The sequence below is a fragment of the Lentibacillus saliphilus genome, from assembly GCF_019093865.1.
GTDB lineage: Bacteria > Bacillota > Bacilli > Bacillales > Amphibacillaceae > Lentibacillus_B > Lentibacillus_B saliphilus.
Genome location: NZ_JABJXD010000003.1, coordinates 57672 through 173014, shown reverse-complemented (window position 1 = coordinate 173014; position 115343 = coordinate 57672). Strand labels below are relative to the sequence as shown.

Annotated in this window: 121 protein-coding genes, 6 tRNA genes, 1 other RNA gene, 2 riboswitches and 2 other annotated features (2 of these 132 cut by a window edge); of the genes, 98 read left to right on the top strand and 30 right to left on the bottom strand. The window is 39.6% G+C overall.

What is annotated here, in order from left to right; all coding sequences use genetic code 11:
* Window positions 1-476, bottom strand: the start of a protein-coding gene (locus HPC67_RS07210) for an IS110 family RNA-guided transposase (protein WP_217586811.1). The gene continues 742 nt to the left of window position 1, outside the view; the window shows 476 of its 1218 coding nt (coding positions 1-476); the start codon lies at window positions 474-476; its stop codon lies beyond the left edge, outside the window.
* Between the two features lie 570 nt (window positions 477-1046).
* Here HPC67_RS07210 and HPC67_RS07205 point away from each other — a divergent pair.
* The 4 genes from HPC67_RS07205 (at window position 1047) to ssrS (ending at window position 4919) form a co-directional block, all read left to right on the top strand.
* Window positions 1047-1220: a hypothetical protein gene (locus HPC67_RS07205; protein WP_217586809.1), complete on the top strand. Its 174-nt coding sequence runs from the start codon at window positions 1047-1049 to the stop codon at window positions 1218-1220.
* A gap of 40 nt (window positions 1221-1260) precedes the next feature.
* Window positions 1261-1484 (top strand) — a binding site (T-box leader).
* An 83-nt stretch (window positions 1485-1567) separates the two neighbouring features.
* Window positions 1568-2857, top strand: a complete 1290-nt coding sequence (gene hisS / locus HPC67_RS07200; RefSeq protein WP_217586807.1) for a histidine--tRNA ligase — start codon at window positions 1568-1570, stop codon at window positions 2855-2857.
* A complete protein-coding gene (gene aspS / locus HPC67_RS07195) occupies window positions 2847-4622 on the top strand; it encodes an aspartate--tRNA ligase (protein WP_217586806.1) in 1776 nt (591 codons plus the stop codon). Before hisS ends, aspS begins: the two co-directional genes overlap by 11 nt.
* Window positions 4623-4736: 114 nt before the next feature.
* Window positions 4737-4919: non-coding RNA, 6S RNA (gene ssrS, locus HPC67_RS07190), on the top strand.
* A 92-nt stretch (window positions 4920-5011) separates the two neighbouring features.
* Here the strand turns inward: ssrS and HPC67_RS07185 are convergent.
* Together HPC67_RS07185 and HPC67_RS07180 are read right to left on the bottom strand one after the other, a co-directional pair.
* Entirely contained in the window at window positions 5012-5704 is a 693-nt protein-coding gene (locus tag HPC67_RS07185; protein ID WP_217586805.1) for an RsfA family transcriptional regulator, read from the bottom strand.
* A 99-nt stretch (window positions 5705-5803) separates the two neighbouring features.
* Window positions 5804-7090: a replication-associated recombination protein A gene (locus HPC67_RS07180; protein WP_217586804.1), complete on the bottom strand. Its 1287-nt coding sequence runs from the start codon at window positions 7088-7090 to the stop codon at window positions 5804-5806.
* A gap of 127 nt (window positions 7091-7217) precedes the next feature.
* Between HPC67_RS07180 and HPC67_RS07175 the strand changes: the two genes are divergently transcribed.
* The 16 genes from HPC67_RS07175 to mtnN all read left to right on the top strand — a co-directional run bounded on the left by HPC67_RS07175 (window position 7218) and on the right by mtnN (window position 22681).
* Window positions 7218-8363 (top strand): cysteine desulfurase family protein, encoded by a 1146-nt coding sequence (locus HPC67_RS07175; RefSeq protein ID WP_217586803.1) that lies wholly within the window; start codon window positions 7218-7220, stop codon window positions 8361-8363.
* Between the two features lie 10 nt (window positions 8364-8373).
* Window positions 8374-9489, top strand: coding sequence for a tRNA 2-thiouridine(34) synthase MnmA (gene mnmA / locus HPC67_RS07170; protein ID WP_217586802.1), 1116 nt, complete (start codon window positions 8374-8376; stop codon window positions 9487-9489).
* Window positions 9490-9522: 33 nt separating this feature from the next.
* On the top strand, window positions 9523-10197 hold the full coding sequence (locus HPC67_RS07165) for a tetratricopeptide repeat protein (RefSeq protein WP_217586801.1): 675 nt from the start codon (window positions 9523-9525) through the stop codon (window positions 10195-10197).
* A 14-nt stretch (window positions 10198-10211) separates the two neighbouring features.
* Window positions 10212-12521: an SF1B family DNA helicase RecD2 gene (gene recD2 / locus HPC67_RS07160; protein ID WP_217586800.1), complete on the top strand. Its 2310-nt coding sequence runs from the start codon at window positions 10212-10214 to the stop codon at window positions 12519-12521.
* A gap of 84 nt (window positions 12522-12605) precedes the next feature.
* Window positions 12606-12791, top strand: coding sequence for a hypothetical protein (locus tag HPC67_RS07155; protein ID WP_217586798.1), 186 nt, complete (start codon window positions 12606-12608; stop codon window positions 12789-12791).
* A gap of 47 nt (window positions 12792-12838) precedes the next feature.
* The gene (locus tag HPC67_RS07150) at window positions 12839-13906 is read left to right on the top strand and encodes an AI-2E family transporter (RefSeq protein ID WP_246569809.1); all 1068 of its coding nucleotides are present in this window, start codon (window positions 12839-12841) and stop codon (window positions 13904-13906) included.
* 46 nt (window positions 13907-13952) lie between these two features.
* Window positions 13953-14162: a binding site (T-box leader), on the top strand.
* A gap of 61 nt (window positions 14163-14223) precedes the next feature.
* Window positions 14224-16866 (top strand): alanine--tRNA ligase, encoded by a 2643-nt coding sequence (gene alaS / locus HPC67_RS07145; RefSeq protein WP_217586796.1) that lies wholly within the window; start codon window positions 14224-14226, stop codon window positions 16864-16866.
* Between the two features lie 99 nt (window positions 16867-16965).
* The gene (locus tag HPC67_RS07140) at window positions 16966-17235 is read left to right on the top strand and encodes an IreB family regulatory phosphoprotein (RefSeq protein ID WP_217586795.1); all 270 of its coding nucleotides are present in this window, start codon (window positions 16966-16968) and stop codon (window positions 17233-17235) included.
* Complete coding sequence (ruvX, locus tag HPC67_RS07135; protein WP_217586794.1) at window positions 17236-17652, top strand: Holliday junction resolvase RuvX; 417 nt, start codon at window positions 17236-17238, stop codon at window positions 17650-17652.
* Window positions 17653-17669: 17 nt separating this feature from the next.
* A complete protein-coding gene (locus tag HPC67_RS07130; RefSeq protein WP_217586793.1) occupies window positions 17670-17957 on the top strand; it encodes a DUF1292 domain-containing protein in 288 nt (95 codons plus the stop codon).
* 154 nt (window positions 17958-18111) lie between these two features.
* Window positions 18112-19236: an endolytic transglycosylase MltG gene (gene mltG, locus HPC67_RS07125; RefSeq protein WP_217586792.1), complete on the top strand. Its 1125-nt coding sequence runs from the start codon at window positions 18112-18114 to the stop codon at window positions 19234-19236.
* 82 nt (window positions 19237-19318) lie between these two features.
* Entirely contained in the window at window positions 19319-19960 is a 642-nt protein-coding gene (locus HPC67_RS07120; protein WP_217586791.1) for an O-methyltransferase, read from the top strand.
* A 12-nt stretch (window positions 19961-19972) separates the two neighbouring features.
* The gene (gene udk, locus HPC67_RS07115) at window positions 19973-20599 is read left to right on the top strand and encodes a uridine kinase (protein ID WP_217586790.1); all 627 of its coding nucleotides are present in this window, start codon (window positions 19973-19975) and stop codon (window positions 20597-20599) included.
* A gap of 127 nt (window positions 20600-20726) precedes the next feature.
* Window positions 20727-21203: a transcription elongation factor GreA gene (gene greA, locus HPC67_RS07110; RefSeq protein WP_217586788.1), complete on the top strand. Its 477-nt coding sequence runs from the start codon at window positions 20727-20729 to the stop codon at window positions 21201-21203.
* Between the two features lie 83 nt (window positions 21204-21286).
* Window positions 21287-21967: a YrrS family protein gene (locus HPC67_RS07105; RefSeq protein ID WP_217586786.1), complete on the top strand. Its 681-nt coding sequence runs from the start codon at window positions 21287-21289 to the stop codon at window positions 21965-21967.
* A gap of 21 nt (window positions 21968-21988) precedes the next feature.
* Window positions 21989-22681, top strand: coding sequence for a 5'-methylthioadenosine/S-adenosylhomocysteine nucleosidase (gene mtnN, locus HPC67_RS07100; RefSeq protein WP_217586784.1), 693 nt, complete (start codon window positions 21989-21991; stop codon window positions 22679-22681).
* A 65-nt stretch (window positions 22682-22746) separates the two neighbouring features.
* Here the strand turns inward: mtnN and sigK are convergent, their stop codons facing one another.
* The 8 genes from sigK to HPC67_RS07060 all read right to left on the bottom strand — a co-directional run bounded on the left by sigK (window position 22747) and on the right by HPC67_RS07060 (window position 29372).
* A complete protein-coding gene (gene sigK, locus HPC67_RS07095) occupies window positions 22747-23460 on the bottom strand; it encodes an RNA polymerase sporulation sigma factor SigK (protein ID WP_217586783.1) in 714 nt (237 codons plus the stop codon).
* A 255-nt stretch (window positions 23461-23715) separates the two neighbouring features.
* Window positions 23716-24090: a monovalent cation/H(+) antiporter subunit G gene (gene mnhG / locus HPC67_RS07090; RefSeq protein ID WP_217586782.1), complete on the bottom strand. Its 375-nt coding sequence runs from the start codon at window positions 24088-24090 to the stop codon at window positions 23716-23718.
* The gene (locus HPC67_RS07085; protein ID WP_217586781.1) at window positions 24071-24382 is read right to left on the bottom strand and encodes a Na(+)/H(+) antiporter subunit F1; all 312 of its coding nucleotides are present in this window, start codon (window positions 24380-24382) and stop codon (window positions 24071-24073) included. The genes mnhG and HPC67_RS07085 overlap by 20 nt, the downstream gene beginning before the upstream one ends.
* Window positions 24379-24855 (bottom strand): Na+/H+ antiporter subunit E, encoded by a 477-nt coding sequence (locus HPC67_RS07080; RefSeq protein ID WP_217586780.1) that lies wholly within the window; start codon window positions 24853-24855, stop codon window positions 24379-24381. Before HPC67_RS07080 ends, HPC67_RS07085 begins: the two co-directional genes overlap by 4 nt.
* A gap of 6 nt (window positions 24856-24861) precedes the next feature.
* Entirely contained in the window at window positions 24862-26343 is a 1482-nt protein-coding gene (locus tag HPC67_RS07075; RefSeq protein WP_217586779.1) for a Na+/H+ antiporter subunit D, read from the bottom strand.
* Window positions 26336-26674 carry a Na(+)/H(+) antiporter subunit C gene (locus HPC67_RS07070; protein WP_217586778.1) on the bottom strand — a complete coding sequence of 113 codons (339 nt, stop codon included), beginning with the start codon at window positions 26672-26674 and terminating at the stop codon, window positions 26336-26338. Before HPC67_RS07070 ends, HPC67_RS07075 begins: the two co-directional genes overlap by 8 nt.
* 1 nt (window position 26675) lies before the next feature.
* Window positions 26676-29015 carry a Na+/H+ antiporter subunit A gene (locus HPC67_RS07065; RefSeq protein ID WP_217586776.1) on the bottom strand — a complete coding sequence of 780 codons (2340 nt, stop codon included), beginning with the start codon at window positions 29013-29015 and terminating at the stop codon, window positions 26676-26678.
* Window positions 29016-29234: 219 nt separating this feature from the next.
* Complete coding sequence (locus tag HPC67_RS07060) at window positions 29235-29372, bottom strand: sporulation histidine kinase inhibitor Sda (RefSeq protein WP_217586775.1); 138 nt, start codon at window positions 29370-29372, stop codon at window positions 29235-29237.
* 349 nt (window positions 29373-29721) lie between these two features.
* On the opposite strand from HPC67_RS07060, the gene HPC67_RS07055 reads away from it, so the two are divergent.
* The 11 genes from HPC67_RS07055 (at window position 29722) to HPC67_RS07005 (ending at window position 38445) form a co-directional block, all read left to right on the top strand.
* On the top strand, window positions 29722-30237 hold the full coding sequence (locus HPC67_RS07055) for a YqeG family HAD IIIA-type phosphatase (RefSeq protein ID WP_217586774.1): 516 nt from the start codon (window positions 29722-29724) through the stop codon (window positions 30235-30237).
* 2 nt (window positions 30238-30239) lie between these two features.
* The gene (yqeH, locus tag HPC67_RS07050; RefSeq protein WP_217586773.1) at window positions 30240-31340 is read left to right on the top strand and encodes a ribosome biogenesis GTPase YqeH; all 1101 of its coding nucleotides are present in this window, start codon (window positions 30240-30242) and stop codon (window positions 31338-31340) included.
* 12 nt (window positions 31341-31352) lie between these two features.
* Entirely contained in the window at window positions 31353-32198 is an 846-nt protein-coding gene (gene aroE, locus HPC67_RS07045; RefSeq protein ID WP_217586772.1) for a shikimate dehydrogenase, read from the top strand.
* A gap of 5 nt (window positions 32199-32203) precedes the next feature.
* A complete protein-coding gene (yhbY, locus tag HPC67_RS07040; protein WP_217586771.1) occupies window positions 32204-32494 on the top strand; it encodes a ribosome assembly RNA-binding protein YhbY in 291 nt (96 codons plus the stop codon).
* Window positions 32495-32503: 9 nt separating this feature from the next.
* Window positions 32504-33067, top strand: a complete 564-nt coding sequence (locus HPC67_RS07035; protein WP_217586770.1) for a nicotinate-nucleotide adenylyltransferase — start codon at window positions 32504-32506, stop codon at window positions 33065-33067.
* Window positions 33060-33632 (top strand): bis(5'-nucleosyl)-tetraphosphatase (symmetrical) YqeK, encoded by a 573-nt coding sequence (yqeK, locus tag HPC67_RS07030; RefSeq protein ID WP_217586769.1) that lies wholly within the window; start codon window positions 33060-33062, stop codon window positions 33630-33632. Before HPC67_RS07035 ends, yqeK begins: the two co-directional genes overlap by 8 nt.
* A 4-nt stretch (window positions 33633-33636) precedes the next feature.
* Complete coding sequence (gene rsfS, locus HPC67_RS07025) at window positions 33637-34005, top strand: ribosome silencing factor (protein WP_217586767.1); 369 nt, start codon at window positions 33637-33639, stop codon at window positions 34003-34005.
* Window positions 33995-34750: a class I SAM-dependent DNA methyltransferase gene (locus tag HPC67_RS07020; RefSeq protein ID WP_217586766.1), complete on the top strand. Its 756-nt coding sequence runs from the start codon at window positions 33995-33997 to the stop codon at window positions 34748-34750. The genes rsfS and HPC67_RS07020 overlap by 11 nt, the downstream gene beginning before the upstream one ends.
* Before the next feature lie 174 nt (window positions 34751-34924).
* Window positions 34925-35449, top strand: a complete 525-nt coding sequence (locus tag HPC67_RS07015; RefSeq protein ID WP_343327821.1) for a helix-hairpin-helix domain-containing protein — start codon at window positions 34925-34927, stop codon at window positions 35447-35449.
* A 59-nt stretch (window positions 35450-35508) separates the two neighbouring features.
* Complete coding sequence (locus tag HPC67_RS07010; protein ID WP_217586764.1) at window positions 35509-36069, top strand: ComE operon protein 2; 561 nt, start codon at window positions 35509-35511, stop codon at window positions 36067-36069.
* Window positions 36070-36153: 84 nt separating this feature from the next.
* On the top strand, window positions 36154-38445 hold the full coding sequence (locus HPC67_RS07005) for a DNA internalization-related competence protein ComEC/Rec2 (protein WP_217586763.1): 2292 nt from the start codon (window positions 36154-36156) through the stop codon (window positions 38443-38445).
* 128 nt (window positions 38446-38573) lie between these two features.
* Here the strand turns inward: HPC67_RS07005 and HPC67_RS07000 are convergent, their stop codons facing one another.
* Window positions 38574-38708, bottom strand: coding sequence for a YqzM family protein (locus tag HPC67_RS07000; protein ID WP_217586762.1), 135 nt, complete (start codon window positions 38706-38708; stop codon window positions 38574-38576).
* 303 nt (window positions 38709-39011) lie between these two features.
* Between HPC67_RS07000 and holA the strand changes: the two genes are divergently transcribed.
* Complete coding sequence (gene holA, locus HPC67_RS06995; RefSeq protein ID WP_217586761.1) at window positions 39012-40046, top strand: DNA polymerase III subunit delta; 1035 nt, start codon at window positions 39012-39014, stop codon at window positions 40044-40046.
* Between the two features lie 63 nt (window positions 40047-40109).
* Here the strand turns inward: holA and rpsT are convergent, their stop codons facing one another.
* Window positions 40110-40376, bottom strand: a complete 267-nt coding sequence (gene rpsT / locus HPC67_RS06990; protein WP_217586760.1) for a 30S ribosomal protein S20 — start codon at window positions 40374-40376, stop codon at window positions 40110-40112.
* 167 nt (window positions 40377-40543) lie between these two features.
* Between rpsT and gpr the strand changes: the two genes are divergently transcribed.
* From gpr to HPC67_RS06800, 38 genes are all read left to right on the top strand, one after another.
* Window positions 40544-41641, top strand: coding sequence for a GPR endopeptidase (gene gpr / locus HPC67_RS06985; RefSeq protein WP_425514308.1), 1098 nt, complete (start codon window positions 40544-40546; stop codon window positions 41639-41641).
* A gap of 144 nt (window positions 41642-41785) precedes the next feature.
* Entirely contained in the window at window positions 41786-42958 is a 1173-nt protein-coding gene (gene spoIIP, locus HPC67_RS06980) for a stage II sporulation protein P (protein WP_217587072.1), read from the top strand.
* Entirely contained in the window at window positions 42958-43266 is a 309-nt protein-coding gene (locus tag HPC67_RS06975) for a hypothetical protein (RefSeq protein WP_217586758.1), read from the top strand. The genes spoIIP and HPC67_RS06975 overlap by 1 nt, the downstream gene beginning before the upstream one ends.
* A 179-nt stretch (window positions 43267-43445) precedes the next feature.
* Window positions 43446-45254 carry a translation elongation factor 4 gene (lepA, locus tag HPC67_RS06970; RefSeq protein WP_217586757.1) on the top strand — a complete coding sequence of 603 codons (1809 nt, stop codon included), beginning with the start codon at window positions 43446-43448 and terminating at the stop codon, window positions 45252-45254.
* Window positions 45255-45341: 87 nt separating this feature from the next.
* Window positions 45342-46499, top strand: a complete 1158-nt coding sequence (gene hemW / locus HPC67_RS06965) for a radical SAM family heme chaperone HemW (RefSeq protein ID WP_217586756.1) — start codon at window positions 45342-45344, stop codon at window positions 46497-46499.
* 76 nt (window positions 46500-46575) lie between these two features.
* Entirely contained in the window at window positions 46576-47607 is a 1032-nt protein-coding gene (hrcA, locus tag HPC67_RS06960; RefSeq protein ID WP_217586755.1) for a heat-inducible transcriptional repressor HrcA, read from the top strand.
* A gap of 118 nt (window positions 47608-47725) precedes the next feature.
* Entirely contained in the window at window positions 47726-48283 is a 558-nt protein-coding gene (gene grpE / locus HPC67_RS06955) for a nucleotide exchange factor GrpE (RefSeq protein WP_217586754.1), read from the top strand.
* 29 nt (window positions 48284-48312) lie between these two features.
* On the top strand, window positions 48313-50148 hold the full coding sequence (gene dnaK, locus HPC67_RS06950; protein WP_217586753.1) for a molecular chaperone DnaK: 1836 nt from the start codon (window positions 48313-48315) through the stop codon (window positions 50146-50148).
* Between the two features lie 183 nt (window positions 50149-50331).
* On the top strand, window positions 50332-51453 hold the full coding sequence (dnaJ, locus tag HPC67_RS06945) for a molecular chaperone DnaJ (protein WP_217586752.1): 1122 nt from the start codon (window positions 50332-50334) through the stop codon (window positions 51451-51453).
* Window positions 51454-51485: 32 nt separating this feature from the next.
* Window positions 51486-52433, top strand: a complete 948-nt coding sequence (gene prmA / locus HPC67_RS06940; RefSeq protein WP_217586751.1) for a 50S ribosomal protein L11 methyltransferase — start codon at window positions 51486-51488, stop codon at window positions 52431-52433.
* 8 nt (window positions 52434-52441) lie between these two features.
* Window positions 52442-53206, top strand: coding sequence for a 16S rRNA (uracil(1498)-N(3))-methyltransferase (locus HPC67_RS06935; RefSeq protein ID WP_217586750.1), 765 nt, complete (start codon window positions 52442-52444; stop codon window positions 53204-53206).
* Window positions 53203-54558: a tRNA (N(6)-L-threonylcarbamoyladenosine(37)-C(2))-methylthiotransferase MtaB gene (gene mtaB, locus HPC67_RS06930; protein WP_217586749.1), complete on the top strand. Its 1356-nt coding sequence runs from the start codon at window positions 53203-53205 to the stop codon at window positions 54556-54558. The genes HPC67_RS06935 and mtaB overlap by 4 nt, the downstream gene beginning before the upstream one ends.
* 132 nt (window positions 54559-54690) lie before the next feature.
* A complete protein-coding gene (gene deoC, locus HPC67_RS06925; RefSeq protein WP_217586748.1) occupies window positions 54691-55362 on the top strand; it encodes a deoxyribose-phosphate aldolase in 672 nt (223 codons plus the stop codon).
* Between the two features lie 107 nt (window positions 55363-55469).
* A complete protein-coding gene (gene rpsU / locus HPC67_RS06920; protein ID WP_217586747.1) occupies window positions 55470-55646 on the top strand; it encodes a 30S ribosomal protein S21 in 177 nt (58 codons plus the stop codon).
* A 13-nt stretch (window positions 55647-55659) separates the two neighbouring features.
* A complete protein-coding gene (locus HPC67_RS06915; RefSeq protein WP_217586746.1) occupies window positions 55660-56109 on the top strand; it encodes a GatB/YqeY domain-containing protein in 450 nt (149 codons plus the stop codon).
* Window positions 56110-56298: 189 nt separating this feature from the next.
* The gene (locus HPC67_RS06910; protein WP_246569839.1) at window positions 56299-57606 is read left to right on the top strand and encodes an NfeD family protein; all 1308 of its coding nucleotides are present in this window, start codon (window positions 56299-56301) and stop codon (window positions 57604-57606) included.
* Between the two features lie 33 nt (window positions 57607-57639).
* A complete protein-coding gene (gene floA / locus HPC67_RS06905) occupies window positions 57640-58635 on the top strand; it encodes a flotillin-like protein FloA (protein WP_217586745.1) in 996 nt (331 codons plus the stop codon).
* A 20-nt stretch (window positions 58636-58655) separates the two neighbouring features.
* Complete coding sequence (locus tag HPC67_RS06900; protein WP_217586744.1) at window positions 58656-59150, top strand: hypothetical protein; 495 nt, start codon at window positions 58656-58658, stop codon at window positions 59148-59150.
* A 114-nt stretch (window positions 59151-59264) separates the two neighbouring features.
* Window positions 59265-59546, top strand: a complete 282-nt coding sequence (yqfC, locus tag HPC67_RS06895; RefSeq protein WP_217586743.1) for a sporulation protein YqfC — start codon at window positions 59265-59267, stop codon at window positions 59544-59546.
* Window positions 59547-59573: 27 nt separating this feature from the next.
* The gene (yqfD, locus tag HPC67_RS06890) at window positions 59574-60794 is read left to right on the top strand and encodes a sporulation protein YqfD (protein ID WP_217586742.1); all 1221 of its coding nucleotides are present in this window, start codon (window positions 59574-59576) and stop codon (window positions 60792-60794) included.
* A 2-nt stretch (window positions 60795-60796) separates the two neighbouring features.
* Window positions 60797-61759: a PhoH family protein gene (locus HPC67_RS06885; protein WP_217586741.1), complete on the top strand. Its 963-nt coding sequence runs from the start codon at window positions 60797-60799 to the stop codon at window positions 61757-61759.
* Between the two features lie 72 nt (window positions 61760-61831).
* Window positions 61832-63973, top strand: a complete 2142-nt coding sequence (locus HPC67_RS06880) for an HD family phosphohydrolase (RefSeq protein ID WP_217586740.1) — start codon at window positions 61832-61834, stop codon at window positions 63971-63973.
* Window position 63974: 1 nt separating this feature from the next.
* Window positions 63975-64442: an rRNA maturation RNase YbeY gene (gene ybeY / locus HPC67_RS06875; RefSeq protein WP_217586739.1), complete on the top strand. Its 468-nt coding sequence runs from the start codon at window positions 63975-63977 to the stop codon at window positions 64440-64442.
* On the top strand, window positions 64432-64803 hold the full coding sequence (locus HPC67_RS06870; protein ID WP_217586738.1) for a diacylglycerol kinase family protein: 372 nt from the start codon (window positions 64432-64434) through the stop codon (window positions 64801-64803). Before ybeY ends, HPC67_RS06870 begins: the two co-directional genes overlap by 11 nt.
* A 65-nt stretch (window positions 64804-64868) precedes the next feature.
* Window positions 64869-65774, top strand: a complete 906-nt coding sequence (gene era / locus HPC67_RS06865; RefSeq protein WP_217586737.1) for a GTPase Era — start codon at window positions 64869-64871, stop codon at window positions 65772-65774.
* Between the two features lie 93 nt (window positions 65775-65867).
* The gene (locus tag HPC67_RS06860; RefSeq protein ID WP_217586736.1) at window positions 65868-66008 is read left to right on the top strand and encodes a YqzL family protein; all 141 of its coding nucleotides are present in this window, start codon (window positions 65868-65870) and stop codon (window positions 66006-66008) included.
* Between the two features lie 34 nt (window positions 66009-66042).
* Window positions 66043-66789, top strand: a complete 747-nt coding sequence (gene recO, locus HPC67_RS06855; protein WP_217586735.1) for a DNA repair protein RecO — start codon at window positions 66043-66045, stop codon at window positions 66787-66789.
* Between the two features lie 292 nt (window positions 66790-67081).
* Window positions 67082-67960: a glycine--tRNA ligase subunit alpha gene (gene glyQ / locus HPC67_RS06850; RefSeq protein ID WP_217586734.1), complete on the top strand. Its 879-nt coding sequence runs from the start codon at window positions 67082-67084 to the stop codon at window positions 67958-67960.
* Window positions 67960-70044: a glycine--tRNA ligase subunit beta gene (gene glyS, locus HPC67_RS06845; protein WP_217586733.1), complete on the top strand. Its 2085-nt coding sequence runs from the start codon at window positions 67960-67962 to the stop codon at window positions 70042-70044. Before glyQ ends, glyS begins: the two co-directional genes overlap by 1 nt.
* An 85-nt stretch (window positions 70045-70129) precedes the next feature.
* Window positions 70130-70759 carry a transcriptional regulator CcpN gene (ccpN, locus tag HPC67_RS06840; RefSeq protein ID WP_217586732.1) on the top strand — a complete coding sequence of 210 codons (630 nt, stop codon included), beginning with the start codon at window positions 70130-70132 and terminating at the stop codon, window positions 70757-70759.
* Window positions 70760-70776: 17 nt separating this feature from the next.
* On the top strand, window positions 70777-71577 hold the full coding sequence (locus tag HPC67_RS06835) for a pyruvate, water dikinase regulatory protein (RefSeq protein ID WP_217586731.1): 801 nt from the start codon (window positions 70777-70779) through the stop codon (window positions 71575-71577).
* A 397-nt stretch (window positions 71578-71974) separates the two neighbouring features.
* Window positions 71975-73777, top strand: coding sequence for a DNA primase (dnaG, locus tag HPC67_RS06830; RefSeq protein ID WP_217586730.1), 1803 nt, complete (start codon window positions 71975-71977; stop codon window positions 73775-73777).
* A 31-nt stretch (window positions 73778-73808) separates the two neighbouring features.
* Window positions 73809-74930 (top strand): RNA polymerase sigma factor RpoD, encoded by a 1122-nt coding sequence (rpoD, locus tag HPC67_RS06825; RefSeq protein WP_217586729.1) that lies wholly within the window; start codon window positions 73809-73811, stop codon window positions 74928-74930.
* Window positions 74931-75185: 255 nt separating this feature from the next.
* Window positions 75186-75542, top strand: a complete 357-nt coding sequence (locus tag HPC67_RS06820; protein ID WP_217586728.1) for a c-type cytochrome — start codon at window positions 75186-75188, stop codon at window positions 75540-75542.
* An 82-nt stretch (window positions 75543-75624) separates the two neighbouring features.
* The gene (locus tag HPC67_RS06815; RefSeq protein WP_217586727.1) at window positions 75625-76326 is read left to right on the top strand and encodes a tRNA (adenine(22)-N(1))-methyltransferase; all 702 of its coding nucleotides are present in this window, start codon (window positions 75625-75627) and stop codon (window positions 76324-76326) included.
* Window positions 76319-77434 carry a Nif3-like dinuclear metal center hexameric protein gene (locus HPC67_RS06810; protein ID WP_217586726.1) on the top strand — a complete coding sequence of 372 codons (1116 nt, stop codon included), beginning with the start codon at window positions 76319-76321 and terminating at the stop codon, window positions 77432-77434. Before HPC67_RS06815 ends, HPC67_RS06810 begins: the two co-directional genes overlap by 8 nt.
* A gap of 37 nt (window positions 77435-77471) precedes the next feature.
* On the top strand, window positions 77472-78779 hold the full coding sequence (locus HPC67_RS06805; RefSeq protein ID WP_217586725.1) for a DEAD/DEAH box helicase: 1308 nt from the start codon (window positions 77472-77474) through the stop codon (window positions 78777-78779).
* Between the two features lie 42 nt (window positions 78780-78821).
* The gene (locus HPC67_RS06800) at window positions 78822-79712 is read left to right on the top strand and encodes a deoxyribonuclease IV (RefSeq protein WP_217586724.1); all 891 of its coding nucleotides are present in this window, start codon (window positions 78822-78824) and stop codon (window positions 79710-79712) included.
* A gap of 67 nt (window positions 79713-79779) precedes the next feature.
* Here HPC67_RS06800 and HPC67_RS06795 read toward each other — a convergent pair whose 3' ends face one another.
* Window positions 79780-80064, bottom strand: coding sequence for a DUF2624 domain-containing protein (locus tag HPC67_RS06795; protein WP_217586723.1), 285 nt, complete (start codon window positions 80062-80064; stop codon window positions 79780-79782).
* Window positions 80065-80300: 236 nt separating this feature from the next.
* On the opposite strand from HPC67_RS06795, the gene HPC67_RS06790 reads away from it, so the two are divergent.
* Window positions 80301-80708, top strand: coding sequence for a hypothetical protein (locus HPC67_RS06790; protein WP_217586722.1), 408 nt, complete (start codon window positions 80301-80303; stop codon window positions 80706-80708).
* Between the two features lie 93 nt (window positions 80709-80801).
* On the opposite strand, the gene HPC67_RS06785 is transcribed toward HPC67_RS06790, so the two are convergent.
* Window positions 80802-81134 carry a hypothetical protein gene (locus HPC67_RS06785; protein ID WP_217586721.1) on the bottom strand — a complete coding sequence of 111 codons (333 nt, stop codon included), beginning with the start codon at window positions 81132-81134 and terminating at the stop codon, window positions 80802-80804.
* A gap of 69 nt (window positions 81135-81203) precedes the next feature.
* Between HPC67_RS06785 and HPC67_RS06780 the strand changes: the two genes are divergently transcribed.
* From HPC67_RS06780 to HPC67_RS06730, 11 genes are all read left to right on the top strand, one after another.
* Window positions 81204-81842 carry an NfeD family protein gene (locus HPC67_RS06780; protein ID WP_217586720.1) on the top strand — a complete coding sequence of 213 codons (639 nt, stop codon included), beginning with the start codon at window positions 81204-81206 and terminating at the stop codon, window positions 81840-81842.
* 305 nt (window positions 81843-82147) lie between these two features.
* Window positions 82148-83782, top strand: coding sequence for a Na/Pi cotransporter family protein (locus HPC67_RS06775; RefSeq protein ID WP_217586719.1), 1635 nt, complete (start codon window positions 82148-82150; stop codon window positions 83780-83782).
* Window positions 83783-84074: 292 nt separating this feature from the next.
* Window positions 84075-84149, top strand: a tRNA-Asn gene (locus tag HPC67_RS06770).
* Between the two features lie 3 nt (window positions 84150-84152).
* Window positions 84153-84229 (top strand) — tRNA-Met (locus tag HPC67_RS06765).
* A gap of 17 nt (window positions 84230-84246) precedes the next feature.
* Window positions 84247-84322, top strand: a tRNA-His gene (locus HPC67_RS06760).
* Between the two features lie 14 nt (window positions 84323-84336).
* Window positions 84337-84413, top strand: a tRNA-Ile gene (locus HPC67_RS06755).
* A 10-nt stretch (window positions 84414-84423) separates the two neighbouring features.
* Window positions 84424-84516: transfer RNA gene (locus tag HPC67_RS06750), tRNA-Ser, on the top strand.
* Between the two features lie 233 nt (window positions 84517-84749).
* Window positions 84750-84825: transfer RNA gene (locus HPC67_RS06745), tRNA-Phe, on the top strand.
* A gap of 191 nt (window positions 84826-85016) precedes the next feature.
* Window positions 85017-85625 carry a superoxide dismutase gene (locus HPC67_RS06740; RefSeq protein WP_217586718.1) on the top strand — a complete coding sequence of 203 codons (609 nt, stop codon included), beginning with the start codon at window positions 85017-85019 and terminating at the stop codon, window positions 85623-85625.
* Between the two features lie 94 nt (window positions 85626-85719).
* The gene (locus HPC67_RS06735; RefSeq protein ID WP_217586717.1) at window positions 85720-86994 is read left to right on the top strand and encodes an MFS transporter; all 1275 of its coding nucleotides are present in this window, start codon (window positions 85720-85722) and stop codon (window positions 86992-86994) included.
* A gap of 140 nt (window positions 86995-87134) precedes the next feature.
* The gene (locus tag HPC67_RS06730; RefSeq protein WP_217586716.1) at window positions 87135-89282 is read left to right on the top strand and encodes a peptidoglycan D,D-transpeptidase FtsI family protein; all 2148 of its coding nucleotides are present in this window, start codon (window positions 87135-87137) and stop codon (window positions 89280-89282) included.
* A gap of 45 nt (window positions 89283-89327) precedes the next feature.
* Here HPC67_RS06730 and HPC67_RS15735 read toward each other — a convergent pair whose 3' ends face one another.
* Both HPC67_RS15735 and HPC67_RS06720 read right to left on the bottom strand, forming a co-directional pair.
* Entirely contained in the window at window positions 89328-89924 is a 597-nt protein-coding gene (locus HPC67_RS15735; RefSeq protein WP_246569807.1) for an MltG/YceG/YrrL family protein, read from the bottom strand.
* Window positions 89925-89968: 44 nt separating this feature from the next.
* Entirely contained in the window at window positions 89969-90181 is a 213-nt protein-coding gene (locus HPC67_RS06720) for a hypothetical protein (RefSeq protein ID WP_217586715.1), read from the bottom strand.
* A 206-nt stretch (window positions 90182-90387) separates the two neighbouring features.
* On the opposite strand from HPC67_RS06720, the gene rpmG reads away from it, so the two are divergent.
* The 9 genes from rpmG to HPC67_RS06675 all read left to right on the top strand — a co-directional run bounded on the left by rpmG (window position 90388) and on the right by HPC67_RS06675 (window position 99002).
* The gene (gene rpmG, locus HPC67_RS06715) at window positions 90388-90537 is read left to right on the top strand and encodes a 50S ribosomal protein L33 (RefSeq protein ID WP_217586714.1); all 150 of its coding nucleotides are present in this window, start codon (window positions 90388-90390) and stop codon (window positions 90535-90537) included.
* An 89-nt stretch (window positions 90538-90626) separates the two neighbouring features.
* Complete coding sequence (locus HPC67_RS06710; RefSeq protein WP_246569805.1) at window positions 90627-91205, top strand: 5-formyltetrahydrofolate cyclo-ligase; 579 nt, start codon at window positions 90627-90629, stop codon at window positions 91203-91205.
* Window position 91206: 1 nt separating this feature from the next.
* Window positions 91207-92208, top strand: coding sequence for a ThiF family adenylyltransferase (locus HPC67_RS06705; RefSeq protein ID WP_217586713.1), 1002 nt, complete (start codon window positions 91207-91209; stop codon window positions 92206-92208).
* A 72-nt stretch (window positions 92209-92280) separates the two neighbouring features.
* Window positions 92281-92457, top strand: coding sequence for a hypothetical protein (locus HPC67_RS06700; protein ID WP_217586712.1), 177 nt, complete (start codon window positions 92281-92283; stop codon window positions 92455-92457).
* 129 nt (window positions 92458-92586) lie between these two features.
* A complete protein-coding gene (locus tag HPC67_RS06695; RefSeq protein ID WP_217586711.1) occupies window positions 92587-94134 on the top strand; it encodes a rhomboid family intramembrane serine protease in 1548 nt (515 codons plus the stop codon).
* Window positions 94135-94207: 73 nt separating this feature from the next.
* On the top strand, window positions 94208-95665 hold the full coding sequence (locus HPC67_RS06690; protein WP_217586710.1) for a spore germination protein: 1458 nt from the start codon (window positions 94208-94210) through the stop codon (window positions 95663-95665).
* A gap of 71 nt (window positions 95666-95736) precedes the next feature.
* Complete coding sequence (locus HPC67_RS06685) at window positions 95737-95949, top strand: YqgQ family protein (RefSeq protein WP_217586709.1); 213 nt, start codon at window positions 95737-95739, stop codon at window positions 95947-95949.
* On the top strand, window positions 95946-96899 hold the full coding sequence (locus tag HPC67_RS06680; protein ID WP_217586708.1) for an ROK family glucokinase: 954 nt from the start codon (window positions 95946-95948) through the stop codon (window positions 96897-96899). The genes HPC67_RS06685 and HPC67_RS06680 overlap by 4 nt, the downstream gene beginning before the upstream one ends.
* Before the next feature lie 186 nt (window positions 96900-97085).
* Window positions 97086-99002 carry an LTA synthase family protein gene (locus HPC67_RS06675; RefSeq protein ID WP_217586707.1) on the top strand — a complete coding sequence of 639 codons (1917 nt, stop codon included), beginning with the start codon at window positions 97086-97088 and terminating at the stop codon, window positions 99000-99002.
* Between the two features lie 72 nt (window positions 99003-99074).
* Here the strand turns inward: HPC67_RS06675 and HPC67_RS06670 are convergent, their stop codons facing one another.
* A complete protein-coding gene (locus HPC67_RS06670) occupies window positions 99075-99263 on the bottom strand; it encodes a DUF2759 family protein (protein WP_217586706.1) in 189 nt (62 codons plus the stop codon).
* A gap of 158 nt (window positions 99264-99421) precedes the next feature.
* Between HPC67_RS06670 and HPC67_RS06665 the strand changes: the two genes are divergently transcribed.
* Window positions 99422-100045, top strand: coding sequence for an MBL fold metallo-hydrolase (locus HPC67_RS06665; protein ID WP_217586705.1), 624 nt, complete (start codon window positions 99422-99424; stop codon window positions 100043-100045).
* 47 nt (window positions 100046-100092) lie between these two features.
* On the opposite strand, the gene HPC67_RS06660 is transcribed toward HPC67_RS06665, so the two are convergent.
* The 9 genes from HPC67_RS06660 to comGA form a co-directional block, all read right to left on the bottom strand.
* A complete protein-coding gene (locus HPC67_RS06660; RefSeq protein ID WP_217586704.1) occupies window positions 100093-100332 on the bottom strand; it encodes a DUF2626 domain-containing protein in 240 nt (79 codons plus the stop codon).
* Window positions 100333-100510: 178 nt separating this feature from the next.
* The gene (locus tag HPC67_RS06655) at window positions 100511-101206 is read right to left on the bottom strand and encodes a helix-turn-helix transcriptional regulator (protein ID WP_217586703.1); all 696 of its coding nucleotides are present in this window, start codon (window positions 101204-101206) and stop codon (window positions 100511-100513) included.
* A 98-nt stretch (window positions 101207-101304) separates the two neighbouring features.
* Window positions 101305-101688: a competence type IV pilus minor pilin ComGG gene (locus HPC67_RS06650; RefSeq protein WP_217586702.1), complete on the bottom strand. Its 384-nt coding sequence runs from the start codon at window positions 101686-101688 to the stop codon at window positions 101305-101307.
* The gene (locus HPC67_RS06645; RefSeq protein WP_217586701.1) at window positions 101663-102073 is read right to left on the bottom strand and encodes a ComGF family competence protein; all 411 of its coding nucleotides are present in this window, start codon (window positions 102071-102073) and stop codon (window positions 101663-101665) included. Before HPC67_RS06645 ends, HPC67_RS06650 begins: the two co-directional genes overlap by 26 nt.
* On the bottom strand, window positions 102054-102395 hold the full coding sequence (locus HPC67_RS06640) for a hypothetical protein (protein WP_217586700.1): 342 nt from the start codon (window positions 102393-102395) through the stop codon (window positions 102054-102056). The genes HPC67_RS06645 and HPC67_RS06640 overlap by 20 nt, the downstream gene beginning before the upstream one ends.
* On the bottom strand, window positions 102382-102813 hold the full coding sequence (gene comGD, locus HPC67_RS06635) for a competence type IV pilus minor pilin ComGD (protein WP_217586699.1): 432 nt from the start codon (window positions 102811-102813) through the stop codon (window positions 102382-102384). The genes HPC67_RS06640 and comGD overlap by 14 nt, the downstream gene beginning before the upstream one ends.
* Window positions 102813-103127 carry a competence type IV pilus major pilin ComGC gene (gene comGC, locus HPC67_RS06630; RefSeq protein ID WP_217586698.1) on the bottom strand — a complete coding sequence of 105 codons (315 nt, stop codon included), beginning with the start codon at window positions 103125-103127 and terminating at the stop codon, window positions 102813-102815. The genes comGD and comGC overlap by 1 nt, the downstream gene beginning before the upstream one ends.
* A gap of 13 nt (window positions 103128-103140) precedes the next feature.
* Window positions 103141-104193, bottom strand: coding sequence for a type II secretion system F family protein (locus HPC67_RS06625; protein ID WP_217586697.1), 1053 nt, complete (start codon window positions 104191-104193; stop codon window positions 103141-103143).
* Window positions 104159-105166: a competence type IV pilus ATPase ComGA gene (gene comGA / locus HPC67_RS06620; RefSeq protein ID WP_217586696.1), complete on the bottom strand. Its 1008-nt coding sequence runs from the start codon at window positions 105164-105166 to the stop codon at window positions 104159-104161. Before comGA ends, HPC67_RS06625 begins: the two co-directional genes overlap by 35 nt.
* 55 nt (window positions 105167-105221) lie before the next feature.
* On the opposite strand from comGA, the gene HPC67_RS06615 reads away from it, so the two are divergent.
* Together HPC67_RS06615 and HPC67_RS06610 are read left to right on the top strand one after the other, a co-directional pair.
* A complete protein-coding gene (locus HPC67_RS06615; RefSeq protein WP_217586695.1) occupies window positions 105222-105719 on the top strand; it encodes a shikimate kinase in 498 nt (165 codons plus the stop codon).
* Window positions 105720-105774: 55 nt separating this feature from the next.
* Window positions 105775-105969 (top strand): YqzE family protein, encoded by a 195-nt coding sequence (locus tag HPC67_RS06610; RefSeq protein ID WP_217586694.1) that lies wholly within the window; start codon window positions 105775-105777, stop codon window positions 105967-105969.
* A gap of 5 nt (window positions 105970-105974) precedes the next feature.
* Here HPC67_RS06610 and HPC67_RS06605 read toward each other — a convergent pair whose 3' ends face one another.
* Window positions 105975-106781 carry a YqhG family protein gene (locus HPC67_RS06605; RefSeq protein WP_217586693.1) on the bottom strand — a complete coding sequence of 269 codons (807 nt, stop codon included), beginning with the start codon at window positions 106779-106781 and terminating at the stop codon, window positions 105975-105977.
* Window positions 106771-108432 carry a DEAD/DEAH box helicase gene (locus HPC67_RS06600; RefSeq protein WP_217586692.1) on the bottom strand — a complete coding sequence of 554 codons (1662 nt, stop codon included), beginning with the start codon at window positions 108430-108432 and terminating at the stop codon, window positions 106771-106773. The genes HPC67_RS06605 and HPC67_RS06600 overlap by 11 nt, the downstream gene beginning before the upstream one ends.
* Before the next feature lie 121 nt (window positions 108433-108553).
* A riboswitch (glycine riboswitch) is annotated at window positions 108554-108683 on the top strand.
* Window positions 108684-108686: 3 nt separating this feature from the next.
* Window positions 108687-108769, top strand: a riboswitch (glycine riboswitch).
* 62 nt (window positions 108770-108831) lie between these two features.
* Here HPC67_RS06600 and gcvT point away from each other — a divergent pair.
* The 3 genes from gcvT to gcvPB are packed head-to-tail and all read left to right on the top strand — an operon-like array spanning window position 108832 to window position 112761.
* Window positions 108832-109944, top strand: a complete 1113-nt coding sequence (gene gcvT / locus HPC67_RS06595) for a glycine cleavage system aminomethyltransferase GcvT (RefSeq protein WP_217586691.1) — start codon at window positions 108832-108834, stop codon at window positions 109942-109944.
* Between the two features lie 17 nt (window positions 109945-109961).
* Window positions 109962-111314 (top strand): aminomethyl-transferring glycine dehydrogenase subunit GcvPA, encoded by a 1353-nt coding sequence (gene gcvPA, locus HPC67_RS06590; protein WP_217586690.1) that lies wholly within the window; start codon window positions 109962-109964, stop codon window positions 111312-111314.
* Complete coding sequence (gcvPB, locus tag HPC67_RS06585) at window positions 111304-112761, top strand: aminomethyl-transferring glycine dehydrogenase subunit GcvPB (protein WP_217586689.1); 1458 nt, start codon at window positions 111304-111306, stop codon at window positions 112759-112761. The genes gcvPA and gcvPB overlap by 11 nt, the downstream gene beginning before the upstream one ends.
* Before the next feature lie 83 nt (window positions 112762-112844).
* Here the strand turns inward: gcvPB and HPC67_RS06580 are convergent, their stop codons facing one another.
* Entirely contained in the window at window positions 112845-113213 is a 369-nt protein-coding gene (locus HPC67_RS06580) for a rhodanese-like domain-containing protein (RefSeq protein ID WP_217586688.1), read from the bottom strand.
* A gap of 463 nt (window positions 113214-113676) precedes the next feature.
* Between HPC67_RS06580 and HPC67_RS06575 the strand changes: the two genes are divergently transcribed.
* Window positions 113677-115343, top strand: partial view of a vitamin B12-dependent ribonucleotide reductase gene (locus HPC67_RS06575; RefSeq protein ID WP_217586687.1) — the 5' portion only. 889 nt of this gene lie beyond the right edge of the window; only the first 1667 of its 2556 coding nucleotides appear in the window; it begins with the start codon at window positions 113677-113679; the stop codon falls past the right edge of the window.

Sequence of the window (115343 nt, the reverse complement as noted above, 5' to 3'; positions counted from 1 at the left end):
AAACGCTGTTTTTCTTGCGCCACTTGGCGAACCAACTGATATCTTGCCCGTGTTAATTGTTGCAACGCAACATACTGTTCTTCTTTCACAACAGTCATGGGACGGCCAAAGCGCAGATAGTCAGCAATAACAAAGGCATCCAGTTCATCGGTTTTGTCCATGTCACTATAGCTTTTTTTGAAGTTGGCAATTTGCTTGGGATTCATGACAAATACTTTGGCACCTAAACCACGCATATACGCATCATTGTGTAAAAACATGGAAGGGTGAAAGCTATACACACTGGTTGATTCAAGACCGATTCGCAGTACATCAACCTGTAGGCCTTTGACTGAATTAAGAATCTCATCTCTCAGTCGTGTGGCACCTGGAAGATCATTCTCAGTTGTGAAGGATTTTATTTTTACTCCTTCATCATCTAAAAAACAGGCCTTAATATCAAAAGAGCTCACATCTAATCCGACAAATAATTTCATGGGTTATGCCTCCCTTCAATTTAGAATCATTGGAACGTGTTTCTTGGACGCTCTGAGATATCCCTAGTGTGGTCGCCGATCAGCAACCTCGTGTATCAGTACTATCCTTGCATCAAAAGCCGCCCCGGAGCTACTAACATCCGGGTTCGAACGTCAAGGTGTACAGCCTGCGTGTATGAAGATCCGCGCGTACACTGGGAAACAGTCTTTTTAATGTGGTAAATCCACAAGGAGGAAAAGAATTGTCCCAAATGATCCTAAGACCATTATCTAGGAATATCTCAGAGCGTCCAAGTGATTAACATATGATGTAGGTTCATTCATCTATGAAATAGACGCACATACTGAGTTACCTGAAACGGAAGGCGGCGACTCCAGCGGGAACAGCACGAGACTTGAGACCCCACAGTGAGCGTTCTTTGCGAGCGAGGAGGCTCAAGCCGTGCCCGCGGAAAGCGTCCGCCTGCAGTGAAAGGTAACGGAGTTATAGCTGAATGTATGTTAGAAAATCACTTAGAATAAATAGGCTTAAAATCAATGCCTAAATATACTATACGAGGAGGTATGTTGATGCGGAAAAATGAGAAACAGTGGCAATCGGCCCGTAATCATGATGTGTTTGGGGTGAATTTTCATTCCTTTATGGAAATGGAAGGCCATTGCAATCATATGGAAATCGCTCAGGAGCTCGGTATTTCAATTGGACAAGTCAAGCAATTAAAAAAGCAATTAAACCGGACTTGACAATAAAAGACATAATGATTAATATAGACTACAATATATCGTGATACCGTTAGAGGAAGAGAGTAGCACATATTGTATCTGGATAGAGAGAAAATGTCACTGGCTGAAAACATTTTTGCAGATCGTACGTGTGAAAGACACTTCCGAGGTTTCTATGCTGAATAAGAAGTAGGCATGGACGTTTTACAGGCGTTAACTGTCAAAGTCGGATATAGCTCTGCTGTATCAATCAGGGTGGCAACGCGGGTAACTCTCGTCCCTTCATATTTTAATGGGGATGGGAGTTTTTATATTGCTTAGCCATTGTACATAATGTAATAGCTTAATCCAAAGAGGGGGTCACATAGATGACGATAAAAGCACCAAGAGGAACAGTTGATCTTTTGCCGGAAAATACGAGTAAATGGCAATATGTTGAGGAAACGATTAGACAAATATGTCGTCGATTTAATTATAAGGAAATACGTACACCTTTATTTGAGCATACTGAATTGTTTCAAAGAGGTGTCGGTGATACGACAGACATTGTTCAAAAAGAGATGTACACATTTGATGATAGAGGCGGTAGAAGCCTAACATTGCGTCCAGAAGGAACCGCACCGGTTGTACGCGCATATGTACAAAACAAATTATATGGTGAGCCTATACAACCGTCTAAATTATATTATTTTGGACAAATGTTCCGTTACGAGCGTCCACAGCAAGGACGGATGCGTCAGCTTCATCAATTCGGTATTGAAGTGCTCGGAAGTGCTGATCCAGCCGTGGACGCTGAAGTGATTGATTTAGCGATGTCATGTTATGAGGAACTCGGATTAACGTCCCTTAAGCTTGTCATCAATTCTCTCGGTGATCAGGAAAGTCGTAGTGATTATCGCCAAGCATTGATTCATCACTTTAAACCTCATGTCGATGATTTGTGTAATGATTGTCAAATAAGACTTGAAGACAACCCAATGCGAATACTCGATTGTAAAAAAGATAAAGATCATCCAGCTATGCAAACAGCACCGTCTATCTTGGACTATTTAAATGAAGCGTCGAGAACATATTTTGAAAACGTAAAAGCATGTTTAGATGTAATGGGTATTGCCTATGAAGTTGATCCCAATTTAGTTCGGGGTTTAGATTATTATAATCATACTGCTTTTGAAATTATGAGTGAAGCTGACGGATTCGGTGCGATTACAACGTTAGCAGGTGGCGGTCGATACAATGGTCTTGTTGAGGATCTTGGAGGTCCAGAAACGCCAAGTATCGGATTTGCTATGGGACTTGAGCGTCTGATGATGGCATTGGAGGCTGAAAATAAAACAATTCAACTTGATGAACAACTGGAATGCCTCGTTATTGCTGTCGGAGAAACAGCTGATCAAGCCGCGATGAAGCTTGTGCATGAGCTTCGACGAGCTGGTATCCAGACAGACAAGGACTATTTAGGCCGAAAAATGAAGGCTCAGTTTAAGACGGCCAATCGAGTCAATGCAATGTATGTCGTTATATTAGGTGAAGATGAATTACAAAACGAATCAGCAACTGTTAAAAATATGACAACTGGTGAACAAGTTGATGTGTCTTTAGCGGAGATTACGGATTATTTGAAGAAATGTGTAGGAGGAAAACATCATGAAAACTAGATTTCAGGCAGGATCGATTACAGATGCTCATCTTGAACAAACCGTTATGCTTAAAGGGTGGGTTAATAAGCGCCGTGATTTAGGTGGGTTAATATTTATTGATTTGAGAGATCGGTCTGGAATGGTTCAAGTCGTCTTTAATCCAGCTCACTCTGAGGCGGCACTTGCAACAGCTGAAACAGTCCGTAGTGAATATGTTCTTGAAGTTGTAGGAAAAGTTGTTAAAAGAGATGCTGAAACAGTGAATCCAGCCATGGCGACAGGTCACCTTGAAGTACTTGCGTCAGAGGTTAACATCATTAATACTGCAAAGACGCCGCCTTTTTTGATTCAAGATAAAAGTGATGTGTCTGAGGATCTGCGACTTAAATATAGATATATTGATTTACGTCGTAAACAACTTCAAGATACATTTAAAATGAGGCATGACATCACTCAGGCTTTTAGACAATACTTAAACAAAAATGCCTTTTTAGAAATGGAAACGCCAATTTTAACAAAAAGCACACCAGAAGGCGCGCGCGACTATCTCGTTCCAAGCCGTGTCCACCCGGGCCAATTTTATGCTTTACCTCAGTCGCCACAGTTATTTAAACAGCTGCTTATGATGGGCGGATTTGAAAAATACTATCAGATTGCGAGATGCTTCCGTGATGAAGACTTGCGTGCAGACAGACAGCCTGAATTCACGCAAATTGATATTGAAACTTCCTTTATGTCAAGCGAAGACATCATGACAATGACTGAAGAGATGATGCAAACCGTCATGAAAACAGTTAAAGGCGTTGAACTTTCTTTACCATTTAAACGCCTCACCTATGATGAAGCCATGCAGCGCTTCGGTTCTGATAAGCCAGATACACGATTTGGCATGGAGCTTATTGACGTTTCATCGCTTGTAGCGCACTCCGGCTTTAAAGTGTTCCAAGGCGCAGTTCAATCTGGTGGCAAAGTATGCTTGCTTAACGCGAAAGGTCAAGCAGATCAGTTCTCACGTAAGGATATTGATAAGCTAGAGCAATTCACAAAGGTATACGGCGCCAAAGGATTGGCATGGTTGAAAGTAGAAGATGGCGCTGTGAAAGGGCCAATTGCTAAGTTTCTATCAGAAGAAGAGGTAGAAGGTCTAATCGCTCAGGCAGCGGCAGCTCATGGGGACTTATTGTTGTTCTGTGCTGATCAATCGTCTGTTGTCTACCAATCCCTCGGTGCTTTGAGATTAAAATTAGGAAAAGAACTGCAATTAATCGACACAGAACGGTTCGATTTCCTTTGGGTAACCGATTGGCCATTACTTGAGTATGATGAGGAAGCTCAACGCTATTCAGCAGCTCATCACCCGTTTACGATGCCATTTGAAGAAGATATGGATAAATTGACATCAGATCCAGCTTCAGTCCGTGCGAATGCCTATGATCTTGTCTTAAACGGTTACGAATTGGGTGGGGGATCATTACGTATATACAAGCGCGAGCACCAGGAAGCAATGTTTGAAACACTTGGTTTCTCAAAAGAAGCCGCAGAAGAGCAATTCGGATTTTTACTTGATGCCCTTGAATATGGCACACCACCTCATGGCGGCATAGCACTCGGCTTAGATCGGATTGTCATGCTGCTATCGGGTAGCTCTAATTTAAGAGATACCATTCTATTTCCTAAAACAGCGTCAGCGGCAGATTTACTAACAGATGCACCAAATGCGGTTGCTGGTGCACAGTTACAAGAATTATCGTTGGAAATCGCAGAAGATCAAAGCGCAGATTAAATATGACTCTATTTGAAAAATGTCCATGAATTGTAATATATGTCATGTATTTTTCATCTTAAGAACTATTGAAACGAATTCGTTCGTATGTTAAGATAAATTTACAAACAGATATCAATCCTGATGTGTACGTCAATTAAAATCGTTTTGACCGAACATTTATATTAAAGGGAGCTTGATATTGTTTCTGCATTGCGTGCATGCCTTACAAAGGAAGCATAAGATATGTAGAATAGAGCACCCACCTGCGTGGAGCGGGTTCAAAACACTCATATTGACGGCACAATTGGGATTGATCTACATAGACATAAACAAAGAGCATACCACTTAATGGGTGTGCTCTTTGTTTATGTCTATTTAACAATCATGCTTTTAAATTAGTATAAGGATTATTGGCCTGAGCTTTGCGCAATTTGTTCTAGGTTGCCGTTTTTATCCATTTTAAATGCAGGTGCTTTCAGTGCACCTTGGTCTTCAAATACAGTCATTTTACGGGCTCGATCCATAATTTGCATGAAGACGTGGTAATCTTCTTTGATCGTATTCAATTCTTGCTGTGCTTCCTTAAGCTCTTTTTCTAAACGAGATACTGTATCTTGCAAATCTTGATTTTCACTTTGTAGCCGCTCAACTCTAGATGTTGCTTGATTAGCAGCATTGTAATCTTTTTTTAAGCCTACTAAAAAGTGAATGACGTTGTCCAAATTAATGTCATCCGCGCTTTGTTCTATAACGGATGTATCGTAATCCGTATCTTGCTTTGTAACAGCCGTTAACTTACGTGTGTCTGAAGCTGTATCTGGTTGACCAGATGTGAAATCTTTTACACCTACTTGTGCTTTTGCTAGTCTGCGTTTCTTTTCTTTTCGTTGTCTTTTTGCGAGATCAATAGCGCTAATATATTTGTTTCTGACTTCAGCATTCCAGCGAAATCCGCAGGCAGCAGATGTGCGGTTAAGATGATCTCCGACTTCTTCAAATGCTTTTAATTGGGTACTGCCTTCTCTAATATGTCTGAGCACTGTTTCAGCAAGGAGCAAGTCATCTTCGTGGGACCATGCATCTTGTCTTACTTTTGCCATTATGTGTCAACTCCTTTATCCATTCGAACCTTCAAAAATTCTGTTTTGTATGGCGTCTTTTGATGTCTAGTTTGGACGAAGGATAAAGGAAATATACATCTATTGTCTTTGATTCTTTTTTTGTGCTGCTATTTTATCATAGACTAATTTAAGTGATTGCTCGAATTTGCCGGTTGTTTTTGGACTGTAATAGTTTTTATTTATAATAGAGTTTGGTAAATATTGTTGGTTAATCCAAGCTTGATCATAGTTATGTGGATATTTGTAATCAATACCCCGTCCGATTGTTTTAGCTCCTGTATAGTGAGCATCCTTCAAGTGAGCGGGTATTTCGCCTGCTTTTCCATGTCGTATATCACTTAGTGCCGCATCAAGTGCTTTATAAGCTGTATTAGATTTTGGTGATAAAGCGAGTTCAACAATGGCAACAGCTAATGGGATTCTTGCTTCAGGAAATCCAAGTCGTTCAGCTGCTTCAACAGCAGCGACGGCACGTGGTCCAGCTTGAGGATTTGCCAAGCCGATATCTTCATAAGCCGTTACGATCATCCGTCTTGCAATGCTATCAAGATCTCCCGCTTCGATTAAGCGGCCTAGGTAGTGAAGCGCTGCATCTACGTCACTTCCTCGGATCGATTTTTGAAAGGCAGAAAGCACATCATAATGTGCATCACCATCTTTGTCATGAGAGAAGCTTTTTTTCTGCATACATTCTTCAGCGATGGCGAGTGTAATATGGACCTCTCCTTGATCATTAGGAGGTGTAGAAGCAGCAGCAAGCTCAACACCATTTAAGGCTGATCTTAAATCGCCATTTGATCGCTCGGCAAAAAGATCCAGAGCGGCTTCATCTACGGAAATAAGCTGATCGCCAAGACCATTGGTTTCATCATAAATGGCACGTTCTACAGCGTGCCTAATATGGTTCGGTTCGAGTGGATGTAGTTCAAATAAGTGACATCGGCTACGGATCGCTGGATTTATGGCATGAAACGGATTGCTCGTTGTGCATCCTATTAATGTGATAAGATTACGCTCAAGGTGAGGTAGTAAGAAGTCTTGCTTCCCTTTATCAAGTCTGTGCACCTCATCCAAAACGAGTACGATGTTGCCTGTCATTTTTGCTTCTTCAGCAACAATTTCCATGTCCTTTTTTTTGTCAACAACCGCATTTAACATTCTCACAGGTAAGTTTAGGCTTTTTCCGAGTGCAATGGCAAGTGATGTTTTCCCTGTCCCAGGTGGTCCATATAGAATCATTGAAGACAATTGGTTTGCCTGTACCATGCGGTTTATAATTTTGCCAGGGGCGACAAGGTGCTCTTGGCCAATAATATCGTTAATATGTTGTGGCCGCATGCGATACGGCAATGGTTGGTGGGTCATATACATCGTTCCTTTAACATGATAAACTGTATAGGTAAATCGTAAGTGTGAAAACGATAAAATGCAAGAAGAAGCTTGTTCATGCTATTATAAATGATGGAATGAAATATAGAAAGGAACGTTATTTATGCAGCCTATATATATGGATCACGCTGCCACAACGCCTATTGATCTACGTGTGATTGAGGCGATGAACACAGTTTATACAGATGTGTTCGGTAACCCATCAAGTATTCATTCATACGGCAGAAAGGCACGCCAGCAATTGGATGCGGCAAGACGTACAATGGCTTCGTCTATTGCTGCACATGAAAAAGACATCATCTTTACAAGTGGTGGGACGGAAGCTGATAATCTAGCACTTATCGGCACAGCATTTGCCAATGTGTCAAAAGGACGTCATATTATTACAACGGTTCAAGAGCACCACGCTACGCTTCATACAGCTGAGTATCTTGAAGAACACGGGTTTGATGTCACGTATTTACCTGTTGATGAACACGGGCTCATCCGACTTGAGGATTTTGATCATGCATTAAGAGCAGATACCATCCTCGTCTCGGTCATGTATGTCAATAATGAAACAGGTGTCATTCAACCCATTAAAGAAATTGGTGATCGCTTAAAAAATCATCAAGCCTATTTTCATACGGATGCGGTTCAAGCATTTGGTTTAATAGATATAAACGTAAAAGAATTAGGTGTTGATTTGCTAAGTGTTTCAGCACATAAAATCAACGGTCCTAAAGGTATTGGTTTTTTATATGCAGGTGCCCATGTGCATATGCAGCCTTTACAAATTGGAGGCCAGCAGGAACGTAAGCGTCGAGCTGGTACAGAAAATGTGGCAGGCGCTGTCGGTTTTCAGAAAGCAGTTGAACTTGCTCAAGCGTTAAAAGTAGAACGTGTGAACACCTATCAAATTTACAAAAATATGTTTATCGACATATTAAAACAAGAAGACATTCACTTTACTTTGAACGGTCAAATGGCAGACACTGTCCCGACGATTATGAATGTGAGCTTTCCTGGTACTCAAGTAGAGGCGCTCCTAATAAACCTTGATCTTGAGGGTGTTGCTGTTTCGAGTGGGAGTGCTTGTACAGCGGGGTCAGTTGATCCTTCTCATGTTTTGTGTAGTATGTATTCGAATGAAGATCCTCGGACAACAAATTCAATCCGTTTTAGCTTTGGAATTGGCAATACGAGGGAGAATGTAGAGGACGGCGCAAAGCGAACAGCACGCGTGATTAAACGTTTAACAAAAAACTGAGGTGAAGACGATGAATGACAATAAAGATATTCGTGTCGTTGTTGGAATGAGTGGAGGTGTTGACTCTTCTGTGACGGCACTTCTTTTGAAGGAACAAGGGTACGATGTTATTGGCATTTTTATGAAAAACTGGGACGATACAGACGAAAATGGCGTATGTACAGCAACGGATGATTATGAGGATGTTGTACGTGTTTGTAATCAACTCGATATTCCATATTATGCCGTTAATTTTGAGAAGGAGTATTGGGATAAAGTATTCACGTATTTCCTTGATGAGTATAAAGCGGGACGCACGCCAAATCCTGATGTGATGTGTAATAAAGAAATCAAATTCAAAGCATTTCTCAGCCATGCATTGTCATTAGGGGCTGATTATGTTGCTACGGGGCATTACGCCCAAGTCAGACGACAGAATGGACATGTTCAGCTGTTGCGTGGTGTCGATAACAACAAGGATCAAACGTATTTCTTAAATCAACTTAGTGAAGATGTATTGGCCAAGGTAATGTTCCCGCTTGGACATCTTGATAAGCGAGAGGTGCGAAAAATTGCAGAGGCACATGATCTGGCAACAGCACATAAAAAAGACAGCACGGGTATCTGCTTCATAGGTGAACGTGATTTTAAATCTTTTTTAAGCGATTATTTACCTGCCCAACCCGGAGAGATGCAAACAATGTCTGGTGATGTGAAGGGGCAGCACGATGGCCTTATGTATTACACGATTGGTCAACGACAAGGTTTAGGTATAGGCGGTGCTGGCGATCCTTGGTTTGTTGTCGGCAAAAACCTTCAAGATAATGTCCTTTATGTTGAACAAGGCTATGACCATATCATGCTTAAATCGGATGCACTAATTGCGACAGATATAAATTGGATTAATGCTGATGTTACGGAGAAGCGCACCTTTGAATGTACCGCTAAGTTTCGTTATCGTCAAAAAGATAGTCATGTGACCGTTACGATACTTGATTCTGGCGATGTGCGTGTGGATTTCCATGAACAACAACGTGCCATTACACCAGGGCAAGCGGTCGTTTTTTATGACGGAGACGTTTGTTTAGGTGGCGGAACGATTAACGATGTCATTCGCGATGAAAAAAAATTGGATTATGTTGGCTAGAGTAGTAGCGTAAGTGATTAAAGGGTGATAAAAATGACTAAAACAGAAGCAGCCATGAAACATATGGAAGATAAGCAATATGAGAAAGCCGCTGAGTTATTTGGTGAAATTATCGAGGAACAGCCCAATAACCCTGTAGGCTATATTAATTTTGGCAACCTACTAACCCATATAAAAGATTATGAACGTGCATGTTTGTTTTATGAGAAGGCCATTGAGCTTGACCCTCGTGCTGGCACAGCATATTACGGGGTTGGCACAGTACATTATGCGCAAGAACAATATGGTGATGCGAGACAGATGTTCCAGCAAGCAATGACGTGTGGTCTTGAAGAAGGCGATGTGTATTATATGATGGGCATGACCTTTTATAAGGAAAATCAGTCCAAGCTCGCAATACCTTACTTTATGCGTGCGACTGAATTGCTACCTGAAGATTTGACGATCTTTTTTCAGTATGGTTTAGCCCTTGCACAAAATCAATTTATAACAGAAGCGAAAGTTATTTTTGAGCGCGTACTTGAGCTTGAGCCTACACACAGCGATGCCCATTACAATCTAGGTGTCATTGATATGTATTATGAACACTTTGAAGCAGCTCGTAATCATTTTAATATGGCATTGTCCAACCAACCTGACCATGTGCTAGCTGCAAATGGAAAACAGAAGGCAGACGCATGTCTGAATTCAGTTGGTAAAGACAAGTAAAGTGGGGTTGTCTGATGGAAACGGAAAAAAGTCCTGAACAGGGTTTTATTAAAGGGGAACTGCTTCATACCATTTTTGTGAATGATAGTGAACAGTTTGCCATTGTAAAGCTGAAAATCCATGAAACGAATGAAGCGTATAAGGAAAAAGAAATTGTTGCTAAAGGGTATTTACCTCAACTTAATGAAGGTACGCTTTACTTCTTTTATGGTGCATTACAGCAGCATGCAAAATTCGGTATCCAATATCGCGTAGACGCATATAAAACGTGTATCCCTGATTCAAAAACGGGTCTTGTAGCATACTTATCAAGCGATTTGTTTTACGGTATTGGTAAGCGGACAGCTGAGAAGATTGTCGCTATTCTTGGTGATCAAGCGATATCTAAAATCTTGAATGATCGTCATGTATTAAGGAAAGTGCCTGGTTTAAGTGAAGACAAAGCAGAAAAATTAGGGAAGACTTTACAGGAGAATCAAGGCTTTGAGCATATTGCCGTTCAACTGGCAACATACGGAATTGGACTGAAAATGGCCCAAAAGATTTATAAACATTATAAAGATACCGCCCTTGATGTGCTGCAGGATGATCCATATCAATATGTATATGATATTGAGGGCTTTGGATTCCGTACAGCTGATGATATCGCTCGAAAAAACGGCTTGTCAGCTACACATCCAAATCGTATTGGGGCAGGGTGTATTTATGTATTACAGCAGCATGTACAGAACGGACATGTGTATTTACCGATCGACGTATGTGTTGAACAGATCAAAACGCTTTTGGCTACGGCAGAGCTGACAGAGGATATGATCCAAACTACGGTAGAGGAACTGAATTCAGCCAAATCGATTATTGTTCAAAACGGTAACGTCTACTTACCGTCTCTTTATTATGCAGAAGATGGATTTGCCGCCCACTTAAAACGATTGCTGGAGCAAGAGGTTGAATTGGATCTGACGTTAGCAGATATGATGAAAATTACTGGTAATATTGAGGATGAAGAAGTGCTGAGCTATGGTGAGGATCAATTTGCAGCCATTCAAAAAGCATTGCATTCAAAGGTCATGATATTAACAGGGGGACCTGGTACAGGAAAAACAACCGTTATTAAAGGCATATTAAAGGCTTATGCCGCTATTCATGATAAATCTATTGATCCTAACGATTATGATCACAAGAGTGATATTCCATTTATCTTAACAGCTCCAACAGGACGGGCGGCAAAACGGATCCATGAATCGACAGGCATACAGGCTTCCACCATTCATCGTTTGTTAGGATGGGACGGTCATAACGGTTTTGAAAAGAATGAGCATGAACAGCTTGAAGGAGCGTTTTTAATCATTGATGAATTTTCTATGGTTGATATTTGGCTTGCCAACCAACTGTTCAAAGCCATTCCAGATCATATGCAAGTCCTGCTCGTTGGCGATGAAGATCAGCTTCCATCGGTTGGCCCCGGTCAGGTGCTATCTGATTTATTAAAAGCAGGTCTCATTCCATCTGTACAGTTAACCGAAGTGTACCGACAAAAAGAGGGCTCCAAAATTATTAAACTCGCGCATCAAATAAAAAATGACGTATGTGGTCAAGCAGACTTACAAAACGATCAAGACTTTAGCTTTATTCGGTGTCATGCGTCACAAATGCTAGATGCTATGACAGGCATTTTTAGTAAGGCGATACAAAAAGGGATTGACGTTAATGACATACAGGTTCTCGCACCAATGTATCGCACTCAAGTTGGCATCCATGCGATCAACCGTCATCTTCAAGCATTAATAAACCCTAAGAGCAATCAACGACGAGAAATTCATGTGTTTGATGTTGTGTACCGTGTTGGTGATCGCATGATCCAACTCGTCAATCAGCCGGAGGATGGCGTTTATAATGGCGACATCGGAGAAATTGTCGCCATCTTTAAAGAAGAAGAGAACACAGAGCATCAAGAACAGCTTGTCCTGTCATTTGATGGGAAAGAAGTTGTGTATGAAAAAAAAGACTACGGTAATGTGATGCATGCGTACTGTATTTCCATTCATAAAGCTCAAGGAAGCGAATTTCCTATTGTTGTCATGCCTGTTATGTCGGCCTATAGAAGAATGCTACGCAAAAATCTATTATATACCGCCATTACAAGGAGTAAAAGCTCTTTAATTATTTGTGGTGATGTGTCGGCATTTTTATCGGGTGTTGCGACACATGATACGAATAGACGGTATACGACTTTAATTGAGCAGTTAACAAATCGCATCCATCCATCAGAGCAGGACGATTCAGAAATGGAGGATGCAGACATTACGCCTTATGATTTTATGTAATTTTTTCAATCTCGATGTATAATCCAAACGGATAACGGATAGCCTAGTGTCTGATAGAACGTTCCAAAAAAGGAGCTTGACACGATGCAATGTCCGAACTGTAATGGAAAAAATCTCGGAAAAATAGGCACACAACAATACTATTGCTGGAATTGTTTTATAGAATTGTCGATCATGAACAACGCTTTAGCCGTTCATCAAGTTGAGGCAGATGGGTCACTAAGCTCACTCAATGACTTGTTTTCAGAGGAAGAACTTTATATTGAATGATCTTAGTAACCAATTGCCCAATGTTGATTTGCGAGAGTTGGTGACTTATGCTCGACAATAAACCGCGGATGCGTTTGGTGTACTGGAGCATCAGTACGATCATTTTTTTAATTTTAGTCTATTTTCTTGTGAAGCTGACGCCAGTTTATGGTGCAGTCTTTTCTTTTTTACTTAAATTATTTGCACCGTTTATCATTTCTTGTTTAATTGCGTTTTTACTTTATCCAATTATTAAGCAGTTGCACAACTGGCATATTCCCAAATGGCTCGCTATCTTAGTTATTTACTTGTTTTTTTTCGGTGGCACGAGTTATTTAATCTATCGTATTTATCCGATGATTATTATGCAATTACGTGATTTGAATGATCAGCTACCTGTATTGATGCGCTCTTACAGTGATTTAATTTATCGTGTATATGAGTCAACAGCATTTTTGCCAGAAACGGTTCATGAAAAAATTGACCAAATTATTTATGGTTTAGAGCAATATGTTGGAGGCGTATTAACTGCGATTTTCGACATGGCTGCAAATGTTGTTGATATCGTCATTTTTCTGACGGTTATTCCTGTTATTGTGTTTTATTTGTTAAAGGACTACGAAAGTATTAAATCATATGGAATGAATCTCATTTCAGAAAAACATAGACAGCCTGTTCGTGAAGTGTTAAGTGCAATGAATGAAAGTCTTGGCCAATATATACGGGGGTTGTTTTTTGTCAGTTTATTTGTGAGTGTGACGACATTTATCGCGTTTCATTTGCTTGACATTAAATATGCATTATTACTCGCTATTATTATGGGTTTAACGAATATCATCCCATATTTCGGACCAATTATAGGAGCTGTACCGGCTTTGTTTATTGCAGCTACAATGTCCACAAAAGTAGTGATTGCCCTACTTATATCATTGTTCGTGATTCAACTCATCGAAAGCAATCTCGTTTCGCCCTATATTATGGGGAAAAGTATCCAAATTCACCCAATCGTGATTATTTTCGCGCTGTTGCTAGGTGGACAGCTTGGTGGTGTGATAGGGATGATTGTTGTCGTTCCCGTTTTAACGGTGTTGCGAGCAATTATGCCACCTTTATTAAAACTAAGACACAATCGTTGACATTTTGCGCTTTGTTTTTTATAATATCGCTACAATGAGATATTTAATTAATACGATGATGGTTCCGAGTACATGATCCTCCATTCTTAGAGAGGGATTTTCACGGCTGAAAGAAATCCTGAATGTCGAGTCATGGAATGCTAAACCGGAGTGCGGCTGATACCCGCCGGCGTGCAAGTCGTTATATTGCCTTAAGTGATGGACATGTTATTGTCCATAATATAGGGTGGTACCGCGATGTTATCTCGTCCCTGCATATGCAGTGGCGGGTTTTTTTGTTTTAAAATATGTGATTAGTTGAATTGGAGGCCAAGGACATGAAACAGCTGAAATCAAGTGACATTCGCCGAATGTTTTTAGACTTCTTTAAAGAAAAAGGGCATGAAGTAGAACCGAGTGCTTCACTCGTTCCTCAAGATGATCCATCGCTACTGTGGATTAATAGTGGTGTCGCAACGTTAAAAAAATATTTTGACGGGCGAGTTGTCCCTAACAATCCTCGTATCGTTAATGCTCAGAAGGCGATTCGAACGAATGATATTGAAAATGTCGGCTATACAGCAAGACACCATACGTTTTTTGAAATGCTCGGTAATTTTTCGATTGGCAATTATTTTAAACAAGAGGCGATAGAGTGGGCTTGGGAATTTCTAACGAGTGATAAATGGATTGGATTTGATCCAGATCGCTTATCAGTAACCGTCCATCCTGAAGATGATGAAGCCTATGATATATGGTTGAATGACATTCAATTACCGAAGGAACGCATTATTCGCTTAGAGGAAAACTTTTGGGATATTGGTGAGGGGCCGAGTGGGCCAAACACGGAGATCTTTTATGATCGCGGGGAACGATATGGGAATGATCCACAAGACCCTGAGCTTTATCCAGGTGGGGAGAATGCCCGTTATTTGGAAATATGGAATCTTGTATTTTCACAGTTTAATCATAATCCAGATGATACGTACACGCCACTTCCAAATAAAAATATCGATACCGGATTAGGACTTGAACGGATGGCGTCAGTGATTCAAGATGTTCCAACGAACTATGAAACAGATTTGTTCATGCCGATCATCAAAGCGACTGAAGCAATTTCAGGTGTTACATATGGACAAAACGCTCAACAGGACACAGCTTTTAAGGTAATTGCTGATCATATTCGGACGGTATCATTTGCGTTAGGTGATCATGCTCTTCCTTCGAATGAAGGCAGAGGATATGTGTTACGCAGACTTTTACGCAGAGCTATACGGTTTGCTAAATATATTCAAATTAACGAGCCTTTCATGTACAAGCTCGTACCAATTGTAGGAGAAATCATGCGTGACTTCTACCCAGAAGTGGTGTCGCAACAAGATTACATTGCAAAAGTCATTCGAACAGAAGAAGAACGCTTCCATGAAACGTTAGAGGACGGTCTTGAGATTTTAGGTAAGATTATTGAACGCGAAAAACAAAAAGGCAGTGATGTGTTTCCGGGAGAAGACGTATTTCGTTTGTCAGACACGTACGGTTTCCCTAAGGAGCTAACAGAAGAGTATGTTAAAGAAGAAGGCTTTACGATTGATGTAGCAGGCTTCGAAAAAGAACTTGAAAAGCAGAGAGAGCGAGCTCGCAATGCCCGAGGGAAAGTCGATTCAATGCAGATTCAAAATGAATTACTATCAAACCTTGAAGTTGCGAGTCGTTTTATCGGCTATGACGAGTTGGAAACAGAAACGACGGTTACTCGGTTGTTTAATGGTGAAGCATTTGTCGACTCAGCACAAACGGGTGAAGACATTTATGTGTTTTTACAAGAAACACCGTTTTATGCAGAAAGTGGTGGGCAAATTGCTGATCAAGGCATATTGTTTACTGATGATTTGAAGGCCCAAGTTGTTGATGTTAAAAAAGCACCAAAAGGGCAGCATATTCATAAAGTGCGCATTGAAAGTGGTACTTTGACAACAGGACAAATGGTCCAAGCAACCGTTCAAAAGCCATTCCGAAACGCTATTGTTAAAAACCATACAGCTACACATTTGCTACATCAAGCATTAAAAGATGTGCTTGGCGATCACGTTAACCAAGCTGGTTCTCTCGTTGCACCAGATCGGTTAAGGTTTGACTTTTCACATTTTAGTGCTGTGACAGAATCGGAAATGAACGACATTGAACGTATTGTCAATGAACGCATTTGGTCAGCAGTGCCGGTTTCCATTGAATCCATGCAGCTTGATGACGCGAAACAAATAGGTGCAATGGCTTTATTTGGTGAAAAATATGGGGATGTTGTACGGGTCGTTCAAGTTGGAGATTATAGTGTTGAGCTTTGTGGAGGGTGTCATGTCACGAACACGTCCGAAATTGGTCTCTTTAAGCTTATGTCAGAAACAGGGATTGGGGCAGGTACAAGACGCATCGAGGCCGTAACGAGTCAATCTGCCTTCGAATTTGTGAATGCTAAATTAGATGTTTTAGATTCAGCTGCTAAACTGTTAAAGACGCGTGATGACAATGTAACAGAGCGGATAGAAGTGTTGTTTAATGACATGAAGACATTGGAAAAAGAAGTGGCATCTTTAAGTGGAAAATTGTCTCATATGGAAGCACAATCGATCTTAGACGACATTCAAACCATATCAGGTGTCCAGTTGCTGACACAAAAGGTAAATGTAAAGAATATGAACCAACTTAGAAGCATGCTTGATGAATTAAAGCAGAAGTTATCTTCAGGTGTGATTTTACTCGCAGCAGAAAATGATGGCAAGGTGCAATTAGCAGCAGGGGTTTCTGATGACTTGATTCAGCGTGGTTTACATGCAGGACAGCTCATAAAGCAAGCTGCTACCATTTGCGGTGGTGGTGGCGGTGGCCGTCCAGATATGGCTCAAGCAGGTGGCAAGCAGCCTGAAAAAATTGCCGAGGCACTTCAGTCAGCTCAAACATTTATTACGAATCATATTAAAGCTTAATCGGGTGTTTGTATTCTTCTAGACATTACACGTATAATAAATCAAACAAACATGTTAAAATAGAGCATAACAGGAAAAACATGTGAATGAGGTGTTTCAATGAGTAATATCGATAAAACGATGAAGTTCAATTTTTCGGACGAGCCTCTTGATCAAAACGTTGAACATATAATGTTTACGGTCTATGAGTCACTTAAGGAAAAGGGCTATAATCCGATTAATCAAATTGTCGGATATCTGTTATCAGGTGATCCAGCCTATATTCCAAGATATAAGGATGCGCGTAACTTAATTAGAAAAATTGAGCGCGATGAAGTCATTGAAGAACTGGTCACTTTTTATTTAAAACAGAAACAGAAGGAAGACTAAATGACGACAATTGGACTGGATGTTGGAAGTAAAACAATTGGTGTTGCAGTCAGTGATGAATTAGGTCTGACTGCACAAGGTTTAACAACGATCCAATGGGATGAAAATGTCCCAGAGTCAGCAGATACCGAGCTGTCAGCAATTATAAAAGAACGGCATATCGGGAAAGCTGTGATTGGTTATCCCAAAAACATGAATGGAACCATTGGACCACGCGGTGTTGCATCTGAGATGTATGCACGTTATATAGAAGACACATATGACATCCCGACAGTCCTTTGGGATGAACGGTTGACGACTATGGCGGCTGAGCGAATATTGCTTGAAGCCGATGTCAGCAGAAAAAAACGAAAAAAAGTCATCGATAAGATGGCAGCAGCATTAATATTGCAAAGTTATCTGGATCATAACTATTAAAAGGAAGGCGTGGTATCATGGCACTTGAAGAAAAAGAACGCATTATCATCCCAGATGAAAATGGTGAAGAACATTTATTTGAAGTATTGTTTACATTTGACGTTGACAAAACAGAGCAATCTTATATAGCTGTTGTTCCAGTTGAACAAGCTGATGAGGATGAAGTTGAAGTATATGCATTTCGATATGAGTCTCAGGAAAATGATGACAACGACTTGGCTCTTTTCCCAATAGAATCAGATGATGAATGGGAAATTGTTGAGGAGATGCTCAATACACTTGCTAACGAAGAGGAAAGCGAGTAGACAGATGTAAGGACGAATAGTTGATGCTCACAAGGCATCAGCTATTCTGTTTTTTCTCATATAATATGCGCCTAACACTCTATATGTCTCCGTGAAAACTGTGGCATATCAGGGTTTTTTTTAGTATAATGTAGCGGATGAAAGGGGAAAAAACATGTCCAAACAAAAAAGTGAATGGAAAAAAGCGTATAAAGATAAAATGAAGAAACGAGGAGAGGAAGCGCGGACAGTGAGAAGAATCGTATCTGTGATCATTATTTCACTGTCACTTATTTTCATCATCGGTGCTTACTCTGCCTACTCTTATATTAAATCTTCACTCCAGCCAGTCGATCCAGACGCAACAGAAAATATTGAAGTAACAATACCACTTGGCTCATCCACGTCAGCGATTGGACGAATTTTGGAGGAAAATGGTGTCATTAAAGACGCACGTATATTTCGGTTTTATACGAAATTTAAAAATGAGTCTGATTTTCAAGCCGGTGACTATATGTTTAATGGATCGATGAAGATTGATGAGATTATCGATTCTCTGCAGCAAGGCATTATTTTGGCAAAACCAATGTACAAGGTGACAATACCAGAAGGCATGACAGTCGATGAAATTGCCGACATCTATGCACAGAAGCTGCCTTTCGATAAACAGGCATTTCTTGATAAGGCGAATGATCCGTCATATATTCAAGCTTTAATTGAGAAATATCCTGGTATATTATCTGAAACGATACTAGATGATAGGATTAAAACACCGTTAGAAGGTTATTTATTTGCAGCGACTTATAGCATTTACGAAAAAGAGCCGACAATTGAATCCATTATTGAGGCGATGCTTGATAAAACGCAATCGGTCGCTGGACAATATTTTAATGAGATGACGGAACAGGAATTTTCAGTTCATGAAGCATTAACGTTCGCGTCTATCGTCGAAAAAGAAGCGATTAATGAAGAACAACGGAAAATGATTTCAGGCATTTTTCATAATCGCCTAGATAATGACATGCGCTTACAAACCGATCCAACTGTTCTATATGCACTTGGCATTCATAAGGGTAAAGTTTTGTATGAGGATTTAGAAGTTGATTCGCCTTACAATACGTATAAAATTGAGGCGTTGCCTGTCGGGCCGATCTCGAACTTTTCAGAGAGTGCTCTTGAAGCTGCTTTGATTCCTGAAGAATCCGAATATGTATATTTTTTACATGATGGAGAAGGCAATATTTATTACGCTAAAAATCTTGATGAGCATAATCAGAATAAGCGTGAGCATATAAAATAGAAAGACGTCACATCACGAAATACGATACAGTATAGAGTATCTCGTTTAAGATACGTAAATTTGAATAGGAATGTGTTTGATTATGAATGAAGGTTTGAAGAACTATTTGGCGCAGTTCAATCAACAAGCGCCTCCATGGGTACAAGACCTACAAGAACAAGCTAAAAGGGATCACATACCCATTATGGAAGAAGACGGTTTAAAATTTTTATTACAACTCATTCAAATTCACCAGCCGAAGCGCATACTTGAAATTGGTACGGCCATCGGTTATTCAGCTCTGAGAATGGCAGACGCTTATGAGCATGCATCAATTGTGACAATTGAAAAGGATGTGAAGCGCCATCAACAGGCTGTTGGAAATTTTCAAATGATAGTGGACAAGGGGTGCCGCATCAACGCGATTTTGGGTGATGCACGTGACATTCTGCCACAACTAAAGAGTGAGATGCCCTTTGATCTCATATTTATTGATGCAGCAAAAGGGCAGTATGAAGCTTATTTCAATGAGGCATCAGCTCTATTAAGTGATACAGGTATCATTATATCGGACAACGTTTTATTTAAGGGATATGTGTACGACGATACACAAATGCCTGTTCATTTTAGAGCGCTCGTAAAAAAGATACGACATTTTAATGAGTGGGTCATGAACCATCCTGATTTTGATAGCACGATTGTGCCTATAGGAGATGGCTTAGTGATGAGTAGGAGAAAGAGTTAAGGAGCAAACAATATGTCAAAAAAACCAGTCGTAATTGGTGTTGCTGGAGGAAGCGGTAGCGGTAAAACAACTGTTACGAAATCTATTTGTCGTCGTTTTTCTGATACGACAATTTTGGTCATTGAGCAAGACTATTATTACAAGGATCAAAGTCATTTACCATACGAGGAAAGATTACAGACGAACTATGACCATCCACTTGCTTTTGATAACGACCTTTTAATTGATCATATGAACAAGCTGCTGAACAATGAAAGCATTGAGAAGCCCGTTTATGATTATAAGCGTCACACGCGTTCAGAAAAGGTTGTACCTGTTGAGCCAAAAGAAGTGATTATTGTTGAAGGCATTTTGATTTTAGAAGATCCACGCTTAGTAGATCTAATGGATATAAAGGTGTATGTTGATACAGATGCTGACATACGAATTATTCGCAGACTTCTGAGAGATATTAAAGAGCGTGGTAGAACGCTGGATTCGGTCATTGATCAATATGTCAATAATGTTAGACCAAGTCATTTGCAATTTGTTGAACCGACAAAGCGCTATGCTGATATCATCATACCAGAAGGTGGCCAAAACCATGTGGCCATTGATATTATGGCAACGAAAATTGCCCAAATTTTATCGAGTAAATAAGAAGAAAAAAATTAGCATTGAAAAAGTTGCTAAAATCTGCCATAGTATTTGTGAGTCATTTACATTTACACATAAAAGGGCAAACAAGACTGAAACGTGTTTTGAGAGATAAAAAAGGAGTGTTTTTATGGCTACAGAAAAAAGCTTTTACATGACAGACGAGGGGAAAGAGAAACTAGAACGAGAACTTCTTTATATGAAGACGGAAAAAAGACAAGAAGTTGTAGAGCGCATAAAGGTTGCGCGTGACTTTGGTGATCTATCCGAGAATTCAGAGTATGATTCAGCTAAAGAAGAACAAGCATTTGTAGAGTCTAGAATTGCTCAGTTGGAAAATATGATTCGTCATGCAGTTATTATTGAAAATGATACGGCTGTTTCTGGTGTGGTCGCTTTAGGAAAAACAGTGACATTCCAAGAATTACCGGATGGTGATGAAGAAACATATACGATCGTTGGTAGTGCTGAAGCTGATCCATTTGAGGGGAAAATTTCAAATGATTCACCGATGGCTAAAAGTCTTTTGGGTCATGAAATTGGAAGTGAAGTCGCTGTTGCAACACCAGGCGGTGACATCCAAGTTAAGATTATAAACGTCGAGTAGAAATTTTAAAGCGGACGCAGCCATTCTGGCATTCGTCCGCTTTCCGGTCTATGCCATTAAACAACGGTCTGGGGAGGAAGCGTATGAATCGATTAGATGGTCGTTCTCGAATGGATAAATTTGAAAAGAGAAGGAAGAATTCGAAGAGCATATCGATTTTTCTTGTTATAGGCTCTATTTTAATCGTTTTGTTAATTGCTTTAATGGTGTTCGGTGGTCGTGATGACAAAGCTGATGAAGAGACACCTGGCGATGAGCGATCACAATTACAATCCGAGTCAGATCGTGATCTTGAGACTGAGACACATGACGAGGAAACAGAAGACGGACAAGCTGATACGGACACCCCTGGTCAAGAAAATGATGAAAACGGTGAATCTGAAACGCCTGAAGAGGCGCAAAATGACGGAGAAAAAGAACAGCTCGAATCCGAAGATGACATTGTCATTGAATCATTCACGGACAATTGGGCGCCGATCGGTACAGAGCAAACAGGACCTCATACTGTCGTATATGAGGCGGGATCTCAAGACCGAATTGAAATGGAGCAAGCTATAAGAGTTGCGACTGGTTTAAGTGAGACAGATATGGTGACGTGGTGGTTAGAACGTAACGGGGATCAGAAGGTCCGTGCGACCGTTTCAAATAAAAACCAGGACGAAACGTATCGTGTCTATTTATCCTGGATTGACAAAGAAGGTTGGCAGCCGACTCAAGTTGACGTATTAAAAGAAAATGATCAGAAATGGCGGTTTGAAGAGTAGACATCAGGGAGGAATCTAACTATGACGATTGGCATTATCGGTGCAATGGATGAAGAAATTGCTTTAATTAAAGCTGAAATGTCCGACACAGAAGAACAAACAATTGCCAACAGCTTATTTATACATGGTATGTTGAAGGGAAAAGAAGTCGTCCTATTAAAATCAGGTATTGGTAAGGTCAATGCCGCCATGGCGACGACGATTATGCATGAACGCTACAAGCCGAGCTATGTTATTAATACAGGGTCAGCTGGTGGTGTTAATCAAGATCTAGAAGTCGGGGATATCGTAGTGTCAACAGCTGTATTACATCATGATGTCGACGTAACCGCCTTTAATTATGACTATGGGCAAGTACCGCAAATGCCAGCTCGGTATGAGCGGAACCAGGAGTTGGCGGCTATAACTGAGAGAGCCGCCAAAACATTGAATATAAGGTATACAGAGGGGGTTATCGCTACAGGTGACTCATTTATGTCAGATCCAGAACGTGTCAAAGCTGTACAAGCACGTTTTCCTGATATAGCCGCTGTAGAAATGGAAGCTGCGGCAATCGCTCAAGTATGTTATCAGTATGACGTTCCGTTTGTCGTCATACGTGCCTTATCGGATATTGCCGGTAAAGAATCATCTGTTTCCTTTGATGCCTTTTTAAGTCAAGCAGCGGAAAATGCTTCATCGTTAATATTTGAAGTCATCCCAAGTCTTAAATAGATATTCAGAGAATTTATGTGCTGTCTACTGTGACACGAACCATATATTTTAGTCACAGTGGACAGTCATTCACTTTTTTTACGTCGTTCGTTTCGGAAGTATTCATGGAACACCTTCATTAATGCTCTTTTCTCAATCCTCGATACATAGCTCCTCGAGATATCTAGCTTTTTAGCGATTTCCTTTTGTGTCATTTCATTATGATCATTGAGGCCATAACGATACACAATAACCTCCTTTTCACGACTGTCTAGAATAGATAAGTAATCCTGCATCTTTTCAATTTCCATATTTAACTCAATGTATTCAATGACGTCTTTGTTATCAGCTTCTAAAATATCAAGTAGACTTATTTCATTTCCTTCCTTATCTTCACCGATCGGATCATGTAACGACACATCTTTTTTGACCTTTTTTAATGCACGTAAATGCATGAGAATTTCATTTTCAATACACCGGGCAGCGTATGTGGCCAATTTGGTGCCTTTACCTGGAGAATAGCTCTCAATGCCTTTAATGAGCCCGATCGTCCCGATTGAAATGAGATCTTCATTGTCTTCGCCCGTATTGTCAAATTTTTTTACGATATGTGCGACAAGCCTTAAATTGTGTTCTATTAATTTATTGCGTGCATCTCTGTCGCCATTCTCCATTTTTTTAATGTATGCTGCTTCTTCTTCTGAAGAGAGTGGCTGTGGGAAAACATGATTTTTGACGTATGATACGAAAAACATCGTTTCTTTAATGATCATGGCCAGAACACTCAATATTCCGGACAAAGGACCACCTCCTAAAGTGACTGGGCTTTTGCCTATACCTTAAGTGTATGAAGCTAGAAGATGGTTTGTGCCTGTCCGTCCAATTAGAATAAAAAAGAGAGGCGTAGACGATACGTGCAAAGAAAAAATCCGAACAATTACATATTATGGTTGAGCCATAATATAAATCGATTCGGATTTTTAGTATCCTCTGAATGGATATTGTCTTTTAGACATGTGTTTTATATAGACCTGTTACACGATATGACGGTCTTTTTAAGAATTCTTTCTATGCTTTTGCAATGCGTCTTCATATGCGTCGCTACGATTGGCTGTAACAGGCTTAACACCACTTTTATGTGCCGCTCTTGATATCATATGACCTGATACTGGCGCCGTTAACAAAATGAATACGATGGCTAACAACAATTTGCCACTTACAATGTCATGCTCAGCGTAAAGAAATAAAAATGTCCCAATTAACATACTAGAAATGCCAAGCGTTGATGCTTTTGTTGCAGCATGTAAGCGTGTATATATATCAGGAAATCTGGCAATTCCGAGCGAACTCGATAATACAAAGAACGTTCCAATTAGGATAAACAGGCTGACGCTTATGTTGAGTGTAATATCAATCCCTGTCTCTATCAATGATCACACCTGCTTCCAAATATTTTGCGACGGCTAGTGTCCCTAGAAATGACAAGATGCCAATGAGTAGGACGACGTCATTAAGCTTTGATGAAATGAGGACGATGGCAACGAGAGCAACAACGCCCATTAAATTAACGCCTATTGCATCAAGTGCAACTGCACGATCTGGATTTGTCGGTCCCTTAATGATGCGATACACGAGTAAGATGAGTGATAAAGAGATTCCAACGATGCTTATCAATATAGATATATCAAGAATCCGCTCGGATATGGCTAATGCATCAGTCATCGTGTCACCTCCATTATTGCTTTTTCAAATGTATCCTTAATAGACCGGATGGATTCATCGATATCGTCGATGTGCATTGCATGAATAAATATGTGCGAATTATCATGAGCAATGGCAACTGATAGTGTTCCGGGTGTTAACGTAATTAAATTTGCCAATAGGGTAATTTCCCAGTTGCTTTTGAGATCCAGAGGTAGCATAAAGATACCTGGTTCAAATTGAGGTTGTCGCTTGTAAACGAGCTTAACGATCTCAATGTTAGATAACACAAGCTCTCTGATAAAGAGAAATATGAGCTTGATTACCTTGCCGACACGTCTTAAATAAAACGTATCCGGAATAAAGCGGTTGAGTAGGAATAAGAGCAAAATGCCCCACAAATACCCTGCTACAAAACTGGCAAATGTATATGATTCATTTAAAAACATCCACATACATGCGATGATTAGGTTAATGACGATTTGAAAGGCCATTTTTTTCTACTCCTTTAATACAGAATCAATATATAACTCAGGATTTAGCAGATATGTTGATATCGATTCAATCGATGGATAAATATATTCCGCGCCGACACCGAGTAAAATAGAAAAGGAGAGTAAAAATGCGACCGGAACGAGAAAGCCTGCTAATGGCTTTTTCTCGGTGGGCTCAATATGGCGTTGTTCTCCCCAAAATCCGTTTACAAATATTTTAATGATTGAATATAAAATTAACAGGCTCGTTAAGAGCGCGATAATAACGATGATTATTTTATCGTTTTCAAGTGCGCCTTCAAGCAACAATAATTTGCCTATGAAACCACTGAAAGGTGGAATACCTGCAAGCACGAAGGCCGAAACGAATAACAACCAGCCGAGCACGGGATAATGGTGAATTAAGCCACCCATCTTCTTTAAATCTGAAGTCCCAGCGACATAAACGATTGCCCCAACAATAAAGAACAAAGCGGTTTTGATAAGCATATCGTGGATGAGGTAGTAAATAGATCCGCTTAATGCAGGTTCATTAAACATACCAATTCCCATCATGATAAAGCCGATAGCTGGAATGATATTATAGGCAATTATAAGCTTCACATTGTTCGTTGATAGTGCTCCAATAACACCAAAGATCATTGATAAAGCAGCGATCCAAATAAAAATCTCGTGGGTTAATGAGATTTTATAGACGAATATTAATGAAAACACCCGTAAAATCGAATAAATCCCAACCTTAGTGAGCAGTGCACCGAACAAGGCCGAGACGACTGGGTTCGGAACAATGTATGATTTAGGCAGCCAGTAAAACAACGGAAAAAGCGCGGCTTTTGTAGCAAACACAAAAAACAGCAAAATCCCAATTGTCGTGAGAATCCCAGTTTGTTCAACCTCTTGTACACGTTCAGCAATCTGAGCCATGTTTACTGTACCGACGACACCATATAAAAAGGCGATCGCTGTTACAAATAAAATGGACGAAAATAAATTGATTAACACATACTTAATTGATTCACGCAGTTGAACCTTTTCTCCACCGAGCACAATTAACGCATAAGAAGCCATCAGTAACACTTCAAAGAATACGAACAGATTAAACAAGTCTCCTGTAAGAAAAGCGCCGCTAACACCTGATATTAAAAAGAAATAAAACGCATAAAAATAATGTTGTTCCTTTTTAACAGTCAGAGCAAAAGGGGCATAAAACACACTGGCGAGTGCAATGATGTTCGTTGTCATTACAAGTACGGCAGCGAGTGGGTCTGCAACAAGCACAATGCCAAATGGTGCTACCCAGTCACCTGTCTCTAATATTACTGTTCCATCAGTAAATACAACGGATGTTAAATACACAGCTACGAGTGCATTTATGATCGTAAAAAGAGCAGCCAAGACACGTGATACTTTGACGTTTTTGGCAAAAAAAGCAACGATTATCCCCGATAAGAGTGGAATGATGATTGGTAGTACAGCTAAATTACTCATTTGTTTTTCCCCTTAATTGTTCCATGTTGTCTGTTTCATTTTCATTAGCAGTGCGATAAGCCAAAACAAGTAGAAGGCTCGTAATGCCAAAGCTAATAACAATGGATGTCAAGATGAGCGCTTGGGGTAGTGGGTCTGTATATTGAACAATCCCCTCTTCAAGAATAGGTGGTTGCCCCCGTTTTAGCTTACCCATTGTTAAAATGAATAAATGTGCGCCATGTGACAATAAAACTGTACCGATAACGATACGTAGAAGCTGCTTTTGCAGTAGATTGTATACCCCGGTTGCAACGAGGATTCCGGCTAATATTGATATAATAATCTCCATGTTATTCAGCCTCCTTATCGTTTCGGAGTTTAATTAAGCTATAGATCGCTAATGCAGCAATCCCGAGTACTGTAATTTCAAAGAGTGTATCAAGTCCACGCATATCAACTAAAATGACGTTAACGATATTATCACCGCCACCGAGTGTATGGGACGTCTTAATAAAATAGTCAGAGATTGGTGCAAATCCACTACTGCTATGTGCAGCAATACCAATCATGGCGACGAGCGCACCAAAACCAATAGATATTGTTGCATTGACAATTTTGCTACCTGTTGAATCATCACGTTTTTGTAGCTGTGGTAAATGATAGAAGGCGAGCAAGAACAAGGCAACAGATACGGTTTCAATGACGAGCTGTGTTAATGCCAAGTCGGGAGCCCGATATAGAATGAATAAAATAGCAACCCCGTAACCAACTACGCCAGTAATTAAAATGGCAGCTAGCTTATGATTGGTAAAGATGGTCCATACAGCAGCAACAACCATAACGCCTGCAACGACCAGCTCTAGTACAGATACATCAGCGAGATTATCAAATTTAACAACAAAGCCATCTGTTACCATCATAACGGTTGTTGTTACGACGATAATAGCTGCAATGATAATGGTCATATATAGCCTTAAAGATCCGGTCATATATGCATTTGTTATTTTTTCACTCGTGCGGTCCAATTGCTTGATTAAAGCATCATATACCCGGTTAAAACTGAATGATCCTGGCAGGGCGTTATAAATATGCTGCCATTTCTTGCGGGTGAGATATAAGGCAATTCCCACAGAAATAATAAGTAACGTTACTTGGAAGGCAGGTGCATCCCAGCCGTGCCAGAATTTAATTTTTTCAACATCATATAATGTATTGCCAACAGCTGATTGTGCATGATTCAACAATGTTCCATTAACGAGATTAGGGAACAGACCAATCACCACAACACCTGTAATTAAAATGATCGGTGGTAATAGCATACCGAACGGTGCTTCATGTGCTGGCTTAGGAAGTTGATCAGCTTTGTGCTTGCCTGTGAATATACCAAATAAGAAGTACATCGAATACACAAATGTAAAGATACTACCAAATACAACTAAATAAGGAATGGCTGCTGTCAGCATACTAGCGATTGTTGACATTCCACCTTCAAGATGAAGAGCAGAATCAATGAATAATTCCTTACTGTAAAATCCATTTAAGAAAGGTAGAGGTATGCCAGCCATTGAAAACGTTCCTAGCACAGTTAATGTGGCAGCAATAGGCATAATGGTTGCCAGTCCGCCTAGCTTGCGGATATCGCGTGTACCCGTTTCATGATCTATAATTCCAGCGATCATGAACAAGCTACCTTTAAACGTAGCGTGGTTTAAAATATGAAATACAGCAGCGAAAATCGCGATTTTTGTACCAAAGCCAAACATTGCCATAATCATACCGAGTTGACTGATGGTTGAAAAAGCGAGTATCGCCTTTAAATCCGTTTGACGGACAGCCATGTATGAACCCCAGCATAATGTAATGACACCGACCGATGTTACGACAATGTAAAACCACTCTGAGGCTGATAAAAGTGGTGAGAAACGTGCAATTAAAAAGAGGCCCGCTTTAACCATTGTTGCCGAGTGTAGATAAGCACTGACTGGAGTTGGTGCTTCCATTGCATCTGGTAGCCAAATATGAAAAGGAAACTGAGCTGATTTTGTAAACGCCCCTAATAAAATAAAAGCCAAAATTAAAGGCAAATAAGCGCTATTCCAAACGATCTCCGGATGTGCAATCATGTCTTGAATACTTGTTGTGCCTGTTACAACATATAACAACACAAAACCACCAAACATGCTCAGACCGCCGAAAACAGTGATTAGCATGGATTTGAGTGCGCCATAACGTGATCGTTCTTTATAGTGCCAATATCCGATTAATAAAAAGGATGAGATAGATGTGAGTTCCCAAAATGTGTATAAGACAAAAATGTTATCTGATAAGACAACACCGAGCATTGCCGTCATAAACATTAATAAATACACATAAAATTGATCCAAGCGTTCTGATCGATCTAAATAATAGATGGAATATAGAACAACGAGTGATCCAATTCCTGTTATTAATAAGACAAATAGAAGGCTGAGTCCGTCAAGATATAGAGAAAAGTTAATATCTAAGGAAGGGATCCATTTAGTCACCTGGAGTTGTGTTGAAAAATCACGACCGACAAATGTGACAAAATAAGTAAAGATTGATAATGGGACAAGTAAAACAAAAAATCCAGTATGAACCCGATGCTTAATCTTGCTTAATAATGGAATAAAACAAGCAACAAGCAACGGGGCAAGAATTGCGATGATCATTTGATAGGTTTTCCTCCTCATATCCTCGTATTGTAAGCCCATTATTTAGGGCATCATAATGGTACAATCTATGGATGTACATGAATGGCATATGTATATCATACTGTATTATACGACGAACATCCAAAAAAGTTTTCAACAAATAGCTTAACATAAAATTGACTTCTAAAAAATAAAAACCTGTCTCTTTCTGTGAAGAGACAGGCGTATTGTTGACGTTCATGTATGGTTTATAGGTAGACTTAAACGTCTTTTTTCAATTTCTTTTTCAATAAGTGCAACAAAATCAGGGCTTAAATTTAATTCTTGAGCTTTATAGTAGGATTCTATCAGGAGCTCATCTGATAACCTGTTCATACGTTAGCCCTCCCTGGGTCAATCGTTAATCTTTTAAGGTTAATCATAATCTACCATGAAAATATATCCATAACAAGTAGACACTTATCAACATGTTTTGTTGATAAGTTGTGCGCAAAAAAGAATAAATAGCGGTGAAACAAGGTTTTCGTGTTGTGGAATGAGTGGGTAAGGTTATCCACAACTCGAAACATGGAGCTAATTGTCGAACGATTTAAACATCCATATCTTTACATTTATAGGTGTCGGACAAAAATATAGTGGCTGCTACTTTATAAATAATGAAAGATAATATACGATATGTATATAGTAAGAGTATGGTTTTAATAGTGTAGAGAGGTGTGTATGATTGTTAAAGTATTTTATGCCAAATGAACATGTTAAGTCTGTATTTGAAATACAGCCACAAAAATTAAAGGAGCTCGGTATAAAAGGGATTATAACAGATCTCGATAATACCCTTGTTCCTTGGGATGTGAAAGATGCGACGGACGAAGTCATTACATGGTTCGCGCTGATGAATGATGCTGGGATTAAAATAACGATCATTTCTAACAATAAAGAGGACCGTGTTAAGGCATTTTCTGACCCGTTAGGGACGCCTTATGTATTCAGTGCTCGAAAACCATTAGGGAGAGCCTTTAAACAAGTGTCTAAAGAAATGAATTTGAAGAAGGAAGAAATGGTTGTCATCGGTGATCAATTATTAACAGATGTTTTAGGTGGCAATAAAGCAGGGCTGTATACGGTATTGGTTGTGCCGATTGTTAAGACAGATGGTTTCTTCACTCGGTTTAACCGCCGGTTAGAACGAATTATTTTATCTTATTTACGTAAAAAAGGGAAAATCACCTGGGAGGAATAAGAATGGAAGATATGCATTGCCAAGGCTGTGGCGTATTATTGCAAACAGCAAATAAAGAAGGATCGGGATATACTCCTGCTTCAGCATTAAAGCGTGATATTGTGTTGTGCCAAAGATGCTTTCGGCTCAAGCACTATAATGAACCCCAGGAAATATCGATGTCAGATGATGATTTTCTTCAAATGGTTAGTACGATAAGCGATTCTAAAGGACTTGTCGTCCATCTCATAGATATTTTTGATGTAGATGGAACATTGCTTAAGCATTTACATCGAATCGTCGGCAATAATCGCGTCATATTAGTGGCGAATAAAATTGATTTGTTGCCAAAGTCTGTAAATGTCTATAAGCTTGAAAAATGGTTACGCACCTCTGCAAATGAGGCTGGGATAAAGGTTGTGGATGTATTTTTAATCTCTGCTCAAAAAGGACACGGCATTGACGAGTTGTCTCAAGCAATAGAATCATACCGAAAGGGAAGCGACGTTTATATCGTCGGTACAACGAATGTAGGGAAGTCTACTTTCATAAATCGACTCATCAAACAGTCCACAGGCCATGAAGATGTTATTACGACATCTTATTTTCCTGGTACGACTCTCGGTTTTATTGAGATTCCCCTTGATGCGTCAAGTGTGTTAATTGATACACCAGGAATTGTGAACAAAACGCAATTAACGCATTACGTATCAGAGGGTGATTTAAAAGTCATTACGCCTAAAAAAGAAGTTAAACCTAGAATTTATCAGCTTAATTCGGAGCAAACATTATTCATTGGTGGACTTGCTCGAATCGATTTTCTGGCAGGCGACAGGCAATCGTTTGTGTGTTATTTTGCAAATGATTTGTCTATCCATCGCACGAAGCTTGAAAAAGCCGATTCGTTGTTAGCAGACCATAGAGGTGGATTGCTAGCACCACCAGATGAAACGACGATGAATTTGCTACCAGGTTTTAAGACGCATGATTACAAAATTACGGGTGAAAAGACAGACATTGTATTTCCGGGTCTAGGCTGGATCAGTTTACCTGATGGCGATGCATCGGTACGCGTTCATATTCCGGGACAAACGGCTGTTACGCTCCGAAATTCATTGTTGTAATGAGGTGTGCTCATGGTATTAAGGCTTGGATTGATTGGTCATCCAATACAGCATTCTTTTTCGCCGTGGATTCATCAGCATTTTCTTAAACAGATAGCCGTTAAAGGTTCTTATCGGTTGAAAAACATCGCACCTGATTGCTTTAATGAACAAACAGTGTCGAGTGCTAAAGCTGAACTTCAGGATGGTTTTAATGTGACAGTCCCATATAAACGTGCGATTATGCCATATCTTGATCAGTTAGATGAGAGAGCTGCTAGAGTTGGGGCGGTGAATACAGTTGTGCATCAAAATGGGAAATGGATTGGCTATAACACAGATGGTATTGGTTATATTAAAGGGCTACAAGAAGCATATCCTGCTCAAACTAGAGATATGTCTATCCGTATCCTGGTCATTGGGGCAGGGGGCGCAGCAAGAGCAATATATGATGCGTTAATTGTACAACAATATGAGTATATTGATATTGCGAATCGGACTTTGGAGGCGGCAGAGCAGCTTGCTACTGAGCTAGCATCTTCCGGTATTACGACACGTGTCATGTCTCTTGAGGCGGCAGAAAAAGAGCTGTCAAGGTATGATTTAATCATTCAGACGACAACAATGGGTATGAAGCCAGGTCCGGAGCATTCGGTTATTGCGCTTGAACGCATGAAGCAAGCTGCTATCGCAAGTGATATTGTATATCAGCCTATACACACGGCTTTTTTAAAAGAAGCAGGCGAACGAGGGGGAAATATCCACTACGGTCACCACATGTTGCTTTATCAAGCACAATATGCATTTAAATTATGGACAGGTCATTGGGTTAAGCTTGGTAGCTTGCCTGACCGTATGAAACGACAATTAGAAAGGTGAGTCCTATGTTAACAGGAAAACAAAAACGATTTTTACGATCACATGCAAATCAAATCAAACCAATTTTTCAAGTTGGTAAAACAGGTGTAAATGATAATATGATTGAGCAAATTAATGATGCGTTAGAAAAAAGAGAACTGATTAAGGTCAGTGTGCTTAATAATTGTCTTGAAGATAAAACAGACATATCCGAACAACTGTCCGCTGGCACTGGTGCCCATGTTGTTCAAATTATCGGTAACAACATTGTGCTTTATAAAGAATCAATTGAAAATAAACAACTGGTTCTACCATAAGGCATTATGATGAAGCATATAGGGATACTAGGTGGTTCATTTGATCCACCTCATACAGGGCATTTACTCATTGCCGAGCATGTAAGAGATGCGTTGGAGCTGGACGAGGTTTGGTTTATACCAACGTTTGTATCTCCGCATAAGGATACCTTACAAACATCTCCAAACGAGCGTTTAGAAATGTTAGACAGGGCGATAAATGAAAACGATCAGTTTAAGTTAAGTACTGTAGAAATGGAACGACAAGGCACATCATATACAGTGGATACAATGACATTGTTGAATGAGCGGCATTCAGACACAACGTTTTATTTCATAATCGGTGCCGATATGGTTGCATATTTACCGCATTGGCATGATATCAATAAGTTAACGCAGCTTGTAACATTTGTGGGCGTAAAACGACGGGGATACGAGCTGCAAACTGATTATCCAATTGTTCAAGTCGACATTCCTATGATTGATATTTCATCAACAGACATTAGACAACGGATTAAAGCAGGAAAAACAATAAAATATATAGTACCTCATGCGGTTGAAACGTATATTAATGAGAGGCGATTATATGAATAGAGATGAAGCGATTCGCATTGTAAAGCCTCAGCTTACGGATGAGCGGTTTGAGCACACTTTACGCGTTGCTGATACAGCATTAGAGCTTTCGGAGTGCTATGGTGTCTCGTCAGAACAAGCTGAAGAGGCTGCGCTATTACATGACTATGCCAAGTACCGCCCAGTAGAAGAAATGAAGCGATGGATCAAATCAACAACATTACCAAAAGATTTACTTCATTTTCATTCTGAGCTATGGCATGCTCCTGTAGGCGCAAAAATGCTTGAACTTGAACATGGTATAACAGATCAGTCGGTCTTAGATGCAGTTGCTTTCCATACGACAGGGCGTGTCGGGATGACGTCTTTAGACATGATTATTTTTATCGCTGATTATATTGAACCAGGTCGGTCATTTCCTGGTGTTGGAGAGGTTCGCGCAATGGCTAAGCAAGACATTCGTCATGCATGCTGGCTGGCGCTTAGGAACACAATATCATTTTTACTTGACAAACAATCACAAATTTATCCAAATACATTTTACGCCTATAATGACTTAACAAATTATGTAAAGGGTGGTCATTGATTTTATGAATGGTATAGATATGATTCAAATTGCTGCAAATGCCTGTGATCAAAAAAGAGCTGAGGACATTATTGCGTTAGACATGAAAGATGTTTCACTTGTTGCTGATTATTTTTTGATTTGTCATGGCAATAGTGAACGGCAAGTACAGGCAATTGCAAGCGCCATAAAAGATGCACTAGAAGAAGAGAACATATCAGTGAAACGGCTAGAAGGTTATGAGCAAGCGCGCTGGGTTCTTGTTGATACAGGTTATATCGTATGTCACGTGTTTCATAAGGACGAACGGGGCTATTATAATTTAGAACGCTTATGGGGCGATGCAGACCATATTTCGTTAAATTTTGAACAGGATGATGTTCATGACATATGAATTAATGGCATCTGTTTATGATCACTTAATGGAGGATGCCCCATATGATGAGTGGGTGGCTTTTACAAATGCCATTCTTGAACGTGCTGATGCGCCTATGAAGCGTATCGTTGATTTAGGCTGTGGTACAGGGATCATAACGACAAAACTTGCCAATGCGGGTTATGAACTCATTGGGGTAGATGTATCACCTGATATGCTGAGTCAAGCGCATCATCGTGCTGAACATAATAACGTCAATGTCCAATGGCTTTGTCAGGATTTACGTCATCTTGAAGGCATTAAAGAGATGGACGTAGCGATCAGTTATTGTGATGTAATGAACTATATAACGACTGAAGAAGACCTCCTTACTGTTTTTCAAAATGCAGCAGATGCATTAAGAAGGGATGGGTTGTTCATATTTGACGTTCACTCATTGTATCACGTTGAACATCATTGTATTAATCAGACATTTGCAGATGTAACAGACACTTCAGCTTACATATGGTTTTGTATGGAGGGAGAATCACGGGGAGAGATGTACCATGATTTAACTTTTTTCACAAAGGTGTCTGATACCTACAAAAAATTTACTGAGCTGCATCATCAGCGGACGTTCCCAATTGAACGATACAAATATCTATTAAATCAAGCAGGTTTTGAATTTTGTAATTTGTACGGTGATTTTTCCTTAAAAGAAGAAACTGTTACCGAGGAAACAGAGCGTTTGTTCATAATTGCTCGTAAAAAAGCTGGAAACTAGTATTTTCCAGCTTTTGAATTATTTTTAGTGATTTGCCACTAAAGATTAGACGACTTATAATAATGCATAATCTACTCAAATAGTTATTATTTGTAAAGGAAGTGGCTTTACGTGTTGCACTTTCTAAAGAAGAATGCATTTGTAATTATTGTTTGCGTCGTAGGTGTGTCTATAGTGGTGTTTCCTAGAGACTCTAAATCACAAGATATGGATGAAATGCCGCTTAAACAGGATGCCCAGCAATTAGAGCATATCGCTATAGGCCAAACGAAGATGGATGAAATCGTGATAGTAGATGTAAAGGGAGAGGTTGAACGGCCTGGCGTCTATGAAGCGGAGCCCGGTACAAGAGTCCATGATGTCATTGAACAGGCTGGTGGATTTACAGACTTAGCTTATGAAGCGGCAGTCAATCTTGCTCAAAAAGTTCATGATGAAATGGTCATTTTGATACCTGCACAAGGTGATGAGCCTTCTAATGTGACGATGGGCACGTCAAATGATGGGAAGGTGCGAATGAATTATGCAACACAGGCAGAAATAGAAACCATTCCGGGAATTGGTCCAGCTAAAGCCGCCGCAATCATCAATCATCGTGATGAACATGGTTTTTTTCAATCGGTGGAAGATTTGTTAGACATTCCTGGAATTGGGGAAAAAACGTTAGAAAATATGAGAGACGACATTCAAATTCCGTAAACACATCAAGATAAGAGACATATCCATGTTAAGCAACTTGAGATGAGAGGGAGAGACGTATGGGACGAATTACTTGGGATCAATATTTTATGGCGCAGAGCCATTTACTCGCTTTACGGAGCACATGTACGAGATTAATGGTTGGGGCTACGATTGTTCGAGATAAACGGATTATTGCCGGTGGCTATAACGGAAGTGTATCCGGCAGTGTTCACTGTGTTGATGAAGGGTGTTATGTCATTGAAGGGCATTGTGTTCGGACCGTTCACGCCGAAGCAAATGCATTACTTCAGTGTGCAAAGTTTGGTGTTCCGACTGAGCGCGCAGAACTGTATGTGACACACTTTCCATGCTTGCAATGTACGAAGCAAATTATACAGAGTGGGATCATAGCTGTGTATTATGCTGAAGATTATCGCAATCATCCATATGCGATAGAGCTATTGGAGGAAGCCGGCATTCATGTTGAGAAAGTTGAATTAAATGACCTTATTGTTGACACGACGTACAAGGAGAAGGCAACGTTCGTTGATGAGTTGTTAAATGATATTGAGCCACTTGTGACTGAACAAACGTTTAGCGCTTATAAGCAAGAAGCGAAAAAGTTGTTTCATGACTAATATGTGTATGTATGATTCTCTTTTAGCTGAAGCAATAGGGTTCTTGGAGCTTGAATATGTATCTTTATTTAAAGGAGACTGATTGTGACTGGATATTGGCATATTCCTGCCATTGCAATGAGTTTGACAGCGGCATTCGTTATATTTGATTTAACATGGGTCACTGTTAGCGTCTTTATGTGGTTAGGCGTGCTGGGCGTGTTAAGGCGTTTACGACGTACGGTTATCGCTGTCTCTCTCGTTATGGTCGTGTATGTCTCCTTTCACATGCCTTCCACGTCTTCCTCCACTAAACAATATTCACCTTATGAGCATTTACCTGTTGAAGGTACGATACAGAGCGATGTCCATTTCGTATCTGGCAAAATATCCTTTACACTGTACGTTGAAAAGATGAATGCGTTTATGAATGTCGTTTATTTTTATACAGATGACGACATGGTAACTGAAGACATGATTCAACCTTTAAAGTACGGTGCCTCATGTCTCATAGAAGAACGTCCCGAACGCCCTTCTGAAAATACAAACCCAGGCGAATTCGACTATTCATCCTATTTAGCACAGCGAAACATTCAACATCAAATCATCCTCAGCTCATTAGAGCGCATCTCCTGTACAGGGTCATCCCCATTGAATTCTATTTTCCAACTAAGAAATAAATTAGTCGAACATGTCCGTCATTCTGTTGATCCAGAAGTTAGTGGTTGGTTGAATGCACTCATATTTGGTGATAATAACGATATTGAAGACCCTGTTTTGGATCTTTTTAGGCGCTGGAGTCTCTCACACCTCCTTGCCATTTCGGGTCTTCATATCGGCTTGGTCATAGCAATGCTGTATACGAGCTTTGTGACATCTAATATGTTGACGAAAGAAAAGACTGGTTGGCTTATCATGGCGATCTTACCTGTTTATGCGCTGCTTGCTGGTGGTGCACCTTCAGTATGGCGAGCGAGTCTAATGGCGATTACATTTTTGATGATGCGCAAACTCGGCTCAAGTCCCAGTTTAACAGATGTGCTAAGCGTTATCTTTATCGTTACTATTATCGTGAACCCCTACATCGTATATCATATCGGTTTTCAATTTTCCTTTCTTGTAACATTTGGATTGGTCTTATCGAAAACATGGTTAGCACAAACATTCCACAACCCTTTTTACACGCTTCTAAAAATAAGCTTTACTTCACAAATGATCATCCTCCCACTGCAAATCACTTATTTTTATACGTTTAATCCGTTATCTATTTTACTCAATGTTGTAATCGTTCCTTACTTTACATTTTTTGTTATTCCAGCAATGTTTGTTATTTTAGCTGTGTCTATGTTTTCAGGCGTTGTTCATCCTTTAACTGTCATATTTGCTGAGGTGCATGACATTGTGATCAGTATGGTAATGACATTAGACGATGTTCTTTATGTTCCTTTTGTAATTGGATCTTTTCCGTTATGGGGCGCGGTTATATACTATTTGTTATTTATTTGGATGATGGTCAACATGCAAATGAATAAGGGGAAACAGGCATTTAAGCGCGGGCTGGCAATTGTCAGCTTGATCATATTGGTAATGGTACGGCCATATGTGTCACCGACAGGAACTGTTACAATGTTAGATATTGGTCAAGGAGATGCAGTCGTCATTGAATTACCTTATCGAAAGGGCATAATTATGATTGATGCTGGTGGACAGCTTCTATTTGATGGAGAAGGTGTGTCAGATAAGGTGTATAAACGAATGATTCAACCGTTTTTACTGTCTCGTGGAATAGGCCATGTGGACGCCATATTTCTAACACATGAAGATATTGATCATATCGGAAGTGCAACGCATGTGATAGACGATTTTAATGTGAAAACCGTATATATAAGCAATTACTTCGATTTAAAGCACCAGTTTAAAGATGACATGATGAGACATCAAATAAACGTTCAGCGATTAGAAGCAAATACGCAACTTCAGGTCGGGGGTCATCCTTTTTTAATCTTGTCTCCAAGCCAACATTGGGGATCATCAAATGATAATTCACTCACAATCATGACGACATTTGGTCATCTTAGTTGGCTATTTACAGGAGATGCTGGTGAGGAAGTTGAAGCACAGCTTATTGACCAATATCCGAATCTAAACGTCAATGTTCTCAAAGTAGGGCATCACGGGAGTCAAACCTCATCTACAGAACAGTTTCTTCATACGATCCAACCAGAATATGCCTTGATTTCAGCGGGCCGGAATAGCCACTACGGACATCCTCATCCACAAGTTGTGAAAAATTTAGAAGCGATATCCGCTCGGATTTATCGTACGGATGTACATGGTGCAGTCATGTTTCATTTCGATAAGGAGAGCGGTCATTTTCAGTTATATCAATCGGATTAAAAAAATATACAAAAAACGCTTGGTCATAACTGGAGCGGTCATATTATTTTGTTAAATCTCTTTTATACCAGTCCCATAAAAAAAGAGACTGTTATTCAGCCTCTTCATCATGCCGTTGATTTCTTAAGTTACGAATTAATGACACTAATAATAACGCCTATCGTAAAGATCAATACAAAAAACACAAATGAGAACCCAAAACCTTTGATGGAGTCAACAACATCATTATTTTTAGATTGGACATCCTGTTCGAATTCGTTCACTTTGATCCCTCCCATCCCAATCAACAGTATAAAGGAATATTTTTGAAAAATCCACTCAAGATACATATTCCTCCAACACAAGTATGATCTGCTTTAGAAAGAGTTAACAGATATAGTTTAGTCGAGAAAGCCAACACTATAATCATAATCGTTTGGTCATACAGTTCCCGGGACTTTATGGTTAAACGTTCATATAGATTGGAGGGAGATGGTCTGGTCGGACACTTCCTCCTAAATTTATACTTGCCAACTGTGCGGCTTCCTTTTAGGATAGAAGTATCGATAAACAGAGTGAGTGATGATATGCCAGCCTATACTGAAGTTCTATCCGATTTAAGAAAAGGAAATGTGTCAAATATGTATCTTTTATATGGCACTGAGACTTATTTTATCCAGCAACTTAAAAATCAATTCATCCAATCCGTTATACAGCAAGGGGACGAAGAAAATATATCTACTTATAATTTGGAGGAGACAGCGGTCCAAGATGTTGTCCGTGATGCTGAAACATTCCCTTTTTTTGGGGATAAAAAGCTTATCATTGCAGAGCATGCAACATTTTTGCAAGCGAAGCCGAAAAAATTAGCCTTTCAACATGATCTTGAGATGCTAGGTCAATATGTGAAAAACCCTGCCCCCTATACGGTGCTCGTATTAATTGCTGATTATGAAAAAATCGACCAGCGAAAAAAAATCAGCAAAGCACTTAATCAACATAGTGTTGTCGTACCGTGTGAGCCGATCAAGCCTTATGAAGCAAAAAAATGGTTGCAACATATGGCAGGACGTGTAAATGTATCGATTGCACCAGATGCGCTAGAACTGCTAGAAGCTGAATTGGCAACGAATTTATATTTGATGCAAAATGAACTGACGAAGCTTTCGTTATATGTGGGAGAAAAAGGCACGGTTACGAAGGATATAGTGGAAATGCTTTTAGTAAACTCAATGGAGCAAACATCGCTTCAGCTTGTTGATGCTGTCATTGCTGGAGATTTAAAGCGCGCGATTAGCATACATACGCATTTGTTAAATATGAAAGAAGATGCCATCGCACTCGTCGCTTTACTGGCATATCAATTTCGGACCATCTTGCAAATTAAACGGTTAAAGCAAAAAGGATATAGCCAAAGTCAGATGCAAAAACAGCTTGGTGTCCATCCGTATGTCATAAAGTTAAACGATCAACGTGAAAGCCGTTTTTCTGACGGTCAGCTTGAGACCATTATCATTCGTTTAGCCCAAACAGATGCCATGTTAAAACAAGGAAAAATGGACAAAAAATTGGCTTTTGAGCTGTTGCTTCATGATATCATCCAAATGCGAAAATCCCATTAACACTAAAAAATATAAATAAAGCAAAAAAACGATCTACTGTAGAAGTAGATCGTTTTTTTGTCATTAGGCACCCATTTTTTGTACTAATTTTGCGAGACGAGACTTTTGTCTGTTTCCGCTATTGCGGTGAATAACACCTTTTTGGATTGCCTTGTCGATTTTACGATTAGTGTTTGGTAATTCTTTTTTAGCACCTTCAACGTCATTTGTAGCAACAAGCTTCTCAACACGTTTGATATGTGTACGCATATCTGATTTATATGATTGATTGAGATCATGCTTCTTTTTGTTTATCTCAACACGTTTAATGGCAGATTTTATGTTAGCCATACTGTCACCTCCTGACACCCACGGATCTTACAAGCAAAAATTATTGTATCAAAGGAAGGCGCATTTTTCAATAGCTAGTATCTCTTTGGGGGAATGAATGTCGTATGTTTTTTGTGAAAACGTCCATTCTAATTATTAAACGTCTGTGCAAAAAGGAAGGTGTATTCATAATGGAGCAGGATCAGACTGTGGCCGTAAGAACAGATCTTGCCGTAGAGGCAAAAGATATGTACGTTGAATCAAAACCGGATCAAACAGGGGATTTATCAGGTGTCATTGTGAAAGAACGTCAACAGAAAGACGTCAACATAACGTACGTTGAGGTAAATGAAGAAGGTGGCAAGCTTATTGGTAAAAAGCCTGGTACTTATATTACCATTTATGCGGACGGCGTTAAAAAACAGGATACAGAAAAACAAACACATGCTGCTGAGGTATTGGCGGTTGAGCTTGAACAATTGTTGAAGTCACATGACATTCCTGCAAATGCTACAGGTTTAATTGTTGGATTAGGCAATTGGCAGGTGACACCTGATGCGCTCGGACCAATGACAGCAGACAAAATTCTTGTTACAAGTCATTTATTTAAATTAGAATATGAAACGGTTGCAGAAGGTTATCGTTCGGTTGCATCTGTAACACCAGGTGTAATGGGGGTTACAGGTATTGAGACAAGCGACATTATTTTTGGCATTGTTGAAAAGTTTAAACCTGATTTTGTTATTGCCGTTGATGCCCTCGCGTCAAGGTCTGTTGAACGCATTAACGAAACGATCCAATTGTCAGATTCAGGCATTCACCCTGGTTCAGGTGTCGGGAATAAGCGGAAAGAATTAAGTCACGATACATTAGGAATTCCTGTCATTGCAATCGGTGTTCCAACAGTTGTTGATGCCGTCACGATTACGAGTGATACGATTGACTATATACTTAAGCATTTAGGGAGAGAAACAAAGAACGAAGGCCGTCCTAGTAATGCATTGGCACCTACAGGTTTTTCTTTTGGGAAAAAGACATTGACCGAAGAAGATTTACCTGATGAACAAAAGAGAAATGCGTTTCTTGGTTTAGTTGGAACATTGACCGAAGACGAGAAGCGTTCTTTAATCCAAGATGTTTTGACGCCTATAGGCCGTAACTTAATGGTAACCCCTAAAGAAGTTGATGGGTTTATGAAAGATATGGCGCATGTTATTGCATCGGGTATTAATGCAGCATTACATGAAACCGTTGATGTCGCTCAAGTTGGATCATATACGAGATAACATGCCTATAAACGAAAAAACACATAACCGATAGATCTTTTGCAATAAAAGGTCTATCGGTTATTTTGTGTGAAGAAAGGTTCTACTTTTAGAAGAGTATTCATAGAGTTATACAAGAGTTCTTCTGAAGGGTGGAATGACGTGATGAAAGCAGCAAAATCAAAAGGGATAAAACCACAATCTATTATTGTTCTTAAACATGGTGGGATGTATATAGGTGGGGTGATCATATTATTTGTATTAATTGGCTTTTTAACAACACTTAATCCGGCCTATCGTCTTTCCTCTCATACGCTAGAAAAATGGACGCGTGAAATAGAAAGTACGACATATCTAAGCTTACTCGGATTTGAGAATAAACTGCTTCGCGATGCGTTGCCACAAAGCGAAGAAATGCCCAACCTGTCAGCGACGTTGTTCCAATTAATTACCAATATGCGTCCAGATGATCCACGAAGTTTAATAGGGCAAGAGATTCCGGGGATGGCAACGTTTGAAAATAAAATCGTTGTTGCGGGTGAAGGGACGAGCTATGCGGATTTATCATTTGAATCATCTCCCCCTCTTGAAGACGTCCTTAAGGAGAGAAAAGCTATTTTTGAAGCAATTGATCGACAACAAGGTCATGACCAACCAAGCTCGGAAACGACAGGCGATCGGAATGTTGTTTTTATATACAATACGCATAATCGAGAGTCCTTTTTACCACATTTGCCTGATGTTACGGACCCTGATTCTGCTCATCACGCGGAAGTTAATGTAACGATGGTGAGTGAACGCCTTGCAGAAGGACTTGACGTTAGAGGCATCGGCTCAATCGTTGATAAAACAGATCATATGTCGACGTTAAACGAACGCGGCTGGACATATGGACGATCTTATGATGCATCAAGGCAGGTTGTGGAGACAGCTGTTTCCGGAAATCAAGATATTGAATATGTTATTGATATTCACCGTGATAGTCTGCCTAGAGAAAAGACGACAATTGATATTGATGGACAATCGTACGCCCAATTATTATTTGTTGTCGGTAAGGAACATCCAGAATACGAAAAAAATGTGTCTCTTGCCCGCAAGTTGCATAATTTAATTGAATCGAGACATCCAGGACTGAGTAAGGCAGTTATCACAAAAGAAGGTCCAGGTGTAGATGGGATTTATAATCAGGATGTATCTGACCGTTCTTTATTATTGGAATTTGGTGGTGTGGGCAATACACTGGACGAATTATACCGGACCGCGGATATTGTTGCAGACGTATTTAGTGATTTTTACTGGGATGCAGAAAAGGTAAGCGGAGAGGGGAGCGAATCATAATGCGAACAATTGTGGTGTTATTGTTATTAGCGGTATTTTTTCTCCTTGGAATCGTCTATAGTCAAGGTCAAAATGAATCAAACGATGTTATAGATTCGTTGGATCTTATGACCGAACGCCAAGAAACGGTCGATCAAAAAACTGAACAGCCTATCGTGAACGAGCAGAATATGGCAGCTGAGGTTGTGAATGTTGATGAGCCTCCTCATTTTACGCAAAAAATGGCGGCTTCCTTAGAGGGTATTGTAAAAGGGTTTTATGATATGATTGTAGACATTATGTACACCTTTGCAGAGGCATTCTTCTAAATGGTAATATGGAGTTAATTGCTTTAAGAATGATCCAATCATCATAATTAAGTAATGATTAATGATTGATTGTCAATCCCTCAATTGCTATAATCAAATGCAGCACATAAACAGATCTTATATTTTTGAAACATTTGATGAATGATACTTGTATCGACATGTAGGAGTGAACATCGCTTATGGTGAAAAAACAACGTAACGTACGTAATTTTTCTATAATTGCTCATATCGACCATGGTAAGTCAACATTGGCTGATCGCATATTGGAAAATACAAAAGCATTAACAAAGCGTGAAATGAAAGAACAATATTTGGATGCTATGGACCTTGAACGGGAACGTGGCATTACGATTAAATTGAATGCTGTGCAGCTGCACTATACGAGTAAAGATGGAGAAGACTATATATTTCATTTGATCGACACACCAGGTCATGTCGATTTTACATATGAGGTATCTAGAAGTTTGGCGGCTTGTGAAGGCGCGATCCTTGTCGTTGATGCTGCTCAAGGTATTGAAGCACAGACACTGGCAAATGTGTATCTTGCGCTCGATAATGAGCTAGAGATTATACCTGTTATTAACAAAATCGATTTACCGAATGCAGATACCGATCGCGTGGCACAAGAATTAGAAGATGTTATTGGTATTGATAAAAATGACGTTATTTTGGCGTCAGCAAAAGATAATATCGGTATTGATGAAATTTTAGAACGCATTGTATCAGATGTTCCACCACCACCTGGTAAGGGTGAGGCCCCTTTAAAAGCGTTGATTTTTGATTCTTTGTATGATGCGTATCGCGGTGTTATTGCTTACGTTTGTATTAAAGAAGGCTCGCTTAAAAAAGGTGATCACATTAAAATGATGGCAACGGGGAAGACCTATGAAGTCAATGATGTCGGCGTATTCACGCCAGCACCAGTTAGTCAGGATGAACTGTTCGTTGGGGATGTCGGATTTGTAACGGCATCCATTAAAAATGTCGGTGATACGCGTGTTGGTGATACAATTACCAACGCAGCACGACCAGCCGATACGCCGTTACCAGGGTATAAAACGTTAAATCCAATGGTGTTTTGTGGACTTTATCCGATTGACTCTAGTAAATATAATGATTTGCGAGAGGCTTTAGAACGTTTGGAGCTTAATGACTCTGCATTGCAGTATGAAGCAGAAACATCGCAGGCGCTTGGCTTTGGCTTCCGGTGTGGTTTCTTAGGATTGCTTCATATGGAAATAATTCAAGAGAGAATTGAGCGCGAATTTAATATAGACTTAATTACAACAGCCCCGAGCGTAATATATGAAGTTGAAACGACGAGTGGTGATCTCGTAAAAGTGGATAATCCATCTTTGATGCCTGATCCACAGCTCGTAGAAGGTATTAGTGAGCCTTTTGTTAAGGCGTCAATTATGGTGCCAAATGATTATGTTGGTGCCGTGATGGAGCTGTCGCAAAAAAAACGCGGCCAATTCATCGATATGCAATATTTAGATGATATTCGTGTGAATGTCGTTTATCACATACCGCTATCAGAAATTGTATATGATTTCTTTGATCAGCTTAAATCACAGACAAAAGGCTATGCATCATTTGATTATGAGCTTATTGGCTATCAAGCGTCTAAGCTTGTGAAGATGGATATTCTCTTGAATAGTGAGCAGGTCGACGCCTTATCCTTTATTGTTCACCGTGATTTTGCTTATGATCGTGGTAAGCAAATTGTTGAAAAGCTGAAAAACCTCATTCCGAGACAGCAATTTGAAGTACCCGTTCAGGCAGCAATTGGTAATAAAATTGTCGCCAGATCGACAATTAAAGCAATGCGTAAAAACGTTCTGTCAAAATGCTATGGCGGTGACATTTCGCGAAAAAGAAAATTACTTGAGAAACAAAAAGAAGGTAAGAAGCGCATGAAGATGGTCGGATCGGTTGAAATTCCACAAGAGGCCTTCATGTCAGTTTTACAAATGGATGATGATTAATGTTTTGGGGGAGAAACTTTGGATAGTCAAAGTTTCCCTTTTCTTTTTTGATATAAAGCGGACGACCATGAAGGGAGAGAGATAACAATGCCAGAATCTGTTTACATTCACATACCATTTTGTGAGCATATTTGTCATTATTGTGATTTTACAAAGTTCTTTTATAAGGAATCTCAGGCTGATCTATACTTAGAAGCATTAAAAAATGAAATCGTGTCAAATGTTCCAGGCTCTAAGCAACCTGTCAAAACGATTTACATTGGCGGAGGCACACCTACTGTTCTTACCGTCGAACAGCTTAATACGTTGATGACATTGATTCACGACAAATTTGATGTTCAAGGGTGTCGTGAATTTACCATAGAAGCGAATCCTGGAGATATAGATGTTGACAAAATTCAGCTGTTAAGAGATTTTGGTGTGAATCGCGTCTCCTTAGGGGTACAGGTGTTGGATGATGACATGCTTGTACAGCTTGGACGTGCACATAGGGTAAGTGATGTTTATACGACTGTAAATCGATTACAGCAGCACGGTTTAAATAACATTAGTATTGATCTCATATACGCATTGCCGCACCAAACACCAGAGCATTTTCAAAAAACAGTGAATGAAGCTGTTGCATTTAATTTGCCGCACTATTCAACATACGCTCTGCAAATTGAGCCAAAAACAGTTTTTTATCAGCGTCATCAAAAAGGGCAGCTTCATCGACCACCAGAAGAAGCAGAAGTGGCAATGTATGACATTTTGAAATCGACGATGACAAAAAATGGACTTCATCAATATGAAATTAGTAATTTTGCGAAGCCTGGTTTTGAAAGTCAGCATAATTTAATGTACTGGAATAATGCCTACTATTATGGCTTTGGAGCAGGTGCGCATGGGTATTTACCAGGTCGCCGAATTGGGAATTTAAAACCGCTACCAGCTTATATCAAGCAAGCAAATGCTGATGGGCATCCAGTTTTGCGAACTGAATCTATTGGATTAAAAGAAGAGGTTGAGGAAGAGTTTTTTCTCGGTTTAAGAAAAATGGAGGGTGTCAATAAGAATCGGTTTAAGGAGCGATTCGGCTTTTCACATAAACAATTATATGCCACCCCAATTGAGGTGCTCAAACAAAAAGGTTGGCTGCAGGAAGACGAAGAATGGATCAGGCTTACTGAAGAAGGTGTATTGTTTGGTAACAGCGTATTCGCTCATTTTTTGCTTGAAGAATCAGACATCAAACATGTTCGTTGACAAAAAAAACATCTTTTGATAATTTATTTATAGAATTAGCACTCACTTCAAGAGAGTGCTAACAGAGGTGATCATCATGTTGTCAGAGCGACAGATGTTAATTTTGCAAGTCCTGATTGATGATTTCATTGAAACAGCTCAGCCTGTTGGCTCACGCAAGCTATCGCAAAAGGGTAATATATCGTATAGTCCTGCGACCATCAGAAATGTGATGGCTGATTTAGAAGAAATGGGCTACATTGAAAAAACCCACTCTTCTTCGGGGCGTGTTCCATCAGAAATGGGATATCGGTATTATGTCGATAATTTTATCCCATTTCCTCAAAAGGATAGTGGCCTCCATGTAATTGAGCAGGTTATGGAAGAAGGCTTCGTAGAATTTGAACAAATCGTTCAAAAATCAGCCGAAGTGTTATCTGACATTACCAATTACACAACCATTATTTTAGGGCCCGAAATTTTTGAGACGACGTTGAAGCAGCTGCAAATTGTCACACTTTCGGCACATACAGCTGTGATCATACTCGTAACAAATACTGGACACGTTGAGCACAGATCATTTTCAATACCGGCACATATTAGTCCGTCCGATTTAGAGAAGATGGTTAATATCCTAAACAGTCGTCTTTATGGTGTGCCACTTGTCAAGCTGCCGCAAAAATTAAATTCAGAGCTCGTTTCAATGATTCGAGATTATGTTGATGATTTTGAGACAACCTATCAGTATTTACAATCGGCCATCGCAGGTGATTTTCCGTTAAAGCTGTACATTGGTGGCAAGACCAATATATTAACGCAGCCTGAATTTAATAACGTTGAAAAAATACGGACGTTTTATGCCATGATGGAGAACGAGGCCGAAATAGCTCAATTGTTTAAAGGGGCAACGAATGGCATTAAAGTAAGAATTGGTCAGGAAAATAAAATGGACGCTGTCAAAGATCTGAGTGTTATTACATCGTCCTACCAGCTTGGTGATGACAATACTGGTATTATCGGCTTATTAGGTCCGACTCGAATGGAGTATCGAAAAGTGATCACTTTACTTCATGCATTTTCAAATGAGATGTCTGATGCGTTGTATGTTTGGTTTAAACATAACGAATAAACGTCTCACACGTCTGAATACGAGTAGGTTATAAATGGAGCTGCGTATCGGTTTATTAAACAGACCGTTCGTGATATAGTCTATCATGGCAATTGTCTATCTAGAGGAGGTGGCTGTAATGGAAACAGAAAATAAACATGTAGAAGAAGCAGTTGAAACAGAAACACATGACCATTCAGAAGAAAGCCCAGAGCAGGCGGATTCGAGTGAAGAAAAAGTTGAAATGATGAAAGCTGAATACAAAACTCTCAAAGAAGAAAAGGATCAGCTGCATGAACGTCTGCTTCGCGTGCAGGCGGAATATGATAACTTTAAAAAACGTTCACAGAAAGAAAAAGAAGCGGCACGTAAGTATCGGTCACAAGATTTGGTGCAGGAAATATTACCTGTTCTTGATAACTTTGAAAGAGCATTACAAGTCGATCAAACCGATGATACAAAAAGCTTTATTGAAGGTATGACCATGATTTACAATCAATTGGTCAACGCACTGAAATCAGAAGGTGTTGAAGAAATTCAATCAGTTGGTCAACCATTTGATCCAAATCTTCACCATGCAATTATGCAGGTAGAAGATGAAGAACATGATGAAAATACAGTTATAGAAGAAATGCAAAAAGGATACTTATTGAAAGATCGCGTCATTAGACCAGCAATGGTTAAAGTGACAAACTAAACGTAATTGCAGTCGAGGAGGAAATAATAATGAGTAAAATTATCGGAATTGATTTAGGAACAACAAATTCATGTGTGTCCGTTATGGAGGGTGGCGAATCTGTTGTTATTCCAAACCCTGAAGGCAACCGTACGACACCATCTGTCGTAGCATTTAAAAATGGTGAACGTCAAGTCGGCGAAGTCGCCAAGCGTCAAGCGATTACAAACCCAAATACAGTCCAATCGGTTAAGCGTCATATGGGATCTGATTATAAAGTGACTGTAGAAGATAAAGATTATACACCACAAGAAATTTCTGCTATCATCTTACAACACATTAAATCTTATGCAGAAGACTATATTGGTCAAGAAGTAAATAAAGCTGTTATTACAGTTCCTGCTTATTTTAATGATGCTCAGCGTCAGGCTACGAAAGACGCCGGTAAAATTGCTGGACTAGAAGTTGAACGCATTATTAACGAGCCAACAGCCGCAGCACTTGCTTATGGTATCGATAAAGAAGATCAAGATCAAACCATTCTTGTGTATGACTTGGGTGGTGGTACATTTGACGTATCCATCTTAGACATTGGTGATGGTACATTTGAAGTTATCGCAACAGCTGGTGAAAATAGCCTCGGTGGCGATGATTTTGATGAAGTGATCATTGATTATATGGTTGAAGAATTTAAGAAAGAGAACGGTATTGATTTATCAAAAGATAAAATGGCCGTACAACGCTTGAAGGATGCTGCAGAAAAGGCGAAAAAAGACCTTTCAGGTGTTACTCAAACTCAAATTTCTCTACCATTTATTACAGCAGGAGAAGCAGGACCATTGCACCTTGAAATGACTCTGTCAAGAGCGAAATTTGAAGAGTTATCTTCTGACCTTGTTGAGAAGACAATGATTCCAACACGTAAAGCAATTGCTGATTCTGGTTTGTCTATGAGTGAAATTGATAAAGTATTACTCGTTGGTGGTTCTACACGTATACCAGCAGTTCAAGAAGCTATCAAGAGAGAAACAGGTAAAGAACCATCTAAAGGGGTTAACCCTGATGAGGTTGTTGCACTTGGTGCAGCGATACAAGGTGGTGTGCTACAAGGTGATGTTAAGGACGTTCTATTACTTGATGTTACCCCACTATCACTTGGTATCGAAACAATGGGCGGTGTCTTTACAAAGCTTATTGAACGGAATACAACAATTCCTACAAGTCATTCGCAAGTGTTCTCAACAGCAGCAGACAATCAAACAGCCGTTGATATTCACGTACTCCAAGGTGAACGCGAAATGGCGCCTGACAATAAAACACTTGGTCGTTTTCAGTTGACGGATATTCCACCAGCACCAAGAGGAATCCCGCAAATTGAAGTATCCTTTGATATCGACGCAAACGGCATCGTTAATGTTCGTGCGAAAGACAAAGGAACGAATAAAGAACAGTCTATTACAATCAAGTCTTCTTCAGGTTTATCAGATGAAGATGTAGAGCGCATGGTGAAGGAAGCTGAGGAAAATGCTGAAGCCGATAAGCAGCGCCGTGAAGAGGTTGACTTGAGAAATGAAGCTGACCAAATGATCTTCACAACTGAAAAGACGTTAAAAGATCTTGGTGACAAAGTTTCTGACGATGAAAAGCAAAAAGCTGAGACTGCAAAAGACGAGCTGAAAACTGCACTTGAAGGTGAAGACCTCGAAGCAATTAAAACTAAAAAAGAAGCGTTGGAAGAACAGGTTCAACAATTATCCGTTAAACTATATGAACAAATGCAACAAGAAAGTCAAGCAGGTCAAGACGCATCTGGCAATGCAGACAATGATGACGATGTTGTTGATGCAGATTATCAGGAAGTAGACGACGAAGAGAACAAGAAATAATGGATTTTCAAAAAGTCAAAGTCAGGATCCTCTTGGCTTTGACTTTTTTACGATATGCAACGGATGAAGGCATTCAAGCATACACCTTAACTATAAAAACAAAAAAAGGTATATTTGCTAACTATACCTCGTTAATGATAATATAAATTTTATGCATCAGTGTATCGGGAGAGTGATTAAAAGGTGAGCAAACGGGATTATTATGACGTTCTCGGTGTAGAAAATAGCGCATCGAAGGAAGAAATAAAAAAAGCATATCGCAAACTCGCAAGAAAATATCATCCAGATGTTAATAAAGAAGCAAACGCAGCGGATCAATTTAAAGAAGTGAAAGAAGCGTATGAAGTACTGAGCGATGAGCAAAAACGTGCCCAATATGATCAATTCGGTCACGCAGGTACACAGGATCAAGGTTTTGGCGGCTTTGGCGGTGCTCAGGACTTTGGTGGCTTTGGTGATATTTTTGATATGTTCTTTGGTGGTGGCGGCAGACGACAGGATCCGAACGCACCTCGCCAAGGAGCAGATTTACAATATACCATTACACTGGACTTTGAAGAAGCCATTTTTGGTAAGGAGGCCGATATACGCATTCCGAAAGAAGAGGAATGTGATACGTGCCATGGCTCTGGTGCAAAACCAGGAACAAAAACGAACACATGTGGACATTGTAATGGCTCAGGGCAACTGAATACTGAGCAATCTACACCATTTGGCAAAGTGGTCAATCGTCGCGTCTGTCATTATTGTAATGGGTCAGGAAAGATTATTCCTGAAAAGTGCCAAACATGTGGCGGTTCTGGTCGTGTTAAAAAGCATAAAACAATCCATATTTCTATCCCGGCTGGAATTGATGAAGGACAGCAAATCCGCGTTTCAGGTAAAGGAGAAGCTGGTGTGAATGGAGGCCCTCCTGGCGATTTATTTGTTGTTGTACAAATTCGCTCACATGACTTTTTCCAAAGAGAAGGGGATCATGTTTACTGTGAGCTTCCACTTACATTTGCACAAGCTGCATTGGGTGATGAAGTTGAAGTGCCAACAGTTCATGGCAATGTTAAGCTCAAAATTCCTGCTGGCACACAAACTGGTAAAACGTTCCGCCTGAAAGGCAAAGGTGCACCAAACGTACGTGGCTTCGGTCAAGGTGATCAACACATTCAAGTAAGAGTCGTCACACCAACAAAATTGACTGAGCAGCAAAAAGAATTGCTCCGTGAATTTAATGCAGTTGGTGGTCATGATTCTACTGAAGAGCATGATTCGTTTTTTCAACGTTTTAAAAAAGCGTTTAAAGGTGACTAAGTCGGTAATTGAATGAGAAATGAGTGGGTAATTTGAAATGGAATGAAATTTGCGTCAACACAACACGTGATGCTGTCGAATCGCTCAGCTATAAGCTCCATGAAATAGGTGCGAGTGGGGTGTCGATTGAAGACCCTTTGGATATGGTTATAGATCGTGATTCATTATATGGGGAAATTTATGAGCTGAATCCTGATGATTATCCAACTGAAGGCGTTAATATAAAAGCGTATTTCCCTGAAGATTATAATACGGCCGACGTGATTGAACAGCTCAACCACTATTTAAGACAAATAGCGGAGTATCTTGATCCTGGAACAGGGATCATTACCTCAAAGGAAATGGATGAGACCGACTGGGCAACAGCTTGGAAGGCATACTATAAACCTGTCAAAGTATCGAATACCATTACAATTGTACCGTCATGGGAGACATACGTTCCTTCAAGTGAGGATGAACGTATTCTTGAGCTTGATCCGGGCATGGCGTTTGGAACAGGTACACATCCAACAACGATGCTATGTATTCAAATGTTGGAAAAATATATGCAAAGCAACCAGACTGTCATTGATGTGGGCTGTGGCTCAGGTGTGTTAAGCATTGCATCTATCTTGCTCGGTGCTGATTCTGTACATGCACTTGACCTTGATGATGTTGCTGTGAAAAGTACAGAACTGAATGTGGCGCTTAACGGTATGGAAGATAAAATTCATGCTGAACAAGGAAATTTACTGGAAAAAACCGATCAACAAGTCGATATTATTGTGTCTAATATATTAGCAGAAATTATTATTCAATTTACGACAGATGCCTGGAATAACCTTAAGCAAGGTGGCTTGTTTATTACATCGGGCATCATTTCTTCTAAACAAGCTATGGTGGTTGATGCATTAACAAAAGATGGCTTCACGATTCTAGAAGTGAATGAACTCGAAGATTGGGTATCAATTTGTGCCCGAAAAGAACACCAGGAAAAGTAGGTGTCGATGTGCAACGATATTTTATCCCGGAAGAGAACTGGCAAGAGGATGCCGTAATAATCGATAAAAGTGATGCACATCATGTGATGCGAGTGATGCGCATGACAGAGGGTGACACACTGATATGTGCCCATCCGAATGGTCTTGTTGCTTTATGCAGCATTCATGCATTAGAAACTGATCATGTCCGTTGTCTTATTGATGAATGGCTGGATCAAACGGTTGAGCTTCCCGTTGACGTGACGATTGTTCAAGGCCTACCAAAAGGTGATAAAATGGAGCAGGTGCTTCAAAAAGGTACTGAATTAGGAGCAACTGGCTTTATTCCCTTTAAGGCTGATCGATCCGTCGTTAAATGGGACGATAAAAAAGCGCACCGTAAATTGCTTCGGTACGAAAAAATTGTTAAAGAAGCAGCAGAACAATCACATCGAACACGTTTGCCACATGTTTATGAACCAATGGATCTGGCGACGCTATTACAATCTACTGGTGACTATGATGTGTGTATTTATGCATACGAAGAGGAAGCAAAGACGAGTGGCCCATTCACGTCACTGGCAGCTGTTTTTCAAGAGCTTAAGCCACAATCACGTTTGCTCGTATGTATTGGACCGGAGGGCGGCTTTTCTCCAGACGAAGCCACTACATTAAAAGAGTCCGGGTTTATACCTGTTCGAACAGGACCTCGTATTTTGCGGACGGAAACCGCCGCATTATATGTATTAGCTGCTTTAAGCTATCACTTAGAAGAATTGAGGTGTCACTCATGACAACAGTTGCTTTTTATACACTTGGCTGCAAGGTCAATCATTATGAAACAGAAGGCATTTGGAACATGTTTAAAGCCAATGGTTATGAACGTGTTGAATTTGAAAAAGAAGCAGATGTCTATGTCATAAACACATGCACCGTCACAAACACAGGCGATAAAAAAAGCAGACAAATTATTCGCCGTGCTGTAAGGAAAAATCCGGAAGCGATTATTTGTGTCACTGGTTGCTATGCGCAAACATCTCCAGGGGAAATCATGGAAATACCTGGTGTTGACATTGTCGTTGGAACACAAAACAGAAAACAAATGATTCAATATATTGAAGAGCATCGAAAAACCCGTGAGCCGATTAATGGTGTCGCAAACATTATGAAAAACCGTACATTTGAAGAGATGGATGTACCTGTATTTTCTGATCGGACGCGCGCATCACTTAAAATTCAAGAAGGTTGTAACAACTTTTGTACATTTTGTATTATTCCGTGGTCTCGAGGCCTATTGCGTTCTCGTGACCCAGAAAACGTGTTAAAACAAGCACAGCAGCTCGTAAATGCTGGGTACAAAGAAATCGTTTTGACCGGTATTCACACGGCTGGATATGGTGAAGACATGAAAGATTATCATTTCGCTGATCTTTTAAGAGATTTGGAAGAAAAGGTAGACGGCTTGAAGCGCATTCGCATTTCATCTATTGAAGCGAGTCAAATTACGGACGATGTTATTCAGGCGCTTGACCAGTCCAAAAAAATTGTTCGTCACTTGCACATTCCGCTTCAGGCAGGTTCAGATACCGTATTAGCGAGAATGCGCAGGAAATATTCTACTGAATATTATCTTGAAAAAGTTGAAAAAATTAGGAAGGCGTTACCTGATTTGGCGATAACGTCGGACGTTATTGTCGGTTTTCCAGGCGAAACAGACGAAGAGTTCAAAGAAACGTACGATTTCATTGAAAAGCTTGGCTATTCAGAGTTACACGTATTCCCTTATTCTCGCAGAACAGGGACCCCTGCTGCCCGGATGGACGATCAAGTAGATGACGATACAAAGAATGAACGCGTACATCAGCTCATAGCGTTATCTGAGAAGCTTGCTAAGCGATACGCCGATCAATTTGTGAATGAACTTCTTGAAGTGATTCCTGAAGAACATTCTTCTGAACAAGGTGAGTCTAATATGCTCGTAGGGTACACCGATAATTATCTCAAAGTGAAATTTGCCGGAACCCCTGATATGATTGGTAAAATTGTCCGTGTTAAGCTTACTAAATCAGGATACCCTGTTAATGAAGCGCAGTTTGTTCGCATTATGGATGATGCAACGAATGATTATATAACGGCTACGTCTTAAGCAAAATCCGGTGTTGGCCGGATTTTGTTGTATTAAATGGGACGGTTTCAATGCCTCAGGTGCATTACTTTGTATGACGTGCTATGATGATATTGATCATCATTTAACACATTATTAGAAAGGGCGTTGATTATGCAATTAGATCTTGCCAAATATATTGACCATACTGCCTTAAAGCCTGACACAACAAAGGAACAAATTGATGTACTTATACAAGAAGCTGCTCAATATGAATTTGCATCAGTTTGTGTGAATCCGTATTGGGTCAAAAGATGTTACGATCAGCTTAAAGAAACGTCTGTTAAAGTATGTACAGTGATCGGTTTCCCATTAGGTGCAAGTGCACCTGAGGTAAAGGCATTTGAAGTCAAGCAAGCGATTAAAGACGGTGCAACAGAAGTTGATATGGTTATTAATGTCGGTGCTTTAAAAGCACATGATGATGCAACCGTAAAGGACGATATCGCTAAAGTCGTAGAAGCTGCTAGACATCAAGCGATTGTCAAAGTTATTATTGAAACATCATTATTGAACGATGATGAAAAGATCAGAGCATGTGATTTAGCGAAAGCTGCTGGAGCGGATTTTGTTAAAACATCTACAGGCTTTTCTGGTGGTGGGGCAACGGTTGAAGACATCAAGCTTATGCGTGAAACCGTTGGGTCTGACATGGGTGTGAAGGCTTCAGGTGGTGTGCGTGATCAAGAAACTGCAAAAGCAATGATCGAAGCAGGCGCTACTCGAATTGGAGCCAGTGCCGGCATTGCAATTGTTCAAGGGCGTCAAGGAGATTCAACGTATTAGGCAGAATACTATTGACCGCTTTTGTCTGTTATATTATAATAACATGAGGCATATGAGTACATATGCTTGAAGAAATTGGCTGTTGCTTCGGAGGGAGGGAAATTAGCATGTCAAATACAACTCGCGTACGTAAAAACGAGTCTCTTGAAGATGCTCTTCGTCGCTTTAAGCGCACTGTGTCAAAAAGTGGTACACTATCTGAATATCGCAAGCGCGAATATTATGAAAAGCCCAGTGTTCGACGCAAGAAGAAATCAGAGGCCGCTAGAAAGCGTAAATTCTAAAGGGTGCTGACATATGACGTTGTTGAATGAATTAAATCAAGACATGAAACAAGCAATGAAGAACAAGGATAAAGAAACATTAAGCGTTATCCGCATGGTTAAAGCGTCATTGCAAAATGAAGCGATTAATACCGGTAAAGAATCCCTTTCACAAGAAGAGGAACTAACAATACTCTCAAGAGAATTGAAGCAACGAAAAGATTCCCTCCAAGAGTTTAAAAATGCTGGACGCGATGATTTGGTCAATAAACTTGATGCTGAGATACAGATCTTAACAAAATATATGCCTGAACAGCTTTCGTCAGAAGAGTTGGAACAGGTCGTTCAAGCAACCATTTCAGAGGTTGGTGCAACATCACCAAAGGATATGGGGAAAGTTATGAGTGCTATCATGCCTAAAGTAAAAGGCAAAGCTGACGGTTCTTTGATCAATAAAATTGTACAAAAGCACTTAAAAGGATAATGAGAAAAGTCTTTGCCACTAGTGGCAAAGGCTTTTTAATTGCTTTGACTTAGGCTAATCCTATGCCTTAAAAGATGCTACGAATTAATCGCTTATGGTATAATTGTTGAAACCATTTGCATCGTGAAACGTATAAATGACTGACGGAGGAGGTGAGGAACCGTGAATACAGTTAAACGTATGACAACGATGATGATTGCTCTGTTGGTAATTGGTAGTATCGGTATTAATCTAGGTGACTATATTTATGCAGATTCGACTGGTGAAGGCAAGCAAGTATATGTCATCCCTGTAGAAAATACGGTGGAGCAAGGGCTTGAAGCGTTTTTATCACGAGCAACAAAAGAAGCGAGAGAAGCTTCAGCTGATCATATTATTTTTGAAATTGATACACCAGGTGGACGTGTAGATGCGGCAGGTCAAATTGCCAACATGCTTCAGGATCTTGATATTCCGTCAACATCTTTCATTATTAACCGTGCTTTGTCTGCTGGGTCATATATTGCGCTTTATACAGATAACATTTATATGACACCCCAAGCGACAATGGGTGCAAGTGGAATTATCAACCAGGATGGAACGGCTGCTGATAAAAAAGCACAGTCTGCTTGGTTAGCAGCAATGGAAGGTGCAGCTGAAGCGAGTGGAAGAGATCCATTATATGCTCGTGCAATGGCTGATGCATCCATTGATTTGCCTGAATATGGTGCGAAAAAAGGGGAATTTTTAACCTTAACCCCTTCATCAGCAGTAGAGGTAGGTTATGCAGAAGGGATTGTTAACCACCGAACTGCGCTCTTAAATGAATTGGGCTTAAATGGTGCAACCGTTCATGAGGTAGAGGAAACAGTTGCTGAAGGTGTGGCAAGATTTCTGACCCATCCTGTCGTCATTCCGATCCTCCTTTCGGTAGCAAGTCTTGGTCTCGTCGTTGAATTGTATTCGCCAGGCTTTGGTGTTCCAGGTATTATGGGGCTCGTGTCGCTCGTTTTATTCTTTTATGGACATATTATTGCAGGACTGGCAGGTATGGAAGCGGTAATATTACTCATATTGGGTATCGCGCTCATCATTGCAGAATTTTTTGTCCCTGGTGGAATCGTCGGATTACTTGGTGTAGGTGCAATACTTGGCTCTTTATTCTTGGCGGGCTTTGATATAGGTCATATGGCGACAAGTATTGGCATCGCTTTTATCATCTCCGTCGTTGCATCTGTTATTTTATTTAAGACGATGGGCTTAAATAAAGGGTTGTTTCGGCATATTGTACTTCAGGATAGAACGACAACAGAGCTTGGGTATGTTTCCAGCGTCAGCCGCTTGGATCTTATTGGAATGGAAGGTATTACCCAAACCCCACTAAGGCCTGCTGGTACAGCGCTATTTGATGATGAACGCCTTGATGTCGTTTCTGAAGGGGGGTTTATCGAAAGTCATAAACGCGTAAAAATCGTTAAAACTGAAGGTGTGCGTATCGTCGTGCGTGCATTGGACTAATGGTGTATGATACATACTAAAGGAGGAGTTTAAATGGATTTTCAACAAGTGCTGACTTTAATTATTATTGCAGCCATTTTAATTGTATTAGCTGTCCTGTTTACCTTTATACCGGTGATGCTATGGATTAGCGCCCTTGCTGCAGGTGTAAAAGTTGGGATTTTCCAGTTGGTCGGGATGCGTTTACGTCGTGTTATCCCGTCCAGAGTCATTAATCCGCTCATTAAAGCGTATAAAGCTGGTTTAGATGTTAAGACGAACCAGCTCGAGAGTCATTATTTAGCAGGTGGTAACGTAGACCGTGTCGTAAATGCTTTAATTGCTGCGCACCGTGCTAATATTACACTTACGTTTGAACGTGCAGCTGCCATTGATCTTGCCGGTCGTGACGTACTAGAAGCTGTTCAAATGAGTGTTAACCCTAAAGTGATTGAAACACCGTTTATTGCGGGTATTGCGATGGATGGTATTGAAGTGAAAGCGAAAGCACGGATTACTGTCCGCGCCAATATTGACCGCCTCGTTGGGGGTGCCGGAGAAGAAACGGTTATCGCTCGTGTTGGTGAAGGTGTTGTTAGTACAATTGGTAGCTCGGAAACACATAAAAAGGTACTGGAAAACCCTGATTCCATCTCACATAATGTTTTAAGTAAAGGACTTGATGCAGGGACAGCCTTTGAAATTCTTTCGATTGATATTGCCGATGTGGACATCGGGAAAAACATCGGTGCGATGCTCCAGACAGATCAAGCTGAGGCTGACAAAAACATTGCTCAAGCTAAAGCTGAAGAGCGTCGTGCGATGGCTGTTGCTAAAGAACAAGAAATGCTTGCCCGTGTTGAAGAAATGCGTGCATATGTTGTTGAAGCGGAAGCTGAAGTTCCAAAAGCGTTGGCAGAAGCATTGCGTTCAGGCAACATAGGTGTCATGGATTATATGAATTACAAAAACATTGATGCCGATACAGATATGCGTGATTCAATTGGGAAATTGAGCAAGAATGACCATGATGAAGATGACCAACAGTAATTGGAATTGGGGGTCACACAATGAACGAATTAATTGAATTAGTGTCGGCAAATTTCTTTATTATCGTTGCGGTTATTATTGGTCTAATGGGTTTCTTAAAGGACAAAACCGACAAACAAGAAGAAAGAAAGCAACCGTCGAGGTCGCAAACACAGCGGACCCCATCTGGTCCGAATGTTGAAGCCCAGACGATGCCGACGCCCAAACCAGAAAGCAGACAAACTGAAGCTGAATTGTATAAGCAATCTCAAAGAGAAGCGTTAGCAAAGCGAATGAATGTTAACAGCTCTCCGGTTGAATATGTTGAGGATGTCATGCCAACTCGGCTTCAGTCGCGGATGAACGACAATCATGCTCAAGACAATGTTCAACAACGGGAGTTAAAGAAACAGTTAAAAAGTCATTTGACTGGAAAAGGAATCATTAATGGCATTGTAATGTCAGAGATTCTTGGACAGCCACGTGCACTTAAGCCGTATCGAAGTGTGACAAAACAACGCACAGAGCGTTTATAACACATTTAATTGCTTCACAGCCATTAACAGGTCATTAAAGCCTGTTAATGGCTTTTTTTGTTCTTAATGTCATCCCTATTTCATAAGAATATATTGGGAGAGGGGGGCTCATCTTTGAACAAATGGCAACAACGGATAAAACCCTGGCTCGTTAATCATCTGGCCCTTCCGTCAGATACGATGCTTGAATTACCAAGAATTACTGTTATCGGACATCTTCACGTTTATATTGAAAATCATAAAGGGCTTGTTGTGTACACAGAAAAGGAATTAACCTTAAAAACAAATCATGGTCATATTAAAATTCAAGGACATACATTCGTGATTAAGATGATGTTACCAGAAGAGATATTGCTGGAAGGGACGATTCAACACATCAGCTTGATTGAGTCATAAATTGTTAAGTGAAAGTAGGGGGACAGTATGCGGCAAATACAAGGAACATTCTTTACTGGATATGTAACGATATCAGTAGCAGGCGCATATCCAGAGCGCTTTTTTAATAAACTGGTGGCCCATGGTATATCTGTATGGAACATGAAAAAAGAAAGCGCAACAGTATGCTCTGGGAATATTAGGTTACGTGATATATCTAAAATGAGACAACTGAGAAGGAGAAGTCATTATAAAATCACGTTCACAGCCCAAAAAGGCTTTCCAGTACGTTTTCGTCGATTTAAATCAAATACGCCATTTGTATTAAGCTTATGTGTGAGCTTACTTTTAATCGTTGTATTATCGAACCTAGTGTGGAAGGTTGAAATTACAAATGTACCTAAAGAATTAGAAGAAAAAATATATGCACAACTCGATCATTACGGCGTTCATGAAGGTGCATGGGCGCTTTCCTTGGATGAGCCGAGTATTATACAGCGAAAGCTCATTGAAGATATTCCAGAACTATTATGGATTGGTGTGCATAAAAAAGGGACAACCTATTTCCTTGAAGGTGTGGAAAAGATCGTTGTAGAAGAAGAAGCGCCTCCAGGACCGCGTAACCTCGTCGCTCGAAAAAGTGGTGTTATTGAAAAGGTATATGTATCAAAAGGGCTTCCCAAAGTTCGTGTAAATGATTATGTCGAGAAAGGAGACATACTCGTTTCAGGAGAATTAGGTCCTGAAGAACGAGAAGATGATGAAAACGATGATACGGACAAGCCCAAAACACGCGTTGCCGCAGATGGAGAAATTATTGCCAAAACATGGTATGAGACGACCGTAACGATTCCTCTTGACTATATAAATGATCAATTAACAGGTGATAAAACAACACAATATAGCTTATCAATTGGGAGTCTTACATTGCCTATTTGGGGGTTTAAACAACCAGATTATGAAATGAGTTATGAAGAAGTTCATAATCACGATATATACGTCTTAAAATGGAAGCTCCCGATTGAATTTAATAAAACGGTTGTGAGCGAAACTGAACGTCAACAGGCAACAAGAACGAAGCAAGAGGCCATAAAAAAAGGGATCGCTCAGGCGCAAAAAGAACTCCAACTTAAAATTGGTCCACAAGCGGAGATTATTTCTAAGAAAATTTTGCATGAATCAACGGAGCATGGTAAAGTTAAACTAATCTTATATTTGACAGTAGAAGAAGATATATCAGAAATTGAACCTTTAACTCAAGGAGATTGATTATGTCGGAAAATCTGCATGCCATTGATTTGCGTTTAACTGGAGCAACTGAAGCACTCGCTCTGTTTGGTACAAACGATAAACATTTAAAACACCTTGAAGAAAAGCTTCATGTATCTATCGTGTCTCGAGGTGAACAGGTGAGGGTGTCTGGAGCAGAACAAGATGTTACCCATGTCCAGGATGTCCTTCTTAATTTACTTGTTTTAATTAGAAAAGGCTTAACCATCTCTGAGCGTGACGTCGTTTATGCAGTTGATTTGGCTAAGGCGGGAAAAATTGACCAGTTTGAAACGTTATTTGAAGATGAAATAACGAAAACGCACAAAGGTAAAGGCATCCGTGTTAAAACACTCGGGCAGAAAAATTACATTAAGTCTATTAAATCGAGTGACCTTGTGTTTGGGATAGGGCCAGCCGGTACTGGTAAAACATATTTAGCAGTCGTTATGGCTGTACATGCTCTGAAAAACGGATTTACAAAACGAATCATACTAACTCGGCCTGCTGTCGAAGCAGGAGAGAGCCTTGGTTTTCTTCCTGGTGATTTAAAGGAAAAGGTAGACCCTTACCTCCGACCATTGTATGATGCCCTCCATGATGTTTTAGGGACTGAGCACACAGCGCGGTTAATTGAACGAGAGGTTATTGAAATTGCCCCACTCGCGTATATGCGGGGGAGAACCCTAGATGATGCATTTGTAATTTTAGATGAGGCGCAAAATACGACACCTGAACAAATGAAGATGTTTCTCACACGACTAGGCTTTGGCTCTAAGATGATCATTACTGGTGATATTACGCAAGTCGATTTACCGAGAGGAACGACGTCTGGTTTGCGTGTTGCGAGTCGCTTATTAGCTTCGGTCCAAGGTGTTGAATTTGTCTATTTAGATCAAACAGATGTTGTAAGGCATCCATTAGTCCAAAGAATTATTGAAGCATATGAAAAAGAGAACACTTAAATCAACCGTAAGACCCCGTTAAGCGGGTCTTATTTTGCATATTAAATCGTCTCATAAATAGGGGGGTGGGTTATGGTGCCTATTAAAAAAATGTTAACCTGGCTAGGTCGCATGAAAGCGAGATGGTTTTCAATCATAATACCGGCTATTTTTCTTGGTGTGCTATTTTTTCTTGCTACGTTTAACAATGTGTATACCGAAACGTATGATATCGAACGATTTGCGATAGCGAAAGAAACCATTCGGTCACCTATTACGGTTGAAAACAAATCGGAAACAGAGCGAAAAATGCGGGAAACGATCGCTTCCGTCGAAGACCGATACACCATATCCACAGAAGTGACGAAAGAGCGCATTGCATACGTTGAAGAAATATTTGATGCCATTACAAAACTCGAGGATGAGCAGAATGAGAATCCTGAGGAATTGAATGAAGAAACAGACGTTATTCAATTGACGGCATTAGAAAAGGTTGAACGACTGAAGCAAATATTATCTGATGAAATTACGAAGTCTGTTAATGAGGGTGCATTTTTTCAGCTGGTTGAAGCGTCCCCAAAAGAGCGTCAAGAGGGTGAACGTGTCTTTAAAAGAATTTTGTCTGACACACTTGCTAACGGTGTGCGTGCTCAAAATATTAAAACAACGGCTAATGATGTGAAGCAACATCTGAATTATTCTAATTTATCGAGTGGTATGATTCAGGCGTTGTCAGAGATTAGTAATTTTGCAGTTACAGAAAACGCGTTTTATGATGTGGAAAAAACGATGCAGGCCGAAAAAGAAGCCGCAAGTAGTGTTGAGCCTGAGGTGATTAGAGCTGGTGAAATCATTGTTAGAGAAGGGCAACGTATTACAAATGAAACATATGAGGAACTTCAATTAGTAGGTCTTTTAAACAAGGATCGCAATGTGTTTCCTTTAATTGGACTTATTTTATTGCTTTTGCTCATCTTAACTGTCTTAATCTATGAAATGAATGGTCTTGATCAGAAGGACCGTTTAGACAGAGGTACAGTCATCACGGTATTACTCGTCAGTCTTATAACAATTGGTTTAATGAAAGTTGTAAGTCTGTTTACAACTGAAGTCAATCAATTATTTTATGTTGTACCGATCGCAACAGGCGTATTACTCGTCAAACAGCTTATTCAAGAGAGACTTGCCATCGTATTGGCGATTATGTATGCTGTTATTGGAAGTGTTATTTTTAACGCAGAAATCCCTGGCTCGCTCAACTTTGAAGCAGGTATTTACTTTTTGTTTTCACAGTTGGGTGCCATTATTTTCTTAATGAATGTGAAAGATCGCTTATCCATTATGAGAGCCGGAATTGGTATGGCGTTCATTAATGTCGTTACAATTATGCTATTCGTTTTTTTATCGTTTGAGAAGTATGCATGGAGTGATCTCATTTTTCAGAGCGGCTATGGAATTGCATCTGCATTTTTATCTGCTGTACTCACATTAGGCCTTATGCCGTTTTTTGAAACATCTCTCGGTATTCTGTCTGATATTAAGTTGCTATCATTATCTAACCCAAACCATCCGTTATTGAGAAAGATTTTAATGGAAGCACCTGGGACATATCATCATTCGGTAATGGTTGCGAATCTAAGTGAAGCAGCATGTGAGGCAATTGGAGCAAACGGCTTGTTGGCACGGGTAGGCGCTTATTATCACGATATTGGAAAAACGGTTAGACCGCATTTTTTTATCGAAAATCAAATTGGAATGGCGAACCCTCATGATCGTATGGATCCACGTGAAAGTGCAGATATTATTATAAGTCATCCATATGATGGTGCTGATATGTTAAAGCAGCATAAAATGCCTAAGGAAATCATTGCCATTGCAAATGAACATCATGGTACATCGTTGCTAAAATACTTTTATTATAAAGAAAAAGAAACAGCTGTCCATGTGGAAGAGTCGGCTTTTCGTTATCCAGGTCCGAAGCCTAAAACGAAGGAAGCGGCAATTGTCTGTATATGTGATTCAGTAGAAGCTGCAGTCAGGTCGATGAGTGAACCGACGGAAGAGAAGATCGAACAACTGGTATCGAGCATTATTGATGACCGGTTAATGGACGGTCAACTTGATGATTGTTCACTGACGATGAGGGATTTAAATACGATTGAACAAGCGATATGTGAAACATTAAAAGGGATATTCCATTCACGTATTCAATACCCTGTGGAGGAGGTCAAATAATATGCATATAGATTTTCATGACAATACAAAGTCCGTATCTGCTGACATCGTCGATACGATCCAACAGTTACTTCTGTTTGCCGCCAAAAAAGAAGGGATTGCAAGAGAGGCAGAGATATCTGTTAATTTTGTAGATGATAACGAAATTCAAGCACTTAATCGTAATTACAGACAGCTTGATAAGCCGACTGATGTTCTTTCATTTGCTTTACAAGACGTGGTTGATGAGGAGTTAGACATTATTGGTGAAGATAGTATACCGCTTGCGCTAGGTGATATCGTTATTTCTGTAGACACAGCAAGTCGGCAAGCAGATGAATATGGGCATTCTGATGAGCGGGAATTCTGTTTCTTAGCGCTTCATGGCTTTTTACATTTATTGGGCTATGATCATATGAATACTGAAGATGAAACCATTATGACTGAAAAGCAAAATGAATTGCTGGAGTCTTTTGGCATTGGCCGGTAAAGAGCAAAAGACAGGAATTGGTCTGTCTTTTGCATTGAACGGAATTGCCTACGTTATTAAACAAGAACAGAATATGCGCATTCATATGGTTGCTGCTATTTTAGCGATTATATGTGGCGTCGTTTTACAAATTAGTAAGGTCGAATGGGTGCTCATCACCGTTGTGATTGCATTGGTGATGGTGACTGAAGTGATTAACTCCTGTATTGAGTTAATGATGGATTACATAAAGCCTGACTATCATGTGCTAACGAAGCACATTAAAGATATGGCTGCCGGTGCGGTTCTTTTGGCGGCAATTGCTGCAGCGATAACGGGATTTATTATTTTTTTACCTAAACTTCTCGATATACTGACTTAAAAATGGCTCCGTATGGCTATAACGTTACGGATACTAAATTTTAAATTAAGCTCGGAGGATACAACATGACACAGGATCACAAATCGGGTTTTATCTCAATAATTGGGAGACCGAACGTTGGAAAGTCGACTTTCCTTAATCACGTAATCGGTCAAAAAGTAGCAATTATGAGTGATAAACCGCAGACAACACGAAATAAAATACAGGGTGTCGTGACACAGACGGATGCCCAATTTGTTTTTATTGATACGCCAGGTATCCATAAGCCGAAACACCAACTAGGTGATTTCATGGTTAAAACTGCGCAAAGCACGTTAAATGAAGTGGATGCTGTTTTATTTATGATCAATGCAGCCGAAGGATACGGTAAAGGTGATCAATTTATTATCGACAGACTACAAAATGTTAATAATAGTCCTGTTTTTCTTATCATCAATAAAATAGATCTTGTGACACCTGAGCAATTATTTTCTTTAATCGAACAATATAAAGACAAATATGATTTTGCTGAGGTTGTTCCGATCTCTGCAAAAGAAGATAATAATGTAAATCATTTGCTTGAAGTGCTAAAAGCGTATTTACCGTCGGGTCCTCAATATTACCCAGTGGATCAAGTAACGGATCACCCAGAGCGGTTTATTATGAGTGAAATGATACGAGAAAAAGTTCTTGAACTCACTCAAGAAGAAATTCCTCACTCAATTGCAGTTGTTATTGAGACGATAGAAAAAAAGCATTCTGACCTTGTTCATATTCATGCCGTTATTTTAACGGAAAGAAAATCTCAAAAGGGGATTTTGATTGGTAAACAGGGAAGCATGCTGAAAAATATTGGCAAAAAAGCACGTGCCGATATTGAAACACTTCTCGGTACAAAGGTTTATTTAGAGTTATGGGTAAAGGTTCAAAAGGATTGGCGAAACAAACAAAGTCAGCTTCGTTCTCTTGGGTATGATAATGACACGTATTAGATCTGGTAAATTTTTATACTCATGGTTTGTCTGTGTGGGGTCATTCTAAACGTACACACATGTTCAAACACACAAAGAAAGGTGGGGTTTCTTGTGATTGATTTGACTTGGAAGTTATTTAGTCAGACAGGAAACATTGAAACCTATTTACTCATGAAAGAACTAGAGAATACGACCGATACACCTAATACGGACATTGATACCGAATCTCGTCATACACCTTTATCTGATTAACGGTCTTTATTAATAGTGAGAATAGGTGAGCTGTGTGCTTGAAAAAATAAAGGGGATCGTCTTACGAACACAAGATTATGGAGAAACGCATAAAATTGTAACAATTATGAGTCCACAAGTAGGGAAATTCTCTGCAATTGCCAGAGGTGCAAATAAACCGAGGAGTAAAATGGCTGCTTTAACGCAGCCTTTCATATATGTTGATTGTTTAATGTATATTAACAGGAATGGTTTAAGTACACTCCAACAAGGAGAAATCATTCATTCATATCGCGGTATTCGCGAAGATATTATTAAAACAGCTTATTCAGCCTATATTGTTGAATTAACGGATAAACTATTAGATCGTTTTCAGCCAGATCCATTTATGTTCAAACAGTTATATTTGACGTTGAAACGAATTGATGAAGAGGCAGAATCAGCCATTCCAATAATCATGTATGAATTAAAAATGTTTGCCAAAGGTGGGTTTTCCCCAATACTTAACCATTGTGTCCTGTGCGGACGCTCACAATTTCCATATGCATTTTCTGTTGCTGAAGGCGGATATTTATGTTTGCAGTGCCGTCAGCACGATCAGCATGCGGTAACATTACCAGATACTTTAGCTAAATGGCTAGTCGTTTTTGCGGAAACAGACATAGAACGGATTGGCTCAATATCCGTTAAGGCAGAAAATATTAAGCTGCTACGAACAATTCTAGATGGCTATTATGATCAATATGGTGGTTACAATTTAAAGTCTAAACGGTTCTTGCAGCAACTAAACCGTCTCGAATAATTGATTGACAAACATGTGTGGGTGCATTATGATTTGAATAACAATGAATATGATCTTTTTGCTTTGAAGGAGAATAGTACCTAATGCAAGGATAACAGCGATTTCGGAACAGTGGAAGCCGAAAAAAGTCATTAGGGAATGGCACTCTGGAGCATCCTAATAAAGTGGTCCATTTTGGGCAAGTAGGGTGGAACCGCGGGTGAAATCCCGTCCCTATGTCAGATATATGACATAGGGGCGGGGTTTTTTAACTGTTTTATGAACAAACACACTTGAGGAGGCATGAATTAATATGAACATTCAAAGTATGATTTTAGCACTACAAACGTATTGGTCAAAACAGAATTGTATCTTAATGCAATCTTATGATGTAGAAAAAGGGGCAGGTACGATGTCTCCGATGACATTGCTGCGCAGTCTAGGCCCAGAACCGTGGAATGTCGCTTATGTTGAGCCGTCTCGACGGCCAGATGACGGAAGATATGGGCAAAATCCGAATCGTCTCTATCAACATCATCAATTCCAAGTCGTTATGAAGCCGTCACCAGATAACATTCAAGAATTGTATTTAGATTCTCTCAAAGCACTTGGTATTGATCCGTTAGAACATGATATCCGTTTTGTCGAGGATAACTGGGAAAACCCTACGCTCGGTGCCGCAGGGCTTGGATGGGAAGTATGGCTTGATGGTATGGAAATTACACAGTTCACCTATTTTCAGCAAATCGGTGGCCTCGAAGCTAACCCTGTATCCGTCGAGTTGACTTACGGTATTGAACGTCTCGCATCTTATATACAAGATAAGGAAAATGTATTTGATCTTGAATGGACCGACGGCGTGACTGTTAAAGATATCTTCCTACAGCCGGAATATGAACATTCAGTGTACACATTTGAAGAATCAGATGCAGATATGTTGTTTCAATTATTTTTAATGTATGAAAAAGAAGCTGGACGCATTATGGAAAAGGGACTTGTTTTTCCAGCTTATGATTATGTGTTAAAGTGCTCACACACGTTTAATTTATTAGATGCTCGCGGCGTCATTTCCGTAACAGAACGGACTGGCTACATATCACGTATTAGACAATTGGCACGTCGTATCGCGAAAGCGTATGTTGCAGAACGCGAACGTTTAGGATTTCCAATGCTGTCAAAGGAGGTACAATAATGGCCAAGGATGCGTTATTTGAAATTGGACTTGAAGAATTACCAGCACGATTTATCGATCAAGCTGAGTCGCAGCTGCGTCAACAAACAGAACAATTTTTGAAGACACAGCGTTTGTCTTATACATCATTACAATCTTTTTCAACGCCCCGTCGTTTGGCAGTGTTGATTCAAGGATTAGCTGAGACACAAACGACAATCGAAGAAGAAGTGAAAGGACCAGCTGCAGCAATTGCGCGTGATGACGCAGGTAATTGGACAAAAGCAGCAATTGGTTTTACAAAAGGGCAAGGTGTGACGGTTGACGATATCTACGAAAAAGAGATAAAAGGTACGGCATATATTCATGTGAAAAAGAAAATTGAAGGAAAGCCGACGCTTGATCTTTTACCACAATTTGAAACGATCATTACAGCAATTCAATTTAATAAAAATATGCGCTGGGGAGAAGAAACATTACGCTACGCCCGGCCGATACGCTGGCTCGTTGGGATGTATGGTACAGACGTGATACCTTTTAACATTACCGGGGTACATTCAAGCAATGTCACGTATGGTCATCGCTTCTTAGGTGGAAAAATCATACTCAATGAAGCAAATGACTATGTTGATGTTCTGAAAGCACAATACGTCATTGTGGATTCAAGTGACCGTGAAGAGATGATTATGACACAAATTAAAGAGGTAGCGACTGAAAAAGGTATTCACGTTCCAGTTGATCACGATTTACTTGAAGAAGTTCGTAATCTTGTTGAATTCCCAACCATTTTTGTAGGTGCGTTTGATAACAACTTCCTTGAGCTTCCGGCAGATATATTAATCACTTCAATGAAAGAGCATCAACGATATTTTCCCGTGAAAGATCAAGATGGAAAGCTGTTACCATTATTTATTGGTGTCCGCAATGGGGATCATCATGCTCTAGAAACCGTCATTAGAGGTAATGAAAAAGTGCTTCGTGCGCGGTTATCAGATGCACAATTTTTCTATGAAGAAGATCAGAAAACCCCATTAGATATTCATTTGGAAAAGTTGGACCGAGTTATTTTCCAGGAAAAGCTGGGTACACTTGCAGATAAAGTGGTACGCGTTCGTCACATAGCTGGTAAGATTGCTGATAAAATTGATTTGACTTCAGAGGTACAAGCACATGTAGAACGTGCTGCGCATTTATGTAAATTTGATTTAATGACGCAGATGGTCAACGAATTTACTGAGCTTCAAGGGGTTATGGGAGAAGACTATGCCCTTAAGTATGGTGAGCATCCAGGTGTCGCTGCTGCTATTCGTGAGCATTATTTACCTAAACATGCGAGTGGTGCGTTACCTGAAACAGTTGAAGGATCGGTGTTAAGCATCGCTGATAAGCTTGATACCATCACAGGCTGCTTAGCAGTTGGTTTAAAGCCTAGTGCTTCTCAAGATCCATATGGTCTTAGACGCCAAGCGACAGGAATTTTACGTATTCTTGAGGAGAAAGGCTGGTCTGTTGAGCTTGAAGATTTACTCGATATTGCCATTAAGCTCTATGCTTCACTTGATTTGGTTCAAATGAGTGAACAACATATAAAAGAAGAGGTTATAGCATTTTTCCATACACGTGCCTCTTATTTATTAAGAGATCATCAAATTGAACAAGATGTTGTTCATGCTATTATTCATCACAAAATTGGTCGTTATCCATATGCGGTAGAGAGAGCACACTTATTATCCGTGAAACGGCATGAGGCATCATTTAAGCCAACACAGGAAGCGCTCGTCCGTGTACTAAACATCTCTAAAAAAGCTGAAACATCACATATAGATCCAGATCTTTTTCAAACAGATTCTGAACGCGCACTTTATGAGGCATTCACAAGAATAAGTCCATTAGTTCAATCAGCACAAGAAGAGGCAAACGCCGCAGATGCACTTCATCATTTAGAAAAATTGACTGAACCCATTCATCACTTTTTTGAACAAAATATGGTCATGGCTGATGATGCTCGCGTTCGTAAAAATCGCTTGGCGTTGTTACATGCCATTGCAAATGTTATATCAAATTATGCGGATTTATCATTGGTGGAATGGAAGCAACAATTTTAAATTGGATTCGAATAGAACCTTTATGAAGGCTGGGACTATGAAATCCAACTCCCGCTATGTCATAATTGCATGTAGGTGATGAAAAGTGGAATTATCAAAGAGGCAAGAGCAAATTATAGAAATTGTAAAATCAAACGGACCAATTACAGGGGAGCATATTGCCAGTCAGCTTAATCTAACACGGGCGACGCTCCGCCCTGATCTGGCCATTTTAACGATGGCCGGATTTCTTGATGCAAGACCTCGTGTAGGTTATTACTATACAGGCAAAACAGGGAACGAGTTGTTAACGGAAAATATTAGGCGGCTCAAGGTGCAAGATTACCAATCTGTTCCGATCGTTATTAAAGAGCATACATCTGTCTATGATGCGATCTCAACAATGTTTCTTGAAGATGTTGGCACATTGTTTGTCGTAAACGACGAGGCATGCTTAATTGGTGTTTTATCGCGTAAGGATTTATTAAGAGCGAGCATGGGGCAACAAGATTTAACAGTTGTACCCGTTCATATCATAATGACACGTATGCCAAACATAACGGTGTGTCGTCGTGATGATATGGTTATCGATGCAGCTCGAAAAATGATCGATAAACAAATTGACGGGTTACCCGTCGTTAAAGCCGTTGAAGGTGGCCTTGAAGTTGTTGGTCGTATCACGAAAACAACGATCACAAACGTATTTGTAGAGTTGGTTACAGGTGATCATGTTTAAAGAAGGGAGCTTATTGCATGAGTGCAAAACCACTTGTTTATGTGTTATCTGATTCTGTTGGGGAAACAGCTGAACTCGTTATAAAAGCAGGACTTAGCCAGTTTAATGGTGATTACAATATTCATCGCGTCCCATATGTCGATGACAAAAAAACGATTGATGATACATTACAGCTCGTTAAAGAAACAAATGGAATGATTGGCTTTACGCTCGTAGACCCTGTTCTTCGTGAGTATACGAACGAACAGGCTGCTCAGCTAAAAATTGAAGCTGTTGATATTATGGGGCCGATGATGGCAGCAATGCAACGTTTTTATAAAATTGATCCTCGCCTTGAACCAGGACTCGTTCATAAATTAGATGAGGATTATTTCAAACGCGTTGAGGCAATTGAATTTGCTGTCAAATATGATGATGGTCGTGACCCTAGAGGCATATCGCGTGCTGATATTGTGTTAATTGGTGTTTCACGCACATCTAAGACACCACTTTCACAATATTTAGCGCTCAAGCGTCTCAAAGTCGCAAACGTTCCAATTGTCCCAGAAGTAGAGCCACCAGAAGAACTATTTCTGGTTGACCCTTCAAAATGTATCGGGTTAAAAATTGGACCTGAAAAGTTAAATGATATTAGGAAAGAAAGACTAAAAGCACTTGGTCTAGGAGATCAAGCATCATATGCAAATATGCAGCGCATTCAACAAGAACTTGACTATTTTAACGCGGTCATCGAAAAAATAGGCTGTCAAGTCATTGATGTCTCAAATAAAGCAGTTGAAGAAACAGCGAACATCATTATGCATATGGCATCAAACTAATATATGTAGAAAACATTCTATTACAGAATGTTTTCTTTTAATTATCTGGTCATTTGGATATAATTAATGTATAATATTAATTTTAATAGTCTAGGTTCCTCTATTGTGGAGGTAATCAGGTAATTCTAAAAAATAAAATATAAAAAATTGGGAAGGGATTTATGCCTTACATGTAGAACTATATATATAAGAGCAATGGGTCTGTCGGTTTCGTGTCTGATACGCGATAAAAACGCCATAACTCATACCAATTTTTTATAAATGTTGTGATACATCGATCCTTCTAGGAACAGCATCATTCGATAGAAGGAATTTTTTACGCCTTTCAAAAAAAATTTGTCGAAAAATGAAGGGTTTTTCATTTTAATATCGAATAATAGATAAGCATGGTGGTTTTATGTCAAATCGCATACCTGAAGAATTCATTGAAGAGGTACGAAATACTAGTGATATCGTCGATGTTATTGGAGAGTACGTACAACTTAAAAAACAAGGAAAGAATTATTTTGGGCTATGTCCGTTTCATGGAGAAAAAACACCGTCATTTTCCGTGACACAAGACAAACAGATTTTTCATTGCTTTGGGTGTGGTCAGGGCGGGAATGTCTTTACATTTTTAATGGAATTAGAAGGTTTTTCATTTCATGAGGCATTGAGGCACCTTGCTCAACGAAGTGGCCTTACCATTCCAGATAACGTATCAGGCCAGCAAGCAACTTATTCACAGAGCGATCATGATATACTAGCTGCTCATGAATGGCTTACAAAGCTTTATCATCATCTTCTCATGTATTCGAAAGATGGCCGAGAAGGATTTGAGTACTTTAAAGAAAGAGGGATCAAAGAGGAAACAATTGATTTATTTCAATTAGGCTATGCTCCTAATATGAATGAGTTCACGTTAGAGTTCCTTGAAAAAAAAGGTTTCCATCAACAAGAATTGATTAAAGCAGGTCTGATTTCTCGTCATGAAGATGGTCGTGTAACGGATAGATTTCGTGGGCGTGTGATGATTCCTATTCGCAATCACCTTGGTAAAACGATCGCATTCGGCGGTCGAGCCATTGGAAGTCAAGAACCGAAATACTTAAATAGCCCTGAGAGTGAATTGTTTCAAAAAGGTAAAATGTTGTTTAACTTTGATTTGGCTAAGCGTGATATACGTAAGCACAATCAAGTTGTTTTGTTTGAAGGGTATATGGATGTTCTGTCTAGTTACCAGGCAAATGTTCGAAATGTCCTCGCAACACTTGGTACATCTCTTACTGAGCATCAAGCGCATTTATTAAAACGCTATACCGATACGGTGATACTTTGTTATGATCGCGACTTAGCAGGCCTTGAAGGCACATATAAAGCCGCTAACTTATTACGTGAGGCTGGCTGTCAGGTGAAGGTTGCTAAAATGCCAGATCACATGGATCCAGATGACTATATTAGGGCATATGGTGGAGAAGCGTTTAAAACACATGTTGTCGATGCAAGTGAAACATTCACGCAATTTTATATGCAATATGCAAAGAAAGATTATAATTTAAACATTCAAGGTGACCGTATTCAATATATTGAACATATGGTCGATCATTTATCTAAGATTGAAAGTCGCGTAGAACGGGAATATCATTTAAAAGAATTAAGCCAAAATTATCACGTGTCAATGGACACACTTTTAGAAGAAATTCAAGTAAAACGCGAACAGACGCGAAAACATAAGGATAAGAGAGAAAAGAACCGATATACTAATAGGGCAGCATCAATTCAGAAAGAAAAAAAGTTACTACCAGCATTTCATAATGCTGAAAGACACTTGATTGCGCATATGTTAAATGACGCATCGATAGCCTCCAAGGTCCAAGACGAAATTGGGGCGGCATTTAATATCGATGTGCATAAAGTACTTGTGACGCATTTATATGCATATTATGAGGAAGGTAATCCGGCAGATGCTGGTTTATTTATTGAACATATTCAAGATAAAGATATAAGGCAATACGTTGCTGAAATTGCAATGATGCCTGTTTTCAATCAAATGAGCTCTAAGGAAATTCAAGATTATATTATGACAATTCGCTCTAAAACATATGAATTTGAAGAGATTGCATCTCTGAGACAAGAGCAACGAATTGCAGAACAACAAAATGATCCCGTACGAGCCGCACAAATTGCAATGCAGATTATACAACTGCAGAAACAACATTAGCCATTTTTACAGTCTGGAAGGAGGGGGCCTCATGGCAGATCAAAAACCTTCACAAATGAAGGGAAACGAAAATGAGACCACTTTAGAACAAGCAAAAGAACAATTAATAGAATTAGGGAAAAAGCGCGGTGTCCTCGCATATGAAGAAGTTGCTGATCGCTTATCAAGTTTCGAAATGGAATCAGAACATATGGATGAGTTCTATGAGCAATTAACAGAACAAGGTGTTGAGGTCATAGGGGAATCTGATGAAGACCCTAATATGCAACAAATTGCTAAGGAAGAAGAATTTAACCTCAATGCATTAAGTGTACCATTAGGAATTAAAATTAATGATCCTGTTCGTATGTACTTAAAGGAAATAGGTCGTGTTGACTTATTATCTGCGGCTGAAGAAATTGAGCTCGCCAAACGGATCGAAAAAGGTGAAGAAGAAGCAAAGCGTCGACTTGCCGAAGCGAATCTTAGACTCGTTGTTAGTATTGCTAAACGTTATGTCGGTCGTGGTATGCTATTCCTTGACTTAATACAAGAGGGTAACATGGGGTTAATTAAAGCCGTTGAAAAGTTTGATTATCGCAAAGGCTATAAATTTAGTACGTATGCCACATGGTGGATTAGACAAGCAATTACACGTGCAATTGCGGATCAGGCGAGAACGATACGGATACCTGTTCATATGGTAGAGACCATTAATAAATTGATTCGCGTCCAGCGGCAGCTGTTGCAGGAGCTTGGGCGAGAGCCAACACCTGAAGAGATTGGCGAGGAAATGGAGCTAACTCCAGACAAGGTACGGGATATTTTAAAGATTGCTCAGGAACCTGTATCTCTTGAAACACCAATCGGGGAAGAAGATGACTCTCATCTGGGAGATTTTATTGAAGACCAAGAAGCTGTATCACCTTCTGATCACGCCGCTTATGAGCTGTTAAAAGAACAGCTAGAGGATGTGCTCGATACACTAACGGATCGAGAAGAAAATGTACTTCGTTTGCGTTTTGGTTTAGATGATGGTCGGACACGCACACTTGAAGAAGTTGGACGTGTGTTTGGTGTCACCCGTGAACGCATTAGACAAATCGAAGCAAAAGCATTACGCAAGCTTAGACACCCAAGTCGCAGTAAACGATTGAAAGACTTTTTAGAATAAAGTTATCTGACAGGGATATACAGCAGGATAGGTTCATTGTTGGCATTAAGACGCGACTATGCCTATCCTTTCCTTATCCTAATTTAAATACAAGCTTAATGCAAATAAGGGGTAAAAGATTCGGATTCTGGATGACAGTTTGAAGCAAGTAAGGACATAAAACTGTTATTGCTTTAAACTCTGAATCATTTCGAGTAAAATGTAGTAGTAATATAAAAAAAGAATGAATGGGGATTACATAAGGAGGAAGCAAAGATGAAGAGAAATGCAGTCATCCCTTATGCAATTATTGCTACTGTTGGGATACTCATGATTATCGTCATGTCCACAGCAGGCGTGTTCCAGCGTGGAAATGACCAACAGGCAGCAGAAGGTGGGGAAGAAGTTTCTGATCCAGAAGCTATTTTCGAAGGCAACTGTATGAGTTGTCATGGTGCTGATTTATCAGGGGTTGGAAATGCACCAGGCTTAACCAATGTTGGGGCTGAGCTTTCTAAAGAAGAGATTCAAAATATTATTATACAGGGCACAGATGGCGGTATGCCTGGTGGTCTCGTTAATAATGAGCAAGCACAAGTATTAGCCGAATGGCTTTCCGAGAAGAAGGAATAATTAAAAATTATATCATGTGGGGGAAGCTTTCTTGCATCTTGCAGAAAGCTTTTCTTATATATGAGCTTTAAAGGAGTACACCATGAAGCAATCTGTAAATATATCACAAAGACTCGAACGCATTGCAAAATGGTTACCAGCGGGTGCGCATTTTGTCGATGTTGGATCAGATCACGCTTATTTACCTTGTTATGTATGTCAGCACGATCCAACCGCACGAGCAGTAGCTGGTGAACTGAATGAAGGCCCATTTGAAGCAGCACAGCGGACCGTTAAACGTTTTAACTTAGAAAACGTTATTGAAGTAAGACGTGGAAATGGATTTGATGTTGTTAATCAAAACGATGTTAAAGAAGCTGTAATTGCTGGTATGGGGGGCGGACTCATTGCCTCGATTTTAGAACGTGGTCAGGATAAACTGCAAGGGTTAAGCCGCGTCATCGCCCAACCTAATGTAGGCGCACACTTAGTAAGACGTACACTTATGATACACGGTTTTGAAATTGTTCATGAAGATATCATTGAGGAGCAAGGACATATCTATGAGATGATTGTTGCTGATCGGACCGGTCGTCAATCTACCCTAGATGAGAAGTCTATGTTATTTGGCCCGATACTCTCTAAAACAAAACCGGCGGCTTTTCGAAAAAAGTGGGCATACGAGCAATCAAAACTCGAAATGATTATTGAACAAATGCAACAGGCAAGTGAAACCGATATGGATAAAATCGAACAGTTTAAACAACGCGTAGCTTGGATTGAGGAGGTACTGCAAGATGACTGAGAAGATTGTTAATCAAGACGTCATTAAGATTCTTGAGCAGTGGGCACCGAAACGCTTGGCGTACGATTGGGATAATGTCGGCTTACAGTTAGGTTCAATTAACGGTGTGGTCAAAAACATACTCGTAACATTAGACGTTACACACGCTGTCGTCGATGAAGCAATTCGCAAACAGGTTGATTTGATTATTGCTCATCATCCGCTTTTTTTTCGTCCAGTTCAACAAATTGATACCGATTCTGTTAAAGGACGCTTGCTGCAAAAATTATTAGTTCACAACATAACTGTTTATGCAGCACACACCAATTTGGATATTACAACAGGTGGCGTCAATGATCTGTTGTGTGAGAAATTAGCAATCAACCAAGTGTCTATTCTGGACGAAATCGATACAGAAGTTCTGCATAAAGTAGTCGTTTATGTTCCGAACACACATGCAGACAATGTTCGGAATGCAATGGGTAGCGCTGGCGGAGGCTATATCGGACAATATAGTCATTGCACCTTTAATACACAAGGAACAGGCACATTTCTACCAACAGAACAAGCCAATCCTTATATTGGCCATATTAATGAATTAACATATGTTGAAGAAACAAAAATCGAAACTATTGTTCCTGAAACAAAGCTTCAAAACATACTTCAGGCAATGATTCAAGCGCACCCTTACGAGGAAGTCGCCTATGATGTGTATAAGTTAGACAATAAAGGGGAGCCTTTTGGCATCGGTCGTATTGGGCGATTAACAGAATCAATGCCATTAGCGACGCTTGCGGAACATGTGAAAGACACGCTTAATGTTCCGATGCTACGTGTTGTAGGTGATGTGACAAAGCCGGTTCAAACTGTTGCTGTTTTGGGAGGGAGCGGTGAAAAGTATATTCAAGCTGCCATGAATCGTGGTGCTGATGTACTCATTACAGGGGATTTGACATTTCATGTAGCTCAAGATGCTCAAGAAGCTGGATTGGCACTTATAGATCCAGGTCACCACGTCGAAAAAGTGATGAAAGATGCGACGAAACTGTATTTAGACGAGCGGTTAAATACTGATGCTGTAACGGTATATGTATCAGACGTAGATACCGAACCTTTTCAGTTTGTATAATTAATTATGATAGTTTTTATAAAAGGAGTACACCACTATGACAGAAACGTTTGAACAGTTCAATATAGATCCACAGTTACTGAATGTCATCAATCAATTGAAATTCACCCATCCAACACCCATTCAACAGCGCGTGATTCCAGCTGTCATGAAGCATCAAAGTGTTATTGGACAATCACATACAGGTTCGGGAAAGACCCATGCGTTTTTACTACCTTTATTTCATATGTTAGAGGAAAGCAAAACAGGTGTTCAGTATGTTATTACCGCGCCTACACGTGAACTTGCTACGCAAATCCATGATCAAGTAAAGTTGATCATACAGTTAGCCCAAAAAGAATCAGAATGGACATCACGTTTGCTTGTCGGCGGAACTGATAAGCAAAAGATGATTGATAAGCTTAAAAATATCCCGCAAATTATCGTCGGAACACCGGGACGTATTCTCGATCTGGTTGAGGAGAATGTGTTGTCAATATACTCTGCTCAAGCATTTGTTATTGATGAAGCTGATCTGATGGCTGAGTTGGGGCTTATGAACGAAGTGGACAAATTACTGACACGAGCTGATCCAAACATTCAACTTCTTGTATTTTCAGCAACGATTCCAAACCAGCTGGAACATTTCTTTAAAAAATATTTAAAGCATCCTGTTCATGTCAAGCTTGATGATTATATCGCACCTACAAAAATGGAGCATCGCTTAATTGCTAAAAGGCATAGGAAAGAAGCGGATGTCATTTTTGACATCTCTAAAGCGATACATCCTTATTTAGCCATTATTTTTACGAATGGAAAGGATGAGGCAGATCAGCTTGCAGCTCAGCTTGTTGAATATGGCCTTAATGTAGGCGTTATTCACGGGGGACTTGCACCAAGAGCCCGCAAGCGACGTTTAAAGGAAATTCAGCAACTACAATATCAATATGTGGTTGCAACAGATCTTGCTGCTAGGGGCATTGATATTAAAGGTGTTAGTCATATTATTAACGCGCAATTGCCGAAAGAGGACAGTTTTTATTTACACAGAGTTGGAAGAACGGCTCGGGCTGGATTAGAAGGCACAGCGGTCAGTTTGTATAGTGAAGAAGATATTAAATTAATTGAAAAGCTCGAGCAAAAGGGCCTAACCTTTGAGTTCTCAGACGTAATAGATGGGCAATGGATTGAAGCGAAGCCTTGGAACCTAAGATCAAAACGCAAGCCATCAGAGCGAAACGTTGATCGTGAGGCATGGAAGCGTGTGAAAAAGACGAAAAAAGTTAAGCCTGGCTATAAGAAAAAAATGAAACAACAACAAGAACGCATTAAAAAAAATCTTGTTAAGAAAAATAAATTTAAGTAAGGTAAATCGGTCGCTTATTGGCCGGGGAGAGGGGACATAAATATGAAACTCGGATCTCACGTATCAATGAGTGGTAAAAAAATGCTACTCGCATCAAGTGAGGAAGCCGTATCATATAATGGTAATGTATTTATGATATATACGGGTGCTCCGCAAAATACGAGAAGAAAACCAATTGAAGAATTAAATATTGAAAATGGTCAAGCTCATATGAGGGAAAATGGTATTGAGGAAATTGTCGTCCACGCACCATATATCATTAATATCGGCAATTCAACAAAGCCAGCAACCTTCGAACTCGGAGTTGATTTTCTAAGGAACGAAATTGAACGTACAGCAGCGCTTGGTGCTAAACAAATCGTTCTTCATCCTGGGGCACATGTTGGTGGCGGTGTTGAAAAAGGGATCGCCAAAATTATTGAAGGATTAAACGAAGTTCTAGATCAAAATAGCGGAGTCCAAATTGCTTTAGAGACGATGGCTGGTAAAGGTACAGAAATCGGCCGGTCTTTTGATGAATTGGCACACATTATTGACGGTGTGACTTATAATGACCGGCTTTCAATTTGTCTTGATACGTGTCATATTCATGATGCAGGCTATGCGGTTAAAGATGATTTTGATGGTGTCCTAAATGAATTTGACAAAATAATTGGGATCGATCGTTTAAAGGTTATTCATGTTAATGACAGTAAAAATGAACAAGGTGCTCAAAAAGATCGACATGAAAATATTGGATGTGGCTTTATCGGCTTTGATGCACTTCATAAGGTCGTCACCCATCCACAGCTTGCGGATTTACCAAAAGTTTTAGAAACACCTTATGTTGGGACAGATAAAAAGAATAAAAAACCGCCCTATAAATTCGAAATTAGCATGCTCAAGGACGGTACGTTTATTCCAGATCTCAAGGATAAAATAATGACCCAGTGATAACACGGTATATTTGCCGCTGTTAACATATTTATGCAAAATCAGAGGCATTCAAACATACATGGCATTATGAAAACATATGGTCAACGCCATATGTTTTTATAATGGTTTTGAAAAGGGTTTCTGCTTTTTGGGCAGTTTGTGCATCGGTAATCGCTGCTAGATCTTTAAATAACTTTTTACGTTGTTTGGAATTAAAAGGATCAATTGTTTGCGTGCGTAAATATGATACAATTTGCTTGGCTTCATCAGGCGAAATATTAAATCCGTATTCTCGACTGTAAGCTAGCAGGTCACTAACAGTAAGCGACTTAATTTTTTTCATAATCAACGTTTTTAAAAAATCGTTCATGATAATCCCCCATAAATTTGATGATGTCGGTTAATATTAAACCGGCTTAATGATGAATCTTTTCATTGTATCCAACGTCAAGATGTCAGCTTACTATTTGTAAAAGAAAGACTCGCTTATTATTATATGTTGTGTTTACCAAACGTTGACAGTTGATGGTTAATTTGTCGCCACATGAATAAGGTGATACTCCATAAACTAAGGGTGCACGACAATGAAAGGAAGGAGTTTTTCTCTTGGTTCATGAACGAAATAGCCGTTCTTTTGAGGATAAAGCATCAGAAACTAGAACCTATGATGATTTAACTTCTGATATACAAGGTCCACCATCTGCCCCGCTAGAAGCAAATAGTTCTCGTCAAGAAGAAATAGCCAGTGAACTTTCGACACATGCTTTTCAGGGGGAGAGAGAAACGCATCGCGATAGTGAAGAGGAGCAGACCAAAGCAAGTAGTGCAGTTGGGTGGCTTGCCTTGACGTTAGCAGTCCTATCATACTTTATGATGCCCATAATATTAGGGACTGGTGGCATCATATTGGGTTTTGTTGCTCGTACGCGGCATACAGATACGTTAGGCAACACAGCGATTATAACTGGCGCTGCTTCAATTATTATTACGTTGTTTATTCTTCCATTTGTATAGATTTAACATTGACTGACACATGTCAGTCTTTTTTTGTAACGATAATGAAGCTGGAAGTTAATTGGTATGATATGATGAAATGTGTCGGGAACATTACTTTATATTGGTTGGGAAATAGTAAACGTTACCTACTTTAAGGTGATATGGATCTGCTTTCGGATTCAGCTTGCGAAAGTCTTCTATTATTGTATCAATTTCAATTTTATTGCTATCTGAATGGATCTGTTCCATAATCGATAATACCGTATCGCCTGGGCGAATTTTGACTTTAACAACAGATTGGTCATCGATCGTGCTCGAAGACGGGGAGGATGGTTCTGTCGTATTTTGTTCAAAGCCTGTCCCAGTTGTGATGTCATGGTACACGCTCGTGACAAGTAAATATAGAAATACATAAACTGTCATGCGTTTTATAAATTGCCCCATTTTACCACCTCATTTATGAAACATTAAGTCGTATAAATGCGTATGTATCTTTAAGAGGAGAGGATCAATATGAATATGCTCACATCGGAATGGATTGCTCTTGTAATGACAGGTTTAGGTACCTTGTTTTTAATTGGTGAAATACTCGTTAATGCAAGGGGAATATTTGCGATTTTAGGCATCGGCTTTATGACTGTTTATTTTACTGTTGCGCTTGAAACAAGCTCGCTTATACTCATGCTTATTATTTATTTTTCTGGAATATTACTCATTGTTATTGATGGAAAATTATTAAATGATGGAACGCTAGGTGTGATTGGAGCAGCATGTATGTTAACATCTGTGGCCATCGCAGCCCCTACCTTTGGCTCAGGATTATATGCAATTGCAGGTGTGTTAATTGGTGGTTTGTCTTCATTAATATTTTTGAAGGTGTTTAAACGCCGTGATATGTGGACTAAAATCACATTAATGGATCGATTAACAGGTGATGCGGGTTATAATACGATGACGGATGAGTATGGTGCTCTGCTTCATAAAACGGGAATCACCCTGAGTGATTTGCGTCCTGTTGGAACTGTTCGAATTGAACATAAAGACTATAGCGCTGTATCAACCGGTCAATGGATCTCGAAAGACACGCATGTAAAGGTTATTCAAGTTGACGGAACAGGACTAAAGGTCGTTCCATTGACTGATGAAGCTTGATTATAAATTCAAATTTATAAATGTATGAACCGTATAGTCTGGAAGGACCGTTACAGAATAACTGCAACGGTCTTTTTATTTAACAATAATGTGAACGAATACACGTTACGATCAAACGTTAAACCATTTTAAATCGTATAAGGCTCTAAGTGGAGTTGGGTTTTATCCACGGACAAACGGTTTTTGAGGCAATTGTAAAGAACATGTTAAAATTCTCGATAAGACCTTTACAAAACAGAAAAGATCATACATGATTAAACACGGATCGACAATGGTTTATAACACATCGAAGGGACGGATAACCTTTGGAATTAGATTTACAATCGTTATTATTTGATTTTATTGGTGGTTTAGGTATTTTTCTTCTCGGTATTAAATATATGGGTGAAGGATTGCAAAAATCGGCCGGTGATCGGCTTCGAAATATTTTGGACAGGTTCACAAGTAATCCTCTGTTAGGTGTTTTAGCAGGTATCGTAGTGACAATTCTCATTCAAAGTAGTTCTGGTACGACAGTATTAACAGTTGGATTGGTTAATGCAGGATTTATGTCATTGCGACAAGCGATAGGTGTTATTATGGGTGCCAATATCGGTACAACTGTAACGGCATTTATTATCGGAATTGACATAGGGGAATATGCTTTGCCAATCATGGCTGCGGGAGCAATGTTGCTGTTCTTTTTTAAACACAAAAAAGTTAACGCCTTAGGTCAAACAATATTTGGCTTTGGGTCGTTGTTTTTTGGTTTAGAACTTATGAGTAGTGGCATGTCACCTTTAAGAAGCCTTGAAGTTTTCCAAGAACTAACAGTGCGTATGAGTGATCAGCCTATTTTAGGTGTATTAATTGGTACTGTATTTACCCTCATCGTTCAAAGTTCGTCAGCAACAATCGGGATATTGCAAGGTTTGTATTCTGAGGGTGCAATTGAGCTTCAAGCTGCTATTCCTGTTTTGTTTGGAGATAACCTTGGCACGACGATTACAGCTATCCTGGCTGCTATTGGGGCATCTGTTGCTGCTAAACGTGCTGCTTTAACCCATGTTGTTTTCAATTTAGTTGGTTCAACTGTGTTCTTACTATTGCTTGGGTTATTTACTCAATTTGTCGTTCTGCTTCAAGGCCAGTTTAACCTTAACCCAGAAATGACAATTGCGTTTGCACACGGGAGCTTTAATATTGCTAATACAATTATTCAATTTCCGTTTATTGCTGGACTTGCATGGTTGGCTACGAAATTGATCCCTGGTCAAGATGTTATTATTGAATATAAACCGAAACATCTAGATCCGATATTCATTCAACAATCTCCTTCAGTTGCTCTTGGACAAGCCAAGTCAGAAATTGTTCGCATGGGAGAGTATGCCTCGAAAGGTATGGAAGAAACACAAAATTATTTAGGGACACACCTACAAAAGCATTCTGAAGTCGCGATGCAAGTTGAGGGTGCGTTGAACAATTTAGACCGTGAAATCACGAATTATCTTGTTGAAATATCGAGTCGGTCGATGTCTGAACAAGAAAGTGGAACACATACAAATTTAATGGATACTGTTCGTGACATTGAGCGAATGGGTGACCATTTTGAGAATATTATTGAACTCATTGATTATCAAATTTCAAATAAAGTTGCTATTACAGAACAAGCACAGGAAGATCTCAATAACATGTTTGACCTAACGATATTAACTGTAAAACAAGCAATCAAAGCATTTGAATCAGAAGACCGGGAACAAGCTTTAGCGGTCGTTCAAAAAGAAGATCAGATCGATAGAATGGAACGCACGTATCGCAAGAAGCATATTATTCGTGTTAATGAAGGCAAATGCAGTGCATCAGCAGGTATCGTGTTTGTTGATATCCTAAGTAATCTCGAACGTATTGGAGATCATGCTGTTAATATTGCTGAAGAGGTATTGGGCGAGTCATCATTATAAAGCAGGAGGTGTGTATGGAATAAATATCCATACACACTTTTTTTGCGAAAATTGTTGATTAATATCGAAACATATGCTATTATCAATACTGTTGTCTGTCACTTTTATGTTGCTAACTTGATGTGTTTTTCAAAGAACAGACGATCAGCTTCTAAACAAACAGCTTTTTAAAAAATAGCGAAATGTTATTGACATATTGTACAGAACATGGTAAATTATATTTCGTCGCTGTTAATGCATACAACGTACAAATACCTTAATTTTAAATAGATAAAGTTATAATTAATTTTATTCCACAGTAGCTCAGTGGTAGAGCTATCGGCTGTTAACCGATCGGTCGCAGGTTCGAATCCTGCCTGTGGAGCCATGTGGCGGCGTAGCTCAGCTGGCGAGAGCGTACGGTTCATACCCGTGAGGTCGTGGGTTCGATCCCCTCCGCCGCTACCAATTTAATATGTTTTATGGCGGTCGTGGCGAAGGGGTTAACGCACCGGATTGTGGCTCCGGCATTCGTGGGTTCAATTCCCACCGGTCGCCCCATAAATCACTTTGACGGACCCTTAGCTCAGTTGGTTAGAGCTATCGGCTCATAACCGATCGGTCGCAGGTTCGAGTCCTGCAGGGTCCACCATTCAAAGCTCGGAGGTATACCCAAGTCTGGCTGAAGGGATCGGTCTTGAAAACCGACAGGCGGGTCAAACCGCGCGGGGGTTCGAATCCCTCTACCTCCTCCATTTACATATTTCATTTTGTTTAAGTACAGTGCCTTACGATAACTTTATAATATGGCTCGGTAGCTCAGTCGGTAGAGAGCCGTAAACCTCGAAGTAAATGCCTCGGGTTGTAGGCTTGCGAGTCGTGCGTCATCGCTGATACACTTGCAACACGACGAGCACAATGCTTCGATGATATAACATCGACACCTTAATAAGATGCGAAACAATTTATTACGATAACTTTATAATATGGCTCGGTAGCTCAGTCGGTAGAGCAAAGGACTGAAAATCCTTGTGTCGGCGGTTCGATTCCGTCCCGAGCCACCATTTTCAAACAAGCATAGTAGCTTGTTTTTTTGTTATGTATTTAATGAAAACGAAAAAGGAAATAGAATCAAAACGACGTTTGTACTAGGGCAACAGTGCAATATGTTTGCATCCAGGCGCAACCTTTGATAATCTTTATCAATAAGGAGAGCGTTTAATCCTTTAAATATTATTAGGGAGGAATATATATTATGGCGAAATTTGAACTACCTGAGCTACCATATGCATACGATGCACTGGAGCCAACTATTGACAAAGACACAATGAATATCCACCATACGAAGCACCACAACACATATGTAACGAAGTTAAATGCTGCGTTAGAAGGACATGCGGATCTTCAGAGTAAATCAATTGAAGACCTCGTTTCTAATTTGAATGACGTTCCAGAATCAATTCAAACAGCTGTCCGTAATAACGGAGGCGGACATGCGAATCATAGCTTGTTCTGGAAAGTCATGTCACCAAACGGTGGTGGAGCACCTTCAGGCGAATTAGCTGACAAAATTACGTCTACATTCGGCAGTTTTGATAACTTTAAAGAGGAATTTGAAAATGCTGCAAAAGGACGTTTTGGATCAGGCTGGGCTTGGCTTGTTGTTGACAATGGAGAATTGGCAATTACGAGCACACCAAATCAGGATTCTCCATTAATGGAGGGCAAAACACCAATTCTTGGTTTAGATGTTTGGGAGCACGCTTATTACTTGAAGTACCAAAACAAACGCCCAGAATATGCGTCAGCTTTTTGGAACGTTGTAAATTGGGACGAAGTCGAAAAGAACTATCATAATGCTTAATTAACCTAAAACGCGGGATAACCCCCGCGTTTTTTTGTATATCTGCATGCGTATTGTTTAAACTATAAAACGTGTGAAAAGGAGCATGCAGCTTATGCAAAAACTTGTGCGAAATATGACAGAACATATGACCATAACACGTGACTTATTGTTGCTACTCTTAATTGGTGGCCTTTATTCGCTTGGTATATTTTTGTCCAATACATTTGTTAATGTCTATTTATGGAAGCAAGCCGAGGATTATATGACAATTGCTGTTTACAATTTAGGTATATTTGTATTTCAGCCGTTAGCGTTTATTATTGCTGGGAGAGTGGCTAAAAAAGTTGATCGGGTCATCGTGCTACGACTTGGTGTCAGCTTTTTATCCGTATTTTTTTTGTGTGTGCTTTTAATTGCAGAAAAAGCATCGACCTTTAACTTTTTACTTGGAAGCTTGTTAGGAGTAGGCTATGGCTTTTATTGGTTAGCCTTTAATGTACTCACCTTCGAAATAACTGAACCAGATACAAGAGACTTTTTTAATGGGTTTCTCGGTGTTTTACAATCCTTAGGAGGCATGATTGGACCGATTTTAGCGGGTAGCATCATCGCACGCATGTCAGCAAATACGGGGTATACAACAATTTTTACCATCTCATTTATTTTGTTTTTACTCGCAGTCGTAACGAGCTTTTTTGTTTATCGGCGAAAAGCAGAGGGTCAATTTGAATTAAAACGTATTTTAAAGGAGAGGCATTCTAATAAAAATTGGCAACGTATTTTAAATGCCCACATCTTTCAAGGTCTCCGTGAAGGTATATTTATATTTGTTATTACCATTTGGGTGTTTTTAACGACGGGGAGTGAGTTTTCACTTGGTGTTTTTAATTTAGTTTTATCAGGGGTGTCTTTTATCTTTTACTTTTTAGCAACACGGTTTATCAAGCCTTCTTTAAGAAAACGATCGATATTACTGGGCGGATTACTGTTATATGGTGCGCTTTTAATTATTTTATTTAATATCAATTACGTACTGCTCATTATTTATGCCGTTATAATTGGTGCAGCCTATCCAATATTCACTGTTCCATATGTTTCTCTCACATACGATGTTATTGGTAAAGCTCGGGATGCAAAGGCACTGCGTATAGAATATATCGTCGTAAGAGAATTATTTACGAATACGGGTCGTGTACTATCTATTCTTATGTTTATTTTTTCTGTTACAATTTTTCCAGCAGAGAGGGTTATACCGGTTTTACTGGTTCTGTTCGGTATGGGGCATTTGATCGTTTACACGTTTGTTAGGCATGTTCAACTAGGATCGCCAACGCAAGAAGACAACGTTGTCTCCAATGAACAAGTAACTGATGAAAAAAATCGTTAATGCATTTAGAATACGACGCCCTCATGCTATAATATAAAATGAAGCACATAATATAAATATTAATTATACTGTTTAAAAAAGGGGGCAGGCTGCTCTCTTCCTAAACCTAAGTTTCATTTTATAGCAAATGGGGGACGCAAATGGTTGATCGAAAGAAGAAGGCTAAAAAATCACAATTGCCTTTTAGATTAAATATATTGTTTTTTGTTGTGTTTTTACTATTTTCAGTATTAATTATTCAGCTCGGTGTTGTACAAATATTGAACGGGCAAGAATTCCAGGATGAGATTGACCGCACGATTGAGGATACGACGAAAATACCGGTACCACGTGGTAAAATGTATGACCGTCATTACAATGTTATCGCTGATAATAAATCACTTTATTCGATTACCTATACACCAGCCAAAGGCGTGCAGGCTGTTGATCGATTAAAAGTAGCAGAAGACCTATCAAAATACATTAAGATGCTTTCGGAGGATGATGAGGAGAAGAGAGCCAAACAAATTAAATCTGTATCTGAGAGAGATCGAAAGGAATATTGGTACTTAAAAAATGAGGATATCGCAAAAGACCGTCTAACCGAAGAAGAAGCAGCTGAAATGAAGCCGGCTGAACAGTACCAAACAATGCTGGATCGGATAAAGGATGAAGAGATTGCGCATTACAGTGACGAGGTACTGGAAGTCATCCTGATTAAAAAAGAGCTTGATAAAGCTCCATATTTAACGCCCCACGTTGTGAAAAATGAGGATGTCACACCTGAGGAATATGCTCGTGTTGCTGAACATCTTGATGAGTTACCAGGTGTTAATGCAACAACTGACTGGGATCGTGATTATCCCTTTGATAGCACATTCCGAAGCTTCATCGGCTCTATTACATCTCAAGATGAGGGGATTCCAGCTGATAAAGAACAATTTTATTTAACACGTGGCTATCGTCCAAATGATCGTGTTGGAAAAAGTGGCTTGGAAGAACAGTATGAGTCTATCTTGAGGGGGAGAAAAGAGCAAGTATTATACACGACAAATAAAGATGGTAAAGTCGTTGATTCAGAAGTGATCGTTGAAGGTGAGCGCGGGAAAGACCTTGTCTTAGCAATTGACATGGAATTTCAAGAAAGAGTCGATCAAATTGTGCGCGAGGAATTGGAAACGGCAATCAATGAGCAGCCATACGTTAATAGAACGTTGGAAGATGCGCTCGCGGTTGTTCTTAATCCGAATACTGGGGAATTGTTAGCTGTCTCTGGGCAGCATTATGACCGTGGTGAAAAGAAGACTTCGGATGCTGCTTATAAAACTGTTTATAATCAGTATCTACCCGGATCAGCGATAAAAGGGGCGACCGTTTTAGCGGGCTATGAATCAGGTGTTATAACCCCCGGACAAGTTTTCATTGATAAACCGATGAAATTCGCCGTGGGAGCACCAAAGAGGTCTTGGATTAATCTTGGTCCTGTGAATGATTATCAAGCTCTGCAAAAGTCATCCAATATTTATATGTACAATATTGCGATGAGAATAGGGGGCGATTATCATCACAAGGATGGGGACAATATTTCTTTTACAAATACAACGCCTTTTGAAGACATGCGTCATTACTTCTGGCAGTTTGGACTAGGAACAAAGACGGGTATTGATTTTCCATATGAAGGAACAGGTTATGTCGGTCCAAGTAATCTTCGACAACCGGGATTGCTCTTGGACTATGCAATTGGACAGTATGACACTTATACGACGATGCAGCTCGCCCAATATGTATCGACGATTGCGAATGATGGATATCGTGTGAGGCCTCATTTTCTTAAGGAAGTTAGAGAACCAACAACAGAAGAAGATCAATTAGGGCCGGTATATGAAACGATCCAGACAGATGTATTAAATAAGGTTGTAATGGAGCAATCGAATTTAGAACGCGTTCAAGAAGGGTTTCGTCGGGCGTTTCAAGACCAAGGTGGAACGGGTTATAGTTATTGGAGGAATAAACCCTATCAAGCGGCTGGTAAAACGGGGACAGCGGAAAGTATTAAACAGATGGATGATGGTGAATGGTTGGAAACAATTAACTTATCGCTCGTCGGTTATGCCCCATTTGATGATCCAGAGGTTGCTTTTGCTTTAATCGTTCCACATTTAGGTGAGGACAATGATTATTCCATAAACCATACGATGGGCACACGGATTCTTGATGCTTATTTTGAGATTAAAGAGAAACGTCAAACAGGTAATACGGATCAGCAGGACGCCACTCAATCGAGCGATCAAGATGAAGAAAACAACTGATTTTCAAAAAAACAGGCAGATGATGATTCATCTGCCTGTTTTGAATTATAAATTTGTAATTGTTTCTGCAAGCTCATAAAAGCTCATGGCACTGTTGACCTTAAATGTTCCAATCTGAATTAATAAACTATAGTCATGCTCCTGTAAATACGCATTAAATTCTTGAGCACTTTCAATGATGCCTTGCTCCTCAAGTTTTTTGCTAATATCGGAAGACATCATTCCTGGTTCAACTTTTAGTGTATAAGAAGTGGCTTCTGACTCAGGTGCTTCCTGATCATCCACATCTTCCTCGGCTTCAATATCTTCAGTTTCTTCTTCGGATGCCGATTCTGACTCGTCTGTTTCGGGGTTCGCGTCTGCTTCTTTATCCTCATTTTCTGAGGTCGTTTGATCTACATCATTGGTTTCGGTGTCATCAGTGGCTTCTGCTTTGTTATCCTCCTCAGGCTCATCTACAGATAAAGCAATATATTGTTCCTCAGTAATGACGCGAAAATCATCTTCTTTCAGTAGCGCAATCATTTCATCTTGTGACAACGTTTGCTGAGATAAAGCCGAGTGGTTAAACATATACACAACGAGCATAATGATTCCAGCTGAAAACAAACCGATTGAAAATGTACGTACTGGATATTTCATAATAATCTCCTTGATCTTCAATAATTAGAGTATGTGTAGAGTGCTTACTTAAGAATATCGTCACTCATCGTATCGGATAGCAGTTCTTCTTCAAGTATTTTTATTTTTTTCTTCATTTGATACGTTTCCTGCATAGATGTGATTTGCAATTGATCGATTTGACCTTCAAGGTCTGCCATTTTATCATTCATGAAAAACGACATGACGAACAATGCAACGCTCACACCGATCAAGGTAATAATCGTCGCTAATAGCATTGTCTTCTCCTCCCGTATAATGGTAAAAAGTGTAGCATTATGTTAAAAACATACTATATATATATATAACATACAATGGCAGAAGATAAAATAGTAATATTTTCAACAGAAACCTTGCCCTTGCGCTCGAATTCTGCTATTATAATCTAGTCGAATTGATTATTAAATCATGCTTAATGGCAGTAATATAGTTTGGAGGGATATACATGCGCGTAAATATTACATTGGCTTGCACCGAAACTGGTGACCGTAACTATATCACGACAAAAAACAAGCGTACAAACCCTGAACGTCTTGAACTTAAAAAATATAGTCCGCGGTTGAAACGACACACATTACACAAAGAAACCAAATAATGCGTTTCACACAAAAATAATTGCTCTTATCAAATTGTTTACAATTGATAAGGGCTTATTTTTTAAATGCTGAAAGATGAGGTGTGTGAATGATGGATAATGACAAGAAAGCGTTTCGTGAATATGCTTTAGGTTTGTTGAAAGCGATGTCACCCGAAGAGAAAAGCGAGATTGAAAAGAAAATACGAGAAAATCTCTTTCGTACAAAGCAATGGCGCCGTGCCAAAACAATCGGTATAACGGTATCTCAAGCTATTGAATGGGATACGAAAGCGATTATAGAAGCCGCATGGGAATGTAATAAAGTGGTTTGTGTTCCGAAGTGCTACGCAACGGATAAACGAATGGACTTTTATCAAATAGACGATTTTGACCAGCTGGAAGTGGTTTACTTCAATCTCCTTGAACCAAATATAGACCAAACAGAGCAGGTTTTAAAAACTGATATTGATTTGTTAATTGTTCCTGGCTTGTTGTTTGACTTAAAGGGATACCGTATTGGGTTTGGTGGTGGTTATTATGATCGCTTTTTGTCTGATTTTAACCAAGAAACGCTCTCGTTATTAAGCACAAAGCAACTTAAGGATGAATTACCAACTGAACGATATGACCTTCCTGTCCAGCATATGATTACAGAGAACGGGTCCTTAATTGGAGGGGAACGTTAAAATGCGTTACTCACGTCAAACGCGCTTTAAACCAATTGGAGAAACAGGACAAACACGACTAACGAATAGCAAGGTGCTCGTTGTTGGGGCTGGTGCTTTAGGGACAGTGGTTTTAAACCATCTTGTTCGAGCAGGCGTTGGCTTTATTCGAATTGTAGATCGAGATTATATTGAATTAAGTAATTTACAACGTCAAATGCTTTACGATGAGGATGATGTTGCCCGAGCCCTTCCGAAGGCTTTAGCGGCAAAAGAAAAACTCCAAAAAATGAATAGCACCATTAAAATAGAAGCAATTGTTTCCCATGTTTCACCTGGAAATATAGGCGATTTAATTGCTGATGTTGATCTCGTCATTGATGGAACGGATAATTTTGCAACGCGTTACGTGTTGAATGATGCATGTTTTCAAAAAGGCATTCCTTTTTCATATGGTGGTGTAGTGAGTGCACGTGGCATGACGGCATTGTTCCGTCCTGGGCATACGTGTTGTCTAAGGTGCATGATCAAAGATACAGCTGGTTCAAATGAGACGTGCGACATGGTAGGTGTGATATCACCAGCTGTTGATATCGTTGGCTCTATTCAATCAACAGATGCACTGAAACTGCTTACTGGTAACACAGACCAAATAAAGCAGGCGTTAACAACATTTGATATGTGGTCTAATCAAAACATGCACATTAATTTTCCACAACCAAATCCAGATTGTCCGACGTGTCAATTGCAGCAATATCCAGCATTACATATGCATGATATGCAAGAAACGGTGTTATGTGGGAGAGATACTGTCCAAATTCACCATTATGATTCAATGGATCTTAAGTTTTGGGACCAACGATTAAAGTCTGTTGCTCAGACTCAGCTCACACCCTTTATACTAAAAGCACATGTGTCTGATGATGTACATTTTACGATATTTCCCGATGGCAGAGTGCTCGTCCAAGGAACAGAAGACATTGCTAAAGCGCGTACCCTTTATGATCGCTATATCGGATCGTAATGCATATTTTAAGCGTTTTATTTCATACTAGTACGGACATTGATTAGAAAGGGTGCTGGTATGAGGGTATTCATGATGATGATCAGTATCGGCATATTGATGGGGATGATTTATAAGTGGCGGTATCGATTGTTAAATGTTGTTTTAGCTGTTGGACTGATTAGAAGGCTGGCGGTGAAAGTGACTCTGAATTTGCCGCAGTTTCGTAAAAAGATGATTCCGGCTTTATTTGAACGCCCACAAAGCTGATGACGGAAGCTGTAAGCTGTCATACAGCTTCTTTTTTATTCATTAAAGACATATCATCTATTACTTGTGTCGGTTAACCGGGCATTATTGATCTGAGTTTGATATGATATTAGCGAAGGGGGAACTCGAATGTATTTGGCTGAACAATATACGTTATATAAAGTCGCTTATGAATTAGCAATGAAAAACGGCTTTGAGATCATACATATTAACGAAGACAAAGAAATATGGTTAGAGAAATACGCTCATAAAACGTCAAAAGTCATTCGTTTACAGCATGGTGGATTTGATTGGAAGAACCATCTTAAACAAGATATCGCAGCCGTTTTTCAAAAAGCAAAGGCAATGAAGCGCTTGTTAAGAGGAAAAACGATTGATATTTATAATATTTATGTATCTTCACATGAACCGATTGATGATTGGGAATTTCTAAAAAAACCGATGCAGTTAAAAGAAAAGCAGCCCATTAAGATGCATGTCTATTATGTATCCAATATGGATGATTCAAATGAATTGAATCGCTTTCGATTAGAAAGTGGTATTGACGAATGGAATGACGTACAGGTGGACGATGCAGATACGACTGAGCAGCTGTCTCTATATAAAAACACCCTTCATGAGGCGTTTATCCAAAAGCAGAAAGATGTACAAAATGTGTTCGCACAAGGCAAACCAATCTGGACTTACATATTGCTTGGCATCAATATTATTATGTTTATTCTATTGTCAATATTTGGTGGTTCAACTGATATCGCAACCCTAATCGAATTCGGTGCTAAATACAATCCTGCCATAATAGAAGACGATGAGTGGTGGCGATTAATTAGTTCAATGTTTCTTCATATCGGTTTGCTACATCTTTTAATGAACATGCTCGCCATTTATTTTCTTGGTACGGCAGTGGAACGAATTTATGGGTCTTGGCGGTTTGTTGTCATTTATTTCTTGGCGGGAATTGGCGGGAGCTTAGCGAGCTTTGCTTTTACGAATAGCATATCAGCAGGTGCATCAGGGGCGCTTTTCGGACTTTTTGGTGCGTTGTTATTTTTTGGAACAGTGTATAAGAAAATATTCTTTCAAACGATGGGTCAAAATGTACTGCTTGTTATTGTCATTAATCTTGTACTTGGCTTTGGAATTGCAGAAATTGATATGGGAGCCCATCTCGGAGGCTTAGTGGCTGGTTTTCTCGCTTCAGCACTGTTATCCATTCCTAATAAACAACGTCGCTCTGTTCAGGTCGGAGCGGGTGTTACGTATATTTTACTTGTAGTTGGACTAATGCTTTATGGTCTTCAGTCCAACTTAGATGACCCATCATACCATTTATTAAAGCTCGATGAACTCAGTCAAAATGAGCAATATGAAGATATGATCGATCGAGCAACAGTGGCACTTCATAATCCTGAGGATAAAGAGGCTATTATTCTTTTTCAACGGTCGTATGCCAATATGAACTTAGGACGTCCAGAGGATGCGATACCTGATTTGGAACAAGTTGTTCAAATAAATGATGAATTTGCAGAAGCCTTTTATAATCTCGCTTCAGCATATGCACAAACCGGCTTAAACGAAAAAGCCGTTAAAGCCGTTGAGCGGGCATATGAACTTAAGCCTTCAGACGAAGGTTTTCAAGACCTATATGAAGCTATCACAGGAGATCGTCCTAAACAGTAAGTGTAAATCGATGTATAAAGTCAGTTGTACAGCTCACACTAATTGATATACTCTGAAAGTGTCGGGTGACAATATGACTCAATATAAACAAACCTTGTATTCATCTCATGAAAAAAATACAGCTTATATGAAAGAGCGGCTTGGCGTTGATAAAAGCTTTGACATTATTCATCTTGACCTCGAATATGCTGATCGCCAAATGTCGATGTTCCTCGTAGATGGCTTTGCAAAAGATGATATTTTGCATTATATTATGAAGTTGCTGGCAGGTTTGGATGCAGACCAGCTGGAACCTGATCCATTGGAAAAATTATTAAAAACGTACATTCCATACATTGAAGTAGAGTCTGTGACGTATTTAGATGAAGCAGTTGATACTGTGTTGGCTGGCCCCACTGCTTTACTTGTAGAGGGCATTAATGCAGTGATCATGATTGATGCACGTACATATCCAGTTAGATCTCCTGATGAACCTGATTTAGAAAAAGTCGTACGCGGTTCACGTGATGGATATGTAGAAACCATTGTGTTTAATACGGCTTTAACAAGACGTCGTGTACGTGATCGATCATTAAGAATGGAATATATGCAAATTGGCCGCCGATCAAAAACAGATGTTTGTGTTTGTTATTTAGAGGATGTCGCTGATGGTGATCGTGTAAAGCATTTAAAACAAACATTGGAACAGATTGATACAGATGGTTTGCCAATGGCAGAAAAAACGGTTGAGGAGTATATTAGTGGCCGCCACTGGAATCCTTATCCGACTGTGCGCTATACTGAACGACCAGATACAGCAGCTGCACATCTTTACGAAGGGCATGTACTCATTATCATTGATGGCTCTCCAAGTGTTATGATTACACCTGCCACATATTGGCATCATTTACAGCATGCAGAAGAGTATCGACAAAAACCATTAGTAGGCGCTTATTTACGGATGATTCGCTTCATCGCGGTTATTGCCTCAATCTTTATTTTACCGCTGTATTATTTATTTTCCGTGCAACCCGAATTACTTCCAAAGGTCTTGAGCTTTATTGGGCCTTCCGAGGCAGGAACGATACCGTTACTTGGACAATTTTTAATTGCGGAAGTCGGTATTGATATGCTTAGAATGGCCGCCATTCATACGCCTTCTGCTTTAACGACGGCGCTTGGTCTTGTTGCCGCTATTTTAATTGGACAAGTTGCGGTTGATGTCGGCTTATTCTCTAATGAAGTTGTGTTATACCTTGCTTTGGCAGCGATAGGGACGTATGCGACACCGAGCTATGAATTAAGCCTTGCTAATCGACTTGTTCGTATATACTTATTATTAGCGACAGCACTCTTCGGTGTGCTAGGGTATACAGTCGGTGTGACACTATGGATATTGTACTTAAGTCGTATGACCTCATTTAAAACGGATTATTTTTGGCCATTTATTCCGTTTGCATATAAGCCGTTTCGCGATATCTTTATTAGGTCACCGATTCCTTTAAAGAATCGTCGCCCATCATTTTTAAATCCTGAAGACCCAGATCGTTAAATGATCTGGGTTTTATGATATCTATTTCCCACGAAACACCAGTATTTGCTATAATAGAGGGAGGTGATCATATGAAAACAATTTATGATGTGCAACAGCTCCTCAAAAAATTCGGAACCTTTATTTATACAGGAGATAGACAGGCCGATTTAGAATTGATGGAGGCCGAGATTAAGGAATTGCGCGAATTTCAATTTATACAGACAAACGACTATGCCCAAGCGATTCTGCTTTTGCGGCAAGAGAAAAATAGATTAAAGCAAATGGAGGAGAAACACAAATGACATATGTTGCAGGTGTTGATATTGGTGGGACTTCGGTGAAAATTGGCATAATAAATCGTGAGGGAGACATCTTACATAAATGGAGCATACCGACAAATACAGATCAGGTGGAAACGATTATTCCTGACGTATGGGCATCCATTCAAACCAACATGCAAATGATTAATTTACCAATTGCTAAACTTGCAGGGATTGGCGTAGGTGCACCGGGCTTCATCGATTCAAAGAACGGCCTCGTACATGAAGCCGTTAATATTGGTTGGAAAAATTATAACCTCACAGACCATTTAAGTCAGTTAAGTGGTGTGCCAGTTTTCCTGGAAAATGATGCGAATATTGCTGCCCTTGGAGAGAATTGGAAAGGCGCAGGCAATGGAGCCCTCAATGTCATCGCGATTACGCTCGGAACAGGTGTTGGCGGGGGAATTATATCCAACGGGATGATTATCAGTGGACAAAATGGTACAGCTGGTGAAATTGGCCATATGACGGTCAATCCGAGTGGGTATCTATGCAACTGTGGGCGAAAAGGGTGCCTTGAAACAATCGTATCAGCAACAGGAATTGCCCGTCAGGCGGATGCCTATCAAATGGCACACCCTGAGTCTTTACTTGCTCAAAGAAATAGGGAAAACGGTGTACTGACTGCAAAGGATGTATTTGACCTTGCACAAATCAATGATGAAGGTGCACAGTCAATTGTAGATCATACTGTCGACGTACTCGGTTTTGCGCTTGCGAATGCTGCTATTCTATTAAATCCCGAAAAAATTTTAATCGGTGGTGGGGTTTCCAAGGCGGGTCAACCGTTAATCGAAGGTATCAAATCTGCATTCCAAACATATGCCTTGCCACATGTAAGTGATGTATGTACGATTCATTTGGCGCAGTTAGGCAATGATGCTGGCATCATCGGTGGTGCTTTTCTCGTTCAGGAAAACGAAGCATAATTAGCATAAAAGAGGTAGAATTGAATAATTTCATGTTATGTGAAACATTTCTGCACATACACACGTCTTTAGTAATAGTCATATATTAATAGGAAATGTCTTACATGGTCGACAGTTAATTAGATATGCAGTTCAAGTTTATAGAGAAAAATGCTTTGTACTGTGTAAAGGACAGGGGTGACCAAAATGCATTTACATAAATATAAGGCGCATACATTACCCGTTTATGTTATGGCTGTATTATTATTCGGGACGAAGACATATGTGATGTATAGATTTGTGTTTTCTATTCATATGGACAATGTTTTACAGGAATTTATTTTGTTTATTAATCCATTTGTTTCAGCTTTTTTATTATTTGGATTGAGTGTTTGGATTAAAAACCCATCTAAAAAACAAGCGTATATTCGCTATACCGCATTGATAGGCTCGTTTATTATTTATGGCAATCTTGTGTTTTATCGGTCCTTTACAGACTTTTTAACGATTCCACAACTCTTTCAAATGAGCAATGCGAATGATCTAGGTGGGAGTGTGCTTTCTTTAGTAAAGGTGTATGATGTTTTGTTTTTTATTGATGTGGTACTTATTTGGCGGTTATGTTCACGTCAAGTGAGCACGTTTCTTACACCATATCAGCGTGGGAGAAAAATGTTCGTATTATCTGTCTCTTTGATGCTCTTGTCTTTGAATTTTCTGCTTGCAGAAATGGAGCGGCCACAACTTTTTACAAGAGCATTTGATCGAGCATATCTTGTCAAAAATATTGGTTTATTTAACTATCATATATACGATCTTGTCGTTCAGTCAAAAACGAAGACACAGCGGGTGTTTGCGGATGGCAATGAATTACCAGAAATAAAGACGTATATGGATCAGCATATCCATCTTGACCAGCCTTCAGAATTAACTGGTATTGCAAAAGGCAAGAATATCATCTTTATTTGGGCAGAGTCGCTACAAAGCTTTGTGATTAACAACGATGTCAAGGGCCAAGAGGTGACCCCTTTTTTAAATGAGCTCACGAGAGACGAAGATACGTTTTATTTTGAGAATTTTTATCATCAGACAGAACAAGGCAAAACGTCAGATTCTGAATTTCTAGTCGCTAATTCGCTTTATCCGTTATCAAGTGGGGCCGTGTTTTTTACCCATGCACAAAATGACTTTTATGCAATTCCAGAACAAATAAAGGACATCGATTACACATCAGCAGTATTTCATGCGAACAACAAAAGCTTTTGGAACCGTGATCAGATGTATGAACGTTTAGGATATGATCACTTTTATGATCAAGAAGCGTTTGCGATCAATGAAGCAGACAAAATTGGTTGGGGTTTAAATGATGAATCATTCTTTAAGCAATCAATACCTTATTTGGACGAATTGGAAAAACCATTTTACGCGAAGTTTATTACACTAACGAATCACTTTCCATTCGAGCTTGATGAAGAAGATCGTTCAATTGAGCCGTATGACTCGAAGTCAAGCACATTAAACAATTATTTTCCAACTGTGCGATATATGGATGAAGCGATAGAAACATTCTTTAATGAACTTCAAAGTGCGGGTTTATACGAAGACTCAATTATCCTGATTATGGGTGATCATTATGGGATTAGTGCTAATCACCATAAAGCTATGGGACAATATTTGAACCAAGAAACACTCACACCGTATGACCATATTCAACTACAACGTGTTCCGTTTTTTATTCATATACCTGGATATGGAAAAGGCGAGATTGTCGAGGACATAGCTGGACAGATTGATGTTAAACCGACTTTACTGCATTTACTCGATATTAACACAACAGATGATATGTATTTCGGTAATGATCTCTTTCAAAAAGAGCATAAGGGATTCATTGCTCTACGAAATGGTGATTTTGTAAGTGAGGATTACGTTTATGCTTCGCAAAGCTGCTATAAAAGACAAACAGGAGAATTGTTGACGAAGGATGGCACGACACCATTTACTGAAGATGAGGCTGTGGATCCATGTGCTGATCTTTATGATCAAGTAAAGCGGGAACTGAATTATTCTGATCAAATTATTTACGGTGATCTGTTTCGTTTCCACGATTTTGGAACTCAGCGATAAAAAAGCCAGCCTTATCATAAGATGAACCGTCTAAAAGGTCATTTTATGATGTGCTGGCTTCTTTTAAACGGATTAACTGCTGCAAAAAGGCGCGGCTGTTAGTTCACATATAATTGTGGCGATGGAAAAAAAGCCAAAAGCCAATACGGTCAATCCGGAAAAACCTAATGCGAAATAATTTTTTAGTTTTAATTGACGAAAGACAGAAATGGCAGCGACGATCGTAACAATAAGAAATAAAATACCTAATACCAATCTCATCTTTGTTCCCCCTTAGAAATTTAACATATGTAATGTTGCAATAGTGACAAACCTATATAATGGTATGCGTTCAACCATACCTATTTACATATTATAGTAAAACAAGCATTTTGTCGAGTAAGTATAATCATCTTTATTAAATTGAGGAGTGATTCAACTTGAATATTACACAACTAAATCTAGGGCCCTTAGGAACAAATTGCTACATTGTTAGCGATAAAAAGACAGCTCTCATTATTGATCCAGGTGGTGATGCCAAAGACGTAATTGCTTATCTCACGAATAATGACATCAAACCTTTGGCGATTTTATTAACACATGCTCATTTTGATCATATTGGAGCTGTAGATGAACTGCGCTCTTACTACGAAATAGAAGTATATGTCCATGAAACAGAAGCTAAGTGGCTTGTTGATGCACAATTAAATGGGTCGTCACTTTTTATTGGGATGCCAATTATAACTGAACTCCCCGAACAATTGATTGAACCAGGAAAATTGTGTATCGGTGATTTCGTGATGGATGTCATACATACACCTGGGCATTCACCGGGGAGTGTGTCCTTTGTGTTTCAAAAAGACGAGATCGTCATCAGTGGTGATGCTCTGTTTAATGGTGGAATAGGCAGAACAGACTTGCCGGGAGGCGATTTTTCTGTTTTGGCACAAAGTATAAAGACGAAGCTATATGCTTTGCCAGATCATTATCGTGTATATCCAGGTCACGGCCCATGGACGACAATTGAGCGTGAAAAGGGCACGAACCCATTTGTTCATGCATGACTAAAAAAGACAAAAACCCTGTATATCCGTTACAGGGTTTTTGTCTTTTAGCCAAAGCTTGGTACGAGAATGAATTCTGAGTACCACGTGAAGCCTACGAAGAAAATCGTACAGTAAGCTGCGAATAAGTACATATACATACGTTCGGATAATTTCAAATAACTAACTGTAAGAAAGAATACGGTTTGAATTAAAAATAATAGTGCTACAGGTGCCATATCCCCTACATAAAACATTACAGTAAATATGCCGGTCCAAAAAGCGAGGACTCGAAACATCCGCTCCATTACTTCCCCTCCTTAGGCTGACTATCATGTGTATTATAACGAACTCATTATCGTTTGTAAATAAAAGTTCACTAAATGGGGTTGAAAATATATGACAGACCCGAATTTAATAAATACTTTTATCTTGAAGCATACTAGAGCCTCACACTCGTGTAAGTGTGAGGCTCCAGTATCTAACTTATAAATGGATGGCATATGAGCAGCTGTTGCAGCCATCAAGCATGTTGTCGATTTCTATAAGCTCGACATTTGTGAACATCACTTCGAACATACCTTTCAAAAAGGCCTGGTGCATTGTACATATTGTTGTTTTATTATCTGGCATTAATGCAACTTCCTTGAAAGGACAATTGCTAATGGTCATTGATATTTTTGATGTGTCGTCGTCAATTTGAAATTCAGGGTACATTCCAAACAGTGTTGCTGCTTCTTCAAGCATCTGGAATTTCTCTTCATTTGACATTGTGTCTAGGTTCGTGTTTTTTTGGTATTGATTCATCAACTCAACACCATATTTCTTTCCAGTCTCATACAAAGCTTGTTTTCCTGGCTCCCCTAGATTCATAAATGTTTCCATTGCAATAGAAGAGAGCAATTTATAATCTCTATATGGGAAGTTTAATTCAACGACTTCATCTGCAAGACGATAAAGTCTACCGGGGCGCCCACCTTTCCCGGTTTTTTTAGTGTGAGACATGAGGAGCTTGACATCTTCTAGTCTTGATAAATGTAGCCTTGCCACGTTAGGATGAATCTCAAAAGCTTGAGCTATTTCTGCAACACTTACAGAATCATGTTTTTTTATGATGTACTGATAAATATTGAATCGCGTTGGATCGCTCAATGCGTTAGTAACTTTTAATGTGTTTTTCATATATAATCATCCTTTCAAATAACCTAACCATCTTAAGTATAGTTGATATGCTGTTGTGATACAGCAATTTGGATGACTTGTAAAATAATCTTCAATAATTAATGGTGATTTTGTGACAATCTTAACAAATGCCTTTTTAAGCTTACGACAAATGATCGTGTTATTTGTGAATCTGTGGTAATTGTCATATAAATGGATGCGCCTTCTTCCACATATACAATTTCAACGTCTCCTTGTGGAAAGCTGTATGATGCAGAATTTGGCCAAGAATCTTCCTGACGATTTGCTAAATAGGTCGAATACCCCATTTGGAAGAGCGTTTCAATTTTAATGTGTTCAAGCTCTAATTCAGTAATTTGAATCTCGTTTTGATAGAGTTGAATTGAAGACGATAAAACTAATAATACAATGGCAGCGCCAAAAAGTACATAGGGTAATACAAATCCCGACTGTAGTTTAATAAAAGATAATTTTCTTTGCATATGATTCTCCTTGAATCGTTGTGATCGTAATTCGTACACCGTAAGGTAATGGACTGAAGCCAACACGCGCAACATCACGGAGAAAGACTTCATGGCCACCTTTAAGTCGTCTGATCAGTAATTGCCCTCGTTGAGAGAATTCAGCGGTTTCACCATCAGGTAATTGTAATTGCAGGGTATGTGTTGTAATTGACCAATCATCTGCTCGGATGGCTTCGTCTTGCATATAGCTAAAAAAACGACTAATGGACAATGCATCATAGTTGTCGTGTATGTGGACTAAACTAATAAGTTGGATAAGAAATGGAAGTGTTATTGTCAAGGCTGCCAAAGCAAATAGGATAGATACAAATGAAAAACCTTTGTTATTTTGCAGGCTGTCCATATAAACACATCTCCTCCTGCTGTTCTCGGGCATTCGTCCAAGTCGCACATCCTTTTAAAAAGAGATGGGTTTCGTTGAATTCAAATGTGATATCCTGATTATAAATGGAGTGTGTATAAAGGGATGGGAGTTCCATACCTGTTGTCCATAGATAGTCTTGTAGATCATCATGAAGTTGATTTCCTATCGCTAACCGGAGCTGGAGGTGATGGCGTTCCTTCTGTATTAAGGTCATAATAGGAAGGCAGATAGACAGAAGCATGATGACCTTCCCCAATGCAATGACGGACTCTGTGAGAACAAAGCCATTACAGTTTTTCAATGCGTGCACGCCCCTTTCCGAATGGAAATACAATTTTATATGAATTGCTTGGCGTTGTGAGGACGAATGATGCAGGTTGTTTAACGACACCACTCTTGGCAAAAACAATTTCGTGGTTATGATCAATCCAGTCTCCAGGTAACGACCGCTCTAGTATGATATTGCTGCCCATAACTAGAATGTACTTTTGATCGCTCGCAATAAAGGTGAGTCGAACGAGGTGCTCCGGATGTGTCGAAGCAAGCACTTGAGTGTAAAGTAGATCAGACTGAAGCACTGAAAAAAACTGTTCTTCCTGCTGTATGTGTAGTCGCTCTATATGAATGGGGGGGATGAGCAACAAGATGATCGAAAAAATAGCCAACACAATGAGCATTTCGAGAAGGGTGAATCCTCTTTGTGTTTGATTGGGTGTCATTATGATCCCTCTGGTACTCTTCCAACATTTCCCTTTTGATCAATAGTGATGACATCTCCCTGTGGGCACGTCTTTTGGTCTTCTCTAATGTATTCAGGTACAAGGTCACCTATACTTGTGGGGGGACTGCCTTTTTCAATGGTGTATGCATCTGCTTGGGCCTGAACGACTGCAACAAGTGCATCACAGCCTTGTTCATATACATCTTTGCCTTTATTAATGAGATTTGGCACAATTAAAATTAACAAGACGGATATGATCATTAGAACAATCAACATTTCTACTAATGTGAACGCTTTTTCGTTTTTAAACAAATTTCTCCACTCCTTAAATTGTTTGGATGAGGTCGAGCATTGGTGATAATAATGTGACATACGTGAGAATGATAAAGCATGCAAGGAGAATAAACACCGCGGGCTGTATGAATGCGATTGTCTGTGTGATTTTTTTGTGCATATCCTCAATTGAAAATTCTGCATAAACGGCTAAATCTTTAGCTAAAGTCTTTGAGTCTATTTCTTTTTGAAACAGGACGACGAGATTATGTTTGATAAACGATAATTCAGTGAACGTGTTTGAAAGTGTCACCCCCTTTGTTAATTGTTCTGTTATTAACGTGCTGTAGTGAGAGAGGATCGGAAGTTGGTGTTGATTCGAAATGATATGCAAAACTGTTTTTATGTGCAGACCACTTTTTAGGAGTAAACTGACGTGAGTTGCTAATTGAAAGCTTGTTTGCATACGTAAATAACTGCGGTAAACGGGCAAATATTTTATGATGCTTAACTGTTGATCAGTGCTTAAACGTCTTCGCATCAAATACCACAGGGAGGCGAACAAAATTGCACTAATCAGTAAGATCATTATTCCGTAGCTCATCACATCAATTAAAACAAGTGAATAGTTTGCCATCGATGTGTTTGCGCTTTGTTGAAGAAGGTGTGTAAATGATGGGAGGAGGAATAATCGTATGAAATAGAAGAGAATCATAAAGGAGAAAAGGAGTATAAGGGGATATCTGACTGTACTGCGAAGCTTCTTATGGTATGAGAGACGTTGTTCATATAAATAGGCACTTCTTCTGATGCTTTCCTGTAAATCGCCATTATCTCTGGCAAAATAAATAAATGCCGTTACTAAAGGTGGGAAACCTTCTTTTTTAAGACATATATCCAAGGGATTTCCTTGTTTTAATGAAAGGGCCATTCGGTTCGCAACATGGTTAAAAATCTTGTCTAATTGAAGGGTACCTAGTGCTTCAATAAGTGGATACCCGAGCTCCAACAAACGTGTCAACCGCTTTAGAAATCGTACTTGGTCCACAGGTCTCAGTGTTGCTTGCTTTTTATTCCATAAGCGCATGTTTGGTAATATAGCCATAAGCATAAGCCTTCCTTTTCAGATGTTCAAATGTATGAAATTGCGTAGGTTGTTCACGTGATCCATGTGTTAAAACGTCATATAGAGCTTGTTCATCAAGAATTTCCAACAAAGCCGCTCGCCTGTTGACAGTATGGTTTAAATGAATGGGTATAAGTTTCAAGGCAGCGACTGCGATTAACGATTGCTGCATTTCTATTTTTGATAGACCCATTTCGAGGAGGCGGTGTACGGTGCCAATCGTGTCTTTAGCATGAAGGGTGCTTAATACGAGATGGCCCGTTAATGCAGCTTCAAAAGCAAACCGTGCTGTTTGGTGATCCCTTATTTCACCGACCATTATAATGTCTGGATCATGTCGAAGAGCCGCTTTGAGCCCCACTTGATATGTCATACCAGCTTTCTCATTAACTTGGACTTGGAGGATGTCATTGATATTTTTTTCAATTGGATCTTCTAATGTAATCGTTTGATAGCAGTGGTGCTGGATAAGTGATTGTAAAAGGGCATATAGCGTTGTTGTTTTGCCTGACCCAGTAGGCCCTGTTAGCAGAATGAGTCCAGCTCGAACGTTAACTAAGTTGATTAAATATTCTTTTTGAAAGGGGAATAAAAACAAGTCGTCGAGTTCGTAGTGCTTATTTTGAGGTAAAATACGAATCGCCAGGCTTTCTCTATGCTTTGCTGGCAAAGTGGATAAGCGTAAGGCATAATTGCTCGTGTCTGAATGAAAATCGATGGTGCCATTTTGGGGTTTTCTCGTTTCACCAATATCCATTCCTGATGTAAACTTGTAATAGGAGAGAAGCAGGTCATATGCGGTCATTGTAATGGTACGATGCCAATGACGTTGACCGTGAATACGAAAAAAAACGTCAGCTTTCTTTGGGAGAGGATAAAAATGAATATCGGATGCATCCGCTTGGATGGCTTCTGTGAGCAAAGCATCAGAAATACTTTGAGCTGAACTCAACGCAAATCGCCTCCTTTTGAGGGTCTAATTATGATATAGAGGGTGTTATAAAAATATGGGACACATATACTTAATCGGTTTTATGGGAAGTGGTAAAACAACTGTTGCAAAGGAGTTGGGACGTTTACTGGAGAGGCCTGTCCTGGATACGGATCAGCTCATTGAGGCACAGCATGGTCCAATAAAGGATATTTTTAAACGGGAGGGTGAGCGTGTCTTTAGAGCATATGAATCAAAGGTGCTAAGAGGTATAAAAGTGAAACAAGCAATCGTGGCAACAGGTGGAGGCATTGTAGAAAACCAAGAAAACGTGGATTATATGCATTATAACGGATTTACCATTTACTTACAAGCTTCTTTTAGAGAAGTTTCAAAAAGATTAAAAAATGATGAAGCGCGCCCGCTCTGGACAGCGGATCAGCATGCACAAAACTTGTATGATCATCGTTTTAAAATGTATGAAAGGAGTGCTCATGAACATATTCGAACGGATCATAAAACACCATTGGAAATTGCCGCAATCATTGCGAGACTCATAGAATTGCGTGAATAGTAGGTCCTAAAAACGTCCATACTAGTTCATAACACATTTGATTGGGTGATCCTAATTGTCTATAAATGAGTATGTCAAATTTATGACGCAGACGATAACCTCATATATGAATCAACCTCGAGAAGAACGAAAGGAACAGAAAAAACAAAAGAAGACGACAAGTTCAGCAGTTTCTAATCGATGGTTTGGCATCTTACCATTTGCGTTCAAGTTATTTAAAAGAAAGAATAGCAGCAGGTCACATGACTAAAATACCTACTGCTTTGGGGTGATAATGGAATTGTCCAGATAAAATAAGCCACCATTAACAACGTCTATTTGAATAGAAGGTGTGAGACGACGTTTTATTTCATCCTGTTCTTTATTAAATTGCTGCATGGGTTCTTCATCATCTTGAAGCCCATCATAAAAATGCTTTAACAGCTCCAATTCTTCCTGTTGTTTTTCCAGTGCAGCTTGCGCCCAGCTATGGTCCTGTTGCTGAATGTAGTCCGAGATAACCGATTCTATTCTACCGAATCCACTTGAGAGCTTAATCATTGGTGATATCGTATAGCAAAAATCAGGTATTGCCGATTGTAATGTGTATTTAGAGAGTTCTTCCATCATACCTGATTTCATCATGCCGTTAATCATGTTGAGCCCAATCGATAACATTTCTTCTTTCCGTTGCTTTCCTGTATACGTTATTTTGATATTGACGACAAGCCAAGGATATAGTGGTGTTTTTGCAGTTGTGTTTAGCTTTTGAAAAAGTTTTGTGTAGCGTTCATGTCCTTTTAAATGGTCAAAAATTTGCTGTAATCTCGGACTCCCGTAGTGAATATGTTCAGCTTTATCTGCCGGTTGTTTGGATGGATCGGTATTAAAAGTAAGTGTAGCAGGGTCGCCTTCTTGTCCTATTTTTTTTATATAATGCCAGTAAAATGGTCGATTCATTAACGCTTTGTCCATTTCCTCTGTTAATTGAACCGTAAGTAATCCAGACTTTGAATTAATAATATCGCATTGGTGACCTTTGAAATACATTTCTAGGAAGTGATGCAGGTGATTAACTCCCATAATTTCCCTCCGTTTGATTGGTGCGTTCTTTCGTGTGATTTAATACAGACGTCAAATTGTCGAGTTTAATCTTTGCTTCACCTATTGAAGCGGATTCAGAATAGATCGTATGAATTTCTTTACCAAGATCATCAATGTCTAGTTCGGCCATAATATGATCAAGCTGACCAATCACATTTTCAAATAACCCGATCTTTTCATATAAACGTGTCATGATATGTGCTTCAATCGTATCCTTCGTGGCCATATTTTGAATGAATACATCCTTTTTTTGCCCATATCGATGAATACGACCTATTCGCTGTTCTAGCCGCATCGGGTTCCAAGGTAAATCATAGTTAATCATATGGTTGCAAAACTGTAAATTAATGCCCTCACCACCAGCTTCTGTTGCGATGAGGACTTGTGCATGTGTTTCAAACAGCTGTTTCATCCAGTCCTTTTTTCCTTTGTTAAATCCACCATTATAAGGAACGGAAGAAATTCCGTGTTGTTGTAAAAACCACTGTAAATAGATTTGTGAGGCACGATATTCAGTGAAAACAATGACTTTCTCATCACCGCGTTGCTGAATAAGCTCGATTAGCTTTTTTGCTTTGGCATGATGTGGTAACTGTTCAATGTGTTTGATGATATGTTCACTGCTGTTTTGTAATTCAGGCTGATCGTTCATCATCTTTTGTAGAGACATGAAGCACGCTTCTCGCGATGAGCATATTTCTCGTAGCAACGTAATAGACGCAAAGGTTGATATAGATGATGATAACGCTTCTAGCAATTGATACACTTGTTTTTCTTCTTCGCTAAATTCCACCCAAACCGTTTCAATATGTCGTTGTGAATCAAGAAGCTTCTCCTGCTTTCTCGTATTTCGAACCATCACTTTTTGAATCAAGGTTTTTAAATAATCATCTTGATAAATCTGTTTCCGGTCGTTACCGTATGTTTGCATAAAATGATCATAGTTCCCCAGATGTCCGGGTTTCAATATAGAGACCAGATTAAAGATATCCATTAGATTATTTTGCACAGGTGTTGCCGTTAAGAGTAGACAATACTTCTTTTGGATCGCTCTTGCAAACGTATAATTTTTCGTTTGATGATTTTTAAGTTTATGCGCTTCATCAATTAAAACAAGATCATATTCAATATCGAGAATTTGATCACGGTGAGGTGATTTTTTAGCTTTATCCATCGAAGATACGACAATATGATAGTTTGCCCAAGGATAATTTTTTCGATGAGATGCTGCTGGTATGAAAAACTTTTCATTTAATTCTCTGACCCATTGATTAACGAGAGAGGCTGGAACTAATATTAATACTTTTTTTACGAGCCCACGGACCATATATTCTTTTAAAATTAAACCTGCTTCAATTGTCTTACCTAAACCGACTTCATCTGCTAGCAATGCACGGCCATTCATATTTTCGATGACTTGTTGCGCACAGTTTATTTGATATGGTAAGAATGATAGGTGAGATAAATGCGTTAACGCACTTAATCCTTTGAATTCCTTTGCCATCGTCGTTAAATGAGCCTCATAAGCTAATTGAAACAAATTCCATGAAGAAAAAGGACCCCCAGATTCGATCGTTTCTTCGAGCTGATTAATGTATGATGTATCTGACTTAATTTTAATATCTGGCATAAAAATCATCCTTTACATTTAACTGGATAACCATTCATTGTGTGTTATAATGGTAAAGTAGATATTCCTAGTGCAATTATTGCTTACATAGTTTATCCAACTAAATGATTTTTATGAGCGAATGAACATAAGAGGAGAGATTACTAAAAAGATGTCATTGTATTATGAATTGATGTACGCATCTTTTATAGTAACGCCGAAGGAGCAAGCATATTTGTGAATCTCTCAGGCAAACAGACTCTTGTGGGACGCACCTCTGGAGAGTGTTTACGATTGTAAACCACCTACGAAGCAAGCGGCTATTGAGTCTGCGAAACTTTCTGGTTGAAGGACAGAGATTTCATGAAGCACTGGAATCTCTATTTTTGTGTTGAAAATTTACGAGAAGGGGTTGGGAGGATGAAGGAATTAAAACGGACACCGATATATCCGGAATATGCGGAATTAGGTGCAAAGACGATTGATTTTGGTGGCTGGGATATGCCTGTTCAGTTTTCTGGGATTAAGCAGGAGCATGAGGCCACAAGATCAAAAGCAGGCCTATTTGATGTGTCACATATGGGGGAAATTTTAGTAAGCGGTCAGCACAGTGAAGCATTTTTACAATCGATGGTCACAAATGACGTTTCTAAACTAGCACCTGGAAAGATTCATTATACGATCATGTGCAATGAAAATGGCGGTACAATCGATGACTTCCTCATTTATATGCTTAAGGAAGATGAATATTTACTCGTCGTTAATGCAGCCAATACGCAAAAGGACTTTGACTGGCTCAATGAACATAATACGTATGCTGCCGAAGATGTAAAGATTGTTAACGTTTCAGATGATTATGCATTGCTCGCATTACAAGGGCCAAAGGCGGAAAAAGTGTTGCAGTCCATTACAGATACAAATCTATCTCTCATTAAATTTTTTCATTTCGACCAACCGGTCTATTTCACGGGTATAGATACAGGTGCACTCGTGTCGCGTACCGGCTATACCGGTGAAGATGGCTTTGAAATATATATTGAATCAGCGAAAGCACGAGACCTTTGGAAGCTCATTTTGAAATCAGGAGCTGAGGAAGGCGTTGAGCCGGTGGGCTTAGGTGCAAGAGATACACTTCGCTTTGAAGCCAACTTACCGCTATATGGTCAAGAGCTCTCGTCTGATATTACGCCTATAGAAGCAGGCCTTAAATTTGCTGTTAAAGTGGACAAACAGGCTGACTTTATTGGGAAAGATGTGTTACAGAAACAGGTTGAAGATGGAACGGAGCGTAAGCTTGTTGGACTTGAAATGATTGATAAAGGCATTCCGCGTAACAGTTATACAGTTTATTCAGATGGAGAAGCCATTGGTGTTGTGACATCGGGCACACAAGCACCAACTTTGCAAAAAAACATCGGACTCGCTCTGATAAAGACACCATATACAGAAGTCGGAACAGAGGTCACGATACAAGTGCGTAAACGGGAGTTGAAGGCTGTCGTAATACCGACACCATTCCTAAAAAAAGGCTAAAAGGGGGAAAAGAAAAGATGGAGTTTCGTTATTTGCCAATGACAGACAAAGATAAACAAGACATGTTGGATGCAGTAGGAGTTACTTCCACTGAAGATTTATTTGCTGATATTCCTCAGCAAGTTCGGTTTAAAGGAGAAATGAATTTAAAAAAACCGGTAAACGAACACGAGCTAAAAGCTGAATTGTTAAAAATGTCTACCAAAAACATGAATTTGCAAACACATAGATCATTCTTAGGTGCTGGTGTTTATGATCATTTCATTCCTTCAGTTGTTGATCATGTTATTTCTCGTTCTGAGTTTTATACAGCCTATACACCTTATCAGCCGGAAATTTCGCAAGGAGAGCTGCAAGCGATCTTTGAATTTCAGACAATGATTTCGGAATTAACAGGTATGCCTGTGGCCAACTCATCTATGTATGATGGGGGAACAGCTTTGGCAGAGGCGGTTAATTTGAGCGCGGCTCAGACGAAACGCAAAAAAATTCTTGTCTCAAAAGCAATTCATCCCGAGTCTAGAGCGGTTATAGAGACATATGCAAAAGGCCCAAATTTAGAAATCGTTGACATCGATTTGAAAAATGGGATGACAGACCTTGATATGCTCGCACAGGAGTTGGATGAGCATACAGCAAGTGTCGTTGTTCAATATCCGAATTTCTTCGGTCAAGTTGAACCATTAGAACAGATTAATGCAATTATAGAACAACAAAAGAAAGCAATGTTTATCGTTTCAAGTAATCCGTTGGCACTTGGTTATCTTACACCACCAGGTACGTTTGGGGCTGATATCGTCGTTGGTGATACGCAAGTGTTCGGGATTCCAGCTCAATTTGGTGGCCCACACTGTGGTTATTTTGCAACGACGACAAAACTGATGCGTAAAGTGCCTGGGCGTCTTGTAGGTCAAACGACGGATGAAGAAGGCGTGCGCGGCTTTGTTTTAACGTTACAAGCGAGAGAACAGCATATTAGACGTGATAAAGCAACATCAAATATATGCTCTAACCAAGCACTTAATGCGCTTGCGAGCTCCGTCGCTATGAGTTCTATTGGAAAAAATGGCTTGAAAAAAATGGCGATCTTAAATATGCAAAAAGCGAGATATGCAAAGGCACAATTTATAGAAGCTGGATTTGACATTGTTTTTGATGGTCCATTCTTTAATGAGTTTGTCGTTAAGTTATCTGGATCTGTTCAAGACACGAATCAACAGTTGTTAGATAAAGGAATCATTGGGGGATATGATCTCGGGCTCGTCCATTCTGATATGAAGCATCATATGCTCATTGCCGTGACAGAAACACGCACCAAAGAGGATATTGACACATTTGTAAAAGAAATGGGGGATATAAATGGCAAATAAAGATTTTCCGTTAATTTTTGAGCGTAGTAAAGAAGGTAGAACGAGCTTTAGCCTTCCAGAATTAGATGTCCCTGAAACAAACTTAGATCAAGAGTTTGAAAATGTGTATGTTCGACAAACAGCACCTGATTTACCTGAAGTTAGTGAGCTAGAAATTATGAGACATTATACAGGTTTATCAAATCGGAATTATGGCGTCGATTCCGGCTTTTATCCACTCGGTTCGTGTACGATGAAATATAATCCGAAAATGAATGAGGATGTTGCGCGCTTACCAGGATTTAGTCATATTCATCCATATCAGCATCCTGACAGTGTCCAAGGTGCAATGGAAATGATGTATGATTTGCAAACGGCACTTCGTGAAATTACAGGTATGTATGAAGTTTCCTTACAGCCTGCCGCTGGTGCACAAGGTGAATGGACTGGGCTGATGATGATTCGCGCATTTCATGAAGCGAATGGCGATTTCAATCGAACGAAAGTTATTGTACCTGATTCTGCGCATGGAACAAATCCAGCATCGGCAACTGTAGCTGGCTTTGAGGCTGTAACGGTTAAATCCAATGAAAAAGGTCTTGTGGATCTTGAGCATTTAAGAGAGGTTGTTGGGGAAGACACAGCTGCACTTATGCTTACAAATCCAAATACACTCGGATTATTTGAAACAGAGATTCTGGAAATGGAAAAAATCATCCATGACGCAGGCGGTAAAATTTATTACGATGGCGCAAACCTGAACGCCATTATGGGCTATGCAAGACCTGGTGATATGGGATTTGACGTCGTACACTTGAACCTTCACAAAACATTTACTGGACCTCATGGTGGTGGTGGACCAGGATCTGGTCCAGTCGGTGTGTCAAAGGAATTAGAGCCATTTTTACCTAAACCACTTCTCGTTAAACAAGATAACAAATTTGTTTTTGAGTATAATCGTCCGCAATCAATTGGGCGCGTTAAGCCGTATTATGGAAACTTCGGTATCAATTTACGCGCTTATACGTATATCCGTACGATGGGCGCAGAAGGTCTTAAAAAAGCAAGTGAGTATGCGGTGTTGAATGCAAATTATATGATGCGAAAGCTAGAAGATACGTATCATTTGCCTTATGCACAGCATTGTAAGCATGAATTTGTTTTGTCAGGTAGAAAGCAGAAGAAATTAGGGGTGCGGACACTAGATATTGCGAAGCGACTCCTTGATTATGGCTATCATCCACCAACGATTTACTTTCCTTTAAACGTAGAGGAAGCATTAATGGTAGAACCTACAGAGACAGAATCTAAAGAAACACTCGATGGGTTTATCGATACGATGATCCAAATTGCCAAGGAAACAGAAACGGAGCCTGAATTGGTTCAAGATGCACCACATACGACAGTTGTTAAACGAATGGATGAAACGACAGCTGCACGTAAACCAATTTTACGTTATTATAAATAAAAGCAGGCGATGATGACGGTAAAAAGAAGATGGTATGGCTCACGGCCAACACCATCTTCTTTTGTTTTAGAAGTGATACATGTTTAGTATTTAATTTTTCCAGTCCACTTCTTAAATCCGCCTTTAAGGTGGTTAATGTTCGTATAGCCTTTTTTTCGTAACAATTCAGCTGCCCGTGCGGATCGAGAGCCACTTTGACAGTAAAGGTATACGGGCTTGTCCTTACGTAATTCAACGAGACGTTGTTTCATTTGAGTTAATGGAATATTTCTTGCACCGAGGATATGTCCTCTTTCAAATTCTTGGGGTTCTCTTACATCGATGAGCTGAGCCTTACGGTACCCTTCTTTGAATTGCTCCTCAGTTAATACGTTGAGAAATGAACGTTGTCTATAATAACGGAAAATGCTAAACCCGATAAATACGACTAGACCAATAACAAGTACTTCCATAATATCCCCCATCTTCCTAAATCATTTTCATATCTATTATTATAAGAGTAATTTGGTTTTTTTTCAAAGGTTATTTGTTGTCCAAGTATGTTAAAAATTGTTGGTGAACTTTTTCTTTGTGTATATAAATTTTTTTGAAGAGTGTTTCATAATTATTTTGCTGTCTTGGAAAATGTCGCTACTTGTGTTGTTGACCATTTAATACTATCATTTAATAATGTGCTTTTCTGTGTTCATATAAATATCATAAAAAAAACACCAAAATTAAAATCGATTTAACCCTTTAGAAGACATCATTTCATGACGATATCAATGTAGAGTACTTCGAGTTTAGGGTGAAAAAACGATTGACACACACGCTGTTTTTTGGTCTAATCACAATATATGCTATTGTAATTTGAAATTAAATACTATATATTGTACGTCGGTGAACTATTCATCGTATTATGGGGAGTGTTAACAAATGTCGGTTGGAGTAAAAGATACACATAAAATTAATATTGATGCTTTAAACGAGGATATTGCTTTTTTTCCACAAGTACATCCAATTACATCAGATATGACTTTATCACATTCGGGTGTTTCACGTCTCGTTATGCTAGATCGTTACGCATTTAAAGATACAGAAAAGAAGACGTTAAAAAAAGGTGATTTTGTCGTTCTTACAGTTAAAGATGACCCGAAGTTTCCTGCCCGAGGTTATGGATTTGTTCAGTCGATCGATTGGGCAAATAAACAGGCCTTGATTCAGGTTGATGAGGAATTTCAGTCTATGCTTGATGCGGGTGACCATGATATGGGGGTAATTAGTCGACCCTTCGATGTAATCGACAAACCACTCGAGATCTATTACGAGCAAATTGCAAAACGCAATGCGACCGGATTAGCTTCGGTAGAAACAACTGAGGAAGCAAGAGGCATTTGGCAAGCGCGTTTTACAGAGGAATTGGCACAATTAAACTTTGTTCCTGCTGGGCGTGTGTTGTATGGCGCGGGTTCCAATACAGATGTGACATATTTTAACTGTTATGTGATGCCTTACATTAAAGATTCTCGTGAGGGGATTTCCGAGCATCGTAAGCAAGTAATGGAAATTATGTCAAGAGGGGGCGGCGTAGGAACGAACGGTTCTACACTAAGACCTCGAAACACGTTAGCAAGAGGTGTTAATGGCAAGTCTTCAGGCTCTGTATCTTGGTTAGATGATATTGCTAAGTTAACACATTTAGTAGAACAAGGCGGAAGTAGACGTGGCGCACAAATGATTATGCTCGTCGATTCGCATCCTGATATTATTGAATTCATTATTTCTAAAATGCAAAATCCACGTATTTTACGTTATTTAATAGAGAACACAAATGATGAGCAAATTAAACGCTACGCTCATGAAAAATTAAAGTTTACACCGCTCACAGAAACTGAAACGGATCTTTATCAAGGAATCGTCAATTACAAGCATATTCCTGGTACAGGCGTCTTTACGCAAGCTGTTATAAAAGAAGCAGAAGAAAAATTAAAAACAGGTGGCACATATTCTGTTCATAATTCGGAGTTTTTAACAGGTGCAAACATCTCTGTTTGTTTAACAAATGATTTTATGGCTGCAGTAGAAGCAGATGCTGTACATGAGCTGCGTTTCCCTGATGTTGAACACTATACAAAAGAAGAAATGGACGACTATAATGCGCATTGGCATGAAGTTGGAGATGTGCGCAAATGGGAAGAAATGGGTTATGGCGTTCGGACGTATCGTACTATTAAAGCCCGAGAGCTCTGGAATTTAATTAACATTTGTGCAACCTACTCTGCTGAGCCTGGTATCTTTTTTATCGACAATGCGAATGAAAAGACAAATGCCACGGCATACGGTCAACAAGTCGTTGCTACAAACCCTTGTGGCGAGCAGCCGTTAGCACCTTATTCCGTTTGTAATTTAGCTGCGGTTAATTTAGCTGCAATGGCTGATAAACAAACAAAAACTGTAAATTATGAGAAATTGGAGAAAACCGTTGAAATTGGTGTTCGAATGCAGGACAATGTCATCGATGCAACACCATATTTCCTTGAGGAAAATAAAAAGCAAGCACTTGGTGAACGACGCATTGGCTTAGGCGTTATGGGCTTGCATGA

Coding starts and splice junctions, on each gene's coding strand:
- HPC67_RS07205 (WP_217586809.1), top strand. CDS start 1,047: ATGCGGAAAAATGAGAAACAGTGGCAATCGGCCCGTAATCATGATGTG.
- hisS (WP_217586807.1), top strand. CDS start 1,568: ATGACGATAAAAGCACCAAGAGGAACAGTTGATCTTTTGCCGGAAAAT.
- aspS (WP_217586806.1), top strand. CDS start 2,847: ATGAAAACTAGATTTCAGGCAGGATCGATTACAGATGCTCATCTTGAA.
- HPC67_RS07185 (WP_217586805.1), bottom strand. CDS start 5,704: ATGGCAAAAGTAAGACAAGATGCATGGTCCCACGAAGATGACTTGCTC.
- HPC67_RS07180 (WP_217586804.1), bottom strand. CDS start 7,090: ATGACCCACCAACCATTGCCGTATCGCATGCGGCCACAACATATTAAC.
- HPC67_RS07175 (WP_217586803.1), top strand. CDS start 7,218: ATGCAGCCTATATATATGGATCACGCTGCCACAACGCCTATTGATCTA.
- mnmA (WP_217586802.1), top strand. CDS start 8,374: ATGAATGACAATAAAGATATTCGTGTCGTTGTTGGAATGAGTGGAGGT.
- HPC67_RS07165 (WP_217586801.1), top strand. CDS start 9,523: ATGACTAAAACAGAAGCAGCCATGAAACATATGGAAGATAAGCAATAT.
- recD2 (WP_217586800.1), top strand. CDS start 10,212: ATGGAAACGGAAAAAAGTCCTGAACAGGGTTTTATTAAAGGGGAACTG.
- HPC67_RS07155 (WP_217586798.1), top strand. CDS start 12,606: ATGCAATGTCCGAACTGTAATGGAAAAAATCTCGGAAAAATAGGCACA.
- HPC67_RS07150 (WP_246569809.1), top strand. CDS start 12,839: ATGCTCGACAATAAACCGCGGATGCGTTTGGTGTACTGGAGCATCAGT.
- alaS (WP_217586796.1), top strand. CDS start 14,224: ATGAAACAGCTGAAATCAAGTGACATTCGCCGAATGTTTTTAGACTTC.
- HPC67_RS07140 (WP_217586795.1), top strand. CDS start 16,966: ATGAGTAATATCGATAAAACGATGAAGTTCAATTTTTCGGACGAGCCT.
- ruvX (WP_217586794.1), top strand. CDS start 17,236: ATGACGACAATTGGACTGGATGTTGGAAGTAAAACAATTGGTGTTGCA.
- HPC67_RS07130 (WP_217586793.1), top strand. CDS start 17,670: ATGGCACTTGAAGAAAAAGAACGCATTATCATCCCAGATGAAAATGGT.
- mltG (WP_217586792.1), top strand. CDS start 18,112: ATGTCCAAACAAAAAAGTGAATGGAAAAAAGCGTATAAAGATAAAATG.
- HPC67_RS07120 (WP_217586791.1), top strand. CDS start 19,319: ATGAATGAAGGTTTGAAGAACTATTTGGCGCAGTTCAATCAACAAGCG.
- udk (WP_217586790.1), top strand. CDS start 19,973: ATGTCAAAAAAACCAGTCGTAATTGGTGTTGCTGGAGGAAGCGGTAGC.
- greA (WP_217586788.1), top strand. CDS start 20,727: ATGGCTACAGAAAAAAGCTTTTACATGACAGACGAGGGGAAAGAGAAA.
- HPC67_RS07105 (WP_217586786.1), top strand. CDS start 21,287: ATGAATCGATTAGATGGTCGTTCTCGAATGGATAAATTTGAAAAGAGA.
- mtnN (WP_217586784.1), top strand. CDS start 21,989: ATGACGATTGGCATTATCGGTGCAATGGATGAAGAAATTGCTTTAATT.
- HPC67_RS07085 (WP_217586781.1), bottom strand. CDS start 24,382: ATGACTGATGCATTAGCCATATCCGAGCGGATTCTTGATATATCTATA.
- HPC67_RS07080 (WP_217586780.1), bottom strand. CDS start 24,855: ATGGCCTTTCAAATCGTCATTAACCTAATCATCGCATGTATGTGGATG.
- HPC67_RS07075 (WP_217586779.1), bottom strand. CDS start 26,343: ATGAGTAATTTAGCTGTACTACCAATCATCATTCCACTCTTATCGGGG.
- HPC67_RS07070 (WP_217586778.1), bottom strand. CDS start 26,674: ATGGAGATTATTATATCAATATTAGCCGGAATCCTCGTTGCAACCGGG.
- HPC67_RS07065 (WP_217586776.1), bottom strand. CDS start 29,015: ATGATCATCGCAATTCTTGCCCCGTTGCTTGTTGCTTGTTTTATTCCA.
- HPC67_RS07060 (WP_217586775.1), bottom strand. CDS start 29,372: ATGAACAGGTTATCAGATGAGCTCCTGATAGAATCCTACTATAAAGCT.
- yqeH (WP_217586773.1), top strand. CDS start 30,240: ATGGAAGATATGCATTGCCAAGGCTGTGGCGTATTATTGCAAACAGCA.
- aroE (WP_217586772.1), top strand. CDS start 31,353: ATGGTATTAAGGCTTGGATTGATTGGTCATCCAATACAGCATTCTTTT.
- yhbY (WP_217586771.1), top strand. CDS start 32,204: ATGTTAACAGGAAAACAAAAACGATTTTTACGATCACATGCAAATCAA.
- HPC67_RS07035 (WP_217586770.1), top strand. CDS start 32,504: ATGAAGCATATAGGGATACTAGGTGGTTCATTTGATCCACCTCATACA.
- yqeK (WP_217586769.1), top strand. CDS start 33,060: ATGAATAGAGATGAAGCGATTCGCATTGTAAAGCCTCAGCTTACGGAT.
- rsfS (WP_217586767.1), top strand. CDS start 33,637: ATGAATGGTATAGATATGATTCAAATTGCTGCAAATGCCTGTGATCAA.
- HPC67_RS07020 (WP_217586766.1), top strand. CDS start 33,995: ATGACATATGAATTAATGGCATCTGTTTATGATCACTTAATGGAGGAT.
- HPC67_RS07010 (WP_217586764.1), top strand. CDS start 35,509: ATGGGACGAATTACTTGGGATCAATATTTTATGGCGCAGAGCCATTTA.
- holA (WP_217586761.1), top strand. CDS start 39,012: ATGCCAGCCTATACTGAAGTTCTATCCGATTTAAGAAAAGGAAATGTG.
- rpsT (WP_217586760.1), bottom strand. CDS start 40,376: ATGGCTAACATAAAATCTGCCATTAAACGTGTTGAGATAAACAAAAAG.
- spoIIP (WP_217587072.1), top strand. CDS start 41,786: ATGAAAGCAGCAAAATCAAAAGGGATAAAACCACAATCTATTATTGTT.
- HPC67_RS06975 (WP_217586758.1), top strand. CDS start 42,958: ATGCGAACAATTGTGGTGTTATTGTTATTAGCGGTATTTTTTCTCCTT.
- lepA (WP_217586757.1), top strand. CDS start 43,446: ATGGTGAAAAAACAACGTAACGTACGTAATTTTTCTATAATTGCTCAT.
- hemW (WP_217586756.1), top strand. CDS start 45,342: ATGCCAGAATCTGTTTACATTCACATACCATTTTGTGAGCATATTTGT.
- hrcA (WP_217586755.1), top strand. CDS start 46,576: ATGTTGTCAGAGCGACAGATGTTAATTTTGCAAGTCCTGATTGATGAT.
- grpE (WP_217586754.1), top strand. CDS start 47,726: ATGGAAACAGAAAATAAACATGTAGAAGAAGCAGTTGAAACAGAAACA.
- dnaK (WP_217586753.1), top strand. CDS start 48,313: ATGAGTAAAATTATCGGAATTGATTTAGGAACAACAAATTCATGTGTG.
- mtaB (WP_217586749.1), top strand. CDS start 53,203: ATGACAACAGTTGCTTTTTATACACTTGGCTGCAAGGTCAATCATTAT.
- deoC (WP_217586748.1), top strand. CDS start 54,691: ATGCAATTAGATCTTGCCAAATATATTGACCATACTGCCTTAAAGCCT.
- rpsU (WP_217586747.1), top strand. CDS start 55,470: ATGTCAAATACAACTCGCGTACGTAAAAACGAGTCTCTTGAAGATGCT.
- HPC67_RS06915 (WP_217586746.1), top strand. CDS start 55,660: ATGACGTTGTTGAATGAATTAAATCAAGACATGAAACAAGCAATGAAG.
- HPC67_RS06910 (WP_246569839.1), top strand. CDS start 56,299: ATGATGATTGCTCTGTTGGTAATTGGTAGTATCGGTATTAATCTAGGT.
- floA (WP_217586745.1), top strand. CDS start 57,640: ATGGATTTTCAACAAGTGCTGACTTTAATTATTATTGCAGCCATTTTA.
- HPC67_RS06900 (WP_217586744.1), top strand. CDS start 58,656: ATGAACGAATTAATTGAATTAGTGTCGGCAAATTTCTTTATTATCGTT.
- yqfD (WP_217586742.1), top strand. CDS start 59,574: ATGCGGCAAATACAAGGAACATTCTTTACTGGATATGTAACGATATCA.
- HPC67_RS06885 (WP_217586741.1), top strand. CDS start 60,797: ATGTCGGAAAATCTGCATGCCATTGATTTGCGTTTAACTGGAGCAACT.
- HPC67_RS06880 (WP_217586740.1), top strand. CDS start 61,832: ATGGTGCCTATTAAAAAAATGTTAACCTGGCTAGGTCGCATGAAAGCG.
- ybeY (WP_217586739.1), top strand. CDS start 63,975: ATGCATATAGATTTTCATGACAATACAAAGTCCGTATCTGCTGACATC.
- era (WP_217586737.1), top strand. CDS start 64,869: ATGACACAGGATCACAAATCGGGTTTTATCTCAATAATTGGGAGACCG.
- glyQ (WP_217586734.1), top strand. CDS start 67,082: ATGAACATTCAAAGTATGATTTTAGCACTACAAACGTATTGGTCAAAA.
- glyS (WP_217586733.1), top strand. CDS start 67,960: ATGGCCAAGGATGCGTTATTTGAAATTGGACTTGAAGAATTACCAGCA.
- HPC67_RS06835 (WP_217586731.1), top strand. CDS start 70,777: ATGAGTGCAAAACCACTTGTTTATGTGTTATCTGATTCTGTTGGGGAA.
- dnaG (WP_217586730.1), top strand. CDS start 71,975: ATGTCAAATCGCATACCTGAAGAATTCATTGAAGAGGTACGAAATACT.
- rpoD (WP_217586729.1), top strand. CDS start 73,809: ATGGCAGATCAAAAACCTTCACAAATGAAGGGAAACGAAAATGAGACC.
- HPC67_RS06820 (WP_217586728.1), top strand. CDS start 75,186: ATGAAGAGAAATGCAGTCATCCCTTATGCAATTATTGCTACTGTTGGG.
- HPC67_RS06815 (WP_217586727.1), top strand. CDS start 75,625: ATGAAGCAATCTGTAAATATATCACAAAGACTCGAACGCATTGCAAAA.
- HPC67_RS06810 (WP_217586726.1), top strand. CDS start 76,319: ATGACTGAGAAGATTGTTAATCAAGACGTCATTAAGATTCTTGAGCAG.
- HPC67_RS06805 (WP_217586725.1), top strand. CDS start 77,472: ATGACAGAAACGTTTGAACAGTTCAATATAGATCCACAGTTACTGAAT.
- HPC67_RS06800 (WP_217586724.1), top strand. CDS start 78,822: ATGAAACTCGGATCTCACGTATCAATGAGTGGTAAAAAAATGCTACTC.
- HPC67_RS06795 (WP_217586723.1), bottom strand. CDS start 80,064: ATGAACGATTTTTTAAAAACGTTGATTATGAAAAAAATTAAGTCGCTT.
- HPC67_RS06785 (WP_217586721.1), bottom strand. CDS start 81,134: ATGGGGCAATTTATAAAACGCATGACAGTTTATGTATTTCTATATTTA.
- HPC67_RS06780 (WP_217586720.1), top strand. CDS start 81,204: ATGAATATGCTCACATCGGAATGGATTGCTCTTGTAATGACAGGTTTA.
- HPC67_RS06740 (WP_217586718.1), top strand. CDS start 85,017: ATGGCGAAATTTGAACTACCTGAGCTACCATATGCATACGATGCACTG.
- HPC67_RS06735 (WP_217586717.1), top strand. CDS start 85,720: ATGCAAAAACTTGTGCGAAATATGACAGAACATATGACCATAACACGT.
- HPC67_RS06730 (WP_217586716.1), top strand. CDS start 87,135: ATGGTTGATCGAAAGAAGAAGGCTAAAAAATCACAATTGCCTTTTAGA.
- HPC67_RS15735 (WP_246569807.1), bottom strand. CDS start 89,924: ATGAAATATCCAGTACGTACATTTTCAATCGGTTTGTTTTCAGCTGGA.
- HPC67_RS06720 (WP_217586715.1), bottom strand. CDS start 90,181: ATGCTATTAGCGACGATTATTACCTTGATCGGTGTGAGCGTTGCATTG.
- rpmG (WP_217586714.1), top strand. CDS start 90,388: ATGCGCGTAAATATTACATTGGCTTGCACCGAAACTGGTGACCGTAAC.
- HPC67_RS06710 (WP_246569805.1), top strand. CDS start 90,627: ATGATGGATAATGACAAGAAAGCGTTTCGTGAATATGCTTTAGGTTTG.
- HPC67_RS06705 (WP_217586713.1), top strand. CDS start 91,207: ATGCGTTACTCACGTCAAACGCGCTTTAAACCAATTGGAGAAACAGGA.
- HPC67_RS06700 (WP_217586712.1), top strand. CDS start 92,281: ATGATGATGATCAGTATCGGCATATTGATGGGGATGATTTATAAGTGG.
- HPC67_RS06695 (WP_217586711.1), top strand. CDS start 92,587: ATGTATTTGGCTGAACAATATACGTTATATAAAGTCGCTTATGAATTA.
- HPC67_RS06690 (WP_217586710.1), top strand. CDS start 94,208: ATGACTCAATATAAACAAACCTTGTATTCATCTCATGAAAAAAATACA.
- HPC67_RS06685 (WP_217586709.1), top strand. CDS start 95,737: ATGAAAACAATTTATGATGTGCAACAGCTCCTCAAAAAATTCGGAACC.
- HPC67_RS06680 (WP_217586708.1), top strand. CDS start 95,946: ATGACATATGTTGCAGGTGTTGATATTGGTGGGACTTCGGTGAAAATT.
- HPC67_RS06675 (WP_217586707.1), top strand. CDS start 97,086: ATGCATTTACATAAATATAAGGCGCATACATTACCCGTTTATGTTATG.
- HPC67_RS06670 (WP_217586706.1), bottom strand. CDS start 99,263: ATGAGATTGGTATTAGGTATTTTATTTCTTATTGTTACGATCGTCGCT.
- HPC67_RS06660 (WP_217586704.1), bottom strand. CDS start 100,332: ATGGAGCGGATGTTTCGAGTCCTCGCTTTTTGGACCGGCATATTTACT.
- HPC67_RS06655 (WP_217586703.1), bottom strand. CDS start 101,206: ATGAAAAACACATTAAAAGTTACTAACGCATTGAGCGATCCAACGCGA.
- HPC67_RS06650 (WP_217586702.1), bottom strand. CDS start 101,688: ATGCAAAGAAAATTATCTTTTATTAAACTACAGTCGGGATTTGTATTA.
- HPC67_RS06645 (WP_217586701.1), bottom strand. CDS start 102,073: ATGGACAGCCTGCAAAATAACAAAGGTTTTTCATTTGTATCTATCCTA.
- comGD (WP_217586699.1), bottom strand. CDS start 102,813: ATGACACCCAATCAAACACAAAGAGGATTCACCCTTCTCGAAATGCTC.
- HPC67_RS06625 (WP_217586697.1), bottom strand. CDS start 104,193: ATGGCTATATTACCAAACATGCGCTTATGGAATAAAAAGCAAGCAACA.
- HPC67_RS06615 (WP_217586695.1), top strand. CDS start 105,222: ATGGGACACATATACTTAATCGGTTTTATGGGAAGTGGTAAAACAACT.
- HPC67_RS06605 (WP_217586693.1), bottom strand. CDS start 106,781: ATGGGAGTTAATCACCTGCATCACTTCCTAGAAATGTATTTCAAAGGT.
- HPC67_RS06600 (WP_217586692.1), bottom strand. CDS start 108,432: ATGCCAGATATTAAAATTAAGTCAGATACATCATACATTAATCAGCTC.
- gcvT (WP_217586691.1), top strand. CDS start 108,832: ATGAAGGAATTAAAACGGACACCGATATATCCGGAATATGCGGAATTA.
- gcvPA (WP_217586690.1), top strand. CDS start 109,962: ATGGAGTTTCGTTATTTGCCAATGACAGACAAAGATAAACAAGACATG.
- gcvPB (WP_217586689.1), top strand. CDS start 111,304: ATGGCAAATAAAGATTTTCCGTTAATTTTTGAGCGTAGTAAAGAAGGT.
- HPC67_RS06580 (WP_217586688.1), bottom strand. CDS start 113,213: ATGGAAGTACTTGTTATTGGTCTAGTCGTATTTATCGGGTTTAGCATT.